We start from the raw sequence: 108,969 nt of genomic DNA, 5'->3' as shown, positions 1-108,969 counted from the left end.
CTTGTTTGCCTTGTGGCTACCCATGCGCCGCGCGTACCCGCTACGTGGGGCGCTAGTCATCCCGCGGCGACCGCGGTCGCACCGGTCAGCCGGCGAGTGCCGGCTCCCGGGCGTACGTCAGCAGCAGCGCACCGGCGAGGCCGCTGGGGGCGAGCCAGCGGCGCAGCAGGTCGGGGTCGAGCCAGGCGCGGTAGACCTTCTCGGGTGGGGCGGGGAGGTCGCGGTGCAGCCGTACGGCGGTGCTCATCGGTCGGTCCCTTCGTCGTCGGTGAGGAGTGCCTCCAGGGCGTCGAGGCGATCGGCCCAGTGGCGCTGATAGAAGTTCAGCCAGGCGGAGGCGGTGGCGAGCGGCGCCGGTTCGAGCCGACAGACGTGCCGGCGGCCGGTGATCGTGCGCCGGACCAGGCCGGCGCGTTCCAGCACCTGCAGGTGCTTCGACGCGGCGGCCAGGGACATCTCGAGGGGCTCGGCCAGCTCGCCGACGGTCAGCTCCCGTTCGGCGAGCCGGCGCAGCATGGCGCGCCGCGCCCCGTGCGCGAGGGCGTGGAACACCGCGTCCATCCCCACCGAATCCTCAACCATGCGGTTGACAATAGTCGGCGACGGACCGTTCGTAAACCGATTGGTTGAGTTTTCTCCGGCTGGCCACGGCGCCGAGCGGGCGCGTCGGGGCGGCGCATACGAGGGAGCCCCCGACCGCGCCGTTCAGCTGGTCGAGGGCTCTCGTGGGGCGTGGCGGCCTACGGCTCGTCCGGGGCGTCCTCGCCCTCCAGCAGCCGGGCCAGGCCGGTCGCGCCGGGGCCGACCCGCTTGATCTGGTCGTTGAACAGCATGTGGATGGTGCCGGCGGCGTCGATCGCCAGGCTGGCGTGCCCGTCGTACTCTTCCCCGACCGGATAGAGCTGGCCGGCCGTCGACGCGTCGAGGCTGTCGAACCACGTCTTCTGCCCCAGGCACAGGGTCGGGTCGAGTCGTACGCCGATGCGGGCGTAGTCCCGGCCGGGACCGCTCACCGGGACGGCCAGGCCGCCGAACTCGGTCAGGAACGCGCGCGCGGCGGGGTGCATCGTGAACCCCTCCGGGGCCAGCGCGCTCTCCCACCCGGACACGTCGGCCCGGCGGCGCGGCGACCAGCCCGCCGCCTTGAGCTCCCGTTCCGCCCGCGCCGGCAGGTCGCGCTCGTCGCCGCGCATCACAGCGCCTCCTTGAGGTCGAACTCGTTCCGCAACGACTTGCAACTGTTGCAGCACGGGTTGTGGGCGCCGTGGCCGGGGTTGCCGGGGGCGCGGATCCGCGCCGCGCCGATGGCGCCCCCGCGCAGGTCGATGCCCCGGTCCAGCAGCTTCGACAACGACTGCGGCAGCGCGCAGTTGCCGTGCCACGGCGCGCGGAGGTTCTGGGGCACGCTGTCGAGCGCCCGGGCCACCTCGCGGTGGTGCGGGTAGATCTTGTCCGGGCCGTCGCTCACGGAGACCGCGGTGTGCCGACCGTCCGCCGTGGTGACCGCCTCGGCGGTGCCGTTGACCCGCCCGTTGCGCTGCTGGCGGTCGGCCTCCCGCCGGGCCTGGTACGACGCCTGCCGGGCCGGGGACGCGTTGCGGGTCGGCCGTGCGTCGGGTGTGCCCCGCCGCCGGCGCTTGACCTTCTTGAGGTCCCGGACCCACTCCCGGGCGAACTTGGCGGCGATCTTGCCGGTGCGGTTCCTAACCATCGATCAACCGCCAGACGGCCTCCTGCATGAGGTTGCCGATGATCGTGCGGGCCAGCGCCTGGAACACGGGAATCTCCAGCAGGGACGCGCCGAAGGTCGGGCCCGCGGTGGCGATCGCCTGCGCGATCTGGATCGCCAGGATCGTCAGCTGCACGATGACGGCGATCTTCAGGGCCAGCACGATCGCGGCGCAGATGATGAGTCCGGCGCCGCCGACCACCGCCCCGGTGGCATTGCTGACCACACTCGCGGCCGGGCTCTCCTGACCCGCCCACCAGTTCCGGAACGCCTCGATGTCGCCGCCCTCGTTGCCGGTGAGGGCGTTGGTGGCGGCGGTGACGGCACCGGCCAGGAACTCGGCCATGTCGTCGCTGAACTCGAGCCACGCCTGGCCCAGCTCGAACAGCTTCTGCTCGTCCGAAGCCGGCCAGTCGTAGCCCAGGATGTCGAGCAGACTGCGCAGCTCGCCGGGGATCTGCAGGCCCACGCCGTCAGCCTCCGAGCCGACCGAGGATGGAGTGGAACAGGTCGCCGGTGTCGGCCTCGTTCTCCTCGTGCGACCGCGCCATCGCGGCGAGGTCGTCGCCGGCGAGACCGACCTCCTCGAGGGCCTCGGTGAGCACCTCGAAGACGAAGCCCGACGTCTCCTCGTACGCCATGCCGAGAAGGGAACCCGTGTCGTCGTCGCCGAACGCCGGGCCGATCGAGGCCAGTCGCGCCTGGAAGGCCGTCACCCGGCTGGCGAAGTCGTCGGCCGCCGACCGCATCGCGTTGCCGGCGGCGGCCAGCCCGTCCGGATCGGTCTGCACGGCGCGGTCACCCGCCCCGACGGCTCAGCCGGTCCTGCGCTTCGGCGAGCCCGTCGAGGAAGGTGGTGAACTGCCGGGCGGCGTCCTGCTGGATGGTGCTCAGTTGCCGGCCCAGGTCGCCGAGGTCGACCGGGCCCGCCGGCGTCGCCGTGGCCCGCTGGAGGTCCTCCATCGCGTTGTTGACCGCGACCATGATGTGGTCGGTCAGCGTCGCGAGGTCGAGCCGGAGCAGCCGCGGGTCGACCTCCAGCGCGGTCATCCGGCCCGGCGGTGCGGTGCGGACCCGGACGAGGCCGTCCGCCGCTTCGCCGTGCCCCTCCGGCGGCGACGCACCTGCATCTTCCCTTGTGGACTGTTGGGCGGCAAGGCTGCGCAACGTGTCGGTGAGCACCTTGTCGATGCCGGACGGGTCGGTAGACGCCACCTCAGCCCCCGCTTCCGTTGTGACTACGTCAGCGTGATCTTAGGCGACCCTCGCAAGCCCATCGACACCTGTCGGTGCGCTGTCGATATCCGGTTACCAGCCACTGGTCCGCCTCAGATGCCCGCGTCCCACCCTCCGCGACGGAGAACCTGGCCAGCTTCCGAAGGGCGCCATCGCTAAGATCCCGGCCAGGTGCCGGCCGGAGCAGCCAATCGTTGAGAGGGTGCGTCGTCTACGGCTCAACATCCGGTCTCGACGTCAGGAATTGAGATGACAACCGCGGTCCAGACTCGGTTCGCCATCGTCGGCAGCGGCTGGCGGGGGGCGTTCTTCCTGCGGCTGGCCAGGCTGCTGCCACAGCGCTTCCGGGTGACGGGGGTGGTCACCCGTACCGCATCGCGTGGGGAAGAGGTCGCGGCCGAGTGGGGCGTGCCGACCTTCCGTTCCGCCGCCGACCTGCTCGCGCACGAGCGGCCCGACTTCGTCATCGTGTCGGTGCCCTGGTCGGTGACGCCCGACGTGACCCGCGAACTGGTCGCCGTTGGTGTGCCGGTACTCGCCGAGACGCCGCCCGCCCCTGACCTCGCCGGGCTGCGGTCGCTGTGGTCCGACGTGGGGGACAGCGGCCTGGTGCAGGTCGCCGAGCAGTACCTGCTGATGCCCGGGCACGCGGCCCGGCTGGAGTTGATCCGCGCCGGGGTGCTGGGCGAGCCCACCTCCGTCCAGATCTCCTCGACGCACCTGTACCACGCGGTCTCGCTGATCCGTGGCCTGCTGGGAGTCGGGTACGACACCGCCGAGGTCAGCGCGCGGGCCTTCGTCGCATCGCTGGCCAACCCCTTGTCACCGGAGGGCTGGAGCGGTGACATGACGCCCCAGCAGCTTGTCACCACCCTCGCGACCATCGACTTCGGCGGGCGGATGGGGCTGTACGACTTCACCGACAACCAGTGGTGGAACCCGCTGCGTTCGCGTCGGTTGGTCGTCCGGGGCTCGCTGGGCGAGATGGTGGATGACCGGGTCGTCCGCCTGGTCGACCCGACGACGCCTGTGGAGTCGTCCCTGGTGCGGCGGCAAACCGGCGTCGACCTGAACCTCGAAGGGCTCGACCTGAAGCACATCAGCTTCGACGGCCGCGTCGTCTACCGCAATCCGTTCGTCGGCAGCGGTCTGTCCGATGACGACCTCGCGGTGGCCGACATCGTGGCTCGTACCGGTGCCTGGGCCCGAGAAGAAGGGCCGGCACCCTATCCCCTCGCCGAGGCGTGCCAGGACCACCTCATCAGCCTCGCCATCGAGGAATCGGTGCGCAGCGGTAGGCCCGTGGTCACCACCCGGGAGGCGTGGGCCGGGTAGCTCGCGCCAGCCCGGCCCAGCCGACCGCCGGAGCGAGGCGGGCATGGGCCGGCCCCACGCCAGGGGGTTACGGCTGCCAGGAGCCGCCGTACCCTAGCCGAACTTGCCCGCCACGGAATGGTCCAAGCTGGTCACCCTTCCCGTCTCCAGCACTTCCTTCAATCTGCGCAGATTTGCCGGCACCTCCCCGGCGGGAGGTTTACCCATCAACGCGAGGACCAGGTGCCCCAGCCTCCCCAGCGGCGTTCGCATCACCTCGCGCACCTCGGTCTCGCCAACCGCGGGGCCGCTGGTGAAGTGGACCTCCCAGTAGGTCCGCAGCCCGGGCAGGGAGCGCGTCTCGTAGCCGATGACCTCGTTCCTACGCTCCTCGGTCACCCTCATCGTCGACCTGAACCGAACGCCCAGCGGGCCTTGTATCGTCCATCGGGACACCGCTGGGCCCACCTGTTCGACGGCCATGACATCGCCCAGAAACCGTGGCAGGTTCGTGAAGTCGCGATAGAACGCGAAAACCTCCCGCACCGGGCGCCGGATCGTCACTCGCGCTTCGACCGCATTGTGTGCGCGCGGTCGCGATGATGTTCCCCGCATCGCAGTCTCCGATCGGTCTCCCAACCGTGGGCGCTGCCGCTCGACGTGATCTGTCGCGCCCTCGCGTACCCGCTGACCCATCCGCCATGCCGACGACTCACCGAGCTGGTTGGCGGCGATCCCCGTTCGGCCCAGTCGAGCCACCAGTTGTCGCGTGTCCCCGGGTCGACGAGGGCATCCCGCGATCAAGGGTGATGTGCAAGGAATCGTCGGTGGCGGCTGTTTCAATGAGCCCTCGGGAGAACGGGGGGGCGACATGACCGAGGTGCGCATTGAGCCGTGGAGCGAGGGCGACCTCGACCTGCTGCGACAGCTCAACGCGCCGGAGGTCCGCGCGCACACCGGGGGCCCGGAGACCGAGGAGCAGGTGGTCGCCCGGCACGAGCGGTACGTCCGCGGCCCGGGCCCGCGCAGCGGCACCATGTTCAGCGTCGTGCTGCCCGACGGCGAAAAGGTGGGCAGCGTCGGTTACTGGGCCCGGGAGTGGCGCGGCGAGCAGGTCTACGAGATGGGCTGGGCGATCCTGCCCGGGTACCAGGGCCGGGGCCTGGCGACCGCGGCGGTGCGCGCGGCGGTCGCGGCGGCCGCGGCGCGCGGCGACCGACGGTGGGCGCACGCCTACCCGTCGGTGGACAACCCGCCGTCGAACGCGGTCTGCCGCAAGGCCGGCTTCACGCTGGTGGGCGAGACCGAGTTCGAGTACCCGCCGGGCCACCTGATGCGCTCCAACGACTGGCGCATCGAGCTGACCGGTTGAGGTGATCAGGCGCCACGGCGCGACGGCCGAGGGCCGCGCGCCGTGGCAGCGAGGGTCAGCGGGCCTGCGCCCTACGGCTCCGGATGCTCGGGGCGAGCCGGAGCAGGGCCATGCCGGCGATCAGGAGCGTCGCGCCGGCCACCAGCGACCACGTGACGCTGACGCCGGTGACGGGCAGGGAGGCCGAGCAGCCGGCGGCGGCAGCGGCGCATCCACGCTGATACATGATGAGTGCCTTTCTTCTCAGGAATTGATCCACACGCGGTCGGTCCCGCGCACGGTCTGGGCCAGCGCCCGCCAGTAGGCGAACGACCTGACCTGCTCGTAGCACCACTCGGGGAGCAGCGCGGCGGCGGTGAGCAGTGCCCACCAGCCCTGCCGGCGGACGGTCAGCACGCGCTCGAGCACGAACACGGCGGTGACCGCGAGCCAACGGGGGTCCCACGGGACGAAACCGATCAGGAACCAGCCTGCGATCAGGCTGGCCAGGTAGAGCGGGACGAGGAGCGAACTGGTGTAGATGCCGAGCTGCCGCAGCCAGTTGCCGGCGTTCCACCGGCGGACGCCGTACAGGCGCAGCGAGTCGAGCATGCCGCGCTGCCACCGGACCCGCTGGGTAATGAGGGCCTGGACGGTCGGCATGGAGTCGGTGATGGCCTCGAATCCGGGGGCGACCCGTGGGCGGTAGCCCAGCGATCGGACCGCGAACGTCATCTCGATGTCCTCAGTGGCCGGATCGCGGTGGTAGAACTCGCCCCGATACCCGGGCAGGTCACCGACGGCGCGGGCGGCCAGGATCCGCCGGACCACCGGAACGGGGAAGAGGGTGGCCACCCCGGACAGGACGACGGCATGGCCGCCCTTGCGCCAAACCCAGCGGGAGAAGCGGGCGTACTCGTTGCCCTGCAGGATGTCCAGCAGCCCGGGCTGGCGGTCCAGCCGGTAGTCGGCGCAGACCGCGCCGACGCCCCGACGCTCCAGTCCGCGGATGGCGGCGGCGACCGCACCGGAAGCGAGGATGCTGTCCGCGTCCGTGACCAGCAGCATGTCCTGGTCGTCGAGTTGCGGTAGCAGCAGGTTGATGGCCCAGTTCAGTGCGCCCGCCTTCTTGTGCGGGTTCGGGCCGGGCATCTCCCACACCTCGGCCCCGGCCGCCCACGCGACCGCGGCCGTGTCGTCGGAGCAGTTGTTCGGTACGACGACCAGCCGGTCCACGGGCCGGGTCTGCGCCTGGAGGGCGCGGATGGTTTTGGCGATGGTGGCCGCCTCGTTGTAGGCGGGCACCACCACGACGACGCGCGTGCGGCGGTAGGTGCTCATGGGGCAGCCACCCGTGAAGTCATCGCCATCTGTGCGTGGGCCCCGTTCCCGTCACCTCAGCAGTCACGTCGGTTGCAAAGCCGGTCCGGCCGCAGAGCGTGCCGCGAGCAACCCCGTTACACCCACATAACGAGAGACAATGTCGGGAGTGATTCTCAATTACGGTCGCATCGGACAGACGGACGGCCGACGGGAAAGCGCCGAACGGCGGAATTTCGCAACACGAGACAAAGTTGCCCACACCGCACCGCCGGGATGGGGCGACCAGCGCGCCCCGCGCCTACCGCGCCTGGTCCAGGCGACCCCGCTGCTCGGCGTTCAGGTCCAGGTCCACCGCGGCCAGGCTCTCGAGATGGGCTGGGCGGTGCTGCCCGGGTACCAGGGGCGGGGGCTGGCGACCGCGGCGGTGCGCGCGGCGGTCGCGGCGGCCGCGGCGCGCGGCGACCGACGGTGGGCGCACGCCTACCCGTCGGTGGACAACCCGCCGTCGAACGCGGTCTGCCGCAAGGCCGGCTTCACGCTGGTGGGCGAGACCGAGTTCGAGTACCCGCCGGGCCACCTGATGCGCTCCAACGACTGGCGGGTCGACCTCACCGCCGAGCGGGAGTGAGGGTCACGGCGCGGCCCGTCCCGCCGCGCCGTGACGACGAGGTCAGCGCTCCTGGGGCCGGCGCCGGATGACCGGGGCGAGGCGGATCAGGGCCAGGCCGGCGATGAGCAGGGTTGCCCCGGCGACCACCGACCAGCCGAGGCTGACCCCGGTGACGGGCAGGGTGGCAGTGCAACCGGCGGCGGCTGCCGCGCATCCACGCGTGTACATGAGGAGTGCCTTTCTGTCAGGAGTTGATCCACACGCGGTCGGTCCCGCGTACGGTCTGGGCCAGCGCCCGCCAGTAGGCGAAGGAGCGGACCTGTTCGTAGCACCACTCGGGGAGCAGCGCGGCGGCGGTGAGCAGCGCCCACCAGCCCTGCCGGCGCACGGTCAGCACCCGCTCGGCGACGAAAATGCCGGTGACCGGCAGCCAGCGCGGATCCCACGGCAGGGCGCCGAGGATGAACCAGCCGGCCACCACCGCGACCAGGTAGAGCGGCACCAGCAGGGAGCTGCTGTAGATGCCCAGCTGCCGGAGCCAGTTTCCGGCGTTCCACCAGCGGAAGCCGTACAGCCGCAGCGAGTCGAGCATGCCGCGCTGCCAGCGGACCCGTTGGGTGATCAGCGCCTGGACGGTGGGCATCGAGTCGGTGATCGCGTCGAAGCCCGGCGCGACCCGGGGACGGTAGCCCAGCGACCGGACCGCGAAGGTCATCTCGATGTCCTCGGTGGCCGGGTCACGATGGTAGAACTCGCCCCGGTAGCCGGGCAGCTCACCGCTGGCCCGACCGGCCAGGATCTGTCGCACCACCGGCACCCGGAACAGCGTCGCCACCCCGGAGAGCACGACCGCCTTGCCGCCCTTGCGCCACACCCATCGGGAGAACCGGGCGTACTCGTTGCCCTGCAGGACGTCCAGCAGCCGGGGCTGCCGGTCCAGCCGGTAGTCGGCGCAGACCGCGCCGACGCCCCGCCGCTGCAGCCCGCGTACGGCGGCGGCGACCGCGCCCGGCGCGAGAATGCTGTCGGCGTCCGTGACCAGCAGCATGTCCCGGTCGTGCAGGTACGGCAGGAGCAGATTGATCGACCAGTTGAGCGCGCCGGCCTTCTTGTGCGGGTTCGGGCCGGGCATGTCCCACACCTCGGCCCCGGCCGCCCGGGCGATCGCGGCGGTGTCGTCGGAACAGTTGTTCGGCACCACGATCAGCCGGTCCACCGGTCGGGTCTGCGCCAGCAGCGCGCGGACCGTCGCGGCGATGGTGCCCGCCTCGTTGTAGGCGGGCACCACCACCACGACCCGGGTACGCCGGTAGGTGCTCATGCGGTGTGTCGGTCCCATTCCTGTCGTCGACCACGCAAGTGATCAACAGCAGTATCTGGCTCCCCGACCTGTACTTCCATGGACGGGCGACCCGATCTCGAGGGCTGATGATCCGATCAGCCGGCGCGCGGGTGCCGATCCCGCCGCGATCCGGCCGTCCGCCGCCGCACGGACGGCCGACACCTCGGTCCGATCGGCGGAGCCCCACCTGACCTGCGGCGACAGCGGGCGAGTGGAACGGCGTCCGGGTCAGCGCGCTGCGTCGAGGCGGGCCCGCTGCTCGGCGGTCAGCTCCAGGTCCACCGCGGCCAGGCTCTCGTCGAGCTGGGCCACCGACGACGCACCCACCAGGGGGATCGCCGGCACGTCGCCGCCCATCAGCCAGGCGAGCACCACCTGGTTCACCGTCGCCCCGGTCTGCGCCGCCACCTCCCGCAGCGCGGCCAGCCGGCCGGGGGTGCTGGGCAGGTCGTACGCGGGGCCGAGCCGGTCGGCCCGGCTGTAGCCGCCCCGGATCAGCGGTGAGTACGCCACCAGGGTCAGCTGCGGCTCGGCCCGCAGGTAGCTGGCCAGGTCCGGGCCGACCGCGCCGACGTCGCCGTCCGGGTCCAGTTCGCTGGGCACGTCGAAGCGGCGTTGCAGGTACGTGTGGTGGTACTGGAGCACCTCGTACCCGGGCAGGCCGGCCGCGGCGGCGAGCGCCCGAGCCCGCTCCACCCGCCAGGCCCGGTGGTTGCTCGCCCCCAGCAGGCCCACCGCGCCCTCGCCGACCAGCTCGGCGAACGCCGTGACGGTCTCCTCCAGCGGCACGGTCCGGTCCTCGATGTGCGCGTAGAGCAGGTCGAGCTTCGCCACGCCGAGCCGTTCCCGGCTGTGCTCGGCGGACTCCCGGATCACCTTCGCCGACAGGCCCTCCGGGTTGTCGACGTAGCTGGTCCCGGGGGCCAGCGGCCGGGCGCCGAGCTTGGTGGCGACGACGATCTCGTCGCCGACGCCCCGGCTGCGCCGCCACCGGCCGAGCAGTTCCTCGCTCTCCCCGCCCTGGCCGCCGTTCTGCCAGAACGCGTAGTTGTCCGACGTGTCGATGAACGTGCCGCCGGCCTCGACGTACCGGTCGAGGATGGCGTACGAGGTGGCCTCGTCGGTGGCGGTGCCGAAGAGCATCGCGCCGAGGCTGAGCACGCTGACCTCGCGGGGGGTGGCCGGGTCGGTGCCGATCGTGCGGTATCTCATGAGTGTCCTCCCCGTGGGATGAGAGCCGACGCCGACCACCCTCGACCTTCGAGCGCGCTCGAAGTCAAGCGGTCACCAGGGCAGCACCCCGTAGCCGCCGCCGGCGTCCATCTGGAATCCCCACAGCAGGCCGCTCGGCCCGTCCGCCGGCAGCGTCGCCAGGTGCACGCTGACCTCGGCGCCCTGCTCCGGCGTGCGGAAGCCGCTGTTGGAGTTCAGGTCGGTGGCGCAGTAGCCGGGGTTGGCCGCGTTCACCTTGATCGGGGTGTCCCGCAGCTCCTTGGCGTACATCGCGGTGACCATGTTCAGCGCCGCCTTGGACGACGGGTACGGCACCGAGGTCAGCGCGAACAGGACGCCCTGCGGGTCGGTCATCACGGCGATCGAGCCGACCTCGCTGGAGACGTTCACGATCCGGGCCGCCGGGGCCTTGCGCAGCAGCGGCAGCAGCGCGTTGGTCACCATCACCACCCCGAACACGTTCGTCTCGTACACCTCGCGCAGCGTGGCGAGGGTGGTCTCGCTGGGCAGGGCCGTGCCGTCGGCCCGGACGATGCCGGCGTTGTTGACCAGCACGTCCAGGTGGTCGTACTCCTGCTCGACCAGCTTGGCCGCGGCGGCGACCGACGCCTCGTCGGTGACGTCCAGCGGCACGAACCGGGCGTCCGCGCCGCCGTCGCGCAGCGCCCGCTCCGCCTCCCGGCCGCGCGCCGCGTCCCGCGCGCCGAACAGCACGGTCCACCCGCGCGCGCCGAGCTGCCGGGCGGTGGCCAGCCCGATTCCCTTGTTGGCCCCGGTGATCAGGGCGATCGTCGATGTCGTCATGCCGTCGAGCCTGCCGCCGGGCGTGGCCGGCCGGGAGAGACCGGCCGATGCTGGGACCGGCGGTACCACCCTCGGCGGCCCCGGGTGCGGCAAGCTGGAGGACATGACCACCGTGCGCCGCGACGAGCTGGCCGCCTTCCTGCGCAGCCGCCGCGCCCGGCTGCGCCCCGCCGAGGTCGGCCTCCCCGACGGGGTACGCCGCCGCACGCCCGGCCTGCGCCGCCAGGAGGTCGCCCAGCTCGCCGGCATGTCCATCGACTACTACATCCGCCTGGAACAGGGGCGCGGGCCGCACCCGTCCCGGCAGGTGCTCGCCGCGCTGGCCCGGGCGCTGCTGCTCACCCGCGACGAGCGGGCCTACCTGTTCCGGATCGCCGGGGAGAGCGCCCCGGAGTCCGCCGGGCCCAGCCGGGTGGTCTCCGACGGGCTGCGGCACCTGCTCGACTCGATGACCGGGACCCCGGCGTACCTGGTCGACGCGAGCTACGAGGTGCTGGCCTGGAACCGGCTGGCCACCTGGTTCGTCGGCGAGCTGTCGGCGGTGCCGGCCGCCGAGCGGAACATGATCCGCTGGATGTTCAGCCGGGAGGTCCCCGGGTCGTACTGGGACGACCCGGAGGTGCTGCGCTTCGCCCGGTCCTCGGTGGCCGACCTGCGCGCCGCGTACGGCCGCTACCCGGGCGACCCGGCGATCGCCGCGCTCGTCACCGAGCTGCTGGGGGTGTCGCCGCGGTTCGCCGCGCTGTGGGCGGAGCACGAGGTCGGCGAGCGCCGCCCGACCGTCAAGCGGATCGACCACCCCGAGCTGGGGCCGCTGGAGTTCGAATGCCGGGTGCTGCACGTCCCGGAGACCGACCAGCGGCTGATCGTCTACGTCCCCGAACCGGGCTCGGCGACCCAGGCGGCGTTCCACCGGATCGCCGAGGGCGTCGGCGCCTGAGATCAGGCGGCCTTCTGCAGGGCCGCGACGGCCAGCGGGGCCAGCCGGGTCGGCAGCTTCTGGGTGGCCGCGAGGTCGCCGTTCTCGTCGGAGGCGTCGATCTCCAGCACGAAGTTGCCCCGGGCCAGCAGCAGCGTGCACTGGTGGAACGGGCGGCTGCTGGCGAGGCGCTCGCAGAAGGTGATGGTCTCCGGCCCGTCCGGCAGCAGCGGGGGCGACGGGCGCACGATCGTCGACACCTTGCCGTCGGACGAGTAGGTGTACCGCTTGCACTTGGCCAGGGTCGCGCGCAGCTCGTCGGCGAGCTTGCGGCCGGGCACCTTCAGATAGCCGACGACGTACTGGCGGAGCCAGATCTTCTCCCCGCGCCAGAGCCGCTCCCGCTGGCCGCTGCGCTTGCGGTCCGACGGCAGGCTGTCCCGGCAGGGGGCGATCAGCTTCACCGCCTCGGTGCTCTCCTCGGCGTAGTCGGCCGTCTTCGGGTGGAAGTCGGCGTCCAGGTCCAGCATCGCGGCCTTCACCCGGCTGCGGATCTGGGCGGCCGTGGTGGGCGCGGGCCGCAGCGGCGGTGGGGGCGTCGCCGAGGGGGTCGGCGGCGCCGACCACTGGCTGGCCCGCGGGGCCGCGGCCGGCCCGCAGGCGCCGACTCCGGCGACGATCAGCAACGACAGCAGGGCGAGCGGGAGGCGGCGGCGCATCATCGCGGCGAGGTGGTCCTTTCGTACGCGAGGAAGGGGCCCTCCCGGGCCCCCTCCTTACCTGCGCCGCGCTCCTCCGGTGCGTTACGTCAGCTCGGTACGTAGTCGAAGGTGTCCGGGTTCGGGCCCTGCCGCCCGGCCTCGCCCTTGTCCAGGTTCGTGATCCGGTCCATCGCCGCGCCGTCCAGCTCGAAGTCGAAGATCTGGAAGTTCTCCTCGATCCGCTTCGGCGTGGTCGACTTCGGGAAGACGACGTCGCCGCGCTGCACGTGCCAGCGCAGCACCACCTGGGCGGGGGTGCGGCCCACCTGCTGGGCGATGTCGACGATCGTCGGGTCGTCGAGCACCTTGCCCTGCGCGATCGGGGACCACGCCTGCGTCACGACGTTGTGCGCCTTGTCGTACGCGCGCACCTCCTGGTTGCCGAAGTACGGGTGCGCCTCGATCTGGTTCACCGCCGGCACCACGTCCGCCTCGGCGGCCAGCCGCTCCATGTGCGCCACCTGGAAGTTCGACACCCCGATCGACCGGACCCGGCCGTCGCGCTGCAACTCCTCCAGCACCTTCCAGGTGGAGACGAAGTCCCCGTCGTAGAGGGTCGGCAGCGGCCAGTGGATCAGGAACAGATCCAGGTAGTCGAACTTCAGCGCCTGCAGCGTCGACTCGGACGCCTTGCGGGCGTCGTCGGGCCGGTGGAAGCCGTTGTTCAGCTTGCTGGTGACGAAGACCTCGCCGCGGTCCAGCCCGGAGGTGCGGACCGCCTGCCCCACCTCGGCCTCGTTGCCGTACATCTCGGCGGTGTCGATGTGCCGGTAGCCGACCTCCAGCGCCTTGCCGACCGCCGCCGGGGTGTCCTTCGGCTCGATCTGGAAGACCCCGAAGCCGAGCTGCGGGATGGTGTTGCCGTCGTTGAGCGAGATGTCGGGAATCGGGTTCGCCATGCGGCTGTCTCTCCCATCGTCAAGGTGCCCGTCCGGCGCGGGAGCGCTGCCACGGCCCGCCGGGCGCGCCTTTCACTTCCTTGTCGTACCCGACGGCGCCGCTTCGTCACAGCGGTTTGCGGGTGATCTGCGACAAGGGTCTCCTTCGGTCGCTCAGCCGGTCGGCGCCTGACCGGCCTCGAAGAGGACCGGCCACGGCCGGGCCACCGGCGGAATCGGCGGGGCGAGCGCCGGCTCGGCCACCGCCAGCACCTCGGCCGCGAGCTGCCCGAACATCGGCGCGGCCGGGTGCGCCGAACGGTCCGGCCAGGCCGCCGAGGTTCGCTTCACCAGCGGATTCCCGACCACCGGCCGCCAGGCGATCCGGGGCTCCCGGCGGGCCAGCGCCTCCGGCTCGATGGCCACCGCGCCGCCCGCCAGCACCAGGGCGAAGAGGAACTCCGGGTTGCGGGCGTGCCGGACCCGATCGGGCGTGAAGCCGTGCCGCCGGCACACCGCCAGGACGTGGTCGTGCAGGCCGCGCGCGGTCGCCGGAGGCGCGGTGACCAGATCCAGCCCGGCCAACTCGGCCAGGTCGACCTGCCGGCCGCGGGCCAGCGGCGAGGCCCGCGGCAGCAGCACCCCCAGCGGTGCGTCGACCGTCGGGCCGAACCGCAGCCCGGCCGAGTCCACCGGGTGGTGCAGCAGGCCCGCGTCGAGCCCGCCCTCGGCGAGCATCCGGACCTGCTCGGCGCTGGTCAGCTCGTGCAGGTCGACCTCCAGCCCGGGGGCCTCGGCGGCGAGCCGGTCCAGCAGCACGCGCAGCGTCACCGCCGGGGTCTCCGGCGGTACGCCGGCCCGCAGCACGCCCAGCGCGCCCCGGCGTACCTGGTGGATGAGGTTGCGCAGCCGCTGCTCCCCGGCGAGCAGCTCGTCGGCCTCGCCGAGCAGCAGCTGACCGGCGGTGGTGAGCCGGACCTGCCGCCGGGACCGGTCGAAGAGCTCGACCTGGAGCTCCCGCTCCAGCCGCTGGATGGACTGGCTCAGCGGCGGCTGCGCCATCCCCAACGCCTCCGCCGCCCGCCCGAAGTGCAGCTCCCGGGCGACCACCACGAAGTGCCGCAGATGCCGCAGCAGATCCACTCCCGCACCCTAACCTCCGCCCGAACTTGCGGCGATCTTGCGGTTGCTGCCCGGGCACTCCGAGCCACGCGGATCGCGGGCCGAAGTGCAAGATCGGGGGGGGTGGAGGCGGCGTTAGCGTGTGGGGGTGGGTGTGGGGGAGCGGATCGGGGAGATCTTCGGGCGAGTGGGGATTCGGGGGAACCTGCACGTCGTCGAGGTGGACGGTGACGGGGCGGGCGAGGTGGCCGTTCGGGCGGACGAGCAGGTGGTGATCGCCTCGGTGTTCAAGATCCTGCTGGTGCTGGAGTTCGCCCGGCAGGTCGCCGCCGGCCAGCTCGACCCGACCGAGCGGGTGCTGGTGCGGGCCGATGACCGGCTCGGCGGGTGGGGGATCGCCGGCTGCGCCGACGACGCCGAGGTCTCCCTGCGCGACCTGGCCTACTTCGCCATGTCGGTCAGCGACAACACCGCCGCCGACCTGCTGCTCCGCCGGGTCGGCCCGGACGTGGTGCCGATGCTCGCCGCCGAGCTGGGGCTGTCGCGTACCCGGATCGTGGGTGGCCCCCGGCAGTTGGTGGAGACGATGCTCGCCGACGTCGGCGCGCGCACCGAGGCGGACTTCGCCCGGATCTTCCCGACACTGCCCCCGGAGCGGGTCCGGGCCATGCGGGTCTTCGACCCGGCGCACACCACGTCCAGCACCGTCCGGGAGCTGACCCGGCTGCTCGGCCTGATCTGGCGGGACGAGGCCGGACCGCCCGCCGCGTGCGCCATGGTCCGGGAGTTGATGGGCCGGCAGCTCTTCTGGACCCGCCTCGCCTCCGGCTTCCCGCCCGGGGTGCGGATCGCCGCGAAGAGCGGCACGCTGCCGGGCCTGCACCTGGAGGCCGGGGTCGCCGAGTACCCCGACGGCGGCCGGTACGCGATCGCGGTGTCCACCCGCACCGAGCGGCTCGACACCCGCCGGATCGACGTGGACCTGGCGATGGGCGAGGCCGCCCGGGTGGCCGTCGAGGCGCTGCGCGCCGGCTGAGTTCGCCACCGGTGCGGCCCGCCGGCACCCGCCGTGACCTGCTCCGATATGCGACCGGATATCGACGGTGCGGCTGGTCGATCTTGGACGTGGGGCCGGTCCGGGTGCTGGGGTGGGCGTACCGATCACCGAACTCCACGGGGAGGACGCACCATGCCCGAGAACCGTACGTCCGGCATCGACCGTCGCCGGCTGCTCCGGGACGCCGCGGTCGGCACCGCCGCCGTCTCCGCCGGCGGGCTCGCCGCCGTCGCGCTGACCACGCCGGCCCAGGCGGCCCCGCCGGCCACCGCGTCGGTCGCCGCCAGCACCGGCCGGCGCCGTGGCGCGGTCAGTTTCCGCTGGTGGGGTACGTCCGGCTGGCGGATCGACATCGGCGACCGGACGGTCCTGGTCGACCCCTACCTGAGCCGCTTCGACACCGGCCTGTTCCGGGGCGCCTTCGACCCGGCCACCCCGCTCCAGGTGGACACCGCCGTCGTCGACCGGCACGTGGACCGGGCGGAGAACGTGCTGGTCACGCACACCCACTGGGACCATTACAACGACGTGCCGCACATCGCCGGCCGGACCGGCGCCCGGGTCTTCGGCACCCTCACCGCCTACCACCTGGGCCTGGCGTACGGGGTGCCGGCCGGGCAGTTGAGTCCGGTGAAGGGCGGCGAGGTGCTCGACTTCGGCGACTACACCGTCGAGGTGGTCAGCTCGCTGCACAGCCGCAACGGGGCGTACTCGCTGGCCTTCCCGGGGGTGCGGGTGTCCCCGCCGCCGATGCCCGCCACCATCGCGGACCTGCCCGAGGGCGACACCCTGGCGTACCAGATCAGGGTCGCCGGCGGCCCGGCGGTGTTCTTCATGGGGGCCAGCGACCTCGACGAGCGCAACCTCGCCGGGCTGGCCCCGGACGTCGCGATGGTGGCGTCCGCGGCGACCACCTCGACCGCCGACTACGTGCCCCGGCTGATGGCGGCGCTGGACCACCCGAAGGTCGTGGTGCCGGTGCACTGGGACAACTTCGAGACCCCGCTGACCAACCCGCCGACCGTCGCGCCGAGCGACCGCAAGCGCCTCGACGACCTGATCGCGGCCGTACGGAAGGCGTCCCCGCGCAGCCGCGTGGTGGTGCCGGAGTACCACACCGCCTACCACTTCTAGGCGTACGGCGGAGGGGCCGGGATCGCCCGATCCCGGCCCCTCCGCGCGCTGCTCACTTGGCGAGCGGCTGGCCCTGCTTGTCCTTGAACGACCCGACCAGGATCAGGATGAAGTCGATCAGCGTCCAGATGCCGAGACCACCGAAGGTGATGAGCTGCAGGATGCCGGTGCCGACCTTGCCGGCGTAGAAGCGGTGCACGCCGAGCACGCCGAAGAAGAAGCAGAGCAAAAGCGCGACCACCCAGGACTTCTGAGCGGTGGCCGAAACGGGAGCGGTCACGGTGGTCCTTTCACGAATGACGTTGGCGGCCGGGAGCGTACCGGGGCCGCGGACCGCAGGACAAGATCGAAAAGGTGAAGTTCAGCCGGACGGTTGAGTGGCCGCTCAGCCCGCCGCGAGGTCGCGCAGCGCGCACACCGACTTCCAGTTGCGGGTGGTCGCCACCACGCCGAGCTGCTTCTCCAGGTACGCGTTGGTGAACTTCGTCCGGCCGTACCCGCCGTCGGGGAAGTGCAGGTGGACCTCCCGACCGGCCACCGTGTACTCGACGTTCTCGCCGGCCGGCACCGTCAGCGCGCCCACCCGGGCCTTCGCGGGCGGCGCCGCGAGGAACGCCACCAGCAGCCGGGTCGGATCGTCCTGCCGGTCGGCGTACGGGCTGCCCTCGATCACCGCCGTCAGCTCGGCGCCGCTGCGGACCAGCACCGGCACGTCGAGCCCCAACTCGTCGGCGAGCGCGCGCTCAATGCCCCGCGCCAGCTTCGTGGTGTCCGTCGCGGTGCTGGTGAAGACCACGTTGCCGCTCTGCAGGTAGGTCTTCACCTCCTCGTGGCCGAGGTCGGCGACCAGCCGGCGCAGGTCGGCCATCGCGAGCCGGGTGGCGCCGACGTTGACCCCGCGCAGCAGGGCGGCGTACCGGTTCGTGCCGTCGGCCATCCGGGTCTCCTCACCGTCGAGGTGTCTCGCGGTGCAGCCTATGTGATGACGCTCGCGCCGATGGCCGTCATCCACGTCGTGGCTCGACGCCGGCTGATCGGCGTGTCGTCGCGTCACCTGGGGGTGTCGCGTCCACAGGGTTGATGCTCGTCGAGGAACATGCCTGACAGTCATAAATATGCCGGAGAGTCATGACGCTCGCGGTGCTACCTGCCGCTGCCCGGCTGCGGTCGTCCTCGACCGGCGCCGCGCCGGGTTACGTGCCTCAGCGTTGGCGGATGGCGGTGGAGTCGAGCCGGAAACCGATGGTGCGGTCGACGATCCGCTCGACCAGCTCCACCTTCCGAAGTCCGGTCACCCCGCGCAGCCCCGCCCGCGCCGCCAGCGCCCGCAGGTCCCGCGTCGTCCACTCCGCCAGGTACGCCGTGCCGTCGTCGCGCCGCGACATGGCGGCGAGCGCGGCGTACCCGCGCTCGACAGCCGAAGTGGCCGACCCGGCCGCGGGCGGCGCGGCACCGGGTGAGCCCACGCTCCCCGGTCCGGCGTTCGGCCTGCCCGCGCCGGGCGCGTCCGTCGGTCCGGGGCTCGGCGTGCCCGGCCAGGGCGCGGTGGCCGGGATGGGGGAGGTGGCCGGGATGGGGGAGGTGAGGGTGGGGGCGGGCGGCGCGGCGGGGTCCGGGAGCAGCGCGAGCCGGGAGCGTCCCTCGGCCAGCGCGGTCACGTCGGCGGCGGAGAGACCCGCCAGGAACTCGGCCACCCGGGCCAGCACGGCGGGCGTCGAATCCGTCATGCCGTGGCTCCCGAGGGCTGGAGGTGGGCGAGGAACTCGGTGGTGATCTGTCGCAGCTCCTCGCGGACCGGCGGGGCGGTGACCCGGTCCCGAAGCACCACCGGCACCCCGCGCGGGGTGTTCGTGGCGAAGAGCGTGACGTTCTCCCGCAGCGCGGTCGGGAAGACCGGTACGCCGAGCGCCCGAACCTGGTCCATGTAGCCCTGATGGGCGGCGACCGGGCGCTGCGCCATGAGCTGGATCATCGTGAACACCACGCCGGCGATCCCCGGCGCGACCTTGTGGTGCCGACGGATGGTGGCGAACCGGCGGGAGTCCGCGTTGTACCGGTCGACCAGCTCCCGGACGTTGCCGTGCAGGTAGTCGATGCCGAGCGTGGAGAGGTAGTCGGCCTTCGCCGGGATGAGCAGGTGGTCGCTGGCGATGATCGCCGACTGGGTCACCACGTTGAAGTTCGGCGGGCAGTCGATCAGCACCAGGTCGTACGGGTCCAGCGCCTCGTCGTGCAGCCCCTCGGCCAGCGAGCCCCGCACCCGGAACAGCTCGGCGTCGTACTCGTCGCCGTCGGCCACGCCCCGGGCCAGCGCCAGGTCGATGTCGACGAGCTGGAGGTGGGAGGCGATCAGGTCGAGCCGGCCCGCGCCCTTGAGGTGCGCGTTCGCCGGGCCGGGGGAGACCACCAGCTCACCGAGGGTCACCTTCGGGGTGTCCCCGCGCAGCCCGTCGTACCAGCGCTTGACCGTCCGCTCGTCGCGCAGCCGATCCCGCCAGTCGTCCGGCTCGTAGAAGCTGAACGTCAGGCTGGCCTGCGGATCGAGGTCGATCAGCAGCACCTTCATCCCCCGGTTGGCCAGCTCGGCCCCGAGGTTGGCGGTCATGGTGGTCTTGCCCACCCCGCCCTTGTAATTGATCACCGATACGACGTACACCGGCACCTCCCCAGACGGGGAACGGTAGCGGCCGCCGAGCCCGACCCGAGAAGCGCCCCGTACGTCCTGCCGCGGCCGGGCGGCCCCGTACGCATTGTCGTGTCCCTCGTCAGTGGACAGCTGCTCGGAGGATGCGACGTCGGCTTCCCGGGTGACCCGGGATCAGATTCCCGGTGCGGCGGGAATTTCCGGCCGGCCAGATATCGCCGCCGTCACGTCTTCGTTACAGAAGGTCTCTTCGCATTCGTCGACGCTGATGGTCTGCTGAGGAACGTATTCCCTGGTCAGCCCCGGTTGGAGCGCAGCGCACGGGGCGGGAAAGGTGTTACATCGATGGCCGTGGACGGAGCTGTCGCGGCCACACTCCCAGGAGGCATCCGCGTGCGAATGAGACGACCGAGCCGGATCGCGGCCCTGACGGCGGGCCTGACGGCGCTCGCGTTCACGGTCTCGGCCCCGGCCCAGGCCAACGACCACGAGAACCTTCCCGGCGAACCGACCATCACGCTGCCGATCAACGACAGCGCCGCGGGCGGGACGTACAACCAGGACTTCACCCGGGTGTACGCCAACACCACGCCCGACGGCACGCCGGTCTACATCTACGTCCCGAAGGGCACCCCGCTCGACGGCACCGCGCCGGCCGCCGTGGCCAGCCTCGACCCGCAGTTCGACCACAACCCGGCCGACGGGTTCACGCCGTGCGCCACCGCCACCGCGGCGCAGTTCACCCTCACCCAGGCGGAGATCAACTACGTCGGCGACAAGCTCGCCGACCAGATCGTCGCCGTGGACGAGGAGCACTACGGCCCGATGGACGCGGCCGACCCGGCCGAGCCGGCCAGCGACTCGCTGGTGATGGTCCTCTACAACATCCAGGACGACGCGTACTACGACTGCGCGCAGACGTCGTACACGGCCGGCTACTTCGCCCCCGACTTCATCGACAGCGTCGGCATGAACGTGATCGTGGTCGACGCCCTGGACTGGGCGAACCGGGTCGGGCCGAACGACTCGCCGTGGCGCGACGCCAACCCGGCCAACGACCGTCCGGAGCTGTACGAGGGCACCGTCGCCCACGAGCTGCAGCACCTGCTGCACAACTACAGCGATCCGGGCGAGCTCTCCTGGGTCGACGAGGGGCTGGCCGACTTCGCCATCTTCCTCAACGGCCTGGACGCCGGCGGCTCGCACCTGAGCAACCAGCAGGTCTTCTACGAGGAGACCTCGCTGACCCGCTGGGGCGGCACGCTGGCCAACTACGGCGCCTCGTTCACCTACTTCCAGTACCTGTGGGAGCAGGCCGGCGGCAACGGCGACGGCACCTACACCCCGGACAAGCAGTACGACGACAAGGCCGGTGACCTGCTCATCAAGACCATCTTCGAGGAGCAGGCCGACGGCATGACCGGCGTGCAGAACGCCATCGACGACTTCAACGCCGCGACCGGCTCGCACCTGCGCAGCGCGGCGGACCTGTTCCGCGACTGGTCGGTGGCGGTCTACCTGGACGACGAGAAGTCGCCGAGCTACGACATCAAGGCCTTCAACTTCGGTGACCCGGCCGACACGGCGTGGACCATCGACATCGCCGACGACGTGTTCTGGAGCGGTCGCGGCAGCTACCAGGGGGCCACGCCGGAGGCCAAGTGGGCCCGGCTGAAGAACCGCCCGGACACCACCGCCGTGCCGTTCGGCATGTCGGTCGAGCGGTTCCGCAACCCCGGCCCGACCGTCGCGGTCGCCTTCGACGGGGACGACCAGACGGTCATCGCCCCGCACACCGGCACCACCCACTGGTACGCCGGCTACGAGAGCCAGTCCGACAACATCCTCAACGTCGACACCGCCGGCCCGGCCAGCTCGCTGGACTTCTGGAGCTGGAACTTCATCGAGGAGGGCTGGGACTACGGCTTCGCCGAGGCCCTGGTCGGCGGCGACTGGGTCACCGTCCCGCTGCGGAACGACGCCGGACAGGTCGTCACCACCAACGACAACCCGCACGGCAACAACACCGAGGGCAACGGCCTGACCGGCACCTCCGGCGGCGAGTACTTCGTGGACGACCCGGTCTACGTGCACCTCACCGCCAACCTGCCGGCCGGCGCGACCGACGTGCGGTTCCGGTACTCCACCGACGCCGCCTACCTGGACACCGGCTGGTTCGTCGACGACGTCCGGGTCAACGGCGCCGACGCGACCCTCTCCTCGCCGGCAGGCGACTGGTTCTCCACCACCGGCACCCAGGACAACAACTGGACCGTCCAGGTGGTCAGCCACTGCGACCTCACGCCGGGCACCACCTCGGCGGGGGAGATCACCGACGGCGCGGGCAACTGGGTCTACCGGTTCACCGGGGACCAGTTCACCCGTAGCGGTCTCCAGACGAAGTGCGCCGGCGGCAACCAGGACGACTTCGCCGTCCTGATCTCCAACCTGCCGACCGGCGACCTCACCTTCCTGGACGCGGACTACACCTTCCGGGTGACCAACACCGGCAACAAGAAGTAGGACGCACCACCATCGGTGGGCCCGTGCCGCGCGGCGGCACGGGCCCACCGCCGCGTCGGGGTCGGGCGCCCGGGGCTACCGCGCCGCCGCGCTCGCCGTGAGCTTCGGGCAGCCGCGACGGCCGAGCTCAGGGCTTCTGGTAGGCGGGCAGGCCGAGGCTGGCGCGTACCTTGGTCGCCTGCTCGCCGCCGTCGTGCGCGGCGGCCGCGCGGATCTCCCGCATCAGCGCGGCGGCGCTCGTCGCCTCGCCGGCCAGCTTCCAGTGCCGCAGCGCCAGGTCGTTCTCCTTGAGCAGCGCAGCGACCGGGGCCTGCACCTTCGCCGGCCAGACCGTCGTCCGCAACTGCTCCGCGTGGGCGGCGTTGGTGGTGGCGACCGTACGGGCCAGGGTGCGGACCGTACGCCACGGCCGGCCCGCCTTCAGCGCCTCCTGCAGCTCCTCCAGGGCCGTGTTGTACGGCGCCACGATCGCCAGGTAGCGGCCCTTGGCCTCGTTCGCGGTCAGCGGGGCCGCGGCCGTCGGCGCGGAGGTCTGCCAGGCCGGCAGCTCGCTCGTCCGTTCGGTGCCGCCGCCGCAGCCGGCGAGCAGCAGGACCAGGGCCAGGGCGGCGGGCCAGCGATGCACGGAACTTCCCATCTGGGCCGGGGGCGGGACACCGGAAGTCTAGGGGTGACCCGGCAACCCTGCCGGCCGCCGATCTACTCGACGACGGGGAGCGCGACCTCGTTACGGCGCAGGAACGACGGCTTCCACGGCGGGTCGAAGCGGGCGTACCGGACCGCGCCGGCCGGCTGGAACCCGGCGGCGGCGACGGCCCGGCCCAGCGCGGTGGCCCGCTCCTCGAACGCCCGGGTGGTCCACCGGCCGGAGAACCGCGTCGCGGCGACGAGCTGCCCGGGGATCTCCCGGGTGGTGATCCGGGGATCCTCCGGCTCGGGCAGCGTCGCCGCGGTGAAGGGCGCGGGCATGGCGAACCGCACCAGCCAGCAGCCGGGCCGGTCGCCCTCCTCCTGGACCATCGGGGCGGTCACCTCGATCTTCTCCGTCCTGGCCGGCTCCTGCACCACCGGCGCGGTCATGCCGATCGGCCGCCGGGACCGGTTGGCCCCGCCGATGTACCGGGCCAGCAGTCGGAACGCCTCGCTGCCGGCCGTGGCGAAGTCGCCCTCGACGCGCACCTCGGCCACCAGATGCGGCGGGTAGCGGCGCAGCTCGAAGCCCGGATGGCGGGCCACCACCCGGTACGGCTGCCGCTCGGTCATCGCATGCTCCCGGCCTCGCTGTCCTGTCGGAAACGCTACCGGGCTCCCGTCGCGGGGCAGGCCGGGATTGAACTCCTGCCGCTCGGGGCCCGTACCACTGGGCGAGGATGTGGTGCGGCGGGTCAGCCGCACCGCTGCCGAGTTGCGGGAGGCCTACCGTGCGAGTTGGTGAGCAGTCGACGGATCCCATCGATCAGATCCTGGGTGAGGTGCCGGTGCCGGCATCGCTGACCCCCGAGGATGTCCGGCTCGCGGTCCGGGCGGTGGTGGTGCACGCCGCCGAGGAGTGGCCCGCCGGACCGAAGTGCCGCAACGACGGCGCGGCGTACCCCTGCCGGTTGCACCGCTGGGGCCGGCGGGTGCTGGAGGCCCACGGCCTCAACGAGCGACAGATCGACGCGCTGGTGCGGCACGGCAACCCGTTCGTGCACGTGCCCTTCCCGTTCGTGCTGACCCGGCCGACGTCCGCGCGTCCGTCGGCCCCGGTCACCCAGTCCCCGCGCGGCCAGGCCGGCCGGGTCGTCGCACCTGGGGTGCGGCCCGCCATCCGGCCCGGCGGTACCGGTCGGCCGGTGGCGCCCCCCGCCACCAGGCCGCGCTGGCCCCGGGCGAGCTGACGACTGCTCCGGGTCGCGGCGTGGCGCCAGACACGCCGAGCCGGAGTGGTCGGATCGGGGGCACGCCCGACAGCCCGCGCCCGGGGTGGCACGACGGCGGCCCGGCCGCAGGGTCCCCCACCCCTGCGCCGGCCGCCGTCCACGTCCGCCGGCTCGTGGCTGCCGGCGGCGATCAGATTCCGCAGTTCGGCGCGGACCAGCTGGTCGTGTTCGAGCTGCGGTCGCGGTTGTTCTCCCGGCGGGAGTCCACGTGGACGTGGTTCCCGTGGCCGGGGTAGCCGGGACCGTAGATGCCGCTGAAGCCACGGCTGCGGGCCGTGCGGGCCAGCTGGCACAGCGAGGAACTGCGCGAGGTCAGGTCGGCGGCGTTGCCGTAGAGGTGCTGGCTGTCCGCCGCCGCCCCGCTGACCTGGTTGTTGCAGGCGATGCTGCGAAAACCGCTGCTCACGTAGATCGGTTTGTCGCCGAGGCTGCGCCGCAGCGCCTCCAGTTTCCACATGGTGCGCATCGCGTTTTCCCTGGTCGCGGTCGGTGAAAGCGGGCCACCGCTCCACCCGCCCTTGCCGCAGCCGTTGTCCAGCTCGCTGTAGCTGAAGTGCTTCGGCGTGCAGTCGTTGTCCTGCAGGTCGTAGATCTTGGCGAAGGTCTGCGGGCCGGCGATCCCGTCGACGCGCAGCCCGTACGCGGACTGGAAGCGCCGGACCGCGGCGGCGGTCTCGGGTCCGTAGACGCCGTCGACGTGGACGATGGTCCCGGACGCGGCCCAGCCGGCCACCCGGATCTGCAACTCGCGGACGTCGGCGCCGGACCGCCCCTGGGACAGGGTCCGTTGCCACGTGTAGCAGCCGTCGGCATGGGCCGCCGGCGCGGCGACCAGCGTGGCGATCGCGGCCCCGGGCAACGCCAGGGCGAACGCGATGACCGCCCGCTTCAAGGTGTTCACGCGCACAGAAGTCCTCCCGTAACAGGTCGAATAGGTGATGATCAGGACATGGACCGGAACGTCCCGTCCCTTCCACCCTGACAGCCTTCCGGGCGATCAGCGGCCGTTAACCAGAATTGTCCTCACAATTGCTTGTTCCTGGGCAGCCGCTGTGAATAGTGCAAATTGCGAAACACCCATGCGGATCCGGCCGGTCGAAGCGGGTTGCGAAAACGCCCATGAGTGACAGAAGCGGCGGTTCGAGGACACCGAGGGTGATGCCGGCTCGTGACCCGGGGCCGGTAACGTCTGCGCCGGGCTCCGCGAACGGGGAGGTGGGCGTGGCGCGCGGTGGCGTCTTCTGCATCGAGGGCCAGTGGCACCGGGACCTCAACGAGCGCGGGTCCGTCCTGCCCACGCTGGAACTGCTCGAACGGCTCGGCCGGATCCGGTTCATCCACAAGGACGCGGCCACCCGCGACGAGCTCTTCTACTTCCTCGACCGCTGGCTGCTCAAGCAGTACGCCGACTACCGGGTCGGCTTCTTCGCGATGCACGGCGAACCGAGCCGGCTCTGCCTCACCGACTGGGACTCCGTCGAGCTGGCCGACGTCGCCGAACGGATGGCCGGCCGGTGCGAGGGGCGCCGGCTCTACTTCGGCAGCTGCTCGGTACTGCGTGCCTCCGACGCCATGCTGCGCGATTTCCTGGACATCACCGGAGCGGCCCTGATCTGCGGTTTTACCCGCGAAGTCGACTGGGTGGAATCGGCCGCCTTCGAGACCGTGCTGCTCGACGTGCTCGCCAACGGTCAGCGGCACAACGCCGCCGAGCTGCGGATGGGCTCGGCGCACTGGGCGCCGCTCGCGTCGTACCTCGGGTTCCGGGTGATCTACGCCAACGGCCGGGCCTGGCGGGCGTCGGTTCGCCCCCGGGTGCCGGCCCAGCCCTCCCCGCACGGCGTCGCGGGCCGCTCCCGGTGACGCCGCGTCACCCGCCCGGGGCGCACCCCGGCCCGCCGGGCGGCCTGGTAGAACCGACGCATGGCACGCAGCATCGCGAGCAACACCCGGGTCGACCGGGACGCCCTCATCGAGTTCCTCCGCCCCCGGCACAAGGTCGTGCTGATGACCACCCGCGCCGACGGCCGGCCGCAGTCCTCCCCGGTCTCCTGTGGGGTGGACGCCGCGGGCCGGTTGGTGATCTCCACGTACCCGGAGCGGGCGAAGGCGACCAACATCCGCCGCGACCCCCGGGTCTCCGCCTGCGTGCTCTCCGACGACTGGAACGGGCCCTGGGTGCAGGTCGACGGCACCGCCGAGGTGCTCGACCTGCCCGAGGCCCTCGAACCGCTGGTGGCGTACTTCCGCAGCATCTCCGGGGAGCACCCGGACTGGGACGAGTACCGGGCCGCGATGGTCAAGCAGGGCAAGTCGCTGATCCGGGTCACCATCGACAGCTGGGGACCGATCGCCACCGGCGGCTTCCCCGCCCGGCTGGCCGACTGAGCGTCAGTACGCGGCGGTGAACCGGGCGTTCGCGAACTGCGGGTTCTCGATCTCGTCCACGATCGCCACCGCCAGGTCCTCGTAGGTCAGCACCGAGCGGCCCTGCGCGTCGGTCACCGGTTCGTCGGTGCCGGTGCGGTAGTGGCCGGTGCGCTCGCCCGGGTGGAACTCCAGCGGCGGCGGGGAGACGTACGTCCAGGTCACCCCGTCGGCGGCGCGGTAGACGGCCAGCGCGTCGGCCTGGCCCTTCGCCGAGTCCCGGTACTCGGCCGGGAAGTCCGGCTCGTCGAGGAACGGCGTGCCCTTCGGGGTCAGCAGCGTCGCCCCGCCCCCGACGTGGATCACCCGGGGCGGGTGGGGCAGCTCCCGCAGCGTGCCCATCAGGGTGTCCGCCGCGTCCCGCCACAGGTCCCGCTCGCCGCCGCCGATCGCCACCACGAACACGTCGGCGTCCTCGGCCAGCTCTCGTACGCTCCGCGGGGACGTCGCGTCGCCGGTGACCGTCCGGACCCCCGCCGGCAGGTAGCTGGTCGCCTCCGGGCGGCGCACCGCGGCGGTGACCCGGTGCCCCCGCGCGACGGCTTCCGCCGTGATCCGCGACCCCGCGGTGCCACCCGCGCCGAACACGACGATGTTGCTCATGACCGCCTCCCGCCCGGACCTGCCTCGTCTCCCAGGCTATGGAGCGGGCCGCCCGGCCGGTGCCGTAACGGCGATCCTGGCCGGGCGCGCCGGACGGGATCAGTCGATCAACGCGGAGTAGACCAGCTGGCGCAGCTGCGAGCGCAGCGGGTACGTGCTCGACGGCATGAGCTGGGTGAAGAGCAGCGCGGTGACCTCCTCCACCGGGTCCACCCAGAACGCCGTGCTGGCCAGGCCGCCCCAGTAGAACTCGCCGACGCTGCTCGGCACCCGGGCCGGAACCGGGTCCAGCACCACGGCGAAGCCGAGGCCGAAGCCGATGCCGTCGAGCACCGTCTCGGCGAAGCCCTCCGGGTGGAACGAGGCCAGGTCGCGGCCGTCGGGCAGGTGGTTGCGGGTCATGAAGCGCAGCGTCCGCGGCGCCAGCAGGCGTACCCCGTCCAGCTCGCCGCCGCGCAGCAGGAACTGGGTGAAGCGGTGGTAGTCGGCGGCCGTGGAGACCAGCCCGCCGCCCCCGGAGAACCAGCTCGGTTCGGCCAGCGCCGCCCGGCCGACACCGTCGGCGCGGACCGCCTGCCCGGTCGCCGGGTGCGGGGCGTAGAGGGCGGCCAGCCGCTTGGCGTCCGGCTCGTCGACCCACCAGCGGGTGTCGGTCATGCCCAGCGGCCGGAGGATCCGCTCGGTGAAGAACTCGTCCAGCCGCTGCCCGGAGACCACCTCGACCAGCCGGCCCAGCACGTCGGTGGAGACGCCGTAGTTCCAGCTCGACCCGGGCTGGAAGAGCAGCGGCAGCTGGGCCAGGCCCGCCGACGCCGCCGCCAGGTCCGCGCCGGCCGGCACGCCCAGGTCGAAACCCGCCGCCCGGTACAGGCCGTCGACCACCGAGGTCTGGGCGAAGCCGTACGTCAGGCCGGAGGTGTGGGTGAGCAGGTGCCAGACCCGGATCGGCTCGACCGCCGGCACCGTGTACGGCTTGAGCACCGAGCCCTTGTCGTAGACCCGGACGTCGGCGAACTCGGGCAGCCAGCGGCTGATCGGGTCGTTCAGCTCGAACCGGCCCTCCTCCCAGAGCATCATCGCCGCGACGGAGGTGATCGGCTTGGTCATCGAGTAGATGCGCCAGAGGGTGTCCGACTCCACCGGGGCGCCGGCCTCCCGGTCGCGCAGGCCGTAGGTCGACGAGTGGGCGATCTCGCCCCGGCGGGTGACGACGATCTGCCAGCCGGCGAGCCTGCCGTCGTCGACGTACCTGCCGAAGTGCTCGTCGATCCGCGCCAGCCGGGCGGGGTCGAAGCCGATACGGTCCGGGTCGATGCTCACTGCCACGCTCACGCCGCCGAACCTACTCGCCGGTACGCCGGTCGGGAAGTGTCGGCCCGCGCCACTAATCTGGCCCGATGGCTGAGCCCACCGAGGATGTCACCTACCGTCACGAGGACTGGTACGCCGAAGAGCTGGTCGACCGGCACTTCGTCCGCTGCTCGTTCTTCCACGTCGACCTCACCGAGGCGATCAGCCAGCGGGCGATCTTCACCGAGTGCGTCTTCGGCAACGTGGCGTTCAACGCCTCCCGGCACACCGACTCCGCCTTCACCCGCTGCACCTTCAAGCGGTGCAACCTCTTCGAGGCCGAGTTCACCGGCTGCAAGCTGGTCGGCAGCAGCTTCGACCAGTGCGACCTGCGTCCGCTGCGGATCAGCGGCGGCGACTGGTCGTTCGTGGCGCTGCCCGGCGCGGACCTGCGCGGCGTGAGCATCACCGACGTACGGATGCGCGAGGTCGACCTGACCGGGGCGAACCTGACCGACGCGACGGTCACCGGCGTCGACCTGTCCGGCGCCCAACTGCACAGCTCCCGGCTCTCCGGCGCCGACCTGCGGGGCAGTGACCTGACCGCGCTGGACCCGACGGTGGTGGAGCGGGCCGGCGCGATCGTCGACGCCGAGCAGGCGATCGTGCTGGCGCAGGCGCTCGGCTTCCAGATCCGCTGACGCCCATTACCGCTTGGTAACAAAGTGGAAACGCGCGACCGTCCCCGTATGGCGCATTCGCCCGGTCGATGAAAACGTGAAGCGGCCACGCCCGCCCGTCCGCCGGGCGGTGCGTGGGTGGGGAGCGGAGGTTCGGTGGCGGAGGAAGACCGCACTCTGGTCGGCGGCCGGGCGTCGTCCCCGTACGGGCAGACCCGGTCCGCGCTGCGCCGGATCGCGCGGGCCCGGCGACGCCGCCGCTGGATGGTGGAGGCGCTGGCCGCGTTCGCCTGCCTGGCCGCCCTCGTCGGATACCTGGGCGCCGAGCAGCACGCGGAGCCCCGCCAGGAGGAGAGCGGCGTCCAGCCGGGACCGGCGCCCGGGGCCGGGCGGCCGGCCGTGCCATCCCCGCAGCGCCCCGGGGTGGACGCCGACGCCGCCTCGCCCGGGCTGCGGCCCCGGCAGCGGCCCCCGTCCCCCTCGGCGTCCCCGTCGCCGTCCCGGCCGGCCGTGGTGCCCGTCCTCACCGTCACCCAGGCCGACGTGCCGGCGCGCGTCGACCTCACCGCGGCCGGCCCGGTCGACTGGGTCCACTGGGGACTCCTCGGCGCGGACCAGGCCGTGCGCAAGCGCAACGGCTCCGGGGCGATCCGCGACGAGGGCGGGCGTGGCCGGCGGGAGAGCTACAGCAACAACCCCGAGGCGTACGCCTGGCGGGACGGTGCCCCCGTCGGGTCCGCCGGCGGCACCACGTCCGGGCTCTACACCTGCGGCCGGGGCAACGGCTTCGCGCTCGCCGTGACCGCCGACGGGGAGCCGCGCACGGTACGGCTCTACGCCGGCCTCTGGATGGCCCGCGGCCGCCTGGACCTGCGGCTCTCCACCGGCGGGCCGACCAGCACCCTGCGGATGGAGGATCCGCACACCCAGCACACCGCCGAGTTCACCATCCGGTTCCAGGCGCCCCGGGGGGCGAAGCTGCTGGTGAACTGGACGGTGGAGGAGTCCTTCGGGGACTGCGGCAACGTGGGCGTACAGGCCGTCGCGCTGCGCTGACCCCGGTTCGCCGGGTGCCGCCCGCGGGCCGGGAGTAGCGTGGGCGCGACGGCGGGCCGACGATCCGGGAGGGACCCATGACGGCGAGCGAGCAGGTGCTGGACAGCCCGGAGGGATGGGTCGCCGACCACATCCGCCGGTACGTCGAGACCGACGGCGCGGAGGGCCACGAGTGGCGTCCCGGCGTCTGGACCCTGCTGCTGACCACCCGGGGCCGGCGCAGCGGCAAGCTGCGGCGCACCGCGCTGATCTACGGCCGGGACGGCGACGCCTATCTGGTGGTCGGCTCCCAGGGTGGCGCGCCCGAGCACCCCGCCTGGTATCTCAACCTGCTCGCCGAGCCGGAGGTCCAGGTGCAGGTCGGCGCGGAGAAGTTCACCGCCCGGGCACGGACCGCCACCGGAGAGGAGAAGCCCCGGATGTGGCGGACCATGACGGAGACCTGGCCGGCGTACGACGAGTACCAGACCAAGACCGACCGGGAGATCCCGGTGGTGGTGCTCGAACGGATCTGACCTGGTCCGCACCTCCCGGGTTTGGCTGAGCCCGGGACAGATTGTCCGTCGCGCGGCCAGGGTGGCGTCGTAGCGTCCGGGTGTCCCGGTTCGACCATCCTCTGTGGAGGCTCCACCGATGAGCAGTGCCGCCCGCGTCGTCCGTCCCGCCGTTCCGTCCGGGCCGGGTGACCCGTCCGGCGAGGGGCTGCGGGAGATCCCGCTGCCGCCGTACGTGACCGGCGAGGACGCCCAGTTCGCGGTGCGCGCGGTGGTGGTGCACGCGCCGCGGCGCTGGTCCGGCGGGACGGTCTGCCGCAACGACGCCAGCCCGCACCCGTGCTGGCTGCACCGCTGGGGCCGGCAGGTGCTCACGCTGCGCGGGCTGCCGGCCGCCGAGATCGACGCGCTGATCGAGCGCGGCGATCCGACCGCGCAGCCGCACCCGCACCGGCCCGGCGCCTGACCCGTCGCCGCGGGCCCCGCCCTCCGGGACGGGACCCGCCGCGGCTCAGCAGGCGATCGGCTTCACCCAGGAGCACTCCAGGCCCTCCGGCACCCGCGGTGCCTCCGGCGCCGTCGGCACCGCCAGCCGCGCCGCGGTCGTCCCCTTCTCGGAGTACGCGGCCAGCGCGATCGCGATCTGGTCCTCCAGCCCCTTCACCGAGGAGGTCAGGTAGTTGTTGAGCACGATCGAGAAGGCCAGCAGATGGCCGTCGGCGTCGGTGACGTAGCCGGAGAGGCTGGACGCGCCGGTCAGACTGCCGGTCTTGGCGTGCACGTTGTTCGCGGCGGCCGTCCCGCGCATCCGGCTGCGCAGCGTCCCACCGACGAAGCGTTCGGCGTTGCCGGCGATCGGCAGGGCGGCGTACCAGTCGTCGAACCAGGGCTCGGCACGGACCGCGGCGAGCAGCGCGACGAACTCCGCCGGCGGGATCAGGTTGCGCCGGGAGAGGCCGGAGCCGTCCCGCTGGCGCAGCGTCCCGGTGTCCACACCGCTGTCGCCGACGTACTCGCCGATCGCGGCGAGGCCGGCCGACCAGGTGCCCGAGCCGGACAGGACCCGGCCGAGCTCCTTGGTCAGCACCTCGGCGTGGCCGTTGTTGGAGAGCTTGAGGAACGGCACCATCAGCTCGGCCAGCGGCATCGAGTCGTGCCGCGCGACCGGCTTCGCGTCCTCCGGGGTGGCCTGCCCGAGCACGGTCCGGCCGAGCACCCGGACGCCGTTCCGGAGCAGCGCGGCCCGGAAGATGTCGGCGGCGTAGCCGGTCGGCTCCCAGACCGTCATCCAGTCGCTCTCCGGCTCCTCGCCGACCGCGATCTGCCCGGTCACCACGATGGTGTTGCTGCCGTGCTCGCGTTCGAACGAGATCGTCGTCTCCCCGTCGGCGACCGTCTCGGCCCGGTTGTCGATCCGTAGGTAGCCGTTGGGTGGGGTCATCGTCACCACCGGCGGCGAGCCCGCGTCGGCCGACGGCGTGGCGTGCACGATCACCGTGCCGGCGTCGTAGTCGGTGTCTGGCGCCACGGTCAGCGCCGAGACCTGCGCGGCGTAGTAGTAGGACTCGTCGTCCCAGGTCCAGTCGGGACCCAGCCGGGTGCGGTCGTACCGGGTGTCGTCGGCGACCAGGTTCCCGCTCACCACCCGGACGCCCTGGGCCGCGACCTGGGCGGCCAGCGCGTCGTAGTCCTCGGCCAGCATGGTCGGGTCGCCGCCGCCGCGCAGGTACAGGTTGCCGGCGAGCAGGCCGGCCCGGCGCACGCCGGTGCCGGCGACGTCGGTGGTGAACCGGTGCCCCGGGCCGAGCAGTTCCAGTGCCGCGGTCGAGGTGAGCAGCTTGGTGTTGGAGGCCGGCACCAGCCGGCGGTCGCCGTTGCGCTGGTAGAGGGTCTGGCCGGTGGTGGTGTCCAGGACGACCACCCCGGCCTGCGCCCCGGCGAGGCGGGAGTCGGCCAGCACGGCGTCGATGGTGGCGTTGAGCCGGGTCTGGGCGGGGGTGGGCGCCTCGGCCGTGGCGGTGGGGGCGCCGGCGGTGGCCGCGGTGGCGGCCAGCGCCAGCACCGCGAGCGTCCGGGCAAAGAGACGACGATGCATGCGTCGATGCTGCCATGGAGATTTCTTCCGGGAAACCCTCTGCGGCGAAAGTTATTTCCGATCAGGCCGGCTGGGCGGCGCGGTCGTGGCGGCGGTCCGGGACGGAAACCCCTGCTCACCGCGCCGGTTACCCGCTCCGAACCGGACCATACCCGGTGCCGGCCGGCACGGTGTCGACTGACCGCGCTCTATTTGACGGATGCCCAGCCAGGGGGCACCGTAGGCCATGAGGGGCGTTTCAGCCTGCCCCGATTTGCACGGCGAAGACCGATTCGCCTTCCTGGGTCCGGGCCCGGCCCGCGCGGCCGCGCCGACCCGCCGAGATCCCAGACAGCCACGAGGAGTTCCGCCATGCTGACCATGACCGACAACGCCGTCCTGGTGATCCACGACCTCGCCGTCCAGCAGGGCGTCGGCGAGGACGGCGGGCTGCGCATCGCGGCCGACACCGACGCCGGCTCGCTCTCCATCGAGCTGGTGCCGCAGCCGGCGCAGGGCGACCAGGTGATCGCCAACCAGGGCGCCCGGATCTTCCTTGACACCGACGCCGCCGAGCTGCTCAACGACACCTCCGTCGACGCGACCGTGGACGACGAGGGGATCGTGCAGTTCGGCTTCACCGAGAAGGAGTGAGCGGCGCGGCTCAGCCCGCGCGGCGGGTCTCCCCGCCCCGGTGCGGCCGGCCGGACCGTCCCCGCTCGGGGGCGTCCTGGCCGGCGCCCCAGTGCCCCGGCCGCTGACCCCGGTCCGGCCGGAGCAGCGTGCCCAGCACGTACGCCAGATGGTGCGACGTGCTCCACGCCGCCCAGTTGCTCGCCGAGCCGGCGCCCGCCCCGCGCCGGGCCCGGCGCAGGATCTCGTGGTCGCCCCACGAGAAGGCCGCTCCGGCCGTCGGCCAGTGCGGGGCCGCCACCAGCGTCCGGCACAGGTCGGCGAAGCGGTCGTCGCCGCGACCGCCCCGCCGGGACCAGCGGTAGACCCACCAGGCCCCGTCGGCCGTGTAGCGCAGTGTCGGCAGCCGGTCGCCGGGAGCGTCCGCCCCGGGCGCCGCGGAGCCGACCGCGTAGTCGCCGTACCCCACGCCCAGGTCGGCCAGCCGCTGCCAGAGCTGCCAGTCGAAGCGGTCGAGGCGTACCGGCTCGTCGGTGGGGAGGCGGGCCAGAGTCGGTGGCATCCCGCCGGCCGCCACGGTCACCGAGCGCCAGGCGTGCCGCCGGGCCCAGTCCAGCAGCCGGCGGATCCGGGGCTCCGCCAACCGCACGTCCGCCGGGCAGCAGACGTCGCCCGCGTCGACGAGCAGGTCGCACTGCTCCGGGACCAGCCGGGCGAGCCGCCAGACCCGCTCCACCGCCGTCGTCGTCGCGTCCGGGCCCGCCCGGTCCTGCCCGGTCCGCAGCCGGACCACCGCCCGCCCGGCGTACGCCCGCGCGGCCACGCCGTGCGCCACCAGCCGTCGGTCGCTCTCGGCGAGCCTGACCACCGGCACCAGGGGTACGCCCCAGCGGACCAGCTCGCTCTCCGGAGCGTCCGGCAGGGCGGAGACGTCGACGGACGGGAGCAGCCCGGCCGGCAGCCGGCCGAGGATGTCCACGGTGCTCGGATCGACCACGCAGACGTCGAGGACCGGAGTGAGCAGCGGAGCGGCGGCGTCGTCGAGATGGGCCAGTGCCTCCAGCTCACCCCGCCGACCGGCCAGAATGGGGCGGTAGACCGGTTCCGCCGCCCGACCCCCGTGGGCGGGCACCATACTTCAGCGTAGCGAGACATCGGCGCGTATCACAGGTTTTCCGGCTTCAGGGAGCCGGTAGGCGGTTCCGCGCGCCTGTCGACAAGGAATTCCCTGTCGACCTTGCGGACCCGCACACCGGATCGCGCCAGGACCGCGCTTCGGGGTCCGGACAGACCTGGTCTGTCCGGACCCCGAAAGGCGGGAGGTGCTCGCTCAGTCGTCGCTGCCGGCGCGGTCGCCGCCGTGGTCGTCGGCGCCGGTGTCGTCGCTGCCGGCGCGGTCGCCGCCGTGGTCGTCGGCGCCGGTGTCGTCGCTGCCGGTGCGGTCGCCGCCGTGGTCGTCGGTCCGGGTGCAGGTGCCGTCGCCGCTGTGGTCGTCCGCCCGCTTCCGCTCGATCTCGACCACGGCGCCGTTGGCCCGGTCGACCTTGACCTCGAGCAGGATGCCGCCCTTGCCAATCTTGACGCTCCACACCGGACGGACATGCTCCCGCTCGGCCTCGATCTCCACGATCCGGCCGCCGCCGGCCCGGGCCAGCGCGATCTGCCCGGCCTGCTTCCGGCTCACCGTCCCGTCGGCCGCCCCGGCGGACGCGGTGCTGGTCGGCGTCGCCCGACCCGTCGAGTCGTCGTCCGGCGCGGGGTTGTCGTCGGTCGTCTGGCCGACCGTCGCGGCGGCCCGCGCGGCACCGCGGGCCTCCTGCCCGACAGTGTCACGCCGAGCGCGGCACCCGTGACCGCCAGCACGGCGGCACCGCCGGCCGCGGCCAGGACCAGGGAAGTTCGTCGCATCATCGCCACCTTTCCTCGGTTGTCCTGTCGAGGATCGGTCGGGAGTGGATAGCGGCGCGCTGCCCGGGGGCGAAGCCCCGGTTAAGACCGCGGTGGCCCGAGCCGGAGCAGCACCAGCGCACCACCCTCGGGCCCGGTGTGCCGCTCCAGCCGGCCGCCACTGGTCCGGGCGGCCCGGTCGGCGATGTCCAGCCCGAGCCCGGTCGAGCCGGCCCGGCTGGCACCCCGCCGCACGGCTCCGGGCGGCATCCCCGGCCCGGAGTCGGCAACGGTCAGCACCACCTGATCCGCGTCCCGGCCGAGCCGTACCGTGAACGGCGTTCCGTCCGGCGTGTGCGCGAAGACGTTGCCCAGCAACGCGTCCACCGCCGCGGCCAGCTCGTCGATGGCCACCGCCACCGGCAACGGACCGACGGCGAGGTCGAGGGTGACGCTGCGGCCGGTGTCCTCGGCGAGCACCGACCAGAACGCCACGCGCTCGCCGACCACCTCCGCGGCATCACAACGGGCCGTGCCGTCCGGGTACGAGCTGCGCCAGCGCGCCTGCCGGATGAGGCCGGTGACCGCCCGCTCGAGGCCGTCCACCGCCGAGGTCAGCCGGGCCGCGTCGGCCGGGTCGCGCAGCGATTCGGCCTCCAACCGCAGCGCGGTCAACGGGGTGCGGAGCCGGTGTGACAGATCCGCCACCTGCTCGCGCTCCTCGCGCAGCAGCACCTGGATCCGTTCGGCCAGGTGGTTGAGCGCGCCGGCGACCTCTCGCAGCTCGGCCGGCCCGGCCGGGGCGACCCGGGCGTCGAGTTCGGCGTTGGCGAGCCGGTGGGAGACCCGGGACAGCTCGGTGATCGGGCGGACCAGCGTGCGTGCCAGCCGGTCGGCGACGACCAGGCCGACGAGCACCAGCAGCACGCCGAGCAGTGCCAGCAGCAGCCAGGCCCGGGTCACCCCGGCGGTGAGTTCCGACCGGGGAACCATGGTGCGGATCACCCCCGTGCCGTCCGGCCGGCCCTGAACCGCGATGACCACCTCGCGGCCGCCGTCCGACTCCGCGGTCAGGCTCTGGCCGTGGGCGGCGAGGGCCACCGCGGGCGTACGCGGCACCGGCGCGCCGAGCACGGTGCCGTCGGGCAGGAACACGCTGACCGGCCGCCCCGAGTCGGCGGTGAGCTGCTCGACGGTGAGCCGGATGGTGTCCGGGTCGGCCGTGCCGACCACCGGCACCAGGCTCTGCGCGTCGGCGGTGGCCCGGACGGTCGCCCGGTCCGCGGCGACGGTGCGGACCAGCAGCGCCAGCGGCACGAGGAACGCGGTCAGGACGAGCACGCTGACGGCGGCGGCGAGCAGCGCCAGCCGGCTCCTCACCGGTCGGCCCCGGGGGCCTCCAGCCGCACCCCGACCCCGCGGACGGTGTGCAGGTAGCGCGGCTCCTGAGCGCTCTCGCCCAGCTTGCGGCGCAGCCAGGACAGGTGCACGTCGACGGTCTTGTCGGCCCCGCCGTACGGGATCCGCCAGACCTCGGTGAGCAGCTCCCGCTTGGTGACCACCTGCCCCGGCCGGCTGGCCAGGTGGTGCAGCAGGTCGAACTCGCGCGGGGTCAGCTCGACCGGGACCGCGTCCAGGCTCACCTGCCGGGACCGCGGGTCGATCCGCAGCCCGCCGACCACCAGCGTCGGGTCCCCGCCCCCGGCGTCGTCGGCCGACCGGCGCAGCACGGCCCGGGCCCGGGCGTCCAGCTGCGCCGCGGTGAACGGTTTCACCAGGTAGTCGTCGGCCCCGGCGTCGAGCATCCGGACGATCTCGGTCTCGTCGTCCCGGGCGGTGGCCACGATGACCGGCACCGAGCTGACCGCACGCAACATCCGCAGCAGCTCCCGACCGTCCAGATCGGGCAGTCCCAGGTCGAGCACGACGAGGTCGGGCCGGTCGTCGAGGGCGTCGCGGAGCCCGGTCATCGCGGTCGAGGCCGCGGCCACCGCGTGGCCGCGCTCCCGCAGCGCCCGGATCAACGGGGTACGGATGGTCAGGTCGTCCTCGATGAGCAGCAGCCGGGCCACAACTGGCAGGTTAGACCCGGTGGGCGTCCGGGCCGGTGCTCCTTAACCCGCCCTTAGCGTTCCCCGGTGCCCGGCTCAACCTTTCGTCGGGGACACTCGCTGCATGGGCCGTCGTCCGATCCTCGCCGCCGTCGGGTGGCTGGCCACCACCGTCGCCGCCACGCTCGTCGGGCTGGGCGCGATCCAGCTGGTCGGGGAGGGCATCGCCGGGACCCCGGGCGGGGTACGCGCCCAGCATGAGATCGAGCGCGCGCTCGCGTCCCCGGCGCCGGCACCCGTCGTGCCGACCGCCGACCCGACCGGGAGCCCGACGCCCAGTGCCGCCCCGACGCCGAGCCGTACTCCGGCCCGGGCCGGGGCCCGGCGGGGTTTCGCCACTCCGGGTGGCACCGTGGTGGTGGAGTGCGGGCCGGCGGGGGCCCGCCTGGTCTCCTGGTCGCCGGCCCAGGGCTACGGCGTGAAGGACGTCGACCGGGGGCCGGACGAGCACGTCGAGGTCAAGTTCGTCGGTGCCGAGGGCGAGCACGAGCTGAAGGTGCGCTGCGTCGGGGGGAAACCGGTGGCTGCCGCCCACGGCTGACCTCCCGACCGGCCGGACCGGCATCCCGAGCCGCACAGCCGAGCGCACGGCGCCGCTCGACCTCGGTCGTAACGTCGCCGCGCTCTGGCCGTCTCCCACCACCGCAGCCGTACGGCGGTACGACAGCGGGGACCTGGCTCGACCGGTCGGTCCGTGCACCGGTCTTGGTATTCCAGATGCCCGTCCTGAGGGGATGCAAACCACGGAGCAGTGGGGAATTCCACCATCTGCGCGTCCCGGCGTGACCGCGGGCCCGACCGGGTATGTCGGCGCCATGGAGCATTTCACGATCGCGACCGTCGCCGAGAAGAGCCCGGACTTCCGCCGGGTGCTCTGGACCGGGGAGCACACCCAGCTGGTGATCATGACGATCCCGCCGGGCGGGGAGATCGGCGAGGAGGTCCACGAGGACATCGACCAGATCCTGACCTTCGTCAGCGGCACCGGCGAGGCCCGCGTGGCCGGTGAGAAGAAGGAGGTCGTCTCCGGCGACCTGGTGGTCGTACCGGCCGGCACGAAGCACAACTTCGTCAACACCGGCCCCAACCCGCTGGTCCTCTACACCGTCTACGGTCCGCCCGAGCACGCCGACCAGGCCGTGCACCGGACCAAGGAGGAGGCCGACGCGGCGGAGGCGGCCGGCCAGGACGAGCCGCCGACCGCCTGAGTGGCGTGGTCTGAAGGCGACGGGTCCGGGTACCCGGGGCGGGTGGATCAGCCGGCGATCTCCGACTACGGGTTCCTCTCCGACTGCCGCTCCGGGGCCCTGGTCGGGCGGGACGGGTCGGTCGACTGGTGGTGCCCCGACCGGTTCGACGCCCCCTCGGTCTTCGGGCGGCTGCTCGACCCGGACGCCGGCCACTGGCGGATCGCGCCGCTCGCCGCGAGCCGGGTGGAGCGGGCGTACCGGCCGGACACGCTGGTGCTGCGCACCGTCCACCACACCCCCGAGGGGAGCGTCGCGGTCACCGACGCGCTCGCCGCCGAGCTGGGCGCCCGCAGCCACCAGCTGGGGATGAACTCCCCGGCGGTGCTGCTCCGGGTGGTCGAGGGGCTGACCGGTCGGGTCCGGATGCACCTCGACTTCGCGCCCCGACCGGAGTACGGGCTGCTCACCCCGTACCTGCACGAGCAGCCGGACGGCGGGGTGCTGGCCGCCTGCGGACCGGTGCAGCTGGTGCTGCGCGGGGACGGGCAGGCGTTGCGCGTCGACGGGGACCGGGTCGCGCACACCTTCGAGGTCGCTGCCGGCCAGACGGTCGGCTTCGACCTGGCGTACGCCCCGGTCTACGGGGCCCCGCCGGCCCGGCTCGACCCGGTCACCACGCTCGCCGACACGGTGCAGGCGTGGGAGGGGTACCGGGAGATCCACACGTACCCCGGCCGCTACCCGGACCTGGTCCGGCACAGCGCCACCGTGCTCACCGGCCTGACGTACACCCGTAGCGGCGCGGTCGCCGCGGCGCTCACCACGTCGTTGCCGGAAGAGATCGGCGGTGACCGCAACTACGACTACCGCTACTCCTGGCTGCGCGACTTCGCAGCGACCATTCGCGCCTTTTGGGTGGCGGCCTGCCCGCACGAGGCGTCCCGCCTCTTCGCCTGGGTGACCCGCTCCATCGGGCGGGTGGGCGAGGATCCGGTGCCAGTGCTCTTCGGTCTGGAAGGGGAGCGGGACATCTCCGAGCACGAGGTGCAGCACCTGCGCGGCTACCTGGACAGCCGACCCGTGCGGTTCGGCAACGACGCCTGGCGGCAGCGGCAGCTCGACGTGCCCGGCGAGGTGATCTCGGCGGTCTGGCGGATGCGCCACTACCTCGGCGACACCTTCGATGAGGAGCTGCGAGAGATGGTCCTCGGGCTGACCGAGCAGGTGGCCCGCACCTGGCAGCTGCCCGACCACGGCGCATGGGAGATCCGTGGCGCCGAGCGGCACTACCTGTCGTCGAAGGTGTTCTGCTGGACGGCGATGAACCGCGCGGTGGAGCTGGCCCCCCGGCTGGGCGATCGGGCAGACCCGCGCCGCTGGGCGGCCATCCGCGACGAGATCCGGGCCAGCATCCTGCGCGAGGGCTGGAACGAGCGCATCGGCGCATTCACCGGTGCCTTCGGCTCGCCCGAGCTGGACGCCTCGGCACTCTACCTGCCGGTGGTGCACTTCCTGCCGGCCAGCGACCCGCGGATGCGCTCCACCATCGAAGTCGTCGAGCGTGAGCTGGGCACCGAGGATGGCCTGGTCCGCCGCTGGGACAGCGACCCGGCGGGCTTCCTGCCTTGCTCGTTCTGGCTGGTCGAGTGCCTGGCGATGGCCGGCGAGCGGGACCGGGCCGAGGCGCTCTTCGAGCGGGTGATCGGCCACGCCAACGACGTCGGGCTGCTCAGCGAGCAGATCGACCTGGCCACCGGCGCGCAGCTCGGCAACATGCCGCAGGCGCTTTCCCACATCGGCCTGGTCGCCGCCGCCTGGCGGTTATCGGATCCCGCCACCGACTGAGCGAGCGGGATCCCGCGCCCACCGTCGGCGCCCCGTGGACCCCGCGGTCCGCGGGGCGCTCTCACAGCACCGGCACGCCGGACACGTCCACCGTCTCCGGGTACTTCAGCCCCGCGCCGGTGTTCAGCACCACCACCCGCTCGCCGGCCCGGATCCAGCCGCCGGCCCGCAGGTGCCGGGCCGCCGACAGGCAGGCCGCCCCCTCCGGGCAGAGCAGCAGCCCCTCCCGAGCGGCGAAGTCCCGCAGGTCGGCCAGGATCTCCGCGTCGTCCACCGCGATCGCGGTCCCGCTGCTCTCCCGCAGCGCGTCCAGGATCAGCTCGTCGCCCAGCGGCGACGGCACGGTGATGCCGAAGGCCACGGTGTGCGCGTCCGCCCACGGGGTCGCCCGCGACTCCCCGGCGGCGAACGCCCGGACGATCGGCGCGCAGCCGGTGGACTGCACCGCCACCAGGCGGGGCAGCTTGTCCTCCACCCAGCCCAGCTCGCGCAGCTCGTGCAGCGCCTTGTGGATGCCGATCAGCCCGACCCCGCCCCCGGTCGGATAGATGATCACGTCGGGCACCTGCCAGCCGAGCTGCTCGACGATCTCGTACCCCATGGTCTTCTTGCCTTCCAGGCGGTACGGCTCGCGCAGCGTGCCGGCGTCGAAGATCCGCCCGCCCGACTCGGCGACCAGCCGGGCCACCCACCGGCCGGCGTCGCTGATCAGGCCGTCGACCAGCCGCAGGTCGGCCCCGGCGGCCAGGCACTCGCGGCGGCAGATGGTCGGCGCGTCGAGCGGCATGGCGATGGTCGCGCCCATCCCGGCGCGGGCCGCGTACGTCGCCCAGGCCGCTCCGGCGTTGCCGTTGGTGGGCATGGCGATCCGCTCGACGCCCAGCTCCCGGGCCCGGCTCACCCCCACCGCCGCGCCGCGGGCCTTGAACGACCCGGTCGGGGTGAGCCCCTCGTCCTTGACGATCAGGTCCGGGATGCCGATCTCCGCGCCGTACGCCGGCGCGCGCAGCAGCGGTGTCCAGCCCTCGCCGAGCGTGGTGACGAACCGGGCGTCGGCCACCGGCAGCAGCTCCCGGTAGCGCCAGAGATCCGCCGGGCGGAGCCCGAACTGTTCCGGGGTCACCGAGGCGGCCACCGCGGCCAGGTCGTAGCGGGCCAGCAGCGGGGAGCCGCAGTCGCAGAGGTTCTGCAACTTGTCCGCCGGGCGCTCCGCACCGCAGCGCGGGCACTCCAGGTGCGTCAGGTGCACGATGCTCCTCAGCTCGTGTCGATGCTCAGCCAGCGTCGGCTGGGCCGACCCGGCTCGTACGGGGAGTCGAGCCGCTTGGCCACCACCCCCGGGAGCCCCTGTTCACGGGCGGTCCGCAGGGCGTCCGCGCCGACACCCGGGAACCACGGCGGAGTCTGCCAGTGCGGGCCGGTGAGCGCCAGACCGTCGAGCAGCTCCCGGCGCTGCGCGTACGGCACGTCGGTGCTGGTCACGCCCTCCAGCCAGAGCAGGTCGAAGACCAGGAACTGAGCGTCCGGGCCGCCCCGGCCGGTCGGCGGCTTCACCCGGCCGGCGGCGTCGATCCGGACCAGCACACCGTCCAGCACCGCCTCCGTCGGCGCCAGCACCTCCGCCATCTCCCGCAGCCACGGGTACGTTCCGGTGATCTCCTCGTCGGTCTCCGACAGCAGCCGCAGCCGGCCGCCGGAGACGTACGCCATCGCCCGGACCCCGTCCCAGCGCAGCTCGTACCCCCAGGCCTCCTCGTCCTTCGGCAGCCGCCGGGCCTTCGTCGGGCGCATCGGGCGGACCAGCTCCGGCATGCTCGTCCAGCCCGGCGGCGGGGGATCGGTCCGGCGGATCATCCAGTCCCGACCGCCGGTGGCGAAGAGCGCGTAGCGGCCCTTCGTCCGCTTCCCGTCGAGCATCACCTCGTCGTCGCGCCACTTCTCCGCCCGGTACGTCCCGGTGTCGTGGATGGTCATCCGCCCGCCGCCGTACTCACCGGCCGGGATCTCGCCGTGGAAGGTGAGGTACTCCATCGGGTGGTCCTCGGTGTGCACGGCCAGGTGGTTGCGGCCGGGCTCGCGGGGCAGGCCGCGCGGCACCGCCCAGGAGGCCAGCACCCCGTGCTCCAGCCGCAGGTCCCAGTGCAGCCGGCGGGCGTGGTGCTGCTGGATGACGAACCGGGCCTTGGCGCGGCCCGCCCGCGCCGGCTGCGGGGTCCGCTCCGGCACCGGTTCGGGGGTACGCTTCGCGTCCCTCCGCCGCCGGTACTCCTCCAGCCGGTCCGCCATCCCCGCATTCTGCGGCACCCGGGGTCCGCTCGCAGCGCGCCACCGGGGCGATTCATCCCCGCTCCGCCTCCCCGTGGGCGGTTGTGCCGTTCCGGACCCGACCCTGCACAACCGTCCCGATCCCGTCGGCCGGGCCGCTGTCGGCGGGTCGTCGGCATGCCGGCCGTGATCAGGGGTAGAACAGCCGCCATGACCAGCGCTGAACAGCCCACCGTCCCGCTCGCCGGCGACGTCCGGATGCCGCTGCTCGGCTTCGGCACCTGGCAGGCCACCGGCGAGGCCGGCTACCAGGCGGTGCTCGCCGCCCTCGACGCCGGCTACCGCCACATCGACACGGCGACGATGTACGGCAACGAGGCGGAGGTCGGCCGGGCGATCAAGGAGAGCGACCTGCGCCGGGAGGACATCTTCGTCACCACGAAGCTGCCGCCGGACCGGGTGGGCCGGGAGCGGGAGACGATCGAAGCAAGCCTGCGCGCCCTCGACACCGACCACCTCGACCTGTGGCTGATCCACTGGCCGCCGTCCTCGCCGGGCGACAGCCTCCCGGTCTGGCGGGAGCTGCTCGCCGCCCGGGACGAGGGACTGACCCGAACGGTCGGGGTGAGCAACTACAGCATCAGTCAGATCGACGAGCTGATCCAGGCCACCGAGGAGATTCCGGCGGTCAACCAGATCCGCTGGAGCCCCTCGCTGTACGAGCGGCAGACGCATGCCGCCCACCGGGACCGGGGAGTGGTGCTGGAGGGCTACAGCCCGTTCAAGACCAGCGACCTGTCCCACCCGGTGCTGGTGCGGATCGCCCAGGCGCACAATGTCTCCCCGGCGCAGGTGGTGCTCCGCTGGCACATCGACCACGAGATCGTGGTGATCCCGAAGTCGGTCACCCCGGACCGGATCCGGGCCAACGCGGACATCTTCGGGTTCTCACTGACCGCCGAGGAGATGCGCGACATCGACGCCCTGGGCCGCTGACCCGGGGAGTCGGCGGGCCGCCCGGTCGGGCCGCCGCTCGCGCGGGGCTCGGGCCGTCCCCGGCACGGCCGTCCGGTCGGTCACACCTTGGCCGACCTGCCGTGTCTCGTCGCCGGCTGGGGTGAAAATCCCGGCGGTGGTGTCGTCGCGGCGCGCCGACGAGTGACCGCGGCAGGGCCGATGGGCCCTACCCCCCGTCAGTCGCGGCGAGTAGTGTCTTGCCTCCAACGCGTGCCGAACCCCTCCGGAGGCGTACACCACGATGGGTGGCTCCCCCCTGCGCATCCTCGTCGTCGGCGCGGGCATCGCCGGCCTGGCCGTGGCCCGGGCGCTGCGGCTCGCGGGGCTCCGGCCCGACGTCACCGAGAAACTGCCCCCCACCGAGCTGGTCGACACCGGCCTCTACCTGCCCGGCAACGCCGCGCGGGCGCTGCGCCGGCTCGACCTCGACGGACCGGTCCGCCCACTCGGCCAGGTGATCCACCGGCAGCGCTTCCTGGACGCGTCCGGCGCGCCGCTCTGCGAGGTCGACCTCGACGCCCTCTGGGCCGGGGTCGGGGAGTGCCGGGCACTGCCCCGCGCCGAACTGCACCGGGTGCTGCTCACCGGCGCCGGCGGCGCCGTCCGGCACGGCGCCGAGATCAGCACCGTCGAACCGCTGCCCGGCGGGGTCGCCGTCGGCTTCACCGACGGCACCACCGGGGAGTACGAACTGGTGATCGGCGCCGACGGGCCGCGCTCGGCGGTCCGCACCCTCGCCGCCCTCGGCGGCCCGCCCCGGCCCGCCGGGCAGGTGGTCTACCGCAGCGTGGTGCGCGGCGGGCCACGGATCACCGACTGGACGGCCCTGCTCGGCCAGCGGTCCGGCTTCCTGCTGGTGCCGATCGGCGCCGGGCGGCTGTACTGCTACGCCGACGAGGCCGGCACCGTCCCACCGGCCGACCCGCCGGCCCGGCTGCGGGAACTCTTCGCCGGCTACGGCGGCCCGGTGCCCGAGGTGCTGTCCGCCCTCGAACAGGTGCACGTCGGCGTCACCGAGGAGGTGGAACTGGGTCGCTGGTTCCACGGCCGGGTGCTGCTCATCGGTGACGCCGCCCACGCCACCGCGCCGACCCTCTCCCAGGGCGCCGCCATGGCCCTCGAGGACGCCGTCGTGCTCGCCGAGTCGCTGAAGGCGGCCGGCAGCGTCGAAGCCGCGCTGCTGGCGTACGAGAGCCGGCGGCGGCCGCGTACCCGATGGGTGCGGGACCGGACCCGGGACCGCAACCGGACCCGCGACGTTCCGCCGGCGCTGCGCGACCCGCTGCTGCGCGGGCGCGGCGGACGGATCTTCCAGGAGCACTACCGGTTGCTGGTCGACCCGCTCTGAGCGTCGGCGCGGCGGCGGGTGATCGTAGCCCGCCACCCCACGCGGCGAGGCCACCTGCCGGGGACTATCCTCCTTGCGGATGACGGCTCGCAGACACAGCGCGCGCCGAGCGGGACAACCGAGAACCGGAGGCCACTCGTGACCACCGTCGCACCCAAGCCGGTCGTGACCCGGCCCTGGCCGGTCCGAGAGCCGGTCAAGGGGTCGGCAATCGCGCGGCTGCTGCGCACCACGGACGCGAAGCAGATCGGGATCATGTACATGGTCACCGCGTTCGCGTTCTTCATGATCGGTGGCCTGATGGCCCTGATCATGCGCGCCGAGCTGGCGCGGCCGGGCCTGCAGTTCCTGTCGCCCGAGCAGTACAACCAGCTCTTCACCATGCACGGCACGATCATGCTGCTGTTCTTCGCGACGCCGATCGTGTTCGCCTTCGCGAACTACGTGGTGCCGCTGCAGATCGGCGCGCCGGACGTGTCGTTCCCCCGGCTGAACGCCTTCGCCTACTGGCTCTACCTGTTCGGCGGGACGATGGCCGTGGCGGGCTTCATCAGCCCCGGTGGCGCGGCCGACTTCGGCTGGACGGCGTACACCCCGCTGAGCAGCGTCGAGCACTCGCCCGGCGTCGGCGCGAACATGTGGGTGGTCGGCCTGGCCATCTCCGGTCTGGGCACCATCCTCGGCGCGGTCAACCTGATCACCACGATCCTGACCCTGCGCGCCCCCGGCATGACCATGTTCCGGATGCCGATCTTCACCTGGAACATGCTGGTCACCAGCCTGCTGGCGATCCTGGTCTTCCCGCTGCTCGCCGCCGCGCTCTTCGCGCTCGCCGCGGACCGCCTGGTCGGTGCCCACGTGTACGACCCCGCCACCGGCGGCCCGATGCTGTGGCAGCACCTGTTCTGGTTCTTCGGGCACCCCGAGGTCTACATCGTGGCGCTGCCGTTCTTCGGCATCATCACCGAGATCATCCCGGTCTTCTCCCGGAAGCCGATCTTCGGCTACAAGGGTCTGGTCGCCGCCACCATCTCGATCGCCGCCCTGTCGATGAGCGTCTGGGCGCACCACATGTTCGCCACCGGCCAGGTGCTGCTGCCGTTCTTCAGCTTCCTGAGCTACCTGATCGCCGTGCCGACCGGCATGAAGTTCTTCAACTGGATCGGCACCATGTGGCGGGGGCAGATCACCTTCGAGACGCCGATGCTCTGGGCGGTCGGCTTCCTGGTGACCTTCCTCTTCGGTGGTCTGACCGGTGTGCTGCTCGCCAGCCCGCCGCTCGACTTCCACCTGCACGACTCGTACTTCGTGGTGGCGCACTTCCACTACGTGCTCTTCGGGACCATCGTGTTCGCGGTCTTCGCCGGCATCTACTTCTGGTTTCCGAAGATGTTCGGCCGGATGCTCGACGAGCGGCTCGGCAAGGTGCACTTCTGGCTGACCATGATCGGCTTCCACACCACGTTCCTGATTCAGCACTGGCTCGGCGCCGAGGGCATGCCGCGTCGGTACGCCGACTACCTGCCCGGCGACGGCTTCACCACGCTGAACACGATCTCCACGATCGGCGCGTTCATCACCGGTATCTCGACCCTGCCGTTCATCTGGAACTGCTGGAAGTCGTACAAGACCGGCCCGGTGGTCGAGGTCGACGATCCGTGGGGCCACGGCAACTCGCTCGAGTGGGCCACCAGCTCGCCGCCGCCGCTGCGCAACTTCGACCGGATGCCGCGGATCCGCTCCGAGCGCCCCGCGTTCGACGCCAAGTTCCCGGAGCTGGCCGCCGGCCAGAGCATCGCCGGCCCGCCGGAGGGTGGCGCCAAGCCGCTGACCAGCGAGTCCAACGGTGGCGCCAGCTACCAGGAGGACACCGCCGGCAACCTCGACCAGCGCTGACCCGCTGAACACCGCGCCTCGGGCGCCGCACCCCTGATCAGAGGGGTACGGCGCCCGTCGCCGTTTCCGCGCCGGGTCCCGGAGTCTCGGTCCCGGCTCCCGGCTCCCGGCTCGCCGGTCAACCCGGCTCCCGACCTAGGTTGAGGGCGGCTCGGCGGTCGCTCCCGGCATGGGCTCCGCGGGTCGCAGCGGTCGCCGCCCCAGCTCCGGGTGCGCCCAGCGGCGACGCCGACCAGCCATGGTGGCAGCGCGCGGTGCAGCGGGTGTTTAAGGCGATCGGTGGGCGGGTGCAGCGGATGTCCCGACGACCGGTGGGCGCTCTACGGGAGCGACCAAACACCGTAGCGCCCGCGGATGCGGCAACGTTCACGAGCGATATCACTGCCAGGCATATTTACGACTCTCAGGCATATCGCTTCTCGGGCAGCCCGGCGCCGAACGGGCGGGCTGGAGCGGGACGGCCCGAGTGGACATCACGGCGTGACCGCCGGGCCGGGCAGGTCAGCCCGGGCGGGCTGGGCCTGGCGGGCGGGCCGGGCTGGCCGGGCGGGCTGGGCCTAGCGGGCTGGCCGGGCGTGGCGGGCGGGTGGCGGCCGGGGCGGGCGGGTGACCGGGCATGGGCGGGCGTCCGTGGCCGACCGCAACTTCCGGGAAGTTGGGGCTTCCGGGCGGTTCGAAGCCGCCACTTCCCGGAAGTCGTGCGATCAGCCGCCGGGCGTCGCGGCGGTGGGCGGGAGTGGCCGGTCCCGGGGTCGTCGGCGGGCAGGGGTGAGGGGCCGGACCGGCGACCGCGGGAACGGACGGTGGGTCAGGTGGTGGCGGCGGCCAGCTCGGCGGGGGCGGCCTCGCCGAGGGTCTCCCGGCGGTGGCGCAGCTCGACGGGGAGCACGACGAGGGCGACCAGCGCGCCGATGGCGCCGGTGACCGCGAAGCCCCAGAGGGGCGCCGAGGCGTCGATCACCGCGCCGGCGAGCGGGGCGCCGACCGCGATGCCGACGGTGACCGCGGAGCCGTGCAGGCCCATCGCCTCGCCGCGTACGCCGGCGGGGGCGAGCCGGCTCACCGCGTCGGAGGTGGCGGCGATGGTCGGGGCGCAGAGCGCCCCGGCCGGGACGAGTGCCAGGCAGAGCAGCCACCAGTGCGAACCGCCCAGCCCGACCGGGATGGTGCAGAGGCTGAGCGCGGCCATCAGCGCCAGCGGCGAGAACGATCGGCTGACCGCCCCGTACGCGAAGCCGCCGACCAGCGACGCGACCGCCCACATGGCCAGCACCACGCCGGTCCAGCCGACCTCGCCGCTGGCCCGCAGCACGGCGACCACCGCGACGTCGGTGCCGCCGAGCACCAGGGTGGCGGCGAGGCTCACCGCCAGCACGGCGAGCAGCCGGGGCGTGAGCCATTCGCGGCGGGACACCTTCCGGTGCGGGCCCGCCGGCTCGTCGGCGCTGCGGGTGGGCGGGTTCAACAGCCAGAACGCGACGCCGGAGGCGACGATCCCGGCGCCGACCGCCCAGAGGGTGGTGCGCGGGGAGATGGCGGTGGCCAGCGCCACGGCCAGCGCCGGGCCGACCATGAACGACAGCTCGACCGACATCGAGTCCAGCGCGTACGCCGGGCGGCGGTGCTCGGCCGGGACCAGCGCGGCCACCGACTGGCGGACCACCGAGAAGACCGGCAGGGCGAGCAGCCCGGCCAGGAACGCGGCCGGCAGCAGCACCGGGTAGGACAGCGTGGGGGCGCTGGCCCAGAAGACCGCCTCGGCGACGGTGGTCAGGGCGAGCACCGGTCGCAGGCCGCGCCGGTCCACCAGCCGGCCGAGCAGCGGCGAGCCCAGCGCGGCGCCGACGGTCGACGCGGCGCCGACCAGGCCGGCCGCGCCGTATCCCCGGCCGAGGTCGAGCACGACGTAGAAGGTGAGCGTCACCCCGGTCGCGGTGAGCGGGATGCGCGCCAGCACCGACACCAGCAGCAGCGACCGGAGACCGGGCAGGGCGAGTGCCTGCCGGTAAGGCTTCAAGTTCACGACGGTCCGTACCTCCGGCGCCATCCTCGACGCCGGGTACGACAGTCGCAAGCGATTACCTGGTCAAGCGGCCCTGATCACAGGCTTCCCGAGCATGGTGACCCCGGCGCCGTCCATCGCCCGCAGCGCGATGTCGAGGGTCACCGGCGCGACCGCGGCGGTGAGGTCCAGCAGCACGGTGGTCCCGAAGCCCTCCCGGGCCGCGTCCAACGCGGTGGCCCGGACGCAGTGGTCGGTGGCGATGCCGACCAGGTCGACCCGGTCCACCCCCCGCGCCCGCAGCCAGTCCGCCAGGCACTCACCGTCGTCCGCGTGCCCCTCGAAGCCCGAGTACGCGGCCGCGTGCTCGCCCTTGTGGAAGATCGCCTCCACCCGCCCGGTCTCCAGGTCGGGGTGGAACTCGGAGCCGGCGGTGCCGACCACGCAGTGCCGTGGCCAGGAGTCGACGTAGTCCGGTGGGTCACCGAAGTGCGCCCCGGGGTCGACGTGGTAGTCCTTGGTGGCGACCACGTGGTCCCACCGGTCCGGCTCGGCGGCGAGCAGCCGGGAGATGCCGGCTGCCACGCCGGCCCCGCCGGCCACCGCGAGGGAGCCACCCTCGCAGAAGTCGTTCTGCACGTCCACGATGATCAGCGCGTTGCTCACCGGAACACTCCTTCGTCAGGTCGCGGGTACGACGGTCACCGGGACGGCCGGGTCGCCGCCGGAAAGCTTCAGGCCCTCCCACGGGATGGAGATCAGGCACTCCCGCAGGTGCTCCCGCGACTCGTCCAGCGTCGGCAGCGCCACCGGCTCGCCGTCGACCACGAACGAGCGCTGGAGGAGCCGGTCGTTCGGGTGCCGGTCCGGTACGCCCTGCGGCACGATGATCTCCTCGGTGGCGGTGCCGGTCGGCTTGTGCCGGCGTACCGCCACCTTCCGGCCGCCGATGGTGGCCTTGTGCTCGGAGCGCTTGACCACCGGTCGCCCGTCCACCTCGACCAGTTTGTAGACCAGGCCGGCGGTGGGCGCGCCGGAGCCGGTCACCACGGCGGTGCCGGCGCCGTACATGTCGACCGGCTCGGCGGCGAGCGAGGCGATCGAGTACTCGTCGAGGTCGCCCGAGACGATGATCTTGGTTTCGGTGGCGCCGAGCGAGTCGAGCAGTTCCCGGGACTGCTGGGCGATCACCGCCAGGTCGCCGGAGTCGATCCGGACGGCCCGCAGCTCCGGCCCGGCCACCTCGATCGCGTTGCGGATGCCCTGGCTGATGTCGTACGTGTCGACCAGCAGCGTGGTGTCCTTGCCCAGCGTGGCGACCTGCGAGGCGAACGCCGCCTTCTCGTCGTCGTGCAGCAGGGTGAACGCGTGCGCGGCGGTGCCGGCGGTGGGGATGCCGTACCGCTGGCCGGCGGCCAGGTTCGAGGTGAACCGGAAACCGGCCAGGTACGCCGCCCGGGCCGCGGCCACCGCCGCCTCCTCGTGCGCCCGGCGGGACCCCATCTCGATCAACGCCCGACCCCGGGCGGCGGTGACCATCCGGGCGGCCGCCGCGGCGACCGCGCAGTCGTGGTTGAGCACCGACAGCACCAGCGTCTCCAGCACCACGCACTCGGCGAAGCCGCCGGAGACGGTGAGGATCGGGGAGTTGGGGAAGAAGAGCTCGCCCTCGGCGTACCCGTCGACGTCGCCGGTGAAGCGGTAGTCGGCCAGCCAGTCGGCGGCCCGGTCGTCCACCACGCCGGTGCGGCGCAGGAAGTCGACCTCGTCGGCGTCGAACCGGAAGTCGCGGATCATGTCGACCAGCCGTCCGGTGCCGGCGACCACGCCGTAGCGGCGGCCCGCCGGCAGCCGCCGGCTGAACACCTCGAAGACGCAGCGGCGGTCGGCTGTCCCGTCCCGCAGGGCGGCGCTGACCATGGTCAGCTCGTAGTGGTCGGTCAGCAGCGCGGGGCGAAGGGTGCTCACCGGTCCAGCCTAGAGTTCAGGCGGAATCGCCGCCGTCGTGGCCCGGCATCGACCGGAGGACGGCCTTCAGCTCGGCGCGCCCGGCCACGCCCAGCTTGCTGTAGACGCGCTGGAGGTGGTTCTCCACCGTCCGGCTGGACAGGTAGAGCCGCTCCGCGATGGCCCGGCTGGTCACCCCGTCGGCGGCGAGGCGAGCCACCTCCCACTCGCGGTCGCTCAACGTCGGCCGGAGCCGCTGCAGCGCCGGGGTCGAGATCCGGTCGCAGCTGCCCAGCAGGGTGGCGAGCCGCTCCCGGGCCGGCCCGATGCTGGCGGAGCGGCTCTGCCGCAGCCGGTGCAGCGCCATCGCCACCGCCTCGGCGGCATAGACGGTCAGCCCGAGCCGGGCCAGGCCGTCGGCGACGGCGAGCAGGTCGGTGGTGGAGTCCGCCATGGCGGCGCGGGCGTACCGGGCGAGCAGCGGCGGCAGCACGCCGTCGACCTGCTCGGAGAGCTCGGCCAGGCGTTGCGCCACCGTACGCCGGCCGCCGTCGGTACAGGTCGGGCCGACCTGGGCGGCGGTCTGGTCCAGCCGGACCAGGTCGAGCAGGACCAGCACCTCGTGACCGGTGAGCCCGTCCGCGCGGAGCCGGTCGGCGAGCTGGCCGAGGTGCTTCGTCGCGCCGGGCAGGTCGCCGCTGGCGGCGAGCACCGCCCCACGGGCCTGCTCCAGCCAGGGGTAGAGCACCGCCATCCCGGGGGCCTGGGTGCGGTCCGCCTCGGCCATCGCCTCTGCGGCGTGCGCCGCGTCGCCGCGCAGCGCCGCCGCCTGGGCGCGTTCGGCGTGCGCCAGCCCGGCGTACACCCGGCTGGTCGCGAGCACGGCGCAGGCGCCGAGGCTGGTCTTCAACGCCTCGTCGCTCTGCCCGCGCAGCCGCGCCGCGTACGCCTGGAGGATGGCCAGGTAGCCGGTGCCCAGCCGGAAGTCGCCGGCGCCCGCGAGGTCGGCGAACTCGTCGGCCACGATCGCGTCGATGCCGGCCAGGTCACCGGAGAGCGCGAGCCGGGTGCCCCGGGCCAGCTCCATGGCGAGCTGGAGGTAGGGCATGTCGCCCCGCCAGCGCGCCGCCTCGGCCTGCACCCGGGCGATCGCGGTCGCGCTGCGCCGGAACCGGCCCTGGGCGGCCTGGAGGTGGGCGATGGTGCACCGGGCCAGCTCCCGGGCGGCCACCGAGGCGGCCGGGCGGTCCAGCACGGCCCGGGCCAGCCGCAGGGCGACGGCGGTGTCCAGCCGGTGCAGCCGCATGATGGCCTCGAAGGCGCGGACCCGGGCCAGGTCGGCCAGGTCGGTCAGCTCCCCGCTCCGGGCGGCGATCTCCTCCACCGTGGACTCCCGGCTCAGCCCCCAGTAGCTGACCATGCCGCGCACGGTCAGCCAGCGGCTGCGCCGCCGGTCGGAGCGGACGTCCGCGGAGACCGAGTCGAGCACCTCGATCGCCTCGTCCGGCCGGTCGGCGAACATCAGGATGGTGGCGAGCAGTTCGGCGGCGTCGAACCCGCCGTCGGCCTCCAGGGCCGCCCGGGCCAGCCGGGTCGCCAACGGCACGTCGTACCGGCCGAAGGCCTGGGCCGCCGCGTCGAGCAGCAGGGCCGGGTCCTGCGCGGTGCCCGAGTCCAGTCGCCACACCGCCACCCGGAGCAGGTCGTCGCGTCGCCGTTTGCCGACCTGTTCCAGCAGGTCGGCCAGGGTCGCCTGGAGCCGGCGGGTCCGGCTCACCGGGCACTGCCGGCGCATCACCTCGCCGTAGAGCGGGTGGGCGAGCCGCACGTTCAGCCGCCGGTCGTCGAGCACCAGGCTGATCAGGCCGCGTTCCTCGGCGGTCTCCACGTCGGTCGGCTCCACCGCCCGCTCCAGCAGTTGCAGGCCGAGCGGCTCACCGAACGCGACCAGCTCGACCACCGACCGGACGCCGGGGGTGAGCTGGCCGATCCGGGTGTCGATCAGGTCGGTCAGGCTCGGCGCCAGCTCCAGCCGGCCGGTCCACTTCCAGATCCCGTACGTGCGGGTCAGCTCGCCGCCACCGGTGGCGGCCAGCACCAGCTCGCGCAGCAGCAGCGCGTTGCCCGCGGTGAGCCGGTACAGCCGCTCGGCCGACCCGGCGTCGACCGGCCCGCCGAGGATCGCGGCGAGCAGCCCGGTGGTCTCGACGGGGTTCAGCGGGCCCAGCTCGACCAGGTCGACCAGGTCGTCGGTCCAGAGGGCGCGGATCGGCAGCGGGATCTGCTCGCCGTTGCGCAGCGTCCCGAGCACGGTGGCGTTCTCGGCCCGGGAGATCAGGTGCACCAGCGCCGCCGAGGGCGGGTCGAGCAGGTGCACGTCGTCGATCGCGAGCACGATGCGTCGCCCGGCCGCCTGTCCCTGCAGCACGTCCACGGCCCAGCGCAGGATGCCGGCGGGGGAGAGGCCCTGGGGCTGGTCGGCCGGGAGCACCTGGACCAGCCCGCCGAAGGGCAGCGCGGCGGTGGTGGCGCTGGCCGAGACCGACCAGATGGCGTACCGGTCGGTGGGCAGGGCCGCGACGCCCTCGCGCAGCAGCCGGCTCTTGCCGACCCCCGCGCTGCCGCTGAAGAGCAGTCCACGCCCCTCCGGGCTGCCGACCGCCGACAGCAGACGGTTGAGCTCATCCGTGCGGCCCACGAAGTCCCACCGACTCATCGCAGCAGCATATCGACGGTTCTCCCTCCGCGTGTACAGCGTCACTCAGCGAAGTTGAGTAATCTGTTGATTACCGGTGAGTATTCGAAGTGTTCGGCCGAAGGCGGGCCGGGCCCGTACTCTTCCGGCATCCGGGTGCCACCACCCGGATTCTTCGCACGCGACCGGACCGCAACCCGGTCGCCTGACCGGGAGGCCGCTTGATGAAGCCGGGTCCTCTCCGCGCGGTCGACGTGCCCGATCCGGGTGGGTCGGCCGAGCCGCCGCGGTGCGCCCCGCTGCCCACCCGGGTCGGGGTGACCAGCCCGGGCCCGGACGAGCCGCTGGCCGTGGTGGCCGCCGGTCCGGCCGGCGCGGGCCGCCGGCAGGTGCTGGCCGCCCTGCTCGGGCTCGAACCGGGGATGCTCGCGGTGCCCGCCGGCAGCTGCCTGCTGGTCAACCACGCTCGGGTGCCGACCCGCGCGGCGTACGTGCCGGGCTACCGGCAGCCGCACTCGTACGGCGCGGACCCGCTGGCCGCCGGTCCGGCGCTGGCCCGCCCGCCGCGCCGGGTGGAGCTGAGCGTCCCCGACCCGCTGCTGCGGCACTTCGCCGTGCTCGACACGCCGGACACCGGGTCGCTCGGCGTCGCCGGGGGACGGGTGCTGCTGGACGCGGTCGGCCGGGCCGGCGCGCTGCTCTTCGTGATCTCCGCGGACCAGGCCTTCACCGCCGCCGAGCTGCACCTGCTGGCCGAGGTGGCCCACGCCGGCGTCACGGTCTTCTTCGCGGTCACCCCGGGGACGGCCGGCTGGGCCACGCTGTCGGACGGCGCGACGACGACGGAGGACGCGGGGGCGTCCGTCCCGCCGGTCGCCCGCACCGGCGGGTCGGGCCGGCGACCGGTCGACCCGGTCGAGGTCTCCCTCGCGGCGCACCGGGCCGCCCTGCTGGCCGCCGTGCCGAGCCTCGCCGGGGCCCGCTGGTACCCGGCCGGCCAGGCCGACCACGCGGCGCTGCGCCGGGCGCTGGTCGGCTGGGCCGCGGACGAGGGGCTGCGCCGGGCCAGCGCGCAGCCGCCCGTGCTGCCGGGCGAGCACGGCCGGGTGAGCGTGGTGCCCGGCCTCGACCCGGGCGACCTCGGCGACCGGTTGGACCGGCAAATCCGCTCCTGTGCCCAGCGGATCCGCCAGCACCTGGCCCTGGAGTTGGCCAACATCCACCTCCGGGTGGTGCAGGAGATCGTCTTCGGGGTCGGCCCCGCCGGCCTGCCGCAGCTGCTCGACCGGGAGATGGAGGCCCTGTCGCTGCTCGCCACCGCCCAGTGCGACCAGGCCGCCCGGGCCATCCTCGACGAGGCGGCGGCCCGGGTCTTCGGCGCGCCCCTCGCCGCGGGGGTGCGTCGCCGGATCGCCAATGCCGTGCGCTGGGGCCTCGCCGACCACCCGGCCGGTCGGGAGTTGGACCGGGTCCTCCTGGTCACCAGCACCGCCGGGGTGGCGGGGTTGAGCGGCGCGGGCGCGATCGACGCGCTGGCCGGCTTTCCCGGTGCGGAACGCGTCGAGGTCCTGCCGCCGGTGGGGGTGGCCCTGTCCGGGGGCTGCTGGCAGCACTGGCGCGGGCCCGGCAACGACGACCCGAACGGTGCGCGATCCTGGGCGCAGCGGGCGCTGCGCGAGGTGGAGCTGGAGCTCTCCAGCGAGGTGTCCCGTCGCTTCGAGGTGATCCGTCTCTCGTTGGGCGCGGTGCTCACCGATGCTGTCGACCACGGCATCCTGCTCGCCTGAGGTCGGCTGCGCCGACCCGCCTCCGCCCGCCCAGGAGGGTGATCCGGGCCGGCGCGGCGTTCCGGTTCATCGCTTCCCCGAATCCGGTGGCACGATGGGGGGTATGGCGGCTCCACAGGTTGCACCGGTCGAGACGCCGGACACCGACGAGGTGCCGGTCTCAGACCGGCCATGGGTGACGATCGTGTGGGACGACCCGGTCAATCTGATGACGTACGTGACCTGGGTCTTCCAGAAGCTCTTCGGGTACAGCCGGGAGAAGGCCGAGCAGCTCATGCTGGACGTGCACCACAAGGGCCGGGCCGTCGTGTCCAGCGGCGCTCGGGAACGGATGGAGCACGACGCGTCGCAGCTGCACGCGTACGGGCTGTGGGCAACGGTGGACCGGTCGTGAGCATGTTCCGTCGTCAGGGCGACCGGTACGTCGCCGACCTGGCCCTGGACGAGGTCCGGGTGCTGCGGAAGGTCGCCTCCGAGGTGGTCGGCCTGCTCACCGACGGCTTCGACCACAGCGACCCGGTGGTGGGCCGGCTCTTCCCCGAGGTCTATCCCGACGACTCGGCGAGCACGGCCGAGTTCCGCCGGTACACCGAGGGCGACCTGAAGACCGCCAAGATCGACCAGGCCGGCGCCATCCTCGCCGCCCTGCCCGACTCCTCCGGTGAGGCCGGCGGCGAGGTGCGCCTGGACGCCGAGGCGGCCGAGGCGTGGCTGCGCGCGCTCAACGACGCCCGGCTGGCGATGGGCGTCCGCCTGGAGATCAAGGACGGCACGGACCTGGGCGAGGAGCTCGACGACGCGATCGCCGAGGACCCCACCTCCTCCCGGGTGTTCCAGCTGTCGGTCTACGCGTATCTGGGCTACTTGCAGGAATCCCTGCTCAACGCCCTGATCGACTGAGTCGTGACGGCCGCCACCTCGCCGGGTGTGAGCGACAGGCGTTAGGCTGGTCGGCGTGCTGAGCATCGACCGGTCGATCGTCGACGCGATCGTCGCCCACGCGCGCCGCGACCACCCGGACGAGGCGTGCGGCGTGGTCGCCGGTCCCGTCGGCAGCGACACCCCGACCCGGCACATCCCGATGGAGAATTCCGCCCGGTCCATGACGTTCTACGAGTTCGACTCGATGGAGCAGCTGCGGGTGTGGCGGGAGATGGACGACCGCGACGAGGAGCCGGTCGTCATCTACCACTCGCACACCGCGACCGAGGCCTATCCGTCCCGCACGGACGTCTCCTTCGCCGGTGAGCCGGGGGCGCACTACCTGCTCGTCTCGACCCGCGAGCCCGACACCGAGGAGATCCGCTCCTTCCGGATCGTCGACGGCGTGGTGACCGAGGAGCCGGTCCGGATCGTGGATGCCGTCGTGGACCCCCACGCCGTCCAGTCCTACATGTTCGGGCAGAGCCCGGCGACGGTCGACTACGAGTGTTCCGGCCGCTGACCTCTCAGCGCCGGCCCATTCCTTCCTTCCCGTCACCGCGGCACACCCGATCAAGGAGCACGACATCATGGCCATCGAGGTTCGCATCCCCACCATCCTGCGCAGCTACACCGGCGGCGCGAAGGTCGTCGAGGGCGCCGGGGACACCCTGGGCGACCTGCTCACCGACCTGGACTCCCGGCACGCCGGCCTGAAGGCCCGGCTGGTCACCGACGCCGGCGCGCTGCACCGGTTCGTCAACGTCTACGTCAACGACGAGGACGTCCGCTTCCTCGGCGCGCTCGACGCCAAGCTCAACGACGGCGACAGCGTCACCATCCTGCCGGCCGTGGCCGGCGGGGCGTTCGGCTTCGCGGCGGCAGCCGCGATCAGCCAGCACCGTGCGGCGGCGGCCGCGATCGCGCCGCGCGTGGCGCGGTCGGCCGTCGCCGCCCGCTGATCGGCGGCCGGCGATGGCGCGGTACGACAGCCTGCTCGAGGCCTGCGGCGGCACGCCCCTGGTCGGGCTGCCCCGGCTCTCGCCGACGGTGCCCGAGGGGGCGCCGCCGGTGCGGCTCTGGGCGAAGTTGGAGGACCGGAACCCGACCGGCAGCATCAAGGACCGCGCGGCCCTGTTCATGGTGCGCGCGGCGGAGGAGGCCGGCCGGCTCCGCCCGGGCGACACCATCCTGGAACCGACCAGCGGCAACACCGGCATCTCGCTGGCCATGGTGGCCAAGCTGCGGGGCTACCGGCTGGTCTGCGTGATGCCGGAGAACGTCTCCACCGAGCGGGTCCAACTGCTCCGGATGTACGGCGCGGAGATCATCTTCTCGGCGGCCGCCGGCGGCTCGAACCAGGCCGTCGCCACCGCGAAGCAGATCTCCGCCGAGCACCCCGACTGGGTGATGCTCTACCAGTACGGCAACGAGGCGAACGCCCGGGCGCACTACGAGACGACCGGGCCGGAGCTGCTGCACGACCTGCCGACGATCACCCACTTCGTGGCCGGTCTGGGCACCACCGGGACCCTGATGGGCACCGGGCGCTACCTGCGGGAGAAGGTCGACGGCATCCAGGTCGTCGCCGCCGAGCCCCGCTACGGCGAGCTGGTCTACGGCCTGCGCAACATCGACGAGGGGTACGTCCCCGAGCTGTACGACGCGACCGTGCTGTCGCGCCGCTTCTCGGTGGGCACCCGGGACGCGGTGCTGCGCACCCGTCAGCTCGTCGAGGTGGAGGGCATCTTCGCCGGGTTCTCCACCGGCGCGATCCTGCACGCCGCTCTCGCGGTGGCGCACGAGGCGGTGCGGGACGGCCGCCGGGCCGACGTCGCGTTCGTGGTCTGCGACGGCGGCTGGAAGTACCTGTCGACCGGGGCCTACGGCGGCACCCTCGCGGACGCCGAGGACGCCCTGGAGGGGCAGCTCTGGGCCTGACGAGCCGATTCGGGCCGGTCGGCGGGGACGCCGGCCGGCCCGTCGACGCCCTGCCGGCGCGATACGCGTACGGGTGTCACGTTGATGACATGTTCCGGCAGATGATTCTTGACCCGCAGTGGCGACGCGTAGGCTGCGCAGCGTGGCGTACGCGTCGGTAGAGATCATCGACGGGGCGGTTGCCGGCGCGTCGACTACGCGGCGTGACATTGGGACGACCGGATGCGACTGACGGTCCTCGGCTGCGCGGGCAGCTTCCCCGGCCCCGAGTCCCCCTGCTCCGCCTACCTGGTCGAGGCGGAGGGCTTCCGGCTTCTGGTCGACTTCGGCTCGGGGTCGCTCTCCACGCTCCAGCGCTACGTCGGGCTGCACGCCCCCGACGCCATCCTCCTCACCCATCTGCACTGCGACCACATGCTCGACGCGGTGTCGTACGTGGTGGTGCGCCGGTACGCCCCCGACGGGCCGTACCCGCCCCTGCCGATGTACGCGCCCTCCGGCGCACCGGACCGGCTGGCCGCCGCGTACGGGCAGGAGGGCAGCTCGGTCGACGACGTGTACCAGTTCTACGGCCTCCAGCCGGGGACGTTCCCGATCGGCCCGTTCACCGTCACCGTGGACCGGATGAACCACCCGGTGGAGACGTACGGCGTGCGGTTGGAGCACGACGGCCGGGTGCTCTGCTACTCGTCGGACACCGCCCCCTGCGACTCGTTGCTGCGGTTGGCCCAGGGCGCCGACCTCTTCCTCTGCGAGGCCAGCTACCTCGACGGCGCGGAGAACCCGCCGGACCTGCACCTCACCGGCCGGGAGGCCGGCGAGGTGGCGACCAAGGCGGGCGCCGGCCGGCTGCTGCTCACCCATCTGGTGGCGGCCTGGGGGAGCGAGGCGCACACCCTGGAGTCGGCGGCAGCCGCGTACACCGGTCCGCTCGAGGTGGTCCGCGCCGGCGCCTGCTACGACGTCTGACCGCCGCCCGGCGCGACGACCGGATCGTCTGCACCTGGTCGCCGGGTTCCTGCGGGCGCACGGCGTCGGACCCGGGCACGCGCAGTCCGACGTGACGGCCGTCCCCTGACCCCGCGCTCCGCTCCGTCGCAGCGGAGGCGGGCACCCCGGGACGGTTCGATCGCCGCACCGCATAAGGTGCAGGGATGGCGCGACCTGACGGGCGACAGCCCGACCAACTCCGACCGGTGACCCTGACCCGGGGCTGGAGCACCCACCCGGAGGGCTCGGTCCTCGTCGAGTTCGGCGCGACGCGGGTGCTCTGCACCGCGAGCGTCACCGAGGGGGTGCCCCGCTGGCGCAAGGGCTCCGGGCTCGGCTGGGTGACCGCCGAGTACGCGATGCTGCCCCGGGCCACCAACACCCGGTCCGACCGGGAGAGCGTCAAGGGTCGCGTCGGTGGGCGTACCCACGAGATCTCCCGGCTGATCGGCCGGAGCCTGCGCGCCTGCATCGACCTGAAGGCGCTCGGCGAGAACTCGGTCATCCTCGACTGCGACGTGCTCCAGGCCGACGGCGGCACGCGGACCGCGGCGATCACCGGGGCGTACGTGGCGCTGCACGACGCGGTGGGCTGGCTGGGCGAGCGCAAGGCGCTGGCCGGCAAGCCGGAGAAGGTGATGCACCGGTCGGTGGCCGCGGTCAGCGTCGGCATCATCGCCGGCGAGCCGCGGCTGGACCTCTGCTACGAAGAGGACGTGGCCGCGGAGGTGGACATGAACGTGGTCTGCACCGGGACGGGCGACTTCGTCGAGGTGCAGGGGACGGGCGAGGCCGGCGTCTTCGCCCGCGACCAGCTCGACGCCCTGCTCGACCTGGGTGTCCTGGGCTGTCTGGAACTGGCCGACGCACAGCGGAAGGCGCTCGCCTCATGAACAGGGTGCTCCTCGCCACCCGGAACCGGAAGAAGCTCGTCGAGCTGCAGCGGATCCTCGACGGGGCGCTCGGCGCGCACCGGATCGCCCTGCTCGGCCTCGACGACGTCGAGCAGTATCCGGAGCTGCCGGAGACCGGCCTGACCTTCGGCGAGAACGCGCTGATCAAGGCTCGGGAGGCCTGCCGGCGGACCGGCCTGCCGACCATCGCCGACGACTCCGGGCTGGCCGTGGACGCGCTCAACGGCATGCCGGGCGTGTTCAGCGCCCGCTGGGCCGGCCGGCACGGCGACGACCTGGCCAACCTCCAGCTGGTGCTGGACCAGATCGCCGACCTGCCGGACGAGCACCGGGCCGCCTCCTTCGTCTGCACGGTGGCGCTGGTGCTGCCCGGCGGCAAGGAGCACCTGGTCGACGGCCGCCAGTCCGGCCGGCTGCTGCGCGCGCCGCGCGGCGACGGCGGCTTCGGGTACGACCCGATCTTCCTCGGCGACGGGCAGCAGCGGACCAACGCGGAGCTGACGCCCGAGGAGAAGGACGCGGTCAGCCACCGCGGCAAGGCGCTGCGCGAGCTGGCCAAGCTGGTTGCCAAGGTGCTGCCGCCGGCCCCCTGAGCCGCGGTGCCCCCGCCCCAACATGATCGTCTGCTGGTGAGCGACCCGACCCTCCGTCGAGTCGACCGCTCCCCAGCAGACGATCATGAGCTTGCTCAGCTCAGCGGGCCGATCTCTCGTTCGATGGCGGCGCGCAGCTCCGGCCCGGCCAGCACCTCCCGGGCGGCCTCCATCACCGGGGCGAGGAAGACGTCCGGGCCCGGCTCGCCGGCGATCCCGCCCAGCGCGGCCACCGCGGCCCGGCCGGCCGGTGACGGCTCCAGCGGGGCGCGGAGCTGGAGCCCGCGGACGGCCGCCAGCAGCTCCACCGCGAGCAGGCTGGTCAGGTTGTCCAGCACCGTGCGCAGCTTCTTGGCCGCCGCCCAGCCCATCGAGACGTGGTCCTCCTGCATGCCGCTGGTCGGCAGCGAGTCCACCGAGGCGGGAGCGGCGAGCCGGCGGTTCTCCGCGACGATCCCGGCCGCCGTGTACTGGGCGATCATCAGGCCCGAGTTGACCCCGGCGTCGGGGGAGAGGAAGGCGGGCAGCTCCCGGTTGCGGGTGACGTCGAGCAGCCGGTCGACCCGGCGTTCGGCGATCGCGCCCACCTCGGCAGCGGCGATGGCCAGGTAGTCGGCGGCGAAACCGAGCGGGGCGCCGTGGAAGTTCCCGGTGGACTCGACCCGGCCGTCCGGCAGCACGACCGGGTTGTCCACCACCGACATCAGCTCCCGCCCGGCCACCGTCTCGACGAAGTCGAGGGTGTCCCGGGCCGCGCCGGCCACCTGCGGCGCGCAGCGCATCGAGTACGCGTCCTGCACGGCGTGCGCCAGGTCGTCCCGGTGCGAATCCATCACCCGGGAGTCCTGGAGCAGCCGGTGGATGTTCGCCGCCGACGCGGCCTGCCCGGGGTGCGGGCGGATGGCGTGCAGCTCGGGCAGGAACGGCCGTTCCGAGCCGAGCATCGCCTCGATGGCGAGGGCGGCGGTGACGTCGGCCATGGCGAACAGGTGCCGGGCGTCGTGGATGGCCAGCAGCAGCATGCCGAGCATCCCGTCGGTGCCGTTGATCAGCGCCAGCCCCTCCTTGGCGGCCAGCTCGATCGGCGCCAGCCCGACCCGGCGCAGCGCCTCGGCCGCGTCGAGCCGCTCGCCGGCGGGCCCGAGCACCCAGCCCTCGCCGAGCAGCACCAGCGCGCAGTGCGCGAGGGGGGCCAGGTCGCCGGAGGCGCCGAGCGAGCCGTGTTCCGGCACCCACGGGGTGACCTCGTGGTTGAGCAGGTCGACCAGCGCCTCGGCGACGAGCGGGCGGACCCCGGAGCGGCCGAGCGCCAGCGAACGGGCCCGCAGCAGCATCATCGCCCGGACCACCTCGCGGGGCATCGGCGCGCCCACCCCGGCGGCGTGCGAGCGGATCAGCGCGTGCTGGAGTTCGGCCCGCCGCTCGGGCGCGACGAAGGTGTTGGCGAGCGCTCCGAAACCGGTGGAGACGCCGTAGACGGGCCGGCCGGCGGCCTCGATGCCGTCCACGATCGTCCGGCTGGTCGCCATGGCGTCCACGGTGGCCGGATCGAGCACCACCTTGGCGGTGCCGCGGGCCACGGCGAGCACGTCGGCGGGGGAGATTCCGGTGGGCTGGATCATTACGGTCGACATTGCGGGACTCCGTTGTGCAGAACCTGGCGGATCAGTGGCACACCCGGCCGGTAGGCCAGGTGCAGGTGGGAAGGGGCGTCAAGGATCATCAGGTCGGCCCGGGCGCCTGGCCGCAGCCGGCCGACGTCGTCGCGGCGCAGCGCCGCCGCCCCGCCGGCGGTCGCGGCCCAGACCGCCTCTGCCGGGGTCATCCGCATCTCGCGTACGGCGAGCGCGATGCAGAACGGCATCGACGAGGTGTACGACGACCCGGGGTTGCAGTCGGTCGCCAGCGCCACGGTCACGCCCGCGTCGAGCAGTCGCCGGGCGTCCGGGTACGGCGACCGGGTGGAGAACTCGGCGCCCGGGAGCAGCGTGGCGACGGTCGGGGAGCCGGCCAGCGCGTCGACGTCGGCGTCGGTCAGGTGGGTGCAGTGGTCGACGCTGGCCGCGCCGAGTTCCACCCCGAGCCGTACGCCCGGTCCGGGGCCGAGCTGATTGGCGTGCACCCGCACGCCCAGCCCGACGGCCTGCCCGCAGGCGAGGATCGCCCGGGCATGGTCGACGTCGAAGGCGCCCCGCTCGCAGAACACGTCGATCCAGCGCGCGTACGGGGCGGCGGCGGCCAGCATCGGCCCGCACACCATGCCGACGTAGTCGTCGGGGCGGTCGGCGTACTCGGCGGGCACGACGTGCGCGCCGAGGAAGGTGGTGTCGTCGCTGAATTCGGCGGCGATCCGCAGCGAGCGGGCCTCGTCGGCGACCGTGAGGCCGTACCCGCTCTTGATCTCGATCGCGGTGGTGCCCTGCCGCATCGCCTCGGCGCGCAGCCGGCGGACGGTGGCCCGCAGCTCGTCGTCGGACGCCGCGCGGGTGGCCCCGACGGTGGTGCGGATGCCGCCCCCGGTGTACGGCTCGCCGGCCATCCGGGCGGCGAACTCGGCGGCCCGGTCCCCGGCGAAGACCAGGTGGGCGTGGCTGTCCACGAAGCCGGGCAGCACGGCCGCCCCCTGGGCGTCGATCCGCCGGTCGGCGGCCGGGGCGTCCCGGGCGGGCCCGATCCAGGCCACCCGGCCGTCCTCGACCAGCAGGGCCACGTCGCGGCGGATGCCCAGCGGCTTACCCGCGCCCTCGCCGGCCGAGTTGGTGACCAACTCGCCGATGTCGTCCACCAGCAGGCTGCTCATGCGCTGCCTCCCGTTCGCGACTGCGGGGCTCGCAAACCCGGCTCACTCCTCGCGCTCACTGGCCGGTCACCGCCGCGATGGCGTCGTGCAGCTCCGCCGGCACGTCCACCGTCAGGTGCCGGCCGTCGGTGACCACCACGCGCCCGTCCACCACGACGTGGCTGACGTCGGCCGCGGCGGCCGCGAAGAACGCCCCGACGGGCGGCACCCCGGCCGTGCGGGTGGTGTCCAGCCGTACGGTGACCAGGTCGGCGCGGTCGCCGACGGCGAGCCGGCCGGCGTCCGTCCAGCCCAGCGCGGCGTGCCCGGCGGCGGTGGCGGCGGTCAGCAGCTCGACGGCGTTGAAGTGGCCGCGCCGCCGGGTCCGCAGCCGTTCGTCCAGCTCCACCGCGCGGGCCTCCTCGAAGAGGTCGACGATGGCGTGGCTGTCGCTGCCGAGACTGAGCGGGCTGCCCGCCTCGGCCATCCGCCGCACCGGCCCGATCCCGTCGGCCAGGTCCCTTTCGGTGGTGGGGCAGAGGCAGACGCCGGTCCGGCTCTCGCCGAGCAGCGTGATGTCGACGCTGGTGGGGTGGGTGGCGTGTACCGCGGTGGTCGTCCGGCCGAGCACGCCGTGGTCGGCGAGCAGCCGGGTCGGGGTGCGGCCATGCACGGCACGGCAGGCGTCGTTCTCGGCGGGCTGCTCGGAGAGGTGGACGTGCAGCGGCGCGCCGCGCCGGTCCGCCCAGCCGGCGACGGTGGCGAGCTGCTCCGCCGGCACGGCCCGCACCGAGTGGATCGCCGCGCCGACCCGGGCGTGGCCGTTCTCCGGCGTGAACGCGGTGACCCGCTCGGCCCAGCGCAGCGCGTCCCCGTCGCCGAACCGCCGCTGCGGCCCGGTCAGCGGCGCGCCGTCGACCGTGGCGGTCAGGTAGCAGGTGTCCAGCAGGGTGAGCCGGATGCCGGCGTGCGCCGCCGCCTCGACCAGCGCGGTGGACATCGCGTTCGGGTCGGCGTACGGGGTGCCGTCGGGGCCGTGGTGCAGGTAGTGGAACTCGCCGACGCAGGTGATCCCGGCGAGCGCCATCTCTGCGTACGCGGCCCGGGCCAGGGCCAGGTAGGAGTCCGGGTCGAGGCGCGCCGCGACGGCGTACATCCGGTCCCGCCAGGTCCAGAAGTCGCCCCGGCCGGCGTGGGTCCGCCCGCGCAGCGCCCGGTGGAAGGCGTGCGAGTGCGCGTTGGCCAGGCCGGGCAGGGTGAGCCCGGGCAGCCGGACCGCGTCGCGGAGCACCTCGACCCCGGCGGTCGGGGCGCCGGCCCCGACCAGCGGCGTCACGGCGGTGATCCGGCCGCCCTCCGCCTCGATCAGCACGTCGGCGGTGGGTTCGGCGTGGTCGGGCAGCCAGGCGTACTCGGCGAGCCAGCGGGTCAGCGGCATGCCAGCTCCTCCAGCACCCGGGCCAGGGCGGTGACCCCGGCGGCGCAGTCGGCGTCGGTGGCGGACTCGGCGGGGGAGTGCGACACCCCGGTGGGGTTGCGCACGAAGAGCATCGCGGTGGGCAGGTGCGCGGCGAGCACCCCGGCGTCGTGCCCGGCGCCGGTCGGCAGCACCGGCGCGTCGAGCAGCGTGGTCAGCCGCTTCGCCAGCCCGCCGTCGAACCCCACCAGCGGCGTCGCCGACTCCTCGGTCAGGGTCAGCTCGGTGCCGTCCCGCCGCGCCCGCTCCGCGGCCTTGGCGCGGACCGCCTCGACCAGGCCGTGCAGCGTCGCCGGCTCGGCCGCCCGGGCGTCCAGCCAGCCGGTCACCTTCGCCGGGATGGCGTTGGTGGCGTTCGGCTCCACCGCCACCCGGGCGACGGTGGCGTGCGCGTCGCGCAGCCGGGCCTCCTTGTTCGCCGCCAGCACGGTGAAGGCGTACGTGAGCATGGGGTCGCGGCGGTCCGCCATCCGGGTCGTACCGGCGTGGTTGCCCTCGCCGTGGAAGTCGAAGCGCCAGCGGCCGTGCGGCCAGATGGCGCTGGCCACCGCGACCGGCGCGGCCAGCTCGACCAGCGCGCGGCCCTGCTCGACGTGCAGCTCCACGAAGGCGGCGAAGCGGCCGAGCAGCGCCGGGTCGGCGCCCGCCGGCCGCTCGCCCAGCGCCTCGGCGAAGGTCACCCCGGCCGCGTCGCGCAGCCCGGCCGCCCGGTCCACCGCGATCTCCCCGGTGAGCAGCCGCGACCCCAGACACGGTACGCCGAACCGCGCGCCCTCCTCCTCGACGAACGCGCCGACCACCACCGGCCGGAGCGGGGTGACCCCGGCGGCCCGCAGTTCGTCCACGGCGAGGAACGCGCTGACGATGCCGAGCGGCCCGTCGTACGCCCCGCCGTGCGGCACGGAGTCGAAGTGGCTGCCGGTCAGCACGGCGTCCCCGGCCAGCGGGTCGCCCCACCAGGCGAACAGGTTGCCGTTGCCGTCGGAGTGCACCGGCATGCCGCGCCGGTCGGCCTGCTCCCGGAACCAGGCGCGCAGCCACAGCTCCGGCTCGGTCAGCGCGTAGCGCAGGTAGCCGCCGCTGCGCTCGTCCCGCCCGACCGGGGCGAGCTCGTCCCAGAGCTGGCGGAACCGGGCGGCCAGATCGGTCACGCGGCACCCCTGTTGTTGGCGACTGCGGGGCTCCGCTGCGCTGCACTCCTCGCGCTCACGCCGGGCCCTCCGCCATCGGCACCCGTACGCCGGTCCGCTCGGCGACCTCGCGGGCGTTGTCGTAGCCGGCGTCGACGTGCCGGATGACGCCCATCGCCGGGTCGTTGGTGAGCACCCGCTCGATCTTCTGCCCGGCCAGGGCGGTGCCGTCGGCGACGCAGACCTGCCCGGCGTGGATGGACCGGCCGATGCCGACCCCGCCGCCGTGGTGGATGGACACCCAGGACGCCCCGCTGGCGGTGTTGACCAGCGCGTTGAGCAGCGGCCAGTCGGCGATCGCGTCGGAGCCGTCGGCCATCGCCTCGGTCTCCCGGTAGGGGCTGGCCACGCTGCCGCAGTCCAGGTGGTCCCGGCCGATCACCACGGGCGCGCTCAGCTCACCGGAGGCCACCATCTCGTTGAACCGCACCCCGGCCTTGTCCCGCTCGCCGTAGCCCAGCCAGCAGATCCGCGCCGGCAGGCCCTGGAAGGCGACCCGCTCACCGGCCATCCGCATCCACCGCGCGAGGGACTCGTTCTCCGGGAACAGGTCGAGGATGGCCCGGTCGGTGGCGGCGATGTCCTTCGGGTCGCCGGAGAGCGCCGCCCACCGGAACGGGCCCTTGCCCTCGCAGAACAGCGGCCGGATGTACGCCGGCACGAAGCCGGGGAAGTCGAAGGCCCGCTCGTAGCCGGCGAGCTGCGCCTCGCCACGGATCGAGTTGCCGTAGTCGAAGACCTCCGCGCCGGCGTCGAGGAAGCCGACCATCGCGGCCACGTGCCGGGCCATCGACGCCCGCGCCCGGTCGGTGAACTCGGCCGGCTTCGCCGCCGCGTAGTCCCGGGCGTCGGCCGGTTCCACCCCGACCGGCAGGTACGACAGCGGGTCGTGCGCGCTGGTCTGGTCGGTCACGATGTCGATCTCGACGCCGCGGACCAGCAGCTCGGGGAAGACCACCGCCGCGTTGCCGACCACGCCGACGCTCAGCGCCCGACGGTCCCGCTTCGCCGCCAGCACCCGCGCGACGGCGTCGTCCAGGGAGTCGGCGACCTCGTCCAGGTAACGGTCGTGCACCCGGCGGTCCAGCCGGCTGCGGTCCACGTCGACGATCAGGCAGGCGCCCCCGTTCATGGTGACCGCGAGGGGCTGCGCCCCGCCCATCCCGCCGCAGCCGGCGGTCAGCGTCAGCGTCCCGGCCAGGGTCCCGTTGAACCGCTTGGCCGCGACGGCGGCGAACGTCTCGTACGTGCCCTGGAGGATGCCCTGGGTGCCGATGTAGATCCACGAACCGGCGGTCATCTGCCCGTACATGGTGAGGCCGAGCTGCTCCAGGCGGCGGAACTCCGGCCAGGTGGCCCAGTCGCCGACCAGGTTGGAGTTGGCCAGCAGCACCCGGGGCGCCCACTCGTGGGTGCGCATGACGCCGACGGGGCGGCCGGACTGCACCAGCATCGTCTCGTCGTCGCGGAGCTCGGTCAGCGTCCGGACCAGCGCGTGGTACGACGGCCAGTCCCGCGCGGCCTTCCCGGTGCCGCCGTAGACCACCAGGTCGTCCGGGCGCTCGGCCACCTCCGGGTCGAGGTTGTTCATCAGCATCCGCAGGGCGGCCTCCTGCGGCCACCCCTTCGCGGTGCGTGCGGTGCCGCGGGCGGCGCGGACGGGCTGGTGCATTTCGTACTCCTCTCAGCCGAGGAACAACTGACGACGGGCGGCGGACGACTCGAACGCCTCGAGCCGGGCCTGGGTGTCGGCCGGGGCGGCGTCGCAGATCGCCTGGAGCACCACCATGGCCAGGGTCATCGGGGCGGTGTGCAGGTCGAAGACCAGGTCGGTGCCGACGGCGGCCGGGAGCACCACCTCGGCGTTCTCGGTGGCCGGGCTGACCGGGGAGTCGGTGATCGCCACCACGGTCAGCCCGGCGTCCCGGGCCTCGCGCAGCGCGTCCAGGGTCTCCCGCGGGTAGCGGGGCAGCACGAAGGCGAGCAGGGCGGTCGCGCCGGCCGCCGCGGCCTGTTCGAGGCGGTCGGTGAGCAGGCTGCCGCCGTCGTCGAGCACCCGCACGTCGGGGTGCACCTTCGCGGCGAAGTACGCGAAATACGCGGCCAGCGGCGCGGCGGCGCGCAGCCCGAGCACCGGCAGCGGGCGGCTGGCGGCGAGCAGCGTCCCCACCTCGGCGATCCGCTCCCGGTCGGCGAGGTGCCCGGCCAGCCGGTCGAGGTTGCCGATCTCGGCGCGGACGGCCCGCTGGAGCTCGTTGCCGGCGTCGGCCGGTTCGACGGCCCCGGTCGCGGTCAGCTCGCGCAGCCGGCGGCGCAGCGCCGGGTAGCCGTCGTGCCCGAGCGCCATCGCGAACCGGGTGACCGACGGCTGGCTGACCCCGGCCAGCTCGGCCACCTCCGCCGCCGACAGGTACGCCGCCGCCCCCGCGTGCTGCACCAGGCAGTGCGCGATCCGACGCTGGGTGGGGGTGAGCCGGACCCCGTGGAAGAGGTCCAGCACCCGGTCGGTCGGCGCCGCGACGACAGCGCTCTCATTCATGCCGCGACTCTATGCATGAAAACTTTCAAAGACAAGTCACCCCCGCTAGGCCGTCCCGTGCCGGTGGGGGCCCCGGCCGCCGCCCGTTCTCCGGCGATGCCGCCGGCGCTCGCCCGATGGCGACGGCCTCCACAATGGGCCGCACGTGTGTCCGGGGCCACCGACCGGCGGACCATCCAAGGGGCACCGTCTCTGTACTATCCGCACGGCGGGTGAACAGAGGAGTGGGGCATGCAGCCGGAGGGTCCGTACAGGTTCACCGAGACGGTGGGTGAATGCCAGGTCGGCAGAGCCTGGGCGGCTCTCGACGGGCAGGACCGGCCGGTGACCGTCGCCGTGCTCGAGGGCGCGGCGGCCGGCGACCAGCGGTGGCGCGAGGCGTTCGCCAACGCGGCGAACGTGCTGGCCCAGACCGTCGGCGGGCACCGGTACGTCAACGCCGACTTCACCGCCGCCCAGCCCTGGATCGCGTACCCCTCCGAGGAGGGCGGCGCCGCCGCGCGGCTCTTCCAGACCCTCGGCATGGACTACCAGCCCGCGGCCACCGCCGAGGTGCTCCCGCAGCCGCCCGTCGTGGTCGTCCCGCCGCCGCCGGCGGACGGCGGCCGGCCCACCTCCGCGCCGCCGCTGCCGGTCTCCGGCGCGCCGCAGCCCATCTCCGGGCCGCCGCAGCTGCCGTGGACGCCGCAGCCCTGGGCGATGGCGCCGCAGCCGGTCTCCGGCGCCCCGGTCTCGCCGGTCGCCGCCCCCGCGCCGCCCGTCGCCGCCGACCCGCTCGACTCGTCCGGCGGGCGGCGGATCGCCCCGGTGGAGCGCCCGCCGCGCAACCGCACTGGCCTCTGGGCCGGCATCGTCGCGCTGACCGCGGTGCTGGCCGCCGGCATCGGGCTCTTCGCGGGCACCGCGCTGGGCTCGGACGAGAAGTCGCCGGCGCCGAACCCGTCGGCCAGCGCCTCCCCGCCGCTGTACGAGGCCACCCAGGCCTCGCTCAACAAGGCGAAGTTCGACGGCGACCTGGCGCCGCTCGCCGAGCCGTGGCTGGGCCGGATGGGTGGCTGCGCGGTCAACGGCGAGGTGGGCGGCCCCAAGCTGCCGCCGGACGAGAAGAAGCACGTCTTCTGCCGGTACGGCGCCGTCTCCCTCCACTTCGGCCAGTACGCCTCGCGGACGGAGAAGGACGCCGCCCGGGCGTACCGGCAGCAGCTCAACCTGGCCGGCGGTGCGCTGGCCCCCGGGCTGCGGGAGGTTACCCGGACCACCGGTGGGGTCAGCGGCGCTTCCGGCAGCTACATCGAGTACGCCTTCAAGGGCGACGACGGCCGGACGATCTGCGGGGTGTGGTGGGACCGGGACGACGGCACCGGCGCGCTCTACCTGGAGACGCTCTGCGAGGCCGGGCTCGGCGGCAACTGGGACGCGCTGCGCGATCTGTGGCGACGCACGAGCTGACCATCCGGTGAGGACTGTGGGGAGCACCGTCATGGACGACCGGTCATGACGTCGGTGGAGGACGCCCGTCCCGTCGCCGACGTCACCGGCGTACCGCCGCTCGCCGGCCGGTCGGTGGCCGTCGTGCACGAGTGGTTCAGCGCCGCGGGCGGGTCGGAGAACGTCTTCCTGGCCATCGCCGAGCTGCTGCCGCACGCCCGGCGGTACGTGCTCTGGGCGGAACGCGACGCCCCGGCGCGGGACCTCGGCCTGCGGGAGTCGTGGCTGGCCCGGACGGCGCTGCGGCGCAGCAAGGCGCTGGCCCTGCCGGTGATGCCGCTGGCCTGGCGCACCCTGTCCCGCGACCCGTTCGACGTGGTGGTCTCCTCCAGCCACGCGTTCGCGCACACCGTGCGGCTCGGCCCGCCGGAGCGGACCCGGCACCTCAGCTACGTCCACTCGCCCGCCCGGTACGTGTGGAGCCCCACCGTCGACGGCCGCGGGTCCAGTCCGCTGCTCCGGGCGCCCCGGCGCGCGTTGCAGGCGGCGGACCTGCGGCTGAGCCGGCACGTGCACGCGTACGCGGCGAACTCGGTGGAGGTGCGGGACCGGATCCAGCGGTACTGGAAACGCGACGCCGTGGTCATCCACCCGCCCGTGGACGTCGACTTCTACGCCACGCCGGCCGGGCCGGAGCAGCCGCGGGAGTACCTGCTGGGGGTCGGGCGGTGGATCCCGTACAAGAACTTCGACCTGATGATCTCCATCGCCGCCGCGGCCGGGCTGCCGCTGGTCATCGCCGGCGCCGGGCCGGAGGAGGCGCGGCTGCGTCGGGCCGCGTCCCGGGTCGGCGTGCCGATCACCTTCGAGCTGCGGCCCAGCCGGGACCGGCTCCGGGAGCTGTACCAGGGGGCGCGGGCGCTGCTCTTCCCGGCGCACGAGGACTTCGGCATCATCCCGGTGGAGGCTCAGGCCGCGGGCACCCCGGTGATCGGCCTGCGCAGCGGCGGCCTGCTGGAGACGGTGGTCGACGGGGAGACCGGCTTCCTGGTCCCGTCGACCCGCGCCGCCGACCACGCGGCCGCCGTACGGCGGGTCGGTGAGCTCTCCGCCGCCCGGATCCGGGAGCACGCGAGGTCGTTCGCGCGGGAGCGGTTCGCCGCCCGGATGAGCGGATGGATCGCCGATGAGTGCCGCTGAACCGACCACGACGATCCTCGACGGCAGCGGCGTCGGGCCCGGCGGGATCACCCGGGTACTCACCGAGGTGGTCCGGCACTGGCCCGCCGGGCACCGCCTCCGGGTCGTCGCCGCGCCGCCGTCCTGGCCGGTCCCGGCCGACCGGGCGGCCGACGTGGAGCTGGTCAGCCACCAGGCGTCCGGCCGGGCCGGGGCGATCGGGGCGGCCACCGCGACCCTGCGCCGGGTCACGGCCGGCGCCCCCCGGGACCGGACCCGGGTGCTGTCGCTGAGCCCGTCCGCCGCCATCCTCGGCAGCCGGCTGCCGGTCACCACCGTGGTGCACGACCTCGCGTTCCGGCTCTGGCCGCACGACCTCTCCACCGCCGTACGGCAGTACCGGCGGGTCAGCTACGGCGCCGCCGTACGCCGGTCCGCGCGGCTGCTCTGCGTGAGCGCCCGCACCCGGCACGACCTGCTCGGCCTCTACGGGGTGGCCGACGAGCGGACCGCGATCTGGCACCCCGGCAGCGACCTCGCCGCGGCCGGTGACCTTCCCACGCCGCTGGCGGACCTGAGCCGGCGCGGCGGGAGCTGGCTGGTGGTCGCCGGGCACGCGCCGCACAAGGGCGTGGAACTGGCCGTCGACGCGCTGGCGGAGCTGCCCGGCCACACCCTGGCGGTGCTGACCGGCGGCCACCGGATCGACCGCTTCTCCGCCGCGGTACGCCGCGCCGGGGTGGCCGACCGGGTGCTGTTCCTCGGGCACCTCCCCGAGCCGGAGTACGCCGCCACCGTCGCCGGCGCCGCCGCCTTCCTCATGCCCAGCCACTTCGAGGGCTACGGCCTGCCGGCGGCCGAGGCCCTGCGGCTCGGCACCCCGGCGGTCGTCTCACCCGACCCCGCGCTGCACGAGGCCACCGCCGGCCGGGCCGTCCGGATGACGGCGTGGTCGGCGGAGGCCCTGGTCGCCGCGGTGACGGCGGCGGTCGGCGGACCCCGACCGGCCGCCGGCGGCCACGGCCGCTCCTGGCGTACGGCGACCGAACACCTGGTCGGCCTGCTCGCGGCGGAACCGTCGACCCGGCCCGCCGCCCGGGTCGCGGGATAGGGACGTCGACGTGCGAATCGCCATGGTGCACTCCTCGTTCGCGGTCCGGGGCGGGGCGGAACGGTACGTCCGCGACCTGACCCGGGCGCTGACCGCCCGCGGTCACCAGGTCACCGTCCACAGCCGACCGTCCGCCGGGGCGGAGCCGGGCGACCGTCCGGTGCCGGAGCTGTTCTCCGCCCGCCTCGCCCGCCGGCTGCCCCGGCTGGCCAAGGTCTGCACCCACCTGGGCGACCTGGTCGACCCCACCGGCCTTCGCGCCACCGACCTGCGCGCCACCGACCCGGACGTGGTGCACCTGCACAACTGGCAGGGCATCGGGGCGCTGCCGGTCGGGCGGCTGCTCCGGGCGTACCCGGGCGTGCACTCGGTGCACGACCACGCCGTCTGCGACCCGAACAACGCGCTCGGCAACATGGGCCGCTCGCGTACCCTCGACCGGCTGCTGCGGGTCCGCGCCCGGTGGATCATGCGGCGGCTGCGCCGCGCGGTGCTGCTCTTCCCCTCCGAACGGACCCGGCGGCGGGTCCTGGACAGCGCGTCCCCACTGGCCGGCGTGACGGACCGGGTGGTGCCGCTGGCGGTGCCCACGCCGCCCCGCCGGGTCGGGTGGCCACGCGGCCGCCGCGACGTCTTCCTCTACCTCGGGGTCCTCGACCGGCACAAGGGCCTCGACCTGCTGCTCGACGCGTGGCGCGCGGCCGGGCCGGCGCCCGGCGGGACGCTGCTGATCGGCGGGGACGGCCCGCTGCGGGCCGAGGTGGAGCGGCTGGCCACCGCCACCGACTCGGTCCGCTACCTCGGCTACCTCGACGCCGCCGGCAAGGAGGCCGCCTTCGCGGCGGCCGGCTGGCTGGTCTTCCCGAGCCGGTGCGCCGAGACGTACGGGCTGGTCTGCGCCGAGGCGCTGACCGCCGGACGGCCGGTGCTGGCCAGCGCCGTCGCCGCCCCGCCGATGGCCTCGGACGGCTCCGTCCTGATCTTCCAGGCGCCGGGGGATCTGGCCGGCCTGCTCCGCCGCGCCGCCGCCATGCCCGACGCCGACTACGACGCGATGTGCGCCTCGGCCACGGAGGACGGCCGCCGGCTCGACTGGGACCGACACGTCGACACCATCATCCAGACCTACGAATCGGTCGTGGCGGGCCGCGCCGCCGACCGTCGTTCCCCCGAGGTGACCCGGCGATGACCACCACCGAGAGCCCCGCCCGCCGTGGCCTCTCCACCCTGTCCGCCCGGGTCACCCGGCCGTCCCGGCGGCAGGTGCTCGGCGGGGCGCTGCTGCTCGCGGCGGCGCTGGCCTGCCTGCTGGCCGGGCTCTCGCCGCTGCTGCCGATCCTGCTCACGCTGCTCGCCGCCGTCGCGGTCCGCCCGGTGCCCGGCCTCGGCTACGTGCTGGTGGTGCTCAACGCGCCGCTGGGCCTGTGGTTCGTCGGCGTGGAGGGCCTGGTCGGCGACGCCTTCGGCGGGCGCGACTACGCGCTCGGGCTCTCCGCCGCGGTGGTGGCCGGCGTGCTCTTCGCGCTGACGGTGTTCCGCCACCGGTGGAGCCGCCGGCAGCTCGCCGGGGCGGCCGCCGCGCTCCTGGTCGTCGCGGTCTGGAGCCTGATCGGGTTCGCCCACCACGGGGTGGCGCAGACCCTGGTCGGCGTCCGGCTCACCGTGCTGCCGGTGCTGCTGCTCGTGGTGCTCTGCTCGCTCACCCTGCGGCAGGTCGTCCCGCTGATGACCGTGCTGGCCTGGGTGCTCGTGGCGAACGCGGTCGCCTCGGTCGGTGAGCTGATCGTCGGCCCGGCCCGGCTGGTGCGGTGGGGCTTCGAGGAGAACACCGCCGTGCGGTACATCGGGGACACCTTCCGGGTGCCCGGACTGACCTCGTTCAACGCGGAACTGGGCATCCTCGCCGGCGCGTACCTGCTGGGGTACGTGGCGCTCTGGCTGACCCGGGGCGCCCGACCGACCCGCTGGGCCTGGCACGCCGGCGCACTCGCCGGCGTCCTCTGCCTCGCGCTGAGCACCAGCCGCTCCGGCGCCCTGCTGGTGGCCGGCGGGGTGGTCGCCGCCGTGGTGCTCAACCGGTCCGGCGGGGCGGCCGGCCGGCGGCGCGCCCGGATCCTGGGCCTCGCCGTGGTCGCCTGCGTCGCGGCCGGTTTCGTGGCGGTCGGCGCGACCGGGGCGCGGAGCCTCTTCCAGCGCTTCGACGTGTGGGCCCAACTGCTCGGCACCGACCTGCCGATCTGGGGCCTGGGACTCGGCGGGGTGGGCGCCGCCACCACCTCCCGGGTGACCAGCGGGCCGCAGGTCTTCGTGGACAACTACTTCGTCAGCGTCGCCCTCCAGTTCGGCCCGGTGCTGGGGGTGGCCCTGGTCGCCGCGTTCGGGTACGCCCTGTGGCGGCTGTGCCGCCGCTCCGCCGAGCGTCCCACGTCGGTGCTCTTCATCGCGCTGCTCGCCGGCCTGGCCTGCTCGTTCCTGGTCATCGAGGCGTGGGAGTACCCGGGCGCGATGATGTGCCTCGGCGTCTTCCTCGCCTACGGCCGCTGCCTCGACGCCGCCGGCCTGCCGGACGTACCGGCCCCGGAACCGCCGGCCGGCGTGTGGGTGCCGGCGGCCCCGTCCGACGGAGTGCCGCCCATCGTCTGGGTGGCGGCCCCGCGGCCCACCGGGAAACCGCCCGCCGACGCGTCACCGGCCACGCCGCCGGTGGTGTCCCGGCAGGCCGAGGGCCCGCCGGCCTCGGACGCGGCTCCCGCCGAGCGGCCCACCGCCTGACCATGGGCCGGATCCTCGACGCCGGGCGGCGGCTGCAACGCTCCCAGCTCTCCGTGCAGGCGCTGGCCCGGCTGTGCAGCGTCGCCCTCTTCCTCCTCGCCTCCTGGGCGGACACCGAGCGGCTGGCGCTGGTCGCCCTGCAGGGCACGCTCCTCGCCCTGCCGTACACGCTGATGGAGTCGCTGGTCGGCCGGCCACTCTCCGCCGGCCTGGTGCCCGCCGGGTGGTCGCTGGACGCGTGGGCCCGCCGGGTGGCGGCCGCGGCGATGCTGCCGGTCGGCGTGATCGGCTTCCTGTCCGCCTCGATCGCGCTGCCGGACACCGGCGTCGCGGACCGGCTGTTCATGGTCGCCCCGGTGGTGCTGCAACTGCCGCTGGAGGCGCTGTTCTGGTCCACCGCCCGGACCCGGGCGCCCCGACGGGCCAACCTGATACCGCAGCTCGTCGCCGTCGGCACGGTGCTCACCGGCGTCGCGTTCGTCGCCACCGGGGTCCGGGTCGACGTGGCCGCGGTGCCGGCCCAACTGGTCGTCCTCGGCTGGGTGCTGCTCCGCGTGGCCGCCCCGACCGGACCGGGACGGGTCCGCCCCGGCGTCTGGGCGAGCGTCCGGGTCGGCTCGGTGTACTGCGTGGCGGCGGCCGTCGACCTGGCCTACTCGGTGGCCCTGCCCTCGGTCGCCGGCGCGGTCGCCGGGCAGACCGCCGTCGTCGTGCTGCGGGCGCTGGACCTGGCCTTCGGCCCGTTCCACGTGGCCCTCTCGGCGAGCACCCGGGGGGACATCGTGGCGGGCCGGGCCAGCCGCTGGCGGACCGGCAGCCGCGCCCTGACCGTGGTGGCCCTGCTCGTGGTCTCGGCGGTGGTGCTCGGCAGCACCCGGGTCCGGGAGCTCCTCGCCGCCGACCTGGCCACCGTGGGCACCACCGTCGTCGCCCTGTACTGCGGCTACAAGGCGTTCCTCGCCGCCGCGACCTGGCTGGCCACCCGGCACATGATCTGGGCGCCGCCGCGCCGGTTCCTGGTCTCGGCGATCGGCTCCCGGACCATCGCCTTCGCCGGGCTGGCCGTCTCCGCGCTGCTCGCCGGCCAGGTCGGCGGCCTGGTCCTCCAGCTGCTGATCAGCGAGGCCGTGGTGGTCTGCTGGTTCGTCACCCGGATCCGACTCACCCGGGCCCCGGACGCAGCCGAGCCGCCGGCCGCGGCCGGCCGGGACGACACCGCCGAACCGGTCGCCCGGCCGGTGCCGCTGTAGGGCCGGTCCGCCGGTCCGGCCCGAACGAACCGCGGACCGGGCCCCCGGCCGGTCAGGGCTCGGTCGCCATCACCTGGACGGCACCGTTCGGGAACATCGCGCAGAGCTGCGTCCGCCCGCCCACCTCGCGGGCGAAGAGCCGGACACTGCCGTCGCCCGGCCGCCCGGGGTTCGGCTGCGCCCGCAGGTCGAACGCCGGACGGATCACCAGGTTCCGGTCCGGGTCGGCGAGCCCCTGGGTGATCTCCACCTGGGTGGTCGGCGCAGGCGTGCCGATCCAGCCCCGGCCCGAACCGGCGATCGGCCGGCCGCGGTCGTCGCGGGCGCCCGGCTGGGACAGGCTCAGCCGTACGCTGGACAGCCCCCGGTCCGCCCCGAAGTCCACGGCGGCGGTGCCGCAGTTGACGACCTTGCCGTCGATCAGGCAGCCGGACGGCTCGTCCGGCTGTTCGCCCGGCACGAACTGCACCCCGATCTCCGGGTGCGGGTCGGTGTTGTTGTAGCCCAGCACCATCCCACCGACCCAGCGGCAGTCGTTCCGGGAGATCCGTACGCCCACCCCGCCGCTGAGGTCGGCGTAGCAGTTCATGCAGCTGATCCCGGTCGCCGCCAGGTCGAACGAGACGTTCTGCTTGATGCCCCAGGCGTGGCAGTTGACCATCAGCGTGCCCATCGAGTCGCCGGCCAGCCGGAAACCGGCCGCCCCGTTCTCGAAGGTCAGGCAGTTGAGGAACATCGAGTCGTGCGGGCCGTGGAAGTTGATCCCGTGCCCGTCGTTGCCGTGCGTACGCACGGCGGACAGCCGGGCCTCCATCTGGTGCGAGGGGGCGGGCAGCGCCCCGATCGGCCCCCACTCGCTGACGATCCCGTCGTTGCGGCAGTTGAAGACGATCACCTCGGTCAGCTCGTAGCCGTAGCCGTAGACCCGCAGGCCGTAGCCCCCGTCGGGGTTCTGCGCCTTGTTCCCGTCCAAAGTCAGGTCGCGGATGCTGAACAGGGTGACGCCGTCCCCGGAGCCGGTGCCGGTGAGCCGGGCGAAGCCGTCCGACTCGAGGATCGCCGCGTTGGCGCCGGGGCGGAGCTTGAGGATCGTGGCGTCCCCGCCGGAGCCGCGCAGGTGCACCCGGGAGCGCAGGGTCAACCGGCCGGTCAGGTACGTCCCCGGCGGGAAGAAGACGATCCCGCCGCCGTCGCGTACGGCGTCGAGGGCCCGCTGGATCGCCCCGGTGTCGTCGGCGGAGCCGTCGCCGGCCGCCCCGTGGTCCCGGACGTTCACCATCCCGGTGCCGTCCGAGCCCAGCCCCCCGGCCGCGGCAGCGCCGCCCAGCGCCGCCGTGCCGAGCCCGGCGGCGAGCGCCCCGCCGCGGACCAGCGCGCGCCGGCTGACCGCCCGGGATCCCGATGCTCCGGCGGTACCGTCGTGGCCCATGGGTCCCTCCGTGACATCGTGGACGGACGTCCCCGTCCAAGGCGCGAACGATGATCCCACGGGGCGACCCGGGCGGGTCAGGCGGTGCGTGGGGCGGCGCCGGCCCGACCGGTCAGCGGCCGCCGGCCCGGAACACCTCGGCGACCGTCCGCAGGATCACCTTGACGTCCAGCCAGAGCGACCAGTTCTCGATGTAGTAGTTGTCGAAGCGGGCCCGGTCCGAGATCGGGGTGTCCCCGCGCAGGCCGCTGACCTGCGCGAGCCCGGTGAGCCCGGAGGGCACCCGGTGCCGCATGGCGTAGTGCGGGTACTCGGCGGAGAACTTCTCCACGAAGTACGGGCGCTCGGGGCGCGGCCCGACCACGCTCATGTCCCCGCGCAGGATGTTCCACAGCTGCGGCAGCTCGTCCAGCGAGGTGCGGCGGAGGAAACGGCCGATCGGCCCGACCCGCTGGTCGTGGGCGATCGACCAGTTCGTGCGCGACTCCTGCTCGTCCACCGGGCGCATCGAGCGGAACTTCACCAGCTTGAAGGGGCGGCCGTGCCGTCCGATCCGTTCCTGCCGGAAGAAGATGCCGCGCGGGCCCTCCAACGCCGTGGCCAGCACGCAGAGCAGCAGCACCGGGCTCAGCAAAACCAGCGCGACCAGCGCGAACACCACGTCGGACGCCCGCTTGACCGCCCACCGTGGACCGGAGAGCGTGGTGTCGCCGATCTTCACGATCGGGATCGCCCCGATGTGGTCGGCGTTCCCGCCGATCGACCGGGTGCCCCAGAGCCGGGGCGCCGCCCACAGGTCGCACGCCGCGCTCGCCGGGCGGCGCAGCAGCTCCATCAGGGTGGACTCCGGGCAGCTCGGGTCCGCGATGACCAGGACCTCGCACTCGACCAGCCGGACCAGCTGCTCCAGCTCCTCCAGCGTGCCGATCAGCGGCACGCCGCCGGGGAGCTGCGGCGCGACCGCGTCGACGCAGCCGACGAAGCGCAGGCCGTACCGGGGGTAGCGGCGGAGCAGGCGGGCCAGCTCCCCGCCGACCGGGCCGGCCCCGATCACGATCGCGTTGTGCTCCACCCAGCGCCGCTTGCGCGCCACGACGGTCAGTTTCCGGGTGACCGCCCGGCTGACGATGACCAGCCCGGCGGCCAGCGCCACCCCGCGCATGAAGCCGGCCACGTACTCCGCCGACTCGTGCCGCAGCGCCGCGATCATCGCCACCGCCGCGGCGGCGGCCAGCAGGCGCCCGCCCAGGCTGGGCAGCTCGTCGAGGAGACTCATGTGCCGGCGGGCCCGGTAGAGCCCGCCGCCGGCGAAGAGCGCGACGGTCAGGCCGGCCATCACCAGCGTGCCTCGCCAGTACCGGTCGGAGAGCAGCAGCGGCGCGAGCAGCGCGACCAGATCGGCAGGGGCGGTGATCATCCAGGCCCGCAGCCCCCGGGTCCGCCGGGAGGCGCGGGAGCTGGCGTACGGCAGGACGGCGGTCGCGTCGAGCCCGGCACGGGGCGGCGAGGCGCGCGGCCCGGCGGCGGGCGGGCCCGGATCGGCCGCATCCTCCTCGGTGGACTCGCCATCGTGGACGATTCGTGCCGGTGGGCCGATCGGCTGCGCAGCGAGCAGCGTGTGCTCACCCGTCGCAGACTGACTCGACATGATGTGTGTGACCTCCCCGTGGCAGCCGCGGTGGCGTGTCACGGAGCCACCGGGCGATCGCAGGATACGGCCCGGGCGATCCGGGTGACCAGAGTCGGCGGGGTGATCCTTGTCTATTGCGCGGCGGCCAGGATGTCGGGGACCGAGTCCCGCCGGACGGCGTCGAAGAATCCCTTCGCCCGGGCGGTGTCGGCGAAGACGACGCTCTCGTTGCCCACCCGGCCGGTGCCCTTCGTCGGGCAGGTGAAGAAGCCCAGGTTGCCGCTGCGCAGGTGCCGCAGGTCGGTCGCGAAGTCCAGGATGGACAGCGACTCGTCGACCGACACCGCGTTGGTGGTCGCCTTGAAGAAGGCGTTCAGCTTCCCCGGGTTCGACAGCGTGCCGCCCGAGGCCGCCTTGTCCAGGATCGCCTTGATCACCTGCTGCTGGTGACGAATCCGGGCGAAGTCGCCGTCGGCGAAGGCGTACCGCTCGCGGGCGTAGTCCAGCGCGGCGGCCCCGTCGACCGTCTGCCGCCCCTGCACGAAGGTGCGCTTGCTGTCCGGGTTGAGCGAGTGGGTGGAGGTGAAGCCCTTCTCCACGTCGATCTCGATGCCGCCGAGCGCGTCCACGATCTCCTTGAAGCCGGCGAAGTCGACCATCGTCACGTGGTCGACGCGTACCCCGGTGAAGCTCTCCACGGTCTGCACCATCAGCGGCACGCCGCCCCAGGCGAAGGCCGCGTTGATCTTCGCGTCCCGGCCGCCGTGCCGGCCGTCCTTCGAGCGCGGCACGTGCACCCAGGTGTCCCGGGGGATCGAGATGAGCTGCGCGCTCGACCGGTCCTTCGGCAGGTGGGCGAGGATGATGGTGTCCGAGCGCGAGCCGGAGGCGTTCTCCGGGTCGCGGGAGTCGCTGCCCAGGATCATGATGTTCAGCGCGTCCTTCGCCACGACCTGCGGCCGGGCCTGCTCGGGGACGTCGGTGAACGCGTCGACCCGCTCGATGTCCGACTCCACCGAGCGCAGGTAGAACGCGGCCGCGCCGACGCCGCCGACGCCGAGCAGCGCGACCACCAGCAGGACGATCAGCGCGATCCGGCGCCCCCGGCGGCGACGCGGTGGCGGGGACGGCGCGGTGCCGTCCACCTCGGACGGAGCTGTCGACGTCGCGTCCGTCCCGGCTACGGCGAACTGCTGGCGATCTGGCATGTGCGCGATGCTACTGAGTCCGGTTTCCGCCCGGGTGCCCTCGTCCGTTCGGTGGAACCGGCCGACTGCGCAGGTGAATGGAAACTTTCATCGTCAGCGGCCCCACGGAACTGGTAGAACGCTCCCGTGGACGCAACCAAGCTCCGGCGGGCCATCGCCCGCACCCCGTTGGCTCCGGTCGCCGCCTTCCCGAAGCGGCTGGCCCGGGTCGCCCGGCACGACGCCAAGGTGCTCCGCACCTCCGCCCGCTGGCTGGTCACCTCCCGTGAGCATCACAACTACACCTACGAGCTGACCAAGCTGAGCCGGCAGCACCTCGCCTGGTTCGTCAGCGTGGTCTGCGACGTGCCGGTGCAGCAGGTCCGCGCGTACCTCAACGAGATCGAGACCGACGAGAAGCTGCGCGGGCACATCGAGCATGCCACCGCCGCCGCCTCCCGCCGAGGCCTGGCCGACAAGCACGTCCGGTACGCCCGGAGGATCGGCTGGTACGCCATCGTCCGGGCCCGCAAGCCCGGGCACGTCGTGGAGACCGGCGTCGACAAGGGGCTCGGCAGTGTGGTCCTCGCCGCCGCGCTGCTGCGCAACGCCGCCGAGGGGCACCCGGGCCGGCTCACCTCGCTGGACATCAACCCGGAGGCCGGCTACCTGGCCCGCGCCACGCCCTGGGCTGACGTGGTCGACCTGGTGATCGGCGACTCGGTCGCCTCGATCTCCGCGCTGGACCGCCCGGTCGACCTGTTCCTGCACGACAGCGACCACAGCCGGGTGCACGAGGAGAGCGAGTTCGAGACGGTGGAGTCGAAGCTCGCCCCGGGGGCGATGCTGCTCACCGACAACGTCACCGTCACCAACGTCCTCGCCGAGCACGCCGAGCGGACCGGGCGGCGCTTCCTCGCCTACCGGGAGACGCCGGCCCGGCACTGGTACCCGGGCGACGGGATCGGGGCCGCCTGGTGAGGCTCGCCGCCGTCCACACGTACCCGGTCAAGGGCTGCCACCGCCTGGACCACGACGGCGCCCGGGTCGAACCGTGGGGCCTGGCCGGCGACCGGCGCTGGCTGGTGGTCGACGAGCACGGCGTCGGCGTCACCCAGCGGGAGGCCGCCGAACTGGTCACCCTGCGCGCCGCCCCGCGCGCCACCGGCCTGGTGTTGGGCGCCCCGGACCGCCCCGAGCTGGACGTACCCGAGCCGGCCACGGTCGAGCCGGTCCTGGTGCGGGTGTTCCGCAGCCGCCGGCCGGTCGCCGCGCTGCCCGCCGGGCCGGCCGCCGACGACTGGCTCGGCGGGTTGCTCGGCCGCCCGGCCCGGCTGGTCTGGCTGCGTGATCCGACCCGGCACCTGGACCCGGGCGAGCGGGACCATGACACCGGCGACCAGGTCAGCTTCGCCGACGAGTACCCGCTGCTGCTGACCGGCACGGCCTCGCTCGACGCGCTGAACGGCTGGCTGGCCGAGGCGGGGGAGTCGCCGGTGCCGATGGCCCGGTTCCGCCCCAACCTGGTGATCGAGGGCGCCCCGGCCTGGGCGGAGGACGGGTGGGCCGGTCGCCGGCTTCGCATCGGCTCGGCCGTCTTCCGCGCCGCCGGGCCCTGTGACCGCTGCCTGGTCACCACCACGGACCAGGAGACCGGGGTACGCGGCAAGGAGCCGCTGCGCACCCTCGCCCGGCACCGCAACATCGGCCAGAAGCTCCTCTTCGGGCTGCACCTGGTCCCCGACGGGCCGGGCGAGGTGCACGTCGGCGATCCGGTGACCCTGCTCGACTGAGCCACTGCCGATCTGCGTCGGCCCGGACCCGCGGCGTGGCCGGCTCGACGGCGTCTTAGCTTTCGCTTGCCCGGGCCGGCCGCGGCAGTTGATCTGACCGGTGGCTGTTCTGGTCGCGCTGGCAACCACGAGGGGTGTCTTCGTCGTGCGCTACGAAGCTGCTGACGTAAACGAATCATCGCGGACGCAGGCCACCGAGAGCTCGCCGGCCGTGGCGATTCATCCACGACATCAGCTTCATAGGACCCGCGGTGGGTCCACCGGTCTCTGTTAAACCGGCGGCGCTTCGGGCGCTCGGGCGGCAACGTGTCGGATCCGGGGTGGCCGGATAGCCCACGGGACGGATCGGCCGGGAGGATGACCGCGCCTGGCGCCCGCTGGCCGGAGTGTCAGGCCGCGGGGGCCTTGGCCCCGGGCGTCATGCCGCGGGGCGGTCCAGGTGGAGCCACATGAAGACCTCGTCCCGGTCGTCGCCGGGAGCGAGCCGCAGCGCGCCGGGCAGGCGGCCCACCTCCCGGTAGCCCAGCCGGTCGTAGAACGACTCCAGGCCGAGCCCGCCCCGGACGGTCACGTGCAGCCCCGCCAGGCCCAGCTCACGGCCGATCCGCTCGGCCTCGCGCATCAGCGCGGCGCCGTACCCGTGGCCCTGGGTGTCGGGGTGGACCATCACCCGCTTGAGCACCCGGTAGTGCGTCTTCAGGTGGAACCGGTTGTCGGCGATGATCAGGATGCCGACCAGCCGGTCACCCTCGTAGCCGACCAGCAGCCGGTCGGGCCCGTCGGCGATGTCGGCGAAGGTGGCCTCCGCCATCGGCCGCACCTCGGCCGCGGTCACCGGGGCGACGAAACCCACCGCGCCGCCGGCGTTGGTGACGTCCACCCAGAGGTCGAGGATCTGCTCGCGCAGCGCAGGGGTGAGATCGGGATCCAGTACGAAACGCAGGCTCACCTGCGACATCCTGCTGGAAGACGCGGGCTGTGCGATCCCGACCGTGACTTTCATGACACCACCGATGGTGCGGGAGGGGGGTTTCGAACCCCCACGTCCTCTCGGACACAGGCTCCTAAGGCCTGCGCGTCTGCCGTTCCGCCACTCCCGCCGACCCGATGAGTTTAGAGCGTCTCGCGGAGGCGGTGTGTAGGCCCGCCCGCCGCAGAATGTTGGACGTCGTCCCATGGCTGACGACGCACTTTCCGTCGGAGGCTGCCATGACGACGTCAGCGAGTTTCCGCCGACCGAGCCCTGGGATTGGCGCGCGGGATCCGGTCGGCAGGCGTACCAGCAACTGCGACGAGGTGGTCCGTCGTTGGCCGCGTTGCCCCTTGTTGTGCGCACTGCCCGTGAAGTGTGAGGTGTCGATGCCGAAGCGCTTGAGCTGCCGGCTGGTATGCGCGGGCGATCCGCCGCTGACCCGGACCCCGAGCAGTCTCATGACTTCCGTGACGCTCCGGGCCCGCGCCGCGGCTTCCGCCAGCAACTCCGGTGTGTACTTGTACCGAACCACGCACGTACCGTATCGGCGGCGTACGGCAGCCTCAGTCCAGCGCGAGGTCCCGGCGCAGCTTGGCGACGTGGCCGGTGGCCTTGACGTTGTAGAGCGCCCGCTCGATCTTCCCGTCCTCGTCGACGACGAAGGTGGAGCGGATCACGCCGGTGACCGTCTTGCCGTACAACTGCTTCTCGCCGTACGCGCCGTACGCGGTCAGCACCGCCTTGTCGGTGTCGGCGACCAGCGGGAAGGTGATCGCGTCGCGCTCCCGGAACTTGGCCAGCTTCTCCGGCTTGTCGGGGGAGATGCCGACCACCTCGTAGCCGGCGGCCTGGAGGGAGGCGAGCGAGTCGCGGAAGTCGCAGGCCTGCTTGGTGCAGCCGGGCGTCATGGCGGCCGGGTAGGCGTACAGGATGACCTTGCGGCCACGCAGGTCGGCCAGGGAGAGCGTCTCGCCGGTGTCGGTGGGGAGGGTGAACTCGGGGGCGGGGTCGCCGGGGTTGAGGCGGTCGGTCATGGCGCAGACGATACCGCCGTAGCGCGGGACGCAGTCGGTGGTGACGCGCCGGTGACGGTGATCAACACCATGGCTTGTTGCAAAATGTTGGCAACAAAGAGTCGGCACAAATAAGCTGAGCCGGTCGGTGTGGACCCGCCCGCCGCGCCCCGGGAGGTCGAGTGGAAACCCTGGCGATGCACATCTCGAACGGGATCATCGACGGTTCCGTCGCCGCGGTCTTCGCCGCCTTCGCGCTCGCCGTGCTCACCCTCTGCGTGCTGCGCGGCCGCCGTGACCTGGACGACCGGTTGGCCCCGATGGCGGGCCTGGTGGCCGCGTTCATCTTCGCGGTGCAGATGCTCAACTTTCCGATCTTCACCGCCGGGGTGAGCGGTCACCTGCTCGGTGGCGCGCTCGCCGCCCTGCTGGTCGGCCCGTGGGTCGGCGCGCTCTGCGTGGCGGTGGTCCTCGTCGTGCAGGCGCTGGTCTTCGGCGACGGCGGGGTGGCCATGCTCGGCCTCAACATCACCAACATGGCGATCCTCGGCACCGCCGCGGCGTACCTGCTGATCGCGCTGCTGCTGCGGGTGCTGCCGCGTACCCCGGCCGGGCTCGGGGTGACCGCGTTCGTGTCGGGCCTGGTCAGCGTGGTGGTCACCAGTCAGGGCTTCGTCCTGCAGTACTGGCTGGGCGGCACCACCGACCTGGGCGGCAACCTCGCCGGGCTGGCCGGCACGATGGCCGGCGTCCACCTGCTGATCGGCGTCGGCGAGGGCCTGATCACCGCCACCACGGTGGTCACCGTCGCCAAGGTCCGCCCCGACCTGGTGTACGCGCTGCGGGCCCTGAAGCCGGCCGCGCCCGCCGTCGTCGTTCCGGTCGTCGGGGGCGCCCGATGAGGAAGCGCAACTGGGGTTTCGTCCTCGGCGGCCTCCTGGTCGCCCTGCTGCTCGCCGGGGTGGTCGGCAACTACGCCTCGGCGCACCCGGACGGGCTCGACGCGTCCCTGCTCAAGGGCTGCACGGTGAACGCCGACGGCGAGATCACCGGCGGCAGCTGCCCCGCGCAGCGCGCCGAGGACCACGAGCTCGCCGACAGCCCGCTCGCCGACTACGGCATCCGGGGCGTGGACAACCGGTTCCTGTCCACCGGCCTCTCCGGCGTCCTCGGCGTGCTGCTCACCTTCGCCCTCGGCGGCGGCCTCTTCTGGCTGGCCCGCCGGCACAACCCCGCCGGTCCCCGCACGCCGGGCGGCGACCTCGCCGGTCCCCGCACGCCGGGCGACCCCGCCGGTGACGGCACGTCGGGCGGCGACCCGGCCGGTCCGGGGACGTCGGGCGGCGACCCGGCCGCGGGCGGGGCGGTCGGCGACACCGAGCCGGCCGACGCCGGGCGGCGCGCGGCCCGCGCCGGCTGAGGGGGTACGTCGACATGGGCGCGGGACACGCGCACGTGCTCTACCGCGGGTCCACCTCCCCGGTGCACCGCCTCCCGCCCGAGGTGAAGATCGCCGCGATGGTGCTGTTCACCGTCGCCGTGGTCGCCACGCCACGGGAGGCGTACTGGGCGTTCGGCGGGTACGCCCTGCTGGTCGCCGCCGTGGCGGCGCTGGCCCGGGTGGGCCCCCGCTGGCTGCTCGGCCGGGCGCTGATCGAGCTGCCGTTCGTGCTCTTCGCGTTCGCGCTGCCGTTCCTCGGCACGGGGGAGCGGGTCGAGGTGGCCGGGGTGAACCTCTCCGTGGACGGGCTGCTGGGCGGCTGGAACATCCTCGCGAAGGGGACGCTGGGCGTACTGGCGTCACTCCTGCTGGCCGCGACGACGACGACGCGGGACCTGATCGTCGGCCTGGACCGGCTGCGGTGCCCGCAGGTCCTCACCCAGATCGCCACCTTCATGCTGCGCTACCTGGACGTGCTGGTGGGCGAGGCCCGGCGGATGCGGGTGGCCCGGGTGTCCCGGGGGGACGACCCGCGTTTCCTCTGGCAGTTGCGCGGCTTCGCCGCCGGGATCGGCGCGCTCTTCCTGCGCGCGTTCGAGCGCGGCGAGCGGGTCTACCTGGCCATGGTCTCGCGCGGCTACTCGGGCCGGATGCCGGCGGTCTGGCAGGGCGCCGGCGCCGCCACCGCCGGCCAGTGGGCGGCCGCCGCGACGGTGCCGCTGGCGGCCGTCGCCATCGCCGCGGCCGCGGTCGTGCTGACATGATCGGGTACGTGCAGACGGCTCCCTCCCTGGACGTGCGCGGCGTCCGGTACGCCTATCCGGACGGTCACGTCGCCCTGCACGGGGTGGACCTGACCGTGCCGCGCGGGGACCGGGTGGCGCTGCTCGGGCCGAACGGCGCGGGCAAGACCACCCTGGTGCTGCACCTCAACGGCATCCTCACCGCGACCGAGGGGACGGTCGCCGTTGGTGGGCTGACGGTCAGCCGGGACCGGGACACCCTGGCGGAGATCCGCCGCCGGGTGGGCATCGTCTTCCAGGACCCGGACGACCAGCTCTTCCTGCCCACGGTCGCCGAGGACGTCGCGTTCGGCCCGGCCAACCTGGGGCTGCGCGGCGCGGAACTGGCCGCGCGGGTCGACGAGGCGCTCGCCGCGGTGGGGATGAGCGAGCACCGGGACCGGGCGCCGCACCATCTGTCGTTCGGTCAGCGCCGCCGGGTGGCGGTGGCCACCGTGCTCGCGATGCGCCCGGAGATCCTGGTCCTCGACGAGCCGTCGTCCAACCTCGACCCGGCCGCCCGGCGGGAACTGGCGGAGATCCTGCGCGCCCTCCCGGTGACCCTGCTGATGGTCACCCACGACCTGCCGTACGCGGCGGAGCTCTGCGACCGCTCGGTGATCCTCGACGCCGGCCGCATCGTCGCCGACGCCCCCACCCTCCAGCTCCTCTCCGACGACCCCCTCCTGGCCCGCCACCGCCTCGAACTCCCCTACGGCTTCTCCCCCCGCCCCTCCTGACGCCCTGCGATCTTGCACTTTGTGCCCGGGCATTCAGTGCGTAAGCCACAAGTCGCGGGCCCCAATTGCAAGATCGCCGCAGCGCCGAAGGGTGGGGGTCAGCGGGGGAGGGGGGTGGGGGTGCGGGCGGGGCGGGAGGCGGCGTGGAGGCGGAGGACGCCGGCGCCGAGTGCGCCGGCGCCGGTGGCGAGGATGAGCACCACGAGCACCCGGGCCGCGGTGGCCGGCCACACCACCGGGGCGACCGAGCGGGACAACACGGCGATGTTGGCGAAGCCGGCGAAGATCGTCAAGCACGCCCCGGCGAGGGCGAGCGCGAAGTCGGCGGCCTCCCGGCGGGCCAGCGCGTAGCCGCCCGCGGCGATGGCGCCCAGCCCGGTGAGCAGCATCCAGACCTGACCGTTGAGCAGGCCGAGCACCCCGCCGAGCCCGTCTGCTCCGGCGTCCAACTCCCGGCCGACGGTGAACGCCACCGTGGCCAGCCCGCCGAGGGCGAGCAGGGCGCCCACCCCACGCAGGGCCCGTACGCCGGTGGCCGTGCCGGCCGGCGCGAGCCCGGCCGCCGCGACGGCGAGGAAGCCGAGGGTGGCGGCGACCCACCAGGGGTACGCGTCCGGCGGGGGCACCCAGTCGAGGGTGCCGCGGACCTCGATGGCCTGGTCGCCGTCGCGCAGCGGGACCACCCAGTCCCGGACCCGCTGCGGGCGCCCCGGGTCGGCGGTCACCTGGGCGGGCGGCGACGATTCGAGCCAGAGCGCCCGCTGGTCGTGCCAGCGCACCGACTGCCCCTTGGCCACCCGCCTCCAGACGGGGGTGGCGGCCGGGTCGGCCTCGGGTGAGAGGTTGGTGTCGCCGGCGATGGTCTGGTTGAGGTAGGTGGCCGGGGAGCGGCGGTTCTCGTACACCCCGCCCGGGCCCACCCGCAGGTACGGCTCGCCGGAGTAGCCGAGCACCTCGACGTCCCGCGCGGTGCGGTTGACCAGTTCCAGCCGGGCGCCCGCCTCCACGACCCGGACGGTGAGCCCGGGCCGCGCGGGCGCGAGCGCGATGACCTCGGCCCGGTAGTCCGTGCCGTCGGGGGCGTCCGCGCCGTGCGCGGCGGCCGGCGCGGCCAGGGCGAGGAGGGCGGCGAGCGCGGCGGTGACCACCACCGCCGCCCGCCGCAGCGGTACCAGGATCACTTGCCGGCCGCCGCCACCGCCGCGGTGATCCCCTCCGGGGAGCGGTCCTCGACGTCCTTGCCGTTGACCTTGACGGTCGGGGTGCCGGTGACCCCGGCCTTGCTGGCGTCGTCGGTGACGTGCTCGGTCCACGGTTTGTACGTTCCGTCCTTCACGCAGGAGCCGAAGTCGTCGCGGTTCAGCCCGACGCCCGCCCCGATGTCGATCAGCTCGTCGTTGCTGAGCCCGGCGCTGCCCTCCGCCGGCTGGCGGGCGAAGAGCGCGTCGGAGAACTCCCTGAACTTCCCGCCCTGGGCGGCGCAGCCGGAGGCGGCCGACGAGCGGGTGGAGTACTCCGTGGTGGAGAAGCGGTTGAGGAAGGCCACCGGGTGGAAGACCACCTTGGCCTTGCCGTCGCTGACCAGCTGGTTGACCGTCGGGCCGCTGGTCTGCTGGAACTGCTTGCAGACCGGGCAGAGGTAGTCCTCGTAGAGGTCGATGGTGACCGGCCCCTCGCCGAGGACGATGCCGGTGCCCGGCGGGTTGGCGCCGGGCGGGGCGGTGAAGGTGTCCGACTTCTGGCTCCGGAACACGCTCCAGCCGATCAGGCCGGCGATGACCAGCACCACCACCGCGGCGACCGACGTCCAGAGCGCCCGCCTGCGCCGCTTCTCCCGGGCGATCTGCTCGCGCACCACCCGGGCCGCGTCCCTGCGGTCCTTGCCACTACTCATCCTCGTCCTCCAGGGGAGGTTCGCCCGCCAGCCAGCCGTCCACCGAGACGGGGGTGCGGGGCCAGGTCAGCAGGAATCCGGCCAGCGCCAGGAACCCCAGGTCCCGGAGGATCTCCGGGAGGTAGCTCGGGGCCCGCCCGACGCCGAGCTGCCCGCCGCTGCCGAAGCACCCGCAGTCGATGGCCAGGCCGCGCCTCCAGGCCGAGGCGATGCCGGTGATGAAGACCACCAGCAGCGCCGCGGAGACCGCGGCGGCCAGTCGGGTGGCCAGCCCGATCAGCAGCAGTACGCCGAGCGCCAGCTCCACGAAGGGCAGCGCGGCGCCGACCACGGTCGCGGCGTCGTACGGCATGACCTGGTAGGCGTTGACGGCGCGGCCGGAGGCGGCGAGGTCGCCGACCTTCGCGCCGCCGGCGACCAGCCAGACGGCGGCCAGCCCGAGCCGGGCGACGGTGCCGAGCCAGGGCCGGACGGCGGGCCAGCGGGCGGCCCGGGTGTTCGGTGCGGTCACGGTCATTTGTCGTCCCGGATCCGGAAAAAGTTCCGCGTCAACCGGCGAGCGCGTCGCCGACGGCCTCGACCAGGTCGCACCGGGCCCGGGCGACGCGGGAGCGGATGGTGCCCACCGGCACCCCTTCCACGGCGGCGGCCTCGGCGTACGACAGGCCGAGCAGTTGGGTGAGCACGAACGCCCCGCGCCGGTCGGCGGGAAGCCGGCGGACCAGGTCGGTGGCGCCGAGGTGCCCGGCCGGGTCGGGGTACGGCCGATCGGTGTGGGCGTGCGCGGCGAGCCGTTCGTCGAGCCGCCGCCGGCGCACCACCGTACGCAGGTGGTCGGCGCAGGCCCGGCGGGCGATGCCGAGCAGCCAGGTACGCACGCTGGAGCGGCCCTCGAAACCGGGCAGCGCGCGGAACGCCCGCAGGTACGTCTCCTGGGTGAGGTCGTCGGCGCTCTCTGGGTCGACCAGCGCGGCGGCGAACCGCCACACCTCGGCCTGGGTGGCCCGGACGAAGGCGGCCTGCGCCACCGGGTCGCCGTCCCGGGCGGCCAGCGCCCACCGGGTGGCACCGTCCCGCGCCGCCCCGGGGCCTGCCTCGTGGCGGCCGGCGGTGGTGTCGCGCGGGGCGGGGATCACGACACCCGAGGTTACGCGGCGTACCTGTGGGTAGCAGGACCCTTCGGCTCTTTCTATGGTCCAGCCCACGTCGGGAACTTTTCCGGGCCTACCCCCGACTACCTGCTCATGAAGTGCGACGACGTACGCGTGGCGCTGTCGGCGCGGCTGGACGGCGAGGACTCGCAGGCGCCGGCGGCGGCGCTGGAGGCACACACCCTGGCCTGCTCCGGGTGCCGCTCCTGGCTGGCGCGGGCCGAACGGGTGACCCGTCTCACCCGGCTCCAGGCGGTCGACGTACCCGATCTGACCGCCGCCGTGCTGGCCGCGGTCGCGGCGGACCGGGCCGCGGCGCGGGACGACGCCGCCGCGGCCGTGCGGGCCCGGCGCCAGGTGCTGCGGGTGGCCGTGGCGGTGGCCGCGGTGGCGCAGCTCGCCATCGCGCTGCCGATCCTGCTGGCCGGCTTCGGGGTCGAGGCCGATCCGCACACCAGCCGCGAGATGGCCTCCTTCGACGCGGCCCTCGCGGTCGGGTTCGCGCTGGCCGCCTGGCGGCCGGAGCGGGCCCGGGCGTTCCTGCCGGTGGCGCTGGTGCTGGCGGTCTGCCTGGCCGGCACCAGCGCGGTGGACGTCGCCCGGTCGAGCACCGCGCTGGTGCACGAGCTGGGGCACCTGGCCGCCGTGGTGCAGGCGGGCCTGCTCTGGGCGTTGGGCCGGGTCAGCGGGGAGCCGCCGCGCCGGCTGCCGACCGCGCTCGCGCCGGGGCGCGGGTGAGGCCGGGTCGCCGCGAACGGGCCCGGTCGGCGAGCATGATGGTCATGATTCCTGCCGTACGCCGCCGGCCCGTGGCCGTCGCCGACCGTCGATGGGCCGCCCGGCTGGCCGCCGCCACCGGTCTGCTGGTCGCCCTCGTCGCCCTGCTGCTCGCCCCGGCAAGCCCGGCGAGCGCCCACGCCGTGCTGGTCAGCAGCAGCCCGGCGGCCTCGGCGGTGGTGCCGAGCGGGCCCGCCGAGGTGGTGCTGACCTTCAGCGAGGGGGTCCGCAAGGTGCCCGGCAAGGTCCGGGTCATCGCGCCGGACGGCTCCCGGGCCGACCGGGGTGAACCGTCCTTCTCCGGTGCGGTGGTGACGATCCCGGTCGACCCCTCCGGCGTGCGCGGCACCTACCTGGTGAGCTACCGGGTGATCTCCGCCGACAGCCACCCGGTCTCCGGCGCGTTCACCTACTCGGTGGGCGCGCCGTCGCCGCCGCCGGTCGACACCGGCTCGGACAACCGCGCCGACCCGGTGGTGGGGAACGCCGTGAAGGTGGCGAAGTACCTCGGCTACGCCGGACTGCTGCTGCTGGTCGGCCCGGCGCTGGTGCTCGCCGCGCTCTGGCCGCGCCGGCTGCCCCGGCGCGGACCGGTCCGGCTGGCCTGGGCGGGGCTGGGCCTGCTGGTCGTGGCCACCCTGGCCGACCTGTGGTTGCAGGTGCCGTACACGGCCGGCGGCGGGCTGTTCGACGTGACCGGTTCGGGGTTCAGCGACGTGGTGGGCAGCGCGTTCGGCACGGCCCACCTGGTCCGGCTGGGGCTGCTCGCCGCGGCGGCGTTCCTGCTCCGGCCGCTCTTCGCCGGGCCGATCGGCCGGACCGACGGCATCATCCTGGCCGTCCTCGGCGGGGCCGCGCTGTTCACCTGGCCGCTGGCCGGGCACCCGGCCGCCTCGCCCGCACCGGCCGTCTCCGTGGTGGTGGACGCGGTGCACCTGGGCAGCATGGCGGTCTGGCTGGGCGGCCTGGTGATGCTCGCGGTGTTCCTGCTGCGCCGGGCCGACGAGCGCGAGCTGGGGGCGATCCTGCCGATCTGGTCCCGCTGGGCGGCCCTCGCCGTGGCGGCGCTGCTGCTCGCCGGCACCGTGCAGGGGCTGATCGAGGTGGCCACCCCGAAGGCCCTGGTGGACACCACGTACGGGCAGCTGCTGCTCGCCAAGATCGTGCTGTTCGCGCTGGTGATCGGGGTGGCGGCGTACTCCCGGGCACTGGTGCGGGGGCGGACGGCGGCGCAGCGTCCGGGGCGGGTGCGCCGGGCCATCTGGGTCGAGCTGGCGATCACGGCGGTGGTGCTCGGTGTCTCGGCGACGCTGGTGCAGACCACCCCGGCCCGGACCGCCGCCACCGACGTGGCCGGTACGACCACCGGCTACTTCTCCACCACCCTGTCCAGCCCGGTCGCCTCCGTCCAGGTGGAGCTGGACCCGGCCGAGCGGGGCAACAACTCGGTGCATTTCTACGCGTACACGAAGGACAACCGGCCGCAGCCGGTGCAGGAGTGGAAGGCGACCGCCGCCCTGCCGTCGGCGGGGATCGAGCCGATCGAGATCCCGCTGCTGCCGCTGACCGACAACCACGCGACCGGGGAGATCAACCTCCCGGCCGCGGGTGAGTGGCAGCTCCGCGTCACCGTCCGCACGACCGACATCGACCAGGCCACGGTGACCGCCACCGTGCCGATCAAGTAACGGAAGGCTCTCAGACACATGATCCGTCTCCGGCGTCCCGTAACCGCCGTCGCGCTCGCGTTCACCGCCGTCGCCACCGCCGTGCTCGGCCTCGCCGGTCCCGCCTCGGCGCACGTCACGGTCAACCCGAAGGAGGCGACCCAGGGCGGCTACGGCCGGTTCGCGTTCCGGGTGCCGAACGAGAGCGACACCGCCTCGACCACGAAGGTCGAGGTGGTGCTGCCGGAGAACGCCCCGGTCGGCTCGGTGTCCACCATGCCGGTGCCGGGCTGGACGGTGGCGGTGGAGAAGCGCAAGGTCGACCCGCCGGTCGACGTGCACGGCAGCCAGCTCACCGAGGCGGTGTCCAAACTGACCTGGACGGCGGCCGCGACCGCCGGCGTGAAGCCGGGCGAGTTCCAGGAGTTCCCGGTCTCGATGGGACCGCTGCCGCAGGTCGACCGGATGGTGTTCAAGGTGCTCCAGACCTACTCGGACGGCAACATCGCCCGCTGGATCGAGGAGCCGACGCCGGGTGGGGAGGAGCCGGAGAACCCGGCCCCGGTGCTCACCCTGACCACCGCCTCGCCGTCCGCCGCGCCGAGCGGAAGCGCGGGCGCCGCCGCCCCGGCCGGTGACGACGACTCCGACGACGACTCCGACGGCGCCGGCACCGCGTTCGGCATCGCCGGGCTGGTGGCCGGACTGGCCGGCCTGGTCCTGGGTGGCCTGGCCTTCCTGCGGACCCGGCGGGAGCCCACGCCGAGGCCCTGAACTGCGTCTTTGTCGGTGGCCCGTCGGATCTTCCGGCGGGCCACCGACCTTTCTGCGGTCCGTCGGGTGCTTGCCGTGGATATCCGGCGATTGTGCGGTTCACGTCGGTAAGGTCGGCCGGGTAGTTGGCTACCGAGGGGGACGACGCGAATGCGGTTCGTGCGAACGATCGCCGGAATGCTGCTGTTGACCATGGGGATTCCGGCGCTCCTCGCCGGCGGCGGCCTGTGGACCGTCGCCCGGCACGCCGACCCCGACGGCGGCTTCGGCGCCCGCTTCGAGACGGTCCGCACCCCGGGCCGGGCGATCGTGGTCACCGACGTGGACACTCTGCTGCGCGCCGAGGCGCCGTTCGCCCGGACCGGGCAGGCCCGGCTCCGGCTGACCGCCCGGACAGTCGACGGCCCGGCCTTCCTCGGCCTGGCCCCCAGCGACCAGGTGCGGCGCTGGCTCGACCCCGTCCCGCACGCCACCGTCCGGCGGGTCGCGCTGGCCCGGGGCCCGCTCCCGGTCCGGCTCGACCCGGCCAGCCCGGCTGCCGCCGGCGCTGTCGCCACCGTCCCGCTCGGCCAGGACTTCTGGGTACGCGAGGGAGTCGGCGCGCTGGAGTGGACCCCCGGTGAGCTGTCGAACAGGTCGCTGAGCCTGGTGGTGATGCGTCCCGACGGCGCAGCCGACCTCGCCCTGGACCTGCGCGCCGAGCTGCGCGCGGGATGGTTCCCGGCCGCGGCGTGGGGGCTGCTCGCCGGCGGGATCCTGCTGGTGGTGCTGGCCGTGGCCCTGTTGCTGCGCCCGGTCCGCCCGCGCGAGGTGGTCTTCGTCGTCGAGCCGGACCAGGTCCCGGTGCTCGCCGGTCGGCTCGGCGTGACCTCGCTCAGCGGCCTCGGCCCGCAGAAGACCGCCGACGGGCGGCCGCCGTTGGTCGACCGGCAACTCGTCTCGGTCGGCTCGGCCCACGCCGGGCGCTCCCGGGCCGCGATCGGCCCGGTCCCCAGCCGCCGGCCGGAGACCCCCGCCGACCTGCCGTCGAGTCCGGGGATGACGACGACCTGGTCCTGGCCGCCCGGGCCCCCCGAGCAGACGGCCCGTCCGGTCCCGGTGGACGGCCCGGCCCGGCCGGCGTCGCCGGACGACCCCGCCGACGGCTGAGGGCCGCCGGAACGACGGGTGGCCCTCCGCGCTGCCGACGCGGAGGGCCACCGTCACCGGGGGATCGGTGCTACCTGGGAGAAACTTGAGGTAGTTGTGACTAGATTAACGCCGATCGCGGCCGCTCGCGACGTCTGTCCATTTGGTGCAAGTTTCAGGATGTGGCCGGCGGCTCGGCGGACCGACGCCGGAGCCGCGTCGGCAGCACCGCCAACAACAGCAGGCTGAGCAGCACGTACGCGTTCCGGGCGACGAACTCGCCGGGGTTGTCGGTCCGCGCCGGGGCGACGCCCCAGTCCTGGAAGGACACCACCCCGTAGATGATCACGAACGCGGTGCCGACCGCGAGGGTGAGCAGCCACCGGCGCTGGCGAACCCCCTCGGCCGCGCCCCGGTCGGTGTCCAACGCGGCGTCGACCAGCACCACCACCGCCGGGATGAACCAGTACAGGTGGTGGGTCCAGGTGATCGGGCTGACCAGCCCGCCGACCAGCCCGGTCAGGGTGAGGCCGGCGAGCGCGTCGCCGGCCCGGGCGGCCCGGGCGGCCCGCCACAGCCCGAACCCGGTGACCACCACGACCAGCAGCAGCCACGGGAGCTGACTCGGCTTCTCCGGCGCGGTGATCCGGCTCAGCAGGCCGAACAGCGACTGGTTGCCGGTGTAGTCGGTGCGCCCCACCCGGTCGGTCGCCCAGAGCTCCTGGGTCCAGAACCGCCACGAGTCGGCCGGCGCGACCGCGGCCGCCAGCAGGGTGGCCAGCGCCGCCGTCGCCGCGGCCACCGCCGCCGCCCACCACCGCCGGGTGACCAGCAGGTAGAGGATGAAGATGCCCGGGTAGAGCTTGAGCGCCGTCGCCAGCCCCACGCCCACACCGGCCCAGCGCCGCCCCTGCGGTACGGCGAACAGCAGGTCGGCCAGGATCAGCACCACCAGCAGCATGTTGATCTGCCCGAAGGTGATCGTCTCCCGGGTGCTCTCCACGGCGAAGGCCAGCAGGACGGCGACCGTGAGGCCGAACAGCCGCGGCAGGTGGTGCCGCTCGACGACCGGCAGCACCAACCAGCGCGTCGTCACCATCACACCGATCCCGGTGAGGATCGTGAAGATCGCCACCGTGGCGCCGAGCGGCAGCAGCGCGAACGGCCGCAGCAGCAACGCGCTCAACGGCGGGTAGGTGAAGTAGAGCGCGCCCTGCACCCGGTCCGGCTGTACGTAGTCGTAGAGCGGATGGCCCCCCGCCCACCAGTCCATCGCCCGCATGTAGATCTTCAGGTCGAAGAAGTCGTGCACCCGCCCCGGCAGGTACAGCGCCGGCAGCACCGCCGCGAGCGCGACCACCGTGACGAGCCGACGGACCGTACGACCGCCCGGGTCGTCATCGGTGACGGCGGGCGGTGCGACGGGTTCGGCTGGCACGCAGAAACCCTAACGGTCCGCTCCGGCGACGGTGCCGAGGCGCGGGCAGGTGGGCTGCGCGTAGTCTGGTCCGGTGGCTGATCTTCTCGTCTGGATCGACTGTGAGATGACCGGGTTGGACCTCGCGCGCGATGCGCTGATCGAGGTCGCCGCGCTCGTCACCGACCCCGATCTCAACGTGCTGGGTGAGGGTGTCGACGTGGTCATCCACGCCGACGAGGCGGCGCTGGAGGGGATGCCGGAGATCGTCCGCACCATGCACGGCAAGTCCGGGCTGACCGAGGAGGTCCGGCGCTCGACGGTCACCCTGGCCGAGGCCCAGGACATGGTGCTCGACTACGTCACCACGCACGTGAAGGATCCGCGCAACGCGCCGCTCTGCGGCAACTCGATCGCCACCGACCGGGGCTTCATCGCTCGCGACATGCCGCGCCTCGACGCCCACCTGCACTACCGCATGATCGACGTCTCCTCGATCAAGGAACTCTGCCGGCGCTGGTACCCGCGGGTGTACTTCGGGCAGCCGCAGAAGGGGCTGGCCCACCGGGCCCTCGCCGACATCCGGGAGAGCATCCGCGAGCTGGAGTACTACCGGCGGACGATCTTCGTACCGCTGCCGGGGCCGGACGTGGACAGCGCCAAGGCCATCGCCGCCCAGCTCTGACCGGCGCTCCCACCGCCGGGCCGGTGCCATGCCGGGGCGGCCCGGCGGTTCCGGCGGAGGAGCCGGAACCCGGTGGACGCGGCCGGACGAGGTGTGGCTATTATTAGTCCGCACCCCGCCCGGGTCGACCGGTGCGGAGCGCATGGTGGCTGTAGCTCAGTTGGCAGAGCACCGGGTTGTGGTCCCGGTTGTCGTGGGTTCAATTCCCATCAGTCACCCGGATCCGGAAGCCCCCTCCCTCGGGAGGGGGCTTCCGTCGTTCTGCGGCCTCTGTGCCCCGTGTCCGGAAACGGCGGAGCCCCCTCCGGCGGGGAGGGGGCTCCGGTTGCTCGGTGCCCGGTGCGGGCGGGCGCGATCAGGGGTGCTCGGTCAGGGCGTCGGCTCGGCGCTCGGGTCGTCTCCCGCGCCGGGCGCGGCGCTGGCCTCGTCGCCCGGCTGCGCCGGCGGCTCGTACGGCAGGGCGCTGCCCTTGACGTATTCGTCCCAGCTCAGGTTCCAGTCGGTCCAGCCGTTGCCGTTCTGGAGCTTCCGCTCGGTGCCCTTGACCGTGATCGGGTCGCCCATCCGGGTGTTGGCGAAGAGCCAGGCGCCGTCGGCCATCGAGACGTTCACGCAGCCGTGGGAGACGTTCACCGAGCCCTGCTGCCCCTCGGACCAGGGCGCCGCGTGGATGAACTCACCGCCCCAGGTCAGCCGCTGGGCGTAGTCGATCTTCGTGCGGTAACCCTCCTCGGGGCCCAGCTCCTCCATGGTGTCGAAGACCGTCTTGCGGAGCTTCTCGATCACCACCATGGTGCCGCTGGACGACGGGGTGGTCTTCTTGCCGAGGCTGACCAGGATCGTCTTGATCACCTTGCCGTCCTTGGTGACCGTCATCCGCTTGGTGCGGTTGTCGACGGTCATCACGAACGACGGGCCGATCTTGACGTCCACGGCGAGGTCCGAGCGGCCGTACCAGCCGTCGCCCAGGGGCAGCCCACCCGCCTGCACGCGGTACGACACCGTGGTGTTGGCCTGCCAGAACTTCTTCGGCCGGTAGCGGACCTCGGTGGGGCTGACCCAGTGCCAGACGCCCTCCTGGACCGGCTTCGTGGTCACCGTCATCCGGCGCTGGACGTCGTCCCGGTAGTCCTCCGGGATGGCCCGGCTGAACCGGATGATCAGCGGCATCGCCACGCCGACCACCTGGTTGTCGCCGAGGAAGCTGCTCACCCGGATCTGCTTGCCGGGCTTGGCCATGGTGGTGAAGGTGCTGGTCGCGGTCGCCGGCTTGCCGTCGTCACCGGTTGCGGTCACCGTCGCCGTGTACTTCTCGCCGTACTCCAGGGCGCCGTCGGGGAGCCAGCTCTTCCCGTCCGCGGCGAGCTCGCCTTCGACGGCCTTCCCGGTCGAGTCCGTGAGCTCGACGCTGGTCTCCTGGGCGTCCTTCGTGGTGAAGGTGATGGCGGTGGAGGCCGGCACGTCGGCGGCGTCGGCCTGCGGCTCGGTGATGGTGGCCGCGGCCTTCGGCTTGCTCTCTCCGCCGCCCTGCCAGCTCGACGGCTTGCCGTCGTCGCCGCCCCCGGTGCAGGCGGAGGTCAGCACCATGGCGGCGGCGAGCACCACCGCCGCGAACCCGCGGCGTCGGTCGCCGCGCCGGGCGGCGGCCCCGCGCCGGATCAGCTCGTCCTGGCTAGCTCGCATGATTCCCTCACAGTCGTGGTCCCCGGGTGCCATCGTCCCCTACTGACGCAGGAATTCGGATACCCGTTCCCGCTAGTGAACCGGAACACCTCGACCATGATGCACCGATTTTGGTAGGCTGCTCCGGTTCGCGAGTGAGGCTCGTCTCCACCGGCGGCGTCGGCGCACGCCTTCATCGTCACGGGCCGTTGCCCGACGGACCCGCCGGGCAACGGCTGCCCGCTCAGAAGGCCGGGCCCGCCCCGCCCTTCGGCACCGGGAGGGCGCTGCCCGCGACGAACTCCGACCAGCTCATGCTCCACGCCGTCCAGCCGTTGCCCGGCACAAGCTTGCGTGGGGTGCCCCGGACGGTGATCGGGTCACCCACCAGGGTCCGGTCGAAGAGCCACTTGCCGTTCGCCATGGAGACGTTGACGCAGCCGTGCGAGACGTTCACCCGGCCCTGCACACCCTCGGACCAGGGGGCGGCGTGGATGTACTCACCACCCCAGGTGATCCGCTGGGCGAAGTCGATCTTCGTGACGTACTGGTTGTCCGGGTCCGCCTCGTCCCGGGTGTCGAAGACCGTCGACTCCTTCTTCTCCATCACCACCATGGTGCCGCTGGAGGAGGGGGTGCTCTTCTTGCCGAGGCTCACCGGCACGGTGCGGATCAGCGCGCCGTTCTCGTACACGCTCATCTTCTTGCTGGCGTTGTCGACCTTCATCTCGAAGGCGCGGCCGATCTTGGCGGTAGCGGTCCGGTCGACGTTGCCGTAGCGGCCATTGCTCAGCGGGATGCCGGCCAGGGCCAGCCGTACGGAGATGGTGGTGCCCGGCTTCCAGTACTCCGGCGCCCGGTAGTACGCCTGGGTGCCGTTGTAGAGCCAGTGCCACGCGCCCGGCTGCGGCGGGTCGGTGCGGACGAACATCCGCTTCTGCACGGCCGCGCGGTCCTTCTTCGGGATGCCCGGGGAGAACTCGGCTACCACCGGCATGCCGACGCCGTACGTCTTGCCGTCGAACATGTACAGCCCCGAGCCGATCATCGACTTCGGCTTGGCCATGGTGGTGAAGGTGCTGGTGCCCTCGTGGGTCTGGCCGTCCGTCCCCGTCCCCGAGACGGTCGCGGTGTACCGGGTGGCGTACTTCAGCGCGGTGGACGGCACCCACGACGAGCCGTCGCGGCGCAGCCGGCCCTCGACGGTCGCACCGTTCGCGGTGAGCACGACCTTCGACACCTTCCCGCCGCCCGGGATCTTGGCGCTGATCTCGGTGCTGACCGGCCGGCCGGCCGCCCCGTCAGCCGGACTCACCTGGAGCGCCGCGGCGGCCGGCTGCGACGAGGGCTCGGCGCTCGCCGTCCCCTCGGCCGCCGAGACGCTGGCCGGCTGGCTGCCACTGACGAACGCCGGCTTCTTCTGGTCGTCGCCGCACCCGGTCAGTGCCAGCGACGCCGTCAGGACCAGGACGCTCACCATCGCCCCGCTCCGCGCGAACCTGCCCATCCCCACCTCTGCTCTCGCGTGTCTCGGCGCACATCGTGCCCCATGAACGCCGCCACCTCGGTCCCCTCCGCCAGAGCGGTGGGCACTTTGTTGCGATTCGCGCCTTAAGCTCGACCGAAGAGGGGAGCCGGGGATCGGATTGGAACCCGGGTCGGAGGGCGTGCTAGTGTCTTCTCCGTTGCCAGCGAGCGCCGCTAGCTCAACTGGCAGAGCAGCGGACTCTTAATCCGCGGGTTCGGGGTTCGAGTCCCTGGCGGCGCACCAACGAGATAGGCCCTGACCTGGTGGTTCACACTGGGTCGGGGCCTTTTCGTGTCTGAGGGCGATGGGTGGTCGCTCGGTGGGTGCTCGGGAGCCGTTGGACCCGGCCGTCGTCCTCTTGGATGCCTGGCTGTCGTCATGGACCCATGGGTCAGATGCCCGGCTGTCTTTCCCGTCATACGCGGTCGAGGAACCTGTTGGCGTGGCGTCGGCTGGTGAGAGTGATCAGCTGGACGTGTGGCCCGTGATCACGGAGCAGGCTGCGGACGCGAGGTCGCATGGTGTGCCGGTAGCCGAGGATGTAGCGGACGAAGTTCCAGGTGATTCGGTCGTAGACGCCGTTGGCCTGGTGCTGGCCGCCGCGGTAGCGCCACCGTCGTTGGACGATGCCCCACAGGCATGCGGCGGCGGGTAGGTCGAGGAAGATCACGGTGTCGGCGGCGGCGAGCCGGATGGGCAGGCTGCTGGCGTAGTTGCCCTCGATGATCCACCGCTCGCCGCTGACGAGCCTCTCCTGTTGGGCGGCGAACTCGTCCCTGGGGAGCGGCGTCCAGTGCTCGTCGTAGTAGATCGCGTCGAGGTGGACCAGCGGTACGTCGAGGATCCGAGCGAGCTTCCTGGCAACGGTGGATTTGCCGCTGCCGCCGCAGCCGATGATGGCGATCCGATCCACGGCTTCCACGGTAGGGCCGAGGAGGCGCACTCCGGCGGAAGGAGGGTTAGCGGCGCTCGGATCCTGTGCTTCATCCCATGGGGACATGGTGAGGGCCCATCGTGGTGTTCCGGATGCTGCCGCATGGGTCAACTCTGAGGTGAGCGCCATCGACTCGACGTGTCGCTGACTTGATGTGACGGCACGCATGCGCTGTGCTTGCAACTGGTCATCGTTCGATCGGGGTGATTCGTGGCTGCACAGGTGGATCCTGAGTGGTGGAGTTCGGGGCTTTGGAACGGTCGACCGATCAGTGAGTTTCTGCGGCGGCGCGACATCACCGCGGTCTTCCACTTCCTCCACGCCAGGGGCGTGTCATACGGCCGGATTGCGACTCTTGTTGGCGTCTCGCCCAACCGCGCTGCTGAAATCGCCAAAGGCGTCCGCCAGGTCACGGCCTACGAGGTTTTGGAACGGATTGCAGCCGGTCTGAACATTCCGCGTCCGGCTATGGGACTCGGGCGCGACGAGGACATCGTTGTGCCTCGCGACCCCGACCGCCTGGCCGTGGAGGGTGGAGCGGACCGATCGCCGGCCGGTGCCGCCGCCCGCGTCGAGGTCAGCAATCTGGTCAGACTCCGACTGGGACTGGACGAGGCTCTGGCGGCGGCGAGTGTCGCTCCTCGGCAGCTTGAGCTGATTGAACAAGCTGCGGGCGAGCATATGAGGGTCTACCCTTCGGCTTCGCCGCAGATCATGCTGTCGCTGCTGGCCGCCGACTGCCGAGAGGTCCAGGCGCTTTCGCTTCGGCGGCAGCCGGCGGCAGTCCAGTCCCGGCTGTCCGGGGTGGCGGCGTTGCTGGCGACGATGTGCGCTGATGCGTTGATGAGGCTCGGGGATGTGGCCGAGGCTCGGCGGTGGTACGGCACGGCGATTCACGCGGCGGACGACAGCGGGGAGGCCCGGTTCAGGGTGCTCGTGCGGGCCCAGGCGGCGATGCTGCCGTACTACTTCGGGGATCCAACCCAAACCGTCGCCCTGGCAGATGCGGCTCTGGCGGTGACGTCGAACGCATCGTCGCCGGGTGCCCTGGCAGCGGCGGGCCGGGCGCGTGCTCTGGCCCGGATCGGCGCCATCGAGCAGGCGCGGTCGGCCATCGATCAGGCACGGCGGCTGTTCGATCAGGCTGGCGACGAGGACACCGACGTGGCGTTCAGGTTTCCGGCGAAGCGGCTGCTGTTCTACCTCTCCGGGGCATACACCTGGCTCGGTGACACGGTGGAGGCGTACCGGGTCCAGGACGAGGCATTGCGGCTCTACGGCGCGGCTCCGGCCGTACCGATCGACGTGGCGCTCATCGCCCTGGACCGGTCGATGTGCCTCGCGCAGGACCGGCGGGCGACCGAAGCGGCGCTGACCGCGCGTGATGCCGTCGCGGACCTGCCCGAGACGCAGCGTACGGAGATCATCCTGACCAGGGCCACCGACGTGGCCACGGCGATCCCCGGGAAAAACGGGCGCGGCGAGGTCGCCAGCTTGACGGATTACCTACGGGCGTGCCGCGAGCGCGCCCGTAGTCTTGGGACCACAGCCGCACTCGGTCCCTAGGAGCCCCATGTTCGTCGAGGCGCGCACCCGGCCGGTGCTCGCCGAGGTGTGTCGTCTCCTCGGCTACCCCGACTCGAACGCGATCCTGCTGCGGCACCACACCAACGCCGTCTACGCGGTCGGTGACGTGGTCGTCAAGATCGCCCCGGGCGATCATGACCTGGAACGGGTGCGCGGGATGGTGGCCGTGGTCGACTGGCTGGTGGCCCGAGGTTTCCCCACGGTGGGCCTTCATCCGGGCGTGTCCCAGCCGATGCGGGTGGGCGGGTACGCCGTTACGGTCTGGCAGCGTCTGGACCCGGCACACGACGACCCCATCACCGTCTCCGAGCTCGGAAGCCTTCTCCGGGACCTGCACGCCTTGCCCGCTCCGCCGGTGCCGCTGCCTTCACTGCGACCGATCCACGGCATCGAGCGGGCCGTCACCCGTTCGGAGATCCTGAACGGCAAGGAACAGGATCTGCTGATGGGCCGGCTCGAGGCGCTGGCCGCCGGCTGGGAGGCGATGCGGTTTCCCCGCGGCACGAGCATGATCCAGTCCGATCCGCAGATCCGCAACGCGCTCCGGCGTTTCGACGGCACGCCCGTACTGGCCGACTGGGACGGCGCCGCCCTCGGGCCCCGGGAGTGGGACATCGCCACGGTCGCTGTTCACTGCCGCCGGTTCGACCCGCCCGGTCAGGATGCCTTCGCCGGCTTCACCGCCGCCTACGGCTGGGATGCCACATCCTGGCCGAGGTTCGAGGAGCTGTGCCAGCTCCGTGAGCTGCAGATGATCGCCACCAACGCTCGCAAGTCCCGGCCCGGAACCGAGGCCGCCGACGAGGTGCGCCACCGGATCGCTGGCCTCGTCGACGACGCGGCGGAACTCCGCCGCTGGCACATTCTCTGAACCGAGTCTCGTGAGGCGGGCACCGCCTGTCCTCTCCGCATTAGCCCAGGTGGGACACGGTGAGGCCCACCGTGTCCCACCACGCTGGGTCTGTCTCCGGCCAGTGCCGCCAGCGATTGTGGACGTCAGGAACACGTCGGCGGAACGGTCCAGGACCATCCTGAGCCCCATGGCGCGCCGACGGGCCAGCGGCAATGTCACGCCAGGGAGACCCAGATGGATGTGCCGATCGGCGACAGGTCGGAATGCGACCCGACGCACCGGCAAGTGCTCGCGCCGGGCACTCCGTCGACCGCACGGGTGACTCCCCGTTCGCGTACCGCCAGCAGGGCTGCGTGGGCGGGTGACCGGCGGTCTGCTCCCAGCCGCTGGCCGACGGCGGTGGGCTTGCCGGTATGCCGGCAAGCCCACCGCACACACGCGCCAGCGCCGACCGCGAGTCGGCTATGACGGTGTACGTGTCGCGTTACGCGGCGACCGGCGAGCTGACGACAGACCGCGCAGCCGCGGCTGCGGCGTCGGCGCGGCGGGGCTCGACCGATCCGCCACTGCTGACACACGTCTGGCGGATCGTGTTCGAGCGGCAGGCGCGGGAAAGCGACCGCCGATGAGCGGCGACGGAGTGTCTGCCGCTGAGGTCGACCCGAAACTGCCGTCGGAGCATGTGCCGCTGCGTCCGCTCTGGCTGTGCCGGGCCTGCGGGCAGCCCTGGCCCTGTGGACGGGCCAAGCTCGCCCTGTTGACCAGCTACCAGGGCAGCCGGCTCAACCTGCTGCTCTACCTGTCCGGCTGCCTGCACGAGGCCATCGACGACCTGCACCGACTCAACCCGAGCACCACCGGCGACGTCAGGAACCTGTTCGACCGCTTCCTCGGCTGGCCGGCCCGGCATCGCCGCCGCCCGTCCATCGCCGAACCGCAGAGACCGGAGGAGACATGACCGTCCGGGAGATCGGGATCATCGCCACGACAGGGCAGCCGGCCATCGCCGGGACTTCCACACCCTGGTCCTGCAGCCCACCAGCTTCTGCAACCTGGACTGCAGCTACTGCTACCTGCCCGACCGGCGCTCGCGCCAGCTCATGTCCGTCTCCGTTGCGACAGCCTGCGCCCGTTCAATCGAGCAGCAGGACAGCGCACATCCGGTGAGCGTCGTGTGGCACGGCGGCGAGCCCACCGCCACCCCGATCGACGTCTTCCATGAGCTGCTCGCTCCCTTCGAGGCTCTGAGGCGGGCTGGGAGGGTGCGCCACGAGATCCAGACCAACGCGACGCTGATGAACGAGCGGTGGTGCGATCTGTTCGCCGCCTACGACTTCGCAATCGGCGTCAGCATCGACGGGCCCGGCATGCTCAACCGGAACCGGCTCGACCGGGCCGGACATGCGACGACGGCCCGGACGATCCGCGGCACGCGTGCACTGGCCGAGGCCGGCTTGCCGTACTCGGTGATCTGCGTCGTCACACCCGAAACCATCGACCACGCCAATGACCTCGTCGAGTTTTTCACCGCACTGCCGGGATGCGAGTCGGTGGGCTTCAACATCGAGGAACAGGAAGGCGCCGCCCGCACGCCGGTGCCGGAGGAAGCCGCGTACCAGTTCTGGAGTCGACTCGTCCGGCACCGACTTGCCGGTAGTCCGCTGCGGATCCGCGACCTGGATCGCTTGGCCGACTACCTCGGCGCCACCCGCGCCGGCCCTACCGACCACGGCCCGTACGAACCGATCCCCACAGTCGCCCACGACGGCCAGGTGGTTCTGCTGTCACCGGAACTGCTGGGTATCACGAGCCCGCGGTACGGCGACTTCATCGCGGGCAACGTGCTCGGTGAAGCGATCGGCGACATGGTGGCCCGCGCCGGTGAGTTGCGATACGTCGCTGAGTTCGTGACGGCGCTCAATGACTGTGCGGACCGCTGCGCGTTCTACGACTTCTGCCGGGGCGCTCAGGCCGGCAACCGCTACTTCGAACACGGCAACTTCACCGCCCGGGAGACCGGTTACTGCCGCACGACTCGGCAAGCCCTGATCCGCGCCGCCGCGGATGACCTCACCCCTCAAGGAGGACCGTCATGACCAACGCCCTCGCTGCGCTTCTCGACGCACCGCCGGACCGCCTCGCCCTCCTCGGCGTCGACCCGCAGCGCGCGGTAGCGTCGATCGACGCGGCGAAGTTCGACAACCGACCCGCCTGGGACAACAAGGGGAAGTTCGACAGCCGCCCCGGCTGGGACAACTGGAACAAGAAGAAGTAGCCCGCCGACCGGCGGCTTGAGTCGACACGCGGGGTGGCGTGCCCATCCCGCGTCCGAACAGGTTGGAAAGACATGCGTACGACCACCGTGGGCGACGTGACGATCCTCCTGCCCGACCTCGACCCGGAAGACCTCGACCAAGTCAGCGACCTACCCGACGACGACCTTCACGACGGCCTCGTACAGGCCGCTTCCTGGCGAGGTCGACAGATCGCCGACTGGAGTATCCGAGGCTGCCGGATCACCGGAGCGGATCTCGGTGAGATCGCCTGGGAGGGTGGTGCCCTTTACGGCTGCGAGATCGTCCAGACGGACCTGTCCGGAGCGGCCCTCACCGGCGTCAGCATCGAGCGGTGCTCGGTCACCGGCTCCCGCCTCACTGGAATCCGACTCATCGACGTTCGCCTGAAAGACGTTTTGTTCGACAACTGCCGGTTCGACTACGCCACCCTGAACCGCGTCAGCGCCGCCGGTTCGGTGGCCTTCATCGACTGCACCCTCGTTCACGGCACTTGGTCATCCTGCCGGCTCTCCGGTGTTGTGTTGCGGTCGTGCGACCTCAGCAATCTGGAACTGGACTCCTGCCGTCTCGACGGCGCTGACTTGCGGGGCAGTCGACTGCACGCCTTTGCGGCATCACTGGACAATTTGCAGGGCGTCGCCCTCACCGAGGAGCAGCTTCCCGAGCTGACCCGGATGGCCATCGACGCCCTGAGCATCGACGTCCGCGCCGATTCGGCGCGCGGCCACGACCGCTGACGCCGCTACCGGCTGCGGCTTTGGTTGAGGCAACAGCCGCGAGATCGAGCGAGTGGCCAGTTCGTCGCAGACACCGTCCACGGCTCGTCCGGTCGTCTACCTGGATGGGCCCTTGGCGCATAGCTCGTTACCGACGGAAGACGCAGGAATGACCCGCTGGCGTTGTTACGTTCAGTAACAGCCGCTTCGGTGCATGGCGCGTCATCGCCGAGTCGGCAGAGGCTTGTCGCGTGCTTCTGGAAGATCGGCGCCGCAGTATGGCGCTAATCGTGGAGATCAACTATTGGCGGTCCGATTTGACCGCACTGTGTTTTTCTGTCCTCAACTCTTCGGCTGATTCACTGAACAGTGATCTCCAAAATCGACCCCAAAACCACGGTTTGGATATGTGGGTGCTCGCACGGCCCGCTGACGCGTCGCCCAGCGGCCCGCGGCGAGCGCTGTTTCCGGTCACGGTGGTCCTGAATCTCGGTATCCCGGTTGGCGCATTGAATACTCTCTGTTGCGGTTGTCGGGAACGGGGTGTCGGACTGTCGGCACCCGGAGGGATCATCGGGGGATGGGTGAGCAGGGTGCCACGCGGCGGTTGTCTCCGCGGCGGTGGCGGATCCTGTCGTACCTGGCGCAGCATGGTTCCGCGTCGACGCTGGACGTGGCGCTTGTCTTTGCGGTGTCGCGGCTGACGGCTCACCGGGATCTGGTGTGGCTGCACGAGGCGGGACTGGTGCGCCGCGAGCGCTCGCCGGAGGACCGGACCCATACCTGGTGGTACGGGGTCACGGCCGAGGGGACCGACGTGCTCCGCCGCGCCCTGACGGGATCGGGGCGGCCGGTTCCGCTGCGGTTGGGTCAGCGGTCCTCTGGTGTGGCGGATGCCCTGTTGTTCCTGCCGTTGGTCGAGGTGTCGCGGCGCAACCCGGGGCGGTGCGAGCTGTTCCAGTGGCTGGCGACGATGGAGACCTCGTCGTGGTTGCGCCAGCACGACCTGGCGCGGCTGCGGGCCGACGGGTACGGCGTATGGCTGCAGGACGGGCGGTGCCTGCGGTTCCTGGTACACGTCGACCGTGGGCCGATCGGCGACGTTGTCGCCGAGCACGAGCGGCCGGTGTCAGGGCTGGGTGGACTGCTGGCCGGCCACCGGCGTGCGGACCGGCTGGTGCCGGTCGGGGTGGTTCTTCTGATCGCGCAGGATGCCGAGCGGGAGGACCGACTGCGGGCCGACCTGCTCCGCCGGCCGCTGCGGAACGTTCTCGCTACGACCACGGAGCAGTTGTTGTATCGCCACTGGCCGGACGAGCAGGTATGGCAGGTGCCGGGCCGGAATGGCCGGCGTCGCCTCATCGAGGTCGGATCCTGACCGCACCACGTCACGATGCCCCTGCCGTCGCCAACGCCAGCAGCACGGTGCTGGACCTCACCAACGGCAGTCCCGAGTGGCACACAGCCGTCAGCGCGGCAACCGCGACGGCATGGAGCCCGCACTACCGCGCCTGCATGAGCCAGCCTTCAATGACAGTGAAGTCGTGCTCGGTCAGCCCGCGGCTTGGGTCGACCCGATGTAGCAAGGCCGGGCCGTGGTGATGAGTCGATACCCATTGCTGATCGGCGTGGGAGATCTCGTCGTCGACCCAGACGAAGGGGCGTCCCTGCGCCCACTCGACCAGCCCAGGGGTCTTCCAGTGCACGGGCCCCATCTCGTCGGAGTCGGGCCAGTCCACGACGGGCAGAGGCGGTAGCCCGAGCAGCGGCGCGAGCACGTCGTTCGCGTCGCTCATCCAGGTCGTCGCCCACACCAGATCACACGGCAGGGCCTTCAGCCGGCGGCCGTGTTCCGGGTTGATCTTGTGCAGCAGGGGATGGGCATCGGCCGGTAGAGCCGGTACCACGGGGCGGCCATGTGACATGCCCGGCTGAGCCGCCGCGGGTGTGCCGAACGGGATGAGGGTGCCGTCCACGTCAAGGAACAGCAACGGACGCGGCGCAGGGGCGGACATGACCGCAGAGGCTAGCCCTCACCCCGCCACCGGACCTCCGCGCTTTTCCAGGCCATTCGTCTCGCCGATGCTCCCGGCGGCCGGCACGCGTGCGCCGCTGACGGCGACCAAGGCAGGGGCGGCGCCGGGATGCATCTCTCACCGGATCCTTTCCGCTCCGGCGGCGCTGTGGTCACCCGACCACGCCAGCAACATCACATCCCACAGGTTCAACCAAGGAGTTCTCGTGGATTCGTCGACACCTTCAACTACTGCCGAAGGCATTGGCAGTGATGAGTTCCGGCTTGATCCCCGTTCGGGGGTCGGGCTTGGGGCCAGCGTTGACGTCAGTCTTCAGCCGGACCCCCGAACGGACCCCCTGTTTCCTCTCACACCGCAGGTCAGCCCGTCTGTCAGCGCTGGAGCGTTGTCCTGCGACAGACCCTGCATGGTCTCGGGTCTCTCCCCCTGGGGCTGGCATTCCGTATCCGGGAAGGAGGTGGTAGCCGGTGGATGATCCGGTCCTTCGGGTCCAGTCCCAGCTGACCGGCCGTGATCGTGTGCTGTTGGGCTGGTTGTACGACCACGGCGTGTTGACGTCGTTCCAGCTCGCGAACGCCTTGTTCCCGTCGTTGGACTTCTGCCAGCGGCGGCTGCGGACCCTGTACCGGCTGCGTCTCGTCG

Annotated in this window: 111 protein-coding genes, 3 tRNA genes and 2 pseudogenes (1 of these 116 cut by a window edge); 58 read left to right on the top strand and 58 right to left on the bottom strand. The window is 73.1% G+C overall.

Annotated features, from left to right (window positions below; translation table 11 throughout):
* Positions 1-85: 85 nt before the first annotated feature.
* The 7 genes from ACFOYX_RS01015 to ACFOYX_RS00985 all read right to left on the bottom strand — a co-directional run bounded on the left by ACFOYX_RS01015 (position 86) and on the right by ACFOYX_RS00985 (position 2,944).
* Positions 86-247, bottom strand: coding sequence for an SRPBCC domain-containing protein (locus tag ACFOYX_RS01015; RefSeq protein ID WP_322442984.1), 162 nt, complete (start codon positions 245-247; stop codon positions 86-88).
* A complete protein-coding gene (locus ACFOYX_RS01010) occupies positions 244-582 on the bottom strand; it encodes a metalloregulator ArsR/SmtB family transcription factor (protein WP_322442985.1) in 339 nt (112 codons plus the stop codon). Before ACFOYX_RS01010 ends, ACFOYX_RS01015 begins: the two co-directional genes overlap by 4 nt.
* Positions 583-740: 158 nt before the next feature.
* A complete protein-coding gene (locus tag ACFOYX_RS01005) occupies positions 741-1,193 on the bottom strand; it encodes an SUKH-3 domain-containing protein (protein ID WP_322442986.1) in 453 nt (150 codons plus the stop codon).
* A complete protein-coding gene (locus tag ACFOYX_RS01000) occupies positions 1,193-1,711 on the bottom strand; it encodes a YwqJ-related putative deaminase (protein WP_322442987.1) in 519 nt (172 codons plus the stop codon). The genes ACFOYX_RS01005 and ACFOYX_RS01000 overlap by 1 nt, the downstream gene beginning before the upstream one ends.
* The gene (locus tag ACFOYX_RS00995) at positions 1,704-2,198 is read right to left on the bottom strand and encodes a hypothetical protein (protein ID WP_322442988.1); all 495 of its coding nucleotides are present in this window, start codon (positions 2,196-2,198) and stop codon (positions 1,704-1,706) included. The genes ACFOYX_RS01000 and ACFOYX_RS00995 overlap by 8 nt, the downstream gene beginning before the upstream one ends.
* A 4-nt stretch (positions 2,199-2,202) precedes the next feature.
* Complete coding sequence (locus tag ACFOYX_RS00990; protein ID WP_322442989.1) at positions 2,203-2,520, bottom strand: hypothetical protein; 318 nt, start codon at positions 2,518-2,520, stop codon at positions 2,203-2,205.
* Positions 2,521-2,527: 7 nt separating this feature from the next.
* A complete protein-coding gene (locus ACFOYX_RS00985; protein WP_322442990.1) occupies positions 2,528-2,944 on the bottom strand; it encodes a YbaB/EbfC family nucleoid-associated protein in 417 nt (138 codons plus the stop codon).
* 270 nt (positions 2,945-3,214) lie between these two features.
* On the opposite strand from ACFOYX_RS00985, the gene ACFOYX_RS00980 reads away from it, so the two are divergent.
* Positions 3,215-4,300: a Gfo/Idh/MocA family oxidoreductase gene (locus ACFOYX_RS00980; RefSeq protein WP_322442991.1), complete on the top strand. Its 1,086-nt coding sequence runs from the start codon at positions 3,215-3,217 to the stop codon at positions 4,298-4,300.
* Positions 4,301-4,393: 93 nt separating this feature from the next.
* Here the strand turns inward: ACFOYX_RS00980 and ACFOYX_RS00975 are convergent, their stop codons facing one another.
* The gene (locus ACFOYX_RS00975) at positions 4,394-4,894 is read right to left on the bottom strand and encodes an SRPBCC family protein (protein WP_322475139.1); all 501 of its coding nucleotides are present in this window, start codon (positions 4,892-4,894) and stop codon (positions 4,394-4,396) included.
* A 256-nt stretch (positions 4,895-5,150) separates the two neighbouring features.
* On the opposite strand from ACFOYX_RS00975, the gene ACFOYX_RS00970 reads away from it, so the two are divergent.
* Positions 5,151-5,651, top strand: a complete 501-nt coding sequence (locus ACFOYX_RS00970) for a GNAT family N-acetyltransferase (protein ID WP_377533755.1) — start codon at positions 5,151-5,153, stop codon at positions 5,649-5,651.
* Between the two features lie 55 nt (positions 5,652-5,706).
* Here ACFOYX_RS00970 and ACFOYX_RS00965 read toward each other — a convergent pair whose 3' ends face one another.
* Positions 5,707-5,877, bottom strand: coding sequence for a hypothetical protein (locus ACFOYX_RS00965; protein ID WP_322442514.1), 171 nt, complete (start codon positions 5,875-5,877; stop codon positions 5,707-5,709).
* Positions 5,878-5,894: 17 nt separating this feature from the next.
* Complete coding sequence (locus ACFOYX_RS00960) at positions 5,895-6,971, bottom strand: glycosyltransferase family 2 protein (protein ID WP_322442515.1); 1,077 nt, start codon at positions 6,969-6,971, stop codon at positions 5,895-5,897.
* Positions 6,972-7,110: 139 nt separating this feature from the next.
* Between ACFOYX_RS00960 and ACFOYX_RS00955 the strand changes: the two genes are divergently transcribed.
* Entirely contained in the window at positions 7,111-7,581 is a 471-nt protein-coding gene (locus ACFOYX_RS00955) for a GNAT family N-acetyltransferase (protein WP_322442516.1), read from the top strand.
* Positions 7,582-7,623: 42 nt separating this feature from the next.
* On the opposite strand, the gene ACFOYX_RS00950 is transcribed toward ACFOYX_RS00955, so the two are convergent.
* The 4 genes from ACFOYX_RS00950 to ACFOYX_RS00935 all read right to left on the bottom strand — a co-directional run bounded on the left by ACFOYX_RS00950 (position 7,624) and on the right by ACFOYX_RS00935 (position 10,942).
* Positions 7,624-7,791 (bottom strand): hypothetical protein, encoded by a 168-nt coding sequence (locus ACFOYX_RS00950; RefSeq protein ID WP_322442517.1) that lies wholly within the window; start codon positions 7,789-7,791, stop codon positions 7,624-7,626.
* A 16-nt stretch (positions 7,792-7,807) separates the two neighbouring features.
* Positions 7,808-8,884, bottom strand: a complete 1,077-nt coding sequence (locus ACFOYX_RS00945) for a glycosyltransferase family 2 protein (RefSeq protein ID WP_322442518.1) — start codon at positions 8,882-8,884, stop codon at positions 7,808-7,810.
* 249 nt (positions 8,885-9,133) lie between these two features.
* Positions 9,134-10,117: an aldo/keto reductase gene (locus ACFOYX_RS00940; RefSeq protein ID WP_322442519.1), complete on the bottom strand. Its 984-nt coding sequence runs from the start codon at positions 10,115-10,117 to the stop codon at positions 9,134-9,136.
* A 72-nt stretch (positions 10,118-10,189) separates the two neighbouring features.
* Positions 10,190-10,942 carry an SDR family oxidoreductase gene (locus ACFOYX_RS00935; protein WP_322442520.1) on the bottom strand — a complete coding sequence of 251 codons (753 nt, stop codon included), beginning with the start codon at positions 10,940-10,942 and terminating at the stop codon, positions 10,190-10,192.
* 103 nt (positions 10,943-11,045) lie between these two features.
* Here ACFOYX_RS00935 and ACFOYX_RS00930 point away from each other — a divergent pair, with 103 nt between their 5' ends.
* A complete protein-coding gene (locus tag ACFOYX_RS00930) occupies positions 11,046-11,882 on the top strand; it encodes a helix-turn-helix transcriptional regulator (RefSeq protein ID WP_322442521.1) in 837 nt (278 codons plus the stop codon).
* A 2-nt stretch (positions 11,883-11,884) separates the two neighbouring features.
* On the opposite strand, the gene ACFOYX_RS00925 is transcribed toward ACFOYX_RS00930, so the two are convergent.
* The 3 genes from ACFOYX_RS00925 to ACFOYX_RS00915 all read right to left on the bottom strand — a co-directional run bounded on the left by ACFOYX_RS00925 (position 11,885) and on the right by ACFOYX_RS00915 (position 14,643).
* Positions 11,885-12,583 carry a hypothetical protein gene (locus ACFOYX_RS00925; protein WP_377533754.1) on the bottom strand — a complete coding sequence of 233 codons (699 nt, stop codon included), beginning with the start codon at positions 12,581-12,583 and terminating at the stop codon, positions 11,885-11,887.
* An 86-nt stretch (positions 12,584-12,669) separates the two neighbouring features.
* On the bottom strand, positions 12,670-13,521 hold the full coding sequence (locus ACFOYX_RS00920; protein ID WP_322442523.1) for an aldo/keto reductase: 852 nt from the start codon (positions 13,519-13,521) through the stop codon (positions 12,670-12,672).
* Between the two features lie 153 nt (positions 13,522-13,674).
* The gene (locus tag ACFOYX_RS00915; protein ID WP_322442524.1) at positions 13,675-14,643 is read right to left on the bottom strand and encodes a LysR substrate-binding domain-containing protein; all 969 of its coding nucleotides are present in this window, start codon (positions 14,641-14,643) and stop codon (positions 13,675-13,677) included.
* Positions 14,644-14,770: 127 nt separating this feature from the next.
* On the opposite strand from ACFOYX_RS00915, the gene ACFOYX_RS00910 reads away from it, so the two are divergent.
* Positions 14,771-15,658 carry a serine hydrolase gene (locus ACFOYX_RS00910; protein ID WP_322442525.1) on the top strand — a complete coding sequence of 296 codons (888 nt, stop codon included), beginning with the start codon at positions 14,771-14,773 and terminating at the stop codon, positions 15,656-15,658.
* Positions 15,659-15,811: 153 nt separating this feature from the next.
* Complete coding sequence (locus ACFOYX_RS00905; RefSeq protein WP_322442526.1) at positions 15,812-16,813, top strand: MBL fold metallo-hydrolase; 1,002 nt, start codon at positions 15,812-15,814, stop codon at positions 16,811-16,813.
* 52 nt (positions 16,814-16,865) lie between these two features.
* On the opposite strand, the gene ACFOYX_RS00900 is transcribed toward ACFOYX_RS00905, so the two are convergent.
* The 4 genes from ACFOYX_RS00900 to ACFOYX_RS00885 form a co-directional block, all read right to left on the bottom strand.
* A complete protein-coding gene (locus ACFOYX_RS00900) occupies positions 16,866-17,093 on the bottom strand; it encodes a TM2 domain-containing protein (RefSeq protein WP_109801640.1) in 228 nt (75 codons plus the stop codon).
* 105 nt (positions 17,094-17,198) lie between these two features.
* Complete coding sequence (locus ACFOYX_RS00895) at positions 17,199-17,750, bottom strand: DUF1697 domain-containing protein (RefSeq protein WP_322442527.1); 552 nt, start codon at positions 17,748-17,750, stop codon at positions 17,199-17,201.
* Between the two features lie 265 nt (positions 17,751-18,015).
* Entirely contained in the window at positions 18,016-18,540 is a 525-nt protein-coding gene (locus ACFOYX_RS00890; RefSeq protein ID WP_322442528.1) for a hypothetical protein, read from the bottom strand.
* Positions 18,537-19,469, bottom strand: a complete 933-nt coding sequence (locus tag ACFOYX_RS00885; RefSeq protein WP_322442529.1) for an AAA family ATPase — start codon at positions 19,467-19,469, stop codon at positions 18,537-18,539. Before ACFOYX_RS00885 ends, ACFOYX_RS00890 begins: the two co-directional genes overlap by 4 nt.
* 387 nt (positions 19,470-19,856) lie before the next feature.
* On the opposite strand from ACFOYX_RS00885, the gene ACFOYX_RS00880 reads away from it, so the two are divergent.
* On the top strand, positions 19,857-21,980 hold the full coding sequence (locus tag ACFOYX_RS00880; RefSeq protein WP_336634313.1) for a hypothetical protein: 2,124 nt from the start codon (positions 19,857-19,859) through the stop codon (positions 21,978-21,980).
* 127 nt (positions 21,981-22,107) lie between these two features.
* Here the strand turns inward: ACFOYX_RS00880 and ACFOYX_RS00875 are convergent, their stop codons facing one another.
* Both ACFOYX_RS00875 and ACFOYX_RS00870 read right to left on the bottom strand, forming a co-directional pair.
* Positions 22,108-22,605 (bottom strand): hypothetical protein, encoded by a 498-nt coding sequence (locus ACFOYX_RS00875; protein ID WP_322442531.1) that lies wholly within the window; start codon positions 22,603-22,605, stop codon positions 22,108-22,110.
* Positions 22,606-22,679: 74 nt separating this feature from the next.
* A complete protein-coding gene (locus ACFOYX_RS00870) occupies positions 22,680-23,243 on the bottom strand; it encodes a heme-binding protein (protein WP_322442532.1) in 564 nt (187 codons plus the stop codon).
* Between the two features lie 158 nt (positions 23,244-23,401).
* Between ACFOYX_RS00870 and ACFOYX_RS00865 the strand changes: the two genes are divergently transcribed.
* Positions 23,402-23,860 (top strand): hypothetical protein, encoded by a 459-nt coding sequence (locus ACFOYX_RS00865; RefSeq protein WP_322442533.1) that lies wholly within the window; start codon positions 23,402-23,404, stop codon positions 23,858-23,860.
* Positions 23,861-24,032: 172 nt separating this feature from the next.
* On the opposite strand, the gene ACFOYX_RS00860 is transcribed toward ACFOYX_RS00865, so the two are convergent.
* Entirely contained in the window at positions 24,033-24,809 is a 777-nt protein-coding gene (locus ACFOYX_RS00860) for a M15 family metallopeptidase (RefSeq protein WP_322442534.1), read from the bottom strand.
* Between the two features lie 314 nt (positions 24,810-25,123).
* On the opposite strand from ACFOYX_RS00860, the gene ACFOYX_RS00855 reads away from it, so the two are divergent.
* Positions 25,124-25,765: a DUF6642 family protein gene (locus ACFOYX_RS00855; protein WP_322442535.1), complete on the top strand. Its 642-nt coding sequence runs from the start codon at positions 25,124-25,126 to the stop codon at positions 25,763-25,765.
* Between the two features lie 60 nt (positions 25,766-25,825).
* The gene (locus ACFOYX_RS00850; RefSeq protein WP_322442537.1) at positions 25,826-26,290 is read left to right on the top strand and encodes a PPOX class F420-dependent oxidoreductase; all 465 of its coding nucleotides are present in this window, start codon (positions 25,826-25,828) and stop codon (positions 26,288-26,290) included.
* Between the two features lie 3 nt (positions 26,291-26,293).
* On the opposite strand, the gene ACFOYX_RS00845 is transcribed toward ACFOYX_RS00850, so the two are convergent.
* Together ACFOYX_RS00845 and ACFOYX_RS00840 are read right to left on the bottom strand one after the other, a co-directional pair.
* Positions 26,294-26,932 (bottom strand): NAD(P)H-binding protein, encoded by a 639-nt coding sequence (locus ACFOYX_RS00845; protein WP_322442538.1) that lies wholly within the window; start codon positions 26,930-26,932, stop codon positions 26,294-26,296.
* A 99-nt stretch (positions 26,933-27,031) separates the two neighbouring features.
* Positions 27,032-28,264, bottom strand: coding sequence for a serine hydrolase domain-containing protein (locus tag ACFOYX_RS00840; RefSeq protein WP_322442539.1), 1,233 nt, complete (start codon positions 28,262-28,264; stop codon positions 27,032-27,034).
* A 65-nt stretch (positions 28,265-28,329) separates the two neighbouring features.
* On the opposite strand from ACFOYX_RS00840, the gene ACFOYX_RS00835 reads away from it, so the two are divergent.
* The 4 genes from ACFOYX_RS00835 (at position 28,330) to ACFOYX_RS00820 (ending at position 30,918) form a co-directional block, all read left to right on the top strand.
* On the top strand, positions 28,330-28,923 hold the full coding sequence (locus tag ACFOYX_RS00835; RefSeq protein ID WP_322442540.1) for a pentapeptide repeat-containing protein: 594 nt from the start codon (positions 28,330-28,332) through the stop codon (positions 28,921-28,923).
* Positions 28,924-29,058: 135 nt separating this feature from the next.
* A complete protein-coding gene (locus ACFOYX_RS00830) occupies positions 29,059-29,958 on the top strand; it encodes a hypothetical protein (protein ID WP_322442541.1) in 900 nt (299 codons plus the stop codon).
* A 77-nt stretch (positions 29,959-30,035) separates the two neighbouring features.
* Positions 30,036-30,473, top strand: coding sequence for a nitroreductase family deazaflavin-dependent oxidoreductase (locus tag ACFOYX_RS00825; protein WP_322442542.1), 438 nt, complete (start codon positions 30,036-30,038; stop codon positions 30,471-30,473).
* A gap of 118 nt (positions 30,474-30,591) precedes the next feature.
* Complete coding sequence (locus tag ACFOYX_RS00820) at positions 30,592-30,918, top strand: hypothetical protein (RefSeq protein WP_322442543.1); 327 nt, start codon at positions 30,592-30,594, stop codon at positions 30,916-30,918.
* 45 nt (positions 30,919-30,963) lie between these two features.
* Here ACFOYX_RS00820 and dacB read toward each other — a convergent pair whose 3' ends face one another.
* Positions 30,964-32,547, bottom strand: a complete 1,584-nt coding sequence (gene dacB, locus ACFOYX_RS00815; RefSeq protein WP_322442544.1) for a D-alanyl-D-alanine carboxypeptidase/D-alanyl-D-alanine-endopeptidase — start codon at positions 32,545-32,547, stop codon at positions 30,964-30,966.
* Between the two features lie 351 nt (positions 32,548-32,898).
* On the opposite strand from dacB, the gene ACFOYX_RS00810 reads away from it, so the two are divergent.
* Positions 32,899-33,180, top strand: a complete 282-nt coding sequence (locus tag ACFOYX_RS00810) for an adhesin (protein WP_109801625.1) — start codon at positions 32,899-32,901, stop codon at positions 33,178-33,180.
* Between the two features lie 10 nt (positions 33,181-33,190).
* On the opposite strand, the gene ACFOYX_RS00805 is transcribed toward ACFOYX_RS00810, so the two are convergent.
* The 4 genes from ACFOYX_RS00805 to ACFOYX_RS00790 all read right to left on the bottom strand — a co-directional run bounded on the left by ACFOYX_RS00805 (position 33,191) and on the right by ACFOYX_RS00790 (position 37,118).
* Positions 33,191-34,294 carry a hypothetical protein gene (locus ACFOYX_RS00805; protein ID WP_322442545.1) on the bottom strand — a complete coding sequence of 368 codons (1,104 nt, stop codon included), beginning with the start codon at positions 34,292-34,294 and terminating at the stop codon, positions 33,191-33,193.
* 195 nt (positions 34,295-34,489) lie between these two features.
* Positions 34,490-34,843: a PepSY domain-containing protein gene (locus ACFOYX_RS00800; RefSeq protein ID WP_322442546.1), complete on the bottom strand. Its 354-nt coding sequence runs from the start codon at positions 34,841-34,843 to the stop codon at positions 34,490-34,492.
* 305 nt (positions 34,844-35,148) lie between these two features.
* Entirely contained in the window at positions 35,149-36,426 is a 1,278-nt protein-coding gene (locus ACFOYX_RS00795; protein WP_322442547.1) for a HAMP domain-containing sensor histidine kinase, read from the bottom strand.
* Entirely contained in the window at positions 36,423-37,118 is a 696-nt protein-coding gene (locus ACFOYX_RS00790; RefSeq protein ID WP_322442548.1) for a response regulator transcription factor, read from the bottom strand. The genes ACFOYX_RS00795 and ACFOYX_RS00790 overlap by 4 nt, the downstream gene beginning before the upstream one ends.
* Before the next feature lie 103 nt (positions 37,119-37,221).
* On the opposite strand from ACFOYX_RS00790, the gene ACFOYX_RS00785 reads away from it, so the two are divergent.
* The 3 genes from ACFOYX_RS00785 (at position 37,222) to ACFOYX_RS00775 (ending at position 40,192) form a co-directional block, all read left to right on the top strand.
* Positions 37,222-37,698, top strand: a complete 477-nt coding sequence (locus ACFOYX_RS00785) for a septum formation initiator (protein ID WP_322442549.1) — start codon at positions 37,222-37,224, stop codon at positions 37,696-37,698.
* Between the two features lie 274 nt (positions 37,699-37,972).
* Positions 37,973-38,365: a cupin domain-containing protein gene (locus tag ACFOYX_RS00780; RefSeq protein ID WP_322442550.1), complete on the top strand. Its 393-nt coding sequence runs from the start codon at positions 37,973-37,975 to the stop codon at positions 38,363-38,365.
* A 42-nt stretch (positions 38,366-38,407) separates the two neighbouring features.
* Complete coding sequence (locus ACFOYX_RS00775) at positions 38,408-40,192, top strand: glycoside hydrolase family 15 protein (RefSeq protein WP_322442551.1); 1,785 nt, start codon at positions 38,408-38,410, stop codon at positions 40,190-40,192.
* Between the two features lie 61 nt (positions 40,193-40,253).
* Here the strand turns inward: ACFOYX_RS00775 and ACFOYX_RS00770 are convergent, their stop codons facing one another.
* Both ACFOYX_RS00770 and ACFOYX_RS00765 read right to left on the bottom strand, forming a co-directional pair.
* On the bottom strand, positions 40,254-41,441 hold the full coding sequence (locus ACFOYX_RS00770; protein WP_322442552.1) for a threonine synthase: 1,188 nt from the start codon (positions 41,439-41,441) through the stop codon (positions 40,254-40,256).
* 8 nt (positions 41,442-41,449) lie between these two features.
* Positions 41,450-42,478, bottom strand: coding sequence for a DNA polymerase ligase N-terminal domain-containing protein (locus ACFOYX_RS00765; RefSeq protein ID WP_322442553.1), 1,029 nt, complete (start codon positions 42,476-42,478; stop codon positions 41,450-41,452).
* A gap of 189 nt (positions 42,479-42,667) precedes the next feature.
* Between ACFOYX_RS00765 and ACFOYX_RS00760 the strand changes: the two genes are divergently transcribed.
* From ACFOYX_RS00760 to ctaD, 3 genes are all read left to right on the top strand, one after another.
* Positions 42,668-43,453 carry an aldo/keto reductase gene (locus ACFOYX_RS00760; RefSeq protein ID WP_322442554.1) on the top strand — a complete coding sequence of 262 codons (786 nt, stop codon included), beginning with the start codon at positions 42,668-42,670 and terminating at the stop codon, positions 43,451-43,453.
* A gap of 262 nt (positions 43,454-43,715) precedes the next feature.
* Entirely contained in the window at positions 43,716-44,822 is a 1,107-nt protein-coding gene (locus tag ACFOYX_RS00755) for an FAD-dependent monooxygenase (protein WP_322442555.1), read from the top strand.
* Positions 44,823-44,960: 138 nt separating this feature from the next.
* Entirely contained in the window at positions 44,961-46,718 is a 1,758-nt protein-coding gene (ctaD, locus tag ACFOYX_RS00750; RefSeq protein WP_109805705.1) for a cytochrome c oxidase subunit I, read from the top strand.
* A gap of 808 nt (positions 46,719-47,526) precedes the next feature.
* Here the strand turns inward: ctaD and ACFOYX_RS00745 are convergent.
* From ACFOYX_RS00745 to ACFOYX_RS00730, 4 genes are read right to left on the bottom strand one after another with little or no spacing between them, the layout of a single operon-like run.
* Positions 47,527-48,765: an MFS transporter gene (locus tag ACFOYX_RS00745; RefSeq protein ID WP_322442583.1), complete on the bottom strand. Its 1,239-nt coding sequence runs from the start codon at positions 48,763-48,765 to the stop codon at positions 47,527-47,529.
* A gap of 39 nt (positions 48,766-48,804) precedes the next feature.
* Complete coding sequence (locus ACFOYX_RS00740) at positions 48,805-49,386, bottom strand: isochorismatase family protein (protein ID WP_322442556.1); 582 nt, start codon at positions 49,384-49,386, stop codon at positions 48,805-48,807.
* Positions 49,387-49,401: 15 nt separating this feature from the next.
* On the bottom strand, positions 49,402-50,688 hold the full coding sequence (locus ACFOYX_RS00735; RefSeq protein ID WP_109802095.1) for a nicotinate phosphoribosyltransferase: 1,287 nt from the start codon (positions 50,686-50,688) through the stop codon (positions 49,402-49,404).
* Positions 50,689-50,704: 16 nt separating this feature from the next.
* A complete protein-coding gene (locus tag ACFOYX_RS00730; RefSeq protein WP_322442557.1) occupies positions 50,705-53,383 on the bottom strand; it encodes a LuxR C-terminal-related transcriptional regulator in 2,679 nt (892 codons plus the stop codon).
* 203 nt (positions 53,384-53,586) lie between these two features.
* Here ACFOYX_RS00730 and ACFOYX_RS00725 point away from each other — a divergent pair, with 203 nt between their 5' ends.
* From ACFOYX_RS00725 to rdgB, 9 genes are all read left to right on the top strand, one after another.
* Positions 53,587-55,149, top strand: a complete 1,563-nt coding sequence (locus ACFOYX_RS00725) for a hypothetical protein (protein ID WP_322442558.1) — start codon at positions 53,587-53,589, stop codon at positions 55,147-55,149.
* Between the two features lie 103 nt (positions 55,150-55,252).
* Positions 55,253-55,543, top strand: coding sequence for an ATP-dependent Clp protease adapter ClpS (gene clpS / locus ACFOYX_RS00720; protein ID WP_089010866.1), 291 nt, complete (start codon positions 55,253-55,255; stop codon positions 55,541-55,543).
* 2 nt (positions 55,544-55,545) lie between these two features.
* Entirely contained in the window at positions 55,546-56,049 is a 504-nt protein-coding gene (locus ACFOYX_RS00715; protein WP_322442584.1) for a DUF2017 domain-containing protein, read from the top strand.
* Positions 56,050-56,104: 55 nt separating this feature from the next.
* Positions 56,105-56,593, top strand: coding sequence for a Mov34/MPN/PAD-1 family protein (locus ACFOYX_RS00710; RefSeq protein ID WP_109802092.1), 489 nt, complete (start codon positions 56,105-56,107; stop codon positions 56,591-56,593).
* A gap of 67 nt (positions 56,594-56,660) precedes the next feature.
* Positions 56,661-57,032 carry a MoaD family protein gene (locus tag ACFOYX_RS00705; protein ID WP_322442559.1) on the top strand — a complete coding sequence of 124 codons (372 nt, stop codon included), beginning with the start codon at positions 56,661-56,663 and terminating at the stop codon, positions 57,030-57,032.
* A gap of 13 nt (positions 57,033-57,045) precedes the next feature.
* Positions 57,046-58,011: a PLP-dependent cysteine synthase family protein gene (locus ACFOYX_RS00700; RefSeq protein ID WP_109802090.1), complete on the top strand. Its 966-nt coding sequence runs from the start codon at positions 57,046-57,048 to the stop codon at positions 58,009-58,011.
* A gap of 222 nt (positions 58,012-58,233) precedes the next feature.
* Entirely contained in the window at positions 58,234-58,980 is a 747-nt protein-coding gene (locus tag ACFOYX_RS00695) for an MBL fold metallo-hydrolase (protein WP_322442560.1), read from the top strand.
* A 185-nt stretch (positions 58,981-59,165) separates the two neighbouring features.
* Positions 59,166-59,894 (top strand): ribonuclease PH, encoded by a 729-nt coding sequence (gene rph, locus ACFOYX_RS00690; RefSeq protein WP_109802088.1) that lies wholly within the window; start codon positions 59,166-59,168, stop codon positions 59,892-59,894.
* Positions 59,891-60,508 (top strand): RdgB/HAM1 family non-canonical purine NTP pyrophosphatase, encoded by a 618-nt coding sequence (gene rdgB / locus ACFOYX_RS00685; protein ID WP_109802087.1) that lies wholly within the window; start codon positions 59,891-59,893, stop codon positions 60,506-60,508. The genes rph and rdgB overlap by 4 nt, the downstream gene beginning before the upstream one ends.
* A 95-nt stretch (positions 60,509-60,603) precedes the next feature.
* Here rdgB and hutH read toward each other — a convergent pair whose 3' ends face one another.
* Genes hutH through ACFOYX_RS00655 form a run of 6 tightly spaced genes read right to left on the bottom strand, consistent with a single transcriptional unit; the run spans position 60,604 to position 68,493 of the window.
* Positions 60,604-62,142: a histidine ammonia-lyase gene (gene hutH, locus ACFOYX_RS00680; RefSeq protein WP_322442561.1), complete on the bottom strand. Its 1,539-nt coding sequence runs from the start codon at positions 62,140-62,142 to the stop codon at positions 60,604-60,606.
* Positions 62,130-63,308: an imidazolonepropionase gene (gene hutI / locus ACFOYX_RS00675; protein ID WP_322442562.1), complete on the bottom strand. Its 1,179-nt coding sequence runs from the start codon at positions 63,306-63,308 to the stop codon at positions 62,130-62,132. Before hutI ends, hutH begins: the two co-directional genes overlap by 13 nt.
* A 55-nt stretch (positions 63,309-63,363) precedes the next feature.
* Positions 63,364-64,719, bottom strand: a complete 1,356-nt coding sequence (locus ACFOYX_RS00670) for a formimidoylglutamate deiminase (protein WP_322442585.1) — start codon at positions 64,717-64,719, stop codon at positions 63,364-63,366.
* Positions 64,716-65,915, bottom strand: a complete 1,200-nt coding sequence (locus ACFOYX_RS00665; RefSeq protein ID WP_322442563.1) for an allantoate amidohydrolase — start codon at positions 65,913-65,915, stop codon at positions 64,716-64,718. The genes ACFOYX_RS00670 and ACFOYX_RS00665 overlap by 4 nt, the downstream gene beginning before the upstream one ends.
* 55 nt (positions 65,916-65,970) lie before the next feature.
* Positions 65,971-67,626, bottom strand: coding sequence for a urocanate hydratase (gene hutU / locus ACFOYX_RS00660; protein WP_322442564.1), 1,656 nt, complete (start codon positions 67,624-67,626; stop codon positions 65,971-65,973).
* Between the two features lie 12 nt (positions 67,627-67,638).
* Positions 67,639-68,493 (bottom strand): MurR/RpiR family transcriptional regulator, encoded by an 855-nt coding sequence (locus tag ACFOYX_RS00655; RefSeq protein ID WP_322442565.1) that lies wholly within the window; start codon positions 68,491-68,493, stop codon positions 67,639-67,641.
* 231 nt (positions 68,494-68,724) lie between these two features.
* Here ACFOYX_RS00655 and ACFOYX_RS00650 point away from each other — a divergent pair, with 231 nt between their 5' ends.
* The 6 genes from ACFOYX_RS00650 to ACFOYX_RS00625 are packed head-to-tail and all read left to right on the top strand — an operon-like array spanning position 68,725 to position 76,233.
* Positions 68,725-69,942 (top strand): hypothetical protein, encoded by a 1,218-nt coding sequence (locus ACFOYX_RS00650; RefSeq protein WP_322442566.1) that lies wholly within the window; start codon positions 68,725-68,727, stop codon positions 69,940-69,942.
* 45 nt (positions 69,943-69,987) lie between these two features.
* On the top strand, positions 69,988-71,121 hold the full coding sequence (locus tag ACFOYX_RS00645; RefSeq protein WP_322442567.1) for a glycosyltransferase: 1,134 nt from the start codon (positions 69,988-69,990) through the stop codon (positions 71,119-71,121).
* A complete protein-coding gene (locus tag ACFOYX_RS00640) occupies positions 71,108-72,211 on the top strand; it encodes a glycosyltransferase (RefSeq protein ID WP_322442568.1) in 1,104 nt (367 codons plus the stop codon). The genes ACFOYX_RS00645 and ACFOYX_RS00640 overlap by 14 nt, the downstream gene beginning before the upstream one ends.
* A gap of 10 nt (positions 72,212-72,221) precedes the next feature.
* Complete coding sequence (locus tag ACFOYX_RS00635) at positions 72,222-73,400, top strand: glycosyltransferase family 4 protein (protein ID WP_322442569.1); 1,179 nt, start codon at positions 72,222-72,224, stop codon at positions 73,398-73,400.
* Positions 73,397-74,983: a hypothetical protein gene (locus ACFOYX_RS00630; RefSeq protein ID WP_322442570.1), complete on the top strand. Its 1,587-nt coding sequence runs from the start codon at positions 73,397-73,399 to the stop codon at positions 74,981-74,983. Before ACFOYX_RS00635 ends, ACFOYX_RS00630 begins: the two co-directional genes overlap by 4 nt.
* Positions 74,984-74,985: 2 nt before the next feature.
* Positions 74,986-76,233, top strand: coding sequence for a hypothetical protein (locus tag ACFOYX_RS00625; protein ID WP_322442571.1), 1,248 nt, complete (start codon positions 74,986-74,988; stop codon positions 76,231-76,233).
* 52 nt (positions 76,234-76,285) lie between these two features.
* Here ACFOYX_RS00625 and ACFOYX_RS00620 read toward each other — a convergent pair whose 3' ends face one another.
* The 3 genes from ACFOYX_RS00620 to ACFOYX_RS00610 form a co-directional block, all read right to left on the bottom strand.
* The gene (locus ACFOYX_RS00620) at positions 76,286-77,662 is read right to left on the bottom strand and encodes a glycosyl hydrolase family 28-related protein (RefSeq protein WP_322442572.1); all 1,377 of its coding nucleotides are present in this window, start codon (positions 77,660-77,662) and stop codon (positions 76,286-76,288) included.
* Positions 77,663-77,774: 112 nt separating this feature from the next.
* A complete protein-coding gene (locus tag ACFOYX_RS00615) occupies positions 77,775-79,310 on the bottom strand; it encodes a sugar transferase (protein WP_322442573.1) in 1,536 nt (511 codons plus the stop codon).
* Between the two features lie 113 nt (positions 79,311-79,423).
* The gene (locus tag ACFOYX_RS00610; protein ID WP_322442574.1) at positions 79,424-80,500 is read right to left on the bottom strand and encodes an LCP family protein; all 1,077 of its coding nucleotides are present in this window, start codon (positions 80,498-80,500) and stop codon (positions 79,424-79,426) included.
* Between the two features lie 126 nt (positions 80,501-80,626).
* Here ACFOYX_RS00610 and ACFOYX_RS00605 point away from each other — a divergent pair, with 126 nt between their 5' ends.
* Positions 80,627-81,460 (top strand): class I SAM-dependent methyltransferase, encoded by an 834-nt coding sequence (locus tag ACFOYX_RS00605; protein ID WP_322442575.1) that lies wholly within the window; start codon positions 80,627-80,629, stop codon positions 81,458-81,460.
* On the top strand, positions 81,457-82,272 hold the full coding sequence (locus ACFOYX_RS00600) for an MOSC domain-containing protein (RefSeq protein ID WP_322442577.1): 816 nt from the start codon (positions 81,457-81,459) through the stop codon (positions 82,270-82,272). The genes ACFOYX_RS00605 and ACFOYX_RS00600 overlap by 4 nt, the downstream gene beginning before the upstream one ends.
* Before the next feature lie 418 nt (positions 82,273-82,690).
* On the opposite strand, the gene ACFOYX_RS00595 is transcribed toward ACFOYX_RS00600, so the two are convergent.
* From ACFOYX_RS00595 to bcp, 3 genes are all read right to left on the bottom strand, one after another.
* A complete protein-coding gene (locus ACFOYX_RS00595; RefSeq protein WP_322442578.1) occupies positions 82,691-83,230 on the bottom strand; it encodes a GNAT family N-acetyltransferase in 540 nt (179 codons plus the stop codon).
* A 56-nt stretch (positions 83,231-83,286) separates the two neighbouring features.
* Positions 83,287-83,372, bottom strand: a tRNA-Leu gene (locus ACFOYX_RS00590).
* Positions 83,373-83,808: 436 nt separating this feature from the next.
* The gene (gene bcp, locus ACFOYX_RS00585) at positions 83,809-84,279 is read right to left on the bottom strand and encodes a thioredoxin-dependent thiol peroxidase (protein WP_322442579.1); all 471 of its coding nucleotides are present in this window, start codon (positions 84,277-84,279) and stop codon (positions 83,809-83,811) included.
* Positions 84,280-84,440: 161 nt separating this feature from the next.
* On the opposite strand from bcp, the gene ACFOYX_RS00580 reads away from it, so the two are divergent.
* From ACFOYX_RS00580 to ACFOYX_RS00565, 4 genes and pseudogenes are all read left to right on the top strand, one after another.
* On the top strand, positions 84,441-85,160 hold the full coding sequence (locus ACFOYX_RS00580) for an energy-coupling factor ABC transporter permease (protein WP_322442580.1): 720 nt from the start codon (positions 84,441-84,443) through the stop codon (positions 85,158-85,160).
* Positions 85,157-85,537 (top strand): annotated as a pseudogene (locus tag ACFOYX_RS00575) (PDGLE domain-containing protein); the annotation flags it as partial. The gene ACFOYX_RS00580 and the pseudogene ACFOYX_RS00575, both read left to right, overlap by 4 nt.
* A 155-nt stretch (positions 85,538-85,692) precedes the next feature.
* Positions 85,693-86,463, top strand: coding sequence for a cobalt ECF transporter T component CbiQ (gene cbiQ / locus ACFOYX_RS00570; protein WP_109804306.1), 771 nt, complete (start codon positions 85,693-85,695; stop codon positions 86,461-86,463).
* Positions 86,460-87,221 (top strand): ABC transporter ATP-binding protein, encoded by a 762-nt coding sequence (locus ACFOYX_RS00565; RefSeq protein WP_322442582.1) that lies wholly within the window; start codon positions 86,460-86,462, stop codon positions 87,219-87,221. Before cbiQ ends, ACFOYX_RS00565 begins: the two co-directional genes overlap by 4 nt.
* A gap of 98 nt (positions 87,222-87,319) precedes the next feature.
* Here the strand turns inward: ACFOYX_RS00565 and ACFOYX_RS00560 are convergent, their stop codons facing one another.
* From ACFOYX_RS00560 to ACFOYX_RS00545, 4 genes are read right to left on the bottom strand one after another with little or no spacing between them, the layout of a single operon-like run.
* The gene (locus ACFOYX_RS00560; RefSeq protein WP_377533752.1) at positions 87,320-88,402 is read right to left on the bottom strand and encodes a hypothetical protein; all 1,083 of its coding nucleotides are present in this window, start codon (positions 88,400-88,402) and stop codon (positions 87,320-87,322) included.
* The gene (locus tag ACFOYX_RS00555; protein WP_322442458.1) at positions 88,399-89,115 is read right to left on the bottom strand and encodes a thioredoxin domain-containing protein; all 717 of its coding nucleotides are present in this window, start codon (positions 89,113-89,115) and stop codon (positions 88,399-88,401) included. Before ACFOYX_RS00555 ends, ACFOYX_RS00560 begins: the two co-directional genes overlap by 4 nt.
* On the bottom strand, positions 89,108-89,632 hold the full coding sequence (locus ACFOYX_RS00550; RefSeq protein ID WP_322442459.1) for a MauE/DoxX family redox-associated membrane protein: 525 nt from the start codon (positions 89,630-89,632) through the stop codon (positions 89,108-89,110). Before ACFOYX_RS00550 ends, ACFOYX_RS00555 begins: the two co-directional genes overlap by 8 nt.
* Before the next feature lie 31 nt (positions 89,633-89,663).
* Positions 89,664-90,251: a sigma-70 family RNA polymerase sigma factor gene (locus ACFOYX_RS00545; RefSeq protein ID WP_322442460.1), complete on the bottom strand. Its 588-nt coding sequence runs from the start codon at positions 90,249-90,251 to the stop codon at positions 89,664-89,666.
* 108 nt (positions 90,252-90,359) lie between these two features.
* Here ACFOYX_RS00545 and ACFOYX_RS00540 point away from each other — a divergent pair, with 108 nt between their 5' ends.
* The 4 genes from ACFOYX_RS00540 to ACFOYX_RS00525 all read left to right on the top strand — a co-directional run bounded on the left by ACFOYX_RS00540 (position 90,360) and on the right by ACFOYX_RS00525 (position 94,633).
* Positions 90,360-91,004, top strand: coding sequence for a zf-HC2 domain-containing protein (locus tag ACFOYX_RS00540; RefSeq protein WP_322442461.1), 645 nt, complete (start codon positions 90,360-90,362; stop codon positions 91,002-91,004).
* A gap of 35 nt (positions 91,005-91,039) precedes the next feature.
* Positions 91,040-92,731 carry a copper resistance CopC/CopD family protein gene (locus tag ACFOYX_RS00535; RefSeq protein WP_377533751.1) on the top strand — a complete coding sequence of 564 codons (1,692 nt, stop codon included), beginning with the start codon at positions 91,040-91,042 and terminating at the stop codon, positions 92,729-92,731.
* Positions 92,732-92,749: 18 nt separating this feature from the next.
* Positions 92,750-93,484 carry a YcnI family protein gene (locus tag ACFOYX_RS00530; RefSeq protein WP_322442463.1) on the top strand — a complete coding sequence of 245 codons (735 nt, stop codon included), beginning with the start codon at positions 92,750-92,752 and terminating at the stop codon, positions 93,482-93,484.
* Positions 93,485-93,634: 150 nt separating this feature from the next.
* On the top strand, positions 93,635-94,633 hold the full coding sequence (locus ACFOYX_RS00525) for a hypothetical protein (protein ID WP_377533750.1): 999 nt from the start codon (positions 93,635-93,637) through the stop codon (positions 94,631-94,633).
* A 154-nt stretch (positions 94,634-94,787) separates the two neighbouring features.
* On the opposite strand, the gene ACFOYX_RS00520 is transcribed toward ACFOYX_RS00525, so the two are convergent.
* A complete protein-coding gene (locus ACFOYX_RS00520) occupies positions 94,788-96,050 on the bottom strand; it encodes a glycosyltransferase 87 family protein (RefSeq protein WP_322442464.1) in 1,263 nt (420 codons plus the stop codon).
* A gap of 73 nt (positions 96,051-96,123) precedes the next feature.
* Between ACFOYX_RS00520 and orn the strand changes: the two genes are divergently transcribed.
* Both orn and ACFOYX_RS00510 read left to right on the top strand, forming a co-directional pair.
* Positions 96,124-96,714, top strand: a complete 591-nt coding sequence (gene orn / locus ACFOYX_RS00515; RefSeq protein ID WP_109803284.1) for an oligoribonuclease — start codon at positions 96,124-96,126, stop codon at positions 96,712-96,714.
* Positions 96,715-96,859: 145 nt separating this feature from the next.
* Positions 96,860-96,932 (top strand) — tRNA-His (locus ACFOYX_RS00510).
* 151 nt (positions 96,933-97,083) lie between these two features.
* Here the strand turns inward: ACFOYX_RS00510 and ACFOYX_RS00505 are convergent.
* Positions 97,084-98,397, bottom strand: coding sequence for an Ig-like domain-containing protein (locus ACFOYX_RS00505; RefSeq protein WP_322442465.1), 1,314 nt, complete (start codon positions 98,395-98,397; stop codon positions 97,084-97,086).
* A 223-nt stretch (positions 98,398-98,620) separates the two neighbouring features.
* Positions 98,621-99,883 (bottom strand): Ig-like domain-containing protein, encoded by a 1,263-nt coding sequence (locus tag ACFOYX_RS00500; protein WP_322442466.1) that lies wholly within the window; start codon positions 99,881-99,883, stop codon positions 98,621-98,623.
* Positions 99,884-100,071: 188 nt separating this feature from the next.
* On the opposite strand from ACFOYX_RS00500, the gene ACFOYX_RS00495 reads away from it, so the two are divergent.
* Positions 100,072-100,147 (top strand) — tRNA-Lys (locus ACFOYX_RS00495).
* A gap of 172 nt (positions 100,148-100,319) precedes the next feature.
* Here ACFOYX_RS00495 and ACFOYX_RS00490 read toward each other — a convergent pair.
* Entirely contained in the window at positions 100,320-100,817 is a 498-nt protein-coding gene (locus tag ACFOYX_RS00490) for a topology modulation protein (protein WP_322442467.1), read from the bottom strand.
* A gap of 231 nt (positions 100,818-101,048) precedes the next feature.
* On the opposite strand from ACFOYX_RS00490, the gene ACFOYX_RS00485 reads away from it, so the two are divergent.
* From ACFOYX_RS00485 to ACFOYX_RS00450, 8 genes and pseudogenes are all read left to right on the top strand, one after another.
* Positions 101,049-102,404 carry a hypothetical protein gene (locus ACFOYX_RS00485; RefSeq protein ID WP_322442468.1) on the top strand — a complete coding sequence of 452 codons (1,356 nt, stop codon included), beginning with the start codon at positions 101,049-101,051 and terminating at the stop codon, positions 102,402-102,404.
* A 7-nt stretch (positions 102,405-102,411) separates the two neighbouring features.
* Positions 102,412-103,296, top strand: coding sequence for a phosphotransferase (locus ACFOYX_RS00480; protein WP_322442469.1), 885 nt, complete (start codon positions 102,412-102,414; stop codon positions 103,294-103,296).
* Between the two features lie 446 nt (positions 103,297-103,742).
* Complete coding sequence (gene amcA, locus ACFOYX_RS00475; protein WP_167517353.1) at positions 103,743-103,907, top strand: multiple cyclophane-containing RiPP AmcA; 165 nt, start codon at positions 103,743-103,745, stop codon at positions 103,905-103,907.
* Positions 103,904-104,236, top strand: a complete 333-nt coding sequence (locus ACFOYX_RS00470) for a hypothetical protein (protein WP_322442470.1) — start codon at positions 103,904-103,906, stop codon at positions 104,234-104,236. Before amcA (ACFOYX_RS00475) ends, ACFOYX_RS00470 begins: the two co-directional genes overlap by 4 nt.
* Positions 104,233-105,374, top strand: a pseudogene (gene amcB / locus ACFOYX_RS00465) (cyclophane-forming radical SAM peptide maturase AmcB). The gene ACFOYX_RS00470 and the pseudogene amcB overlap by 4 nt, the downstream one beginning before the upstream one ends.
* On the top strand, positions 105,371-105,553 hold the full coding sequence (gene amcA, locus ACFOYX_RS00460; RefSeq protein ID WP_322442471.1) for a multiple cyclophane-containing RiPP AmcA: 183 nt from the start codon (positions 105,371-105,373) through the stop codon (positions 105,551-105,553). Before amcB ends, amcA (ACFOYX_RS00460) begins: the two are co-directional and overlap by 4 nt.
* A 72-nt stretch (positions 105,554-105,625) precedes the next feature.
* Complete coding sequence (locus tag ACFOYX_RS00455) at positions 105,626-106,312, top strand: pentapeptide repeat-containing protein (protein WP_322442472.1); 687 nt, start codon at positions 105,626-105,628, stop codon at positions 106,310-106,312.
* Between the two features lie 559 nt (positions 106,313-106,871).
* Positions 106,872-107,669: a DeoR family transcriptional regulator gene (locus tag ACFOYX_RS00450; protein WP_322442473.1), complete on the top strand. Its 798-nt coding sequence runs from the start codon at positions 106,872-106,874 to the stop codon at positions 107,667-107,669.
* 124 nt (positions 107,670-107,793) lie between these two features.
* Here ACFOYX_RS00450 and ACFOYX_RS00445 read toward each other — a convergent pair whose 3' ends face one another.
* On the bottom strand, positions 107,794-108,306 hold the full coding sequence (locus tag ACFOYX_RS00445; RefSeq protein ID WP_322442474.1) for an HAD domain-containing protein: 513 nt from the start codon (positions 108,304-108,306) through the stop codon (positions 107,794-107,796).
* Positions 108,307-108,794: 488 nt separating this feature from the next.
* On the opposite strand from ACFOYX_RS00445, the gene ACFOYX_RS00440 reads away from it, so the two are divergent.
* Positions 108,795-108,969: the 5' portion of a replication-relaxation family protein gene (locus ACFOYX_RS00440; RefSeq protein WP_322442475.1), read on the top strand. Its footprint extends 713 nt past the window's final position; only the first 175 of its 888 coding nucleotides appear in the window; its start codon is at positions 108,795-108,797; the stop codon falls past the right edge of the window.

Origin of the sequence: Micromonospora sp. GCM10011541 (genome assembly GCF_042650725.1) — a bacterium.
GTDB lineage: Bacteria > Actinomycetota > Actinomycetes > Mycobacteriales > Micromonosporaceae > Micromonospora > Micromonospora sicca.
Note: the sequence above shows the minus strand (reverse complement) of the source record. Positions and strands in the feature narration are given on the sequence as shown.

Coding starts and splice junctions, on each gene's coding strand:
- ACFOYX_RS01015 (WP_322442984.1), bottom strand. CDS start 247: ATGAGCACCGCCGTACGGCTGCACCGCGACCTCCCCGCCCCACCCGAG.
- ACFOYX_RS01010 (WP_322442985.1), bottom strand. CDS start 582: ATGGTTGAGGATTCGGTGGGGATGGACGCGGTGTTCCACGCCCTCGCG.
- ACFOYX_RS01005 (WP_322442986.1), bottom strand. CDS start 1,193: ATGCGCGGCGACGAGCGCGACCTGCCGGCGCGGGCGGAACGGGAGCTC.
- ACFOYX_RS01000 (WP_322442987.1), bottom strand. CDS start 1,711: ATGGTTAGGAACCGCACCGGCAAGATCGCCGCCAAGTTCGCCCGGGAG.
- ACFOYX_RS00980 (WP_322442991.1), top strand. CDS start 3,215: ATGACAACCGCGGTCCAGACTCGGTTCGCCATCGTCGGCAGCGGCTGG.
- ACFOYX_RS00975 (WP_322475139.1), bottom strand. CDS start 4,894: ATGCGGGGAACATCATCGCGACCGCGCGCACACAATGCGGTCGAAGCG.
- ACFOYX_RS00970 (WP_377533755.1), top strand. CDS start 5,151: ATGACCGAGGTGCGCATTGAGCCGTGGAGCGAGGGCGACCTCGACCTG.
- ACFOYX_RS00965 (WP_322442514.1), bottom strand. CDS start 5,877: ATGTATCAGCGTGGATGCGCCGCTGCCGCCGCCGGCTGCTCGGCCTCC.
- ACFOYX_RS00960 (WP_322442515.1), bottom strand. CDS start 6,971: ATGAGCACCTACCGCCGCACGCGCGTCGTCGTGGTGGTGCCCGCCTAC.
- ACFOYX_RS00955 (WP_322442516.1), top strand. CDS start 7,111: ATGTCGGGAGTGATTCTCAATTACGGTCGCATCGGACAGACGGACGGC.
- ACFOYX_RS00950 (WP_322442517.1), bottom strand. CDS start 7,791: ATGTACACGCGTGGATGCGCGGCAGCCGCCGCCGGTTGCACTGCCACC.
- ACFOYX_RS00945 (WP_322442518.1), bottom strand. CDS start 8,884: ATGAGCACCTACCGGCGTACCCGGGTCGTGGTGGTGGTGCCCGCCTAC.
- ACFOYX_RS00940 (WP_322442519.1), bottom strand. CDS start 10,117: ATGAGATACCGCACGATCGGCACCGACCCGGCCACCCCCCGCGAGGTC.
- ACFOYX_RS00935 (WP_322442520.1), bottom strand. CDS start 10,942: ATGACGACATCGACGATCGCCCTGATCACCGGGGCCAACAAGGGAATC.
- ACFOYX_RS00930 (WP_322442521.1), top strand. CDS start 11,046: ATGACCACCGTGCGCCGCGACGAGCTGGCCGCCTTCCTGCGCAGCCGC.
- ACFOYX_RS00925 (WP_377533754.1), bottom strand. CDS start 12,583: ATGATGCGCCGCCGCCTCCCGCTCGCCCTGCTGTCGTTGCTGATCGTC.
- ACFOYX_RS00920 (WP_322442523.1), bottom strand. CDS start 13,521: ATGGCGAACCCGATTCCCGACATCTCGCTCAACGACGGCAACACCATC.
- ACFOYX_RS00905 (WP_322442526.1), top strand. CDS start 15,812: ATGCCCGAGAACCGTACGTCCGGCATCGACCGTCGCCGGCTGCTCCGG.
- ACFOYX_RS00895 (WP_322442527.1), bottom strand. CDS start 17,750: ATGGCCGACGGCACGAACCGGTACGCCGCCCTGCTGCGCGGGGTCAAC.
- ACFOYX_RS00890 (WP_322442528.1), bottom strand. CDS start 18,540: ATGACGGATTCGACGCCCGCCGTGCTGGCCCGGGTGGCCGAGTTCCTG.
- ACFOYX_RS00880 (WP_336634313.1), top strand. CDS start 19,857: ATGAGACGACCGAGCCGGATCGCGGCCCTGACGGCGGGCCTGACGGCG.
- ACFOYX_RS00870 (WP_322442532.1), bottom strand. CDS start 23,243: ATGACCGAGCGGCAGCCGTACCGGGTGGTGGCCCGCCATCCGGGCTTC.
- ACFOYX_RS00850 (WP_322442537.1), top strand. CDS start 25,826: ATGGCACGCAGCATCGCGAGCAACACCCGGGTCGACCGGGACGCCCTC.
- ACFOYX_RS00845 (WP_322442538.1), bottom strand. CDS start 26,932: ATGAGCAACATCGTCGTGTTCGGCGCGGGTGGCACCGCGGGGTCGCGG.
- ACFOYX_RS00835 (WP_322442540.1), top strand. CDS start 28,330: ATGGCTGAGCCCACCGAGGATGTCACCTACCGTCACGAGGACTGGTAC.
- ACFOYX_RS00825 (WP_322442542.1), top strand. CDS start 30,036: ATGACGGCGAGCGAGCAGGTGCTGGACAGCCCGGAGGGATGGGTCGCC.
- ACFOYX_RS00820 (WP_322442543.1), top strand. CDS start 30,592: ATGAGCAGTGCCGCCCGCGTCGTCCGTCCCGCCGTTCCGTCCGGGCCG.
- dacB (WP_322442544.1), bottom strand. CDS start 32,547: ATGCATCGTCGTCTCTTTGCCCGGACGCTCGCGGTGCTGGCGCTGGCC.
- ACFOYX_RS00810 (WP_109801625.1), top strand. CDS start 32,899: ATGCTGACCATGACCGACAACGCCGTCCTGGTGATCCACGACCTCGCC.
- ACFOYX_RS00805 (WP_322442545.1), bottom strand. CDS start 34,294: ATGGTGCCCGCCCACGGGGGTCGGGCGGCGGAACCGGTCTACCGCCCC.
- ACFOYX_RS00785 (WP_322442549.1), top strand. CDS start 37,222: ATGGGCCGTCGTCCGATCCTCGCCGCCGTCGGGTGGCTGGCCACCACC.
- ACFOYX_RS00780 (WP_322442550.1), top strand. CDS start 37,973: ATGGAGCATTTCACGATCGCGACCGTCGCCGAGAAGAGCCCGGACTTC.
- ACFOYX_RS00765 (WP_322442553.1), bottom strand. CDS start 42,478: ATGGCGGACCGGCTGGAGGAGTACCGGCGGCGGAGGGACGCGAAGCGT.
- ACFOYX_RS00760 (WP_322442554.1), top strand. CDS start 42,668: ATGACCAGCGCTGAACAGCCCACCGTCCCGCTCGCCGGCGACGTCCGG.
- ACFOYX_RS00755 (WP_322442555.1), top strand. CDS start 43,716: ATGGGTGGCTCCCCCCTGCGCATCCTCGTCGTCGGCGCGGGCATCGCC.
- ACFOYX_RS00745 (WP_322442583.1), bottom strand. CDS start 48,765: ATGGCGCCGGAGGTACGGACCGTCGTGAACTTGAAGCCTTACCGGCAG.
- ACFOYX_RS00730 (WP_322442557.1), bottom strand. CDS start 53,383: ATGAGTCGGTGGGACTTCGTGGGCCGCACGGATGAGCTCAACCGTCTG.
- ACFOYX_RS00725 (WP_322442558.1), top strand. CDS start 53,587: ATGAAGCCGGGTCCTCTCCGCGCGGTCGACGTGCCCGATCCGGGTGGG.
- clpS (WP_089010866.1), top strand. CDS start 55,253: ATGGCGGCTCCACAGGTTGCACCGGTCGAGACGCCGGACACCGACGAG.
- ACFOYX_RS00715 (WP_322442584.1), top strand. CDS start 55,546: ATGTTCCGTCGTCAGGGCGACCGGTACGTCGCCGACCTGGCCCTGGAC.
- ACFOYX_RS00705 (WP_322442559.1), top strand. CDS start 56,661: ATGGCCATCGAGGTTCGCATCCCCACCATCCTGCGCAGCTACACCGGC.
- ACFOYX_RS00700 (WP_109802090.1), top strand. CDS start 57,046: ATGGCGCGGTACGACAGCCTGCTCGAGGCCTGCGGCGGCACGCCCCTG.
- ACFOYX_RS00695 (WP_322442560.1), top strand. CDS start 58,234: ATGCGACTGACGGTCCTCGGCTGCGCGGGCAGCTTCCCCGGCCCCGAG.
- rph (WP_109802088.1), top strand. CDS start 59,166: ATGGCGCGACCTGACGGGCGACAGCCCGACCAACTCCGACCGGTGACC.
- rdgB (WP_109802087.1), top strand. CDS start 59,891: ATGAACAGGGTGCTCCTCGCCACCCGGAACCGGAAGAAGCTCGTCGAG.
- hutH (WP_322442561.1), bottom strand. CDS start 62,142: ATGTCGACCGTAATGATCCAGCCCACCGGAATCTCCCCCGCCGACGTG.
- hutI (WP_322442562.1), bottom strand. CDS start 63,308: ATGAGCAGCCTGCTGGTGGACGACATCGGCGAGTTGGTCACCAACTCG.
- hutU (WP_322442564.1), bottom strand. CDS start 67,626: ATGCACCAGCCCGTCCGCGCCGCCCGCGGCACCGCACGCACCGCGAAG.
- ACFOYX_RS00655 (WP_322442565.1), bottom strand. CDS start 68,493: ATGAATGAGAGCGCTGTCGTCGCGGCGCCGACCGACCGGGTGCTGGAC.
- ACFOYX_RS00650 (WP_322442566.1), top strand. CDS start 68,725: ATGCAGCCGGAGGGTCCGTACAGGTTCACCGAGACGGTGGGTGAATGC.
- ACFOYX_RS00645 (WP_322442567.1), top strand. CDS start 69,988: ATGACGTCGGTGGAGGACGCCCGTCCCGTCGCCGACGTCACCGGCGTA.
- ACFOYX_RS00640 (WP_322442568.1), top strand. CDS start 71,108: ATGAGTGCCGCTGAACCGACCACGACGATCCTCGACGGCAGCGGCGTC.
- ACFOYX_RS00630 (WP_322442570.1), top strand. CDS start 73,397: ATGACCACCACCGAGAGCCCCGCCCGCCGTGGCCTCTCCACCCTGTCC.
- ACFOYX_RS00625 (WP_322442571.1), top strand. CDS start 74,986: ATGGGCCGGATCCTCGACGCCGGGCGGCGGCTGCAACGCTCCCAGCTC.
- ACFOYX_RS00620 (WP_322442572.1), bottom strand. CDS start 77,662: ATGGGCCACGACGGTACCGCCGGAGCATCGGGATCCCGGGCGGTCAGC.
- ACFOYX_RS00615 (WP_322442573.1), bottom strand. CDS start 79,310: ATGTCGAGTCAGTCTGCGACGGGTGAGCACACGCTGCTCGCTGCGCAG.
- ACFOYX_RS00610 (WP_322442574.1), bottom strand. CDS start 80,500: ATGCCAGATCGCCAGCAGTTCGCCGTAGCCGGGACGGACGCGACGTCG.
- ACFOYX_RS00595 (WP_322442578.1), bottom strand. CDS start 83,230: ATGTCGCAGGTGAGCCTGCGTTTCGTACTGGATCCCGATCTCACCCCT.
- bcp (WP_322442579.1), bottom strand. CDS start 84,279: ATGACCGACCGCCTCAACCCCGGCGACCCCGCCCCCGAGTTCACCCTC.
- cbiQ (WP_109804306.1), top strand. CDS start 85,693: ATGGGCGCGGGACACGCGCACGTGCTCTACCGCGGGTCCACCTCCCCG.
- ACFOYX_RS00565 (WP_322442582.1), top strand. CDS start 86,460: ATGATCGGGTACGTGCAGACGGCTCCCTCCCTGGACGTGCGCGGCGTC.
- ACFOYX_RS00555 (WP_322442458.1), bottom strand. CDS start 89,115: ATGAGTAGTGGCAAGGACCGCAGGGACGCGGCCCGGGTGGTGCGCGAG.
- ACFOYX_RS00550 (WP_322442459.1), bottom strand. CDS start 89,632: ATGACCGTGACCGCACCGAACACCCGGGCCGCCCGCTGGCCCGCCGTC.
- ACFOYX_RS00540 (WP_322442461.1), top strand. CDS start 90,360: ATGAAGTGCGACGACGTACGCGTGGCGCTGTCGGCGCGGCTGGACGGC.
- ACFOYX_RS00535 (WP_377533751.1), top strand. CDS start 91,040: ATGATGGTCATGATTCCTGCCGTACGCCGCCGGCCCGTGGCCGTCGCC.
- ACFOYX_RS00530 (WP_322442463.1), top strand. CDS start 92,750: ATGATCCGTCTCCGGCGTCCCGTAACCGCCGTCGCGCTCGCGTTCACC.
- ACFOYX_RS00525 (WP_377533750.1), top strand. CDS start 93,635: ATGCGGTTCGTGCGAACGATCGCCGGAATGCTGCTGTTGACCATGGGG.
- ACFOYX_RS00505 (WP_322442465.1), bottom strand. CDS start 98,397: ATGCGAGCTAGCCAGGACGAGCTGATCCGGCGCGGGGCCGCCGCCCGG.
- ACFOYX_RS00500 (WP_322442466.1), bottom strand. CDS start 99,883: ATGGGCAGGTTCGCGCGGAGCGGGGCGATGGTGAGCGTCCTGGTCCTG.
- ACFOYX_RS00480 (WP_322442469.1), top strand. CDS start 102,412: ATGTTCGTCGAGGCGCGCACCCGGCCGGTGCTCGCCGAGGTGTGTCGT.
- amcA (WP_167517353.1), top strand. CDS start 103,743: ATGACGGTGTACGTGTCGCGTTACGCGGCGACCGGCGAGCTGACGACA.
- ACFOYX_RS00470 (WP_322442470.1), top strand. CDS start 103,904: ATGAGCGGCGACGGAGTGTCTGCCGCTGAGGTCGACCCGAAACTGCCG.
- amcA (WP_322442471.1), top strand. CDS start 105,371: ATGACCAACGCCCTCGCTGCGCTTCTCGACGCACCGCCGGACCGCCTC.
- ACFOYX_RS00455 (WP_322442472.1), top strand. CDS start 105,626: ATGCGTACGACCACCGTGGGCGACGTGACGATCCTCCTGCCCGACCTC.
- ACFOYX_RS00450 (WP_322442473.1), top strand. CDS start 106,872: ATGGGTGAGCAGGGTGCCACGCGGCGGTTGTCTCCGCGGCGGTGGCGG.
- ACFOYX_RS00445 (WP_322442474.1), bottom strand. CDS start 108,306: ATGTCCGCCCCTGCGCCGCGTCCGTTGCTGTTCCTTGACGTGGACGGC.